Below are 113,221 nucleotides of genomic sequence, written 5' to 3' on the forward strand. Positions count from 1 at the left end.
CCTGATCGATGTGGTGCTGCTGGTCGCGAGCGGTCGGGTGATCTGACCGGCACCCGGCCAGGTGGCAATACCGGGTCGCCGTGCGACCGTCGATCAGCCCCAACTACCCTGGAGCGCGGTCTGCGCGGGTATGACCACCCCGCGCCCGGGGTACGGCCGGGTGGGGATCGTGACGAGGAGGACCGACGTGACGCGCTCGATCAGGGGTTCCCGGCGGGCGGCCCTGCTGCTGTCCGGCATGGCGGCGGCGACCGCCCTGCTGGCGACGGGATGCGGGGCCGGTCAGGTGTCTGAGACCGCCAACAAGGAGCCGTCGATCCAGGGCATCAACGTCCAGACTCCGGACAACGCCTACAAGGTGCGCGGCCTCTACGTGGAGTACCCCGGCACCGAAGGCCTGCGCACCGGCGCGAACGCCGCGCTCAACACCGTGATCTACAACGACACGCGGGACCCGGTGACCGTGACCGTCACCACGGACAGCGCGCGCGAGGTCGTGGTCACCGGCAAGCCGGGCGCGACGCCCCTGCCGGAGGGTGTCGAGCCGTCGGTAAGCGCCGCGCCGTCCGAGAGCGCGTCGCACTCGGAGAGCCCGTCGCCCTCCGGGAGCGCGTCGCCGTCCGGCTCGGCCTCGGCCAGCCCGTCGGAGAGCGCGGCGGCCAGCCCCTCGGCCCCGGCCGGCCAGCCGGCCCGCTTCGAGATCCCGGCGCTGAGCTACGTGCAGCTCAACGTGCAGGGTGGCCGTTACCTCCAGCTCGTCGGGCTGACCGAGGCGCTGCGCGTCGGCCAGCAGGTCGAGCTGACCTTCGACTTCGGCAACGGCAGGACGATCCAGACCGGCGCTCCGATCGGCGTGCCGCTGACCCCGGCCGCCCCGCCCTCCCCGATCATCGAGCGGGAGGGCGGCCACGAGGGCGGTGGCGAGGAGGGCGGCTCCGGCCACGGCGGCTGATCCCCGCACGCAACTGTCGACACCGTCGGCGTGGTGACCACCACGCCGGCGGTGTTTTCGTCGTACCAGGGGGTTAGCGTCCTGTGGTGACCACCTCCCGATCGACCCCGGCACGGGGTGGCGCGGCCTCCGGCGCCTCCCGCGGCCGGGCCGCCCGCGAGCCCCGCCCGGCCTACGAGTGCGACGCCTGCGGGCACCAGCCGCCCAAGTGGGTGGGGCGCTGCCCCGAGTGCGGCGAGTGGGGCTCGGTGGTCGAGTGCACGGTGACCGGGCCGATGGTCTCCGGCCGGGTGGTCAGTTCCCGGCTGCCGGCCGAGCCGGCCCGGCCGATCGCCACGATCAGCGCCGCTCCCGCCCGGGCCCGGCCCACCGGGGTCAGCGAGCTCGACCGCGTCCTCGGCGGCGGCCTCGTGCCCGGCGCGGTGGTGCTGCTCGCCGGCGAGCCCGGGGTCGGCAAGTCGACCCTGCTGCTCGACGTGGCCCAGCAGTGGGCCACCGGCGCGGGCAGCCCCTCCCTGGTGGTCAGCGGCGAGGAGTCGGTCAGCCAGGTCCGGCTGCGCGCCGAGCGGATGGGCACCCTGCACGACCAGCTCTACCTGGCCGCCGAGAGCGACCTGAGCGCGGTGCTCGGCCACCTCGACGCGGTGAAGCCGGGGCTGCTGGTGCTCGACTCGGTGCAGACCATCTCCACCACCGGCACCGAGGGGGTGCCGGGCGGGGTCACCCAGGTCCGGGCCGTCACCGCCGCCCTGGTCGCCGTCGCCAAGGAGCGCGGGATCGCCACCGTGCTGGTCGGCCACGTCACCAAGGACGGCCAGGTCGCCGGTCCCCGGGTGCTGGAGCACCTGGTCGACGTGGTGCTGCACTTCGAGGGCGACAAGCACTCGTCGCTGCGGATGGTCCGGGGCGTCAAGAACCGGTTCGGCGCCGCCGACGAGGTCGGCTGCTTCGAGATGCACGAGGGGGGCATCAGCAGCCTCGCCGACCCGTCCGGGCTCTTCCTGACCCGCTACTCCGAGCCGGTGCCCGGCACCTGTGTGACGGTCGCGATGGAGGGGCGACGGGCCCTGGTCACCGAGGTGCAGGCGCTGATCGGCGCGACGGTGGCCGGCTCGCCGAGGCGGACGGTCTCCGGGCTGGACTCCGCCCGGCTGGCGATGGTGCTGGCCGTACTCCAGCGCCGCACCGAGCGGCTGACGCTGCACGACCGGGAGGTGTTCGCCGCCACCGTCGGCGGCATCCGGGTGGTGGAGCCGGCGGCCGATCTGGCCGTCGCCCTGGCCGTCGCGTCCGGCGGGCTGAACCTGGCCATCGCGCCCAACCTGGTGGCGATCGGCGAGGTCGGCCTGACCGGCGAGGTGCGCCGGGTGGGCGCGGTCCCCCGCCGGCTGGCTGAGGCGGCCCGGCTCGGCTTCCGGGTGGCGCTGGTGCCGCAGGGCTGCGGGCCCGGTAGCACCGGGGCTGGTCCGGAGAACATGCGCGTGATGGAGGTCACGGATGTGCGCTCGGCGCTACAGTGTGTCGCCCGCGCATCCGCCGAATGACCGACGGTGGCGGCCGGGCCGGACCGCGGGGGCCATACCGGACAGCCCCGGCACACCCGCCGGCACTCCAGGGATCTGACGCCGTGACACATCACAGTAACCACGACAGCACCCACCGCACGGCAGTCCGTAGACTGTGCGCGTGCCGATCGACCGCGATACCACCAAGCCTGCCGGCGCGACGCCCCACGCCCGCACCGGTGCCGTGGGCTCGCCCGCCCGCCCGATCAGCGTGAGCGTGACCGGGGGCGCCGGGAGCGCCGGCGATCCGCTGCGGGCCAACCTCGCCCTGATGGCGCCCGGCACCGCGCTGCGCGACGGCCTCGAGCGGATCCTGCGGGGCCGCACCGGCGCCCTGATCGTGCTCGGCTACGACAAGGTGGTCGACCAGATCTGCACCGGCGGATTCCCGATGGACGTCGAGTTCTCGGCCACCCGGGTCCGCGAGCTGTGCAAGATGGACGGCGCCGTGGTGCTCTCCAGCGACGGCACCCGGATCGTCCAGGCGGGCGTGCACCTGATGCCCGACCCGTCCATCCCGACCGAGGAGTCCGGCACCCGGCACCGCACCGCGGAGCGGGTCGCCCGACAGACCGGCTATCCGGTCATCTCGGTCAGCCAGTCCATGCGGATCATCAGCCTCTACGTCAGCGGCCAGCGGCACGTCCTGGACGACTCGGCGGCCATCCTGTCCCGGGCCAACCAGGCGCTGGCCACCCTGGAGCGCTACAAGCTCCGCCTGGACGAGGTCTCCGGCACCCTCTCCGCGCTGGAGATCGAGGACCTGGTCACCGTCCGCGACGCGGTCGCGGTGGTGCAGCGGCTGGAGATGGTCCGCCGGATCGCCGACGAGATCGCCGGGTACGTGGTGGAGCTGGGCACCGACGGCCGGCTGCTCGCCCTCCAGCTCGACGAGCTGATGGCCGGCGTGGACGCCGACCGCACCCTGGTCATCCGCGACTACCTGCCCACCGGCCGCAAGTCGCGCACCCTCGACGAGGCGCTGGTCGAGCTGGACCTGCTCGGTGCCACCGAGCTGATCGACCTGGTCTCGGTGGCCAAGGCGATCGGCTACCCGGCCGCCTCCGACGCCCTCGACGCGGCGGTCAGCCCGCGCGGGTTCCGGCTGCTGGCCAAGGTGCCCCGGCTGCCGGTGGCGATCGTCGACCGGCTGGTCGTGCACTTCGGCAGCCTCCAGCGGCTCCTCGGCGCCACCGTGGAGGACCTCCAGGCCGTCGACGGGGTCGGGGACGCCCGGGCCCGGGGCGTACGGGAGGGGCTGTCCCGGCTCGCCGAGGCGTCCATCCTGGAGCGGTACGTCTGACCGGTCCGGTCAGCCGGTGATGACCAGCTTCACGGGCTCGCTGAGCTTCGTGCCGACCCGGGCGAAGACCTGGTACGTCCCGGCGGGCGGGGTCGGCCCGGCGGCGACGCCGCCGGCGCACCGGCTGACGTCCTTGCCGTTCCAGGTCAGCTGGTAGGAGCGCTCGAAGCCCGGGGTGAACGACTGCACGTCCGAGCCCTTGCCGGTGCCGCAGGTGTCCGACGACCAGACCTTCTCCGCGCCCCGCTTGACGTAGAGCTCCTGGAGGTCGGCCCCGACGTCCCGGCTGCAGGTCCGCTCGGCGGTGTTCTTGACCCGCAGCGTCAGGTCGACCAGGGCGCCCCGGCGCACCTCGGACGGGAGCGCCTGCGACGTCACGCTGAGTTCGGCGTCCGTGCAGGTGCCGTCGTCGACCACGGCCGGACCGGCGGGCACGACGGGCGGCGCGGCCGCCGACGTGGTGGTCGTACCCGGATCGCCGGCCGGACCACCCCCGGAGTCCGGCGCGTCCGGCGTGCCCGTCGGTACGGCGGACCCGGACGCCGAACCGGTCGGTGCCGGATCGGCGGCCGGCGACGTCGGGGTCGACCTCGCCTGCGGTGTCGTGGCCGTGTCCCCCGACTGGTTGCAGGAATAGAGCAGGACAATCAGGAAGAGAAGCCCTGCTCCGAGCACGACGGCTCGACGCCGCCAGTACACGGCGGATGGCAAGGGACCGACCGTCAGACGCATGATGCCCCCACCGTAGCGGCGCACCGCGCTCCGACCCGTCGCGACGCGCCGGACACCGCCGCGATCACCGCCGCCACCCTCCACTCACGACAGCCGGCGGCGGCCGGTCACAGGTAGACCTTGCGCTGATAGACGGCGTGCGCGCCGGCGACCCGATCGAGGAAGAGCAGTCCCGAGCAGTGGTCGATCTCGTGTTGCAGCGCGCGCGCCTCGAAGCCGTCGGTGACCAGCCGCACCGGCTTGCCGGTGCCGGGCAGGTCGCCCTCCACCACCAGCCGGCTGGCCCGCTTCACGTCCCCGGTCAGGTCCGGCACCGACATGCAGCCCTCCCGCCCCGGCTTCCACCGGGTCGCCTCGACCACCCGCGCGTTGCAGAGCACGAAGGTGCCGTGCACGGTGACCGCCTTCGGGTGACCCGTGACGTCCACGGCGAACACCTGCGCGCCCACGCCGACCTGCGGGGCGGCCAGCCCCACGCAGCCCGGCGAGACCCGCATGGTGGCGATCAGGTCGGCGGCCAGCTGGACGGTCTCCACCGCGGTGGGGTCGACCGCGCCACCGGGCCGGCTCAGCACCGGGTGCGGGGCGGCGACCACCTGACGTACCTCGCCGGGCAGGGCCAGCGACTCCGGAGTCCAGTCGCCGAGGCCGGCGTACTCCTCCTCGCTCACAGCAGGTCCGGGTCGGCCGGCCGCAGGGACACCTCGACGCCCAGCTCGGCGGCGGTGGCCGCGAGGCGTCCGGCCAGCTCGTCCGCGCTGCCCGGCGGCAAGTCCACCTCGGCCACCACCACGTAGAGGGAACCGGCGAGCCGGGTGCTCAGGTCGGTCACGTTGCCGCCGGCGTCGGCGAGCACCCGGGTCATCGCCGCCACGATGCCCATCCGGTCCGCGCCGTGCACCGCCATCACGTACGGCTCGCCGGCCCGCGTCGCCACCCCGTCGGGCGTGACCGCGCGTACCGTGGCGAGCAGCTGGCCGTCGGCGGCGAGCGGGGCCAGGGCGGCCTCCACCTCGGCGGCGGCCGGGCCGACGCAGATCAGGGTCATCGCGAAGTGACCGCGCAGCCGGGTCATGGTGGAGTCGGTGAGGTTCGCGCCGAGCCGGGCGAGCACCTCGGCGACGTCGGCCACGATGCCCGGCCGGTCCCGGCCGATGACGGTGATCGCGAGCTCGTTCATCCGGGCATTCTGCACGATCCGCGCCGGCGGGCCGCGTCGCCCCGCCCGGGTCGCCCATCCAGCGGGACCGACCCGCGTGACATCATCGGCGACGCGATGACTGAACCGACTTTCGCCACCCTGGTCAGCCGGTGGTACGAGGAGAACGCCCGCGACCTGCCCTGGCGCGAGCCCGGGGTCGGGGCCTGGGCGATCCTGGTCAGCGAGGTGATGCTCCAGCAGACCCCGGTGGTCCGGGTGCTGCCCGCCTGGCGGGCCTGGCTGGACCGCTGGCCCGACCCGGCCGCGCTGGCCGCCGACACGCCGGCCGAGGCGATCCGGATGTGGGGCCGGCTCGGCTACCCCCGTCGGGCGGTACGGCTGCGCGACTGCGCGGTGGCGATCGTGGAACGGCACGGCGGCGCGGTGCCCGACAAGCTGGACCAGCTGCTGGCGCTGCCCGGCGTCGGCACGTACACGGCGCGGGCGGTGGCGGCCTTCGCGTACGGGCAGCGGCACCCGGTGGTGGACACCAACGTCCGGCGGGTGGTGTCCCGGGCGGTGGCCGGCGAGCCGGACGCCGGACCGGCCACCCGACCGGCCGACCTGGTCGCCTGCGAGGAGTTGCTGCCGCTCGAACCGGCCGCCGCCGCGCTGGCCAGTGCGGCGTTCATGGAACTCGGCGCGGTGGTGTGCACGGCCCGCTCGCCGCGCTGCCCAGCCTGCCCGGTCGAGTCGGTCTGCGCGTGGCGGGCCTCCGGCCAGGAGGCGCCCGCCGGCCCGACCCGACGCCCCCAGCGGTACGCCGGCACCGACCGGCAGGTGCGCGGACTGCTGCTCGGAGTGCTCCGGGAGGCCACCGGCCCGGTCCCGCACCGGCGCCTCGACCAGGTCTGGAGCGACGACGTGCAGCGGGCGCGGGCGCTGGCCGGGCTGGTCACCGACGGGCTGGTGGAACCGGTCGGCGAGGCCGCCTTCCGCCTGGTCGGCGACGGCCCCGCCACCCCCATCCCCCTCCCCTGAACCCGCCCGGACCTCAGACCCCTGCCCGGGCCTGGGCCGGGCCGGGTGACCGACTCCGGTAGCGGCGTGTCGCGGTGTCGACTGCCGACCAGGGGCCGGGGGCCGGAAGGCGGGGGCCGGGAGGTGGGGGCCGGGAGGTGGGGCAACGGAGAGTAGTGCAATCCCCCACTTGTCACAGCGAGCGATATACCTCTGAGGCATATTTATGCCTCAGAGGTATATCGCTCGATCGTCATATGCCATGGGCGGGGCGGACACACCCGAGCCGGCCAGCACTGACCAGCCGGAGTCACGGGTCGAGCATTGATGGTCCCGAACGAGTTCACGGGAGGCGACCGAGGCCACGCCCCGACACGCCGAGCGTGCGGGCATGCGGAAAGGCGGCGGCCCCGGATGGCTCTCGCCGTCCGGGGCCGCCGCCCTCGTGCTGTCGGTCCTTACTCGTCCGCCCCCGCGGTGGCCGCGCCACCGAGGTCGGCCGGAACGGCGTCCGGCACCTCGGCCGGCCGGTCCGAACCGCGGAAGACCAGCTTGGACTTGTCGATGTTGTCCGGGTCGCCCTCGCAGTCCACCACCACGATCTGACCCGGGGTCAGCTCGTTGAAGAGGATCCGCTCCGAGAGGTTGTCCTCGATGTCGCGCTGGATCGTGCGACGCAGCGGACGGGCGCCCAGCACCGGGTCGAAGCCCTTCTTCGCCAGGTACTTCTTGGCGTTGTCGGTCAGCTCCAGGCCCATGTCCTTGTTGCGCAGCTGCGTCTCGATCCGGGCGATCATGATGTCCACGATCGAGAGGATCTCGCTCTGCCGCAGCTGGTGGAAGACGATGGTGTCGTCGATCCGGTTCAGGAACTCAGGCCGGAAGTGCTGCTTGAGCTCGTCGTTGACCTTCTGCTTCATCCGGTCGTAGTTCGACTCGGCATCCTCAGAGGCCTGGAAGCCCAGCGACACCGCCTTGGCAACGTCACGGGTACCGAGGTTGGTGGTCAGGATGATGACCGTGTTCTTGAAGTCCACGATCCGACCCTGACCGTCGGTGAGCCGACCGTCCTCCAGGATCTGGAGCAGCGTGTTGAACACGTCCGGGTGGGCCTTCTCGATCTCGTCGAAGAGGACCACCGAGAACGGCCGACGCCGCACCTTCTCGGTCAGCTGACCACCCTCGTCGTACCCGACGTAGCCGGGAGGGGCACCCACCAGCCGGGAGACCGTGTAGCGGTCGTGGAACTCGGACATGTCCAGCTGGATGAGGGCGTCCTCGCTGCCGAACAGGAACTCGGCCAGCGCCTTGGAGAGCTCGGTCTTACCCACGCCGGACGGGCCGGCGAAGATGAACGAGCCGGACGGACGCTTCGGGTCCTTCAGGCCGGCCCGGGTACGCCGGATCGCCTTCGAGACCGCCTTGACCGCGTCCTCCTGGCCGATGACGCGCTTGTGCAGCTCGTCCTCCATGCGCAGCAGGCGCGAGGTCTCCTCCTCGGTCAGCTTGTAGACCGGGATACCGGTCCAGTTGCCGAGCACCTCGGCGATCTGCTCGTCGTCCACCTCGCTGACGACGTCCAGGTCACCGGCCTTCCACTCCTTCTCCCGCTGCGCCTTCTGACCGAGGAGCTGCTTCTCCTTGTCACGCAGCTGGGCGGCGCGCTCGAAGTCCTGCGCGTCGATCGCGGACTCCTTGTCGCGGCGCACCTGGGCGATGCGCTCGTCGAAGTCGCGCAGGTCTGGCGGCGCGGTCATCCGACGGATCCGCATCCGGGCACCGGCCTCGTCGATCAGGTCGATCGCCTTGTCCGGCAGGAAGCGGTCCGAGATGTACCTATCGGCCAGGGTCGCGGCGGCCACCAGGGCTGCGTCGGTGATGCTCACCCGGTGGTGCGCCTCGTACCGGTCCCGCAGGCCCTTGAGGATCTCGATGGTGTGGGCCAGCGACGGCTCACCCACCTGGATCGGCTGGAAGCGGCGCTCGAGAGCGGCGTCCTTCTCCAGGTGCTTGCGGTACTCGTCGAGAGTGGTCGCGCCGATGGTCTGCAGCTCGCCACGGGCCAGCATCGGCTTGAGGATGCTCGCCGCGTCGATCGCGCCCTCGGCGGCACCCGCACCCACCAGGGTGTGGATCTCGTCGATGAACAGGATGATGTCGCCGCGGGTGCGGATCTCCTTGAGCACCTTCTTGAGGCGCTCCTCGAAGTCACCGCGGTAGCGGGAACCGGCGACCAGAGCGCCGAGGTCCAGCGTGTAGAGCTGCTTGTCCTTGAGCGTCTCGGGCACCTCGCCCTTGATGATCTTCTGGGACAGCCCCTCCACCACGGCGGTCTTGCCGACGCCGGGCTCACCGATCAGGACCGGGTTGTTCTTGGTACGGCGGGAGAGCACCTGCATGACCCGCTCGATTTCCTTCTCGCGCCCGATCACCGGGTCGAGCTTGCCCTCGCGGGCGGCCTGGGTCAGGTTGCGGCCGAACTGGTCCAGCACGAGGCTGGTCGACGGCGCGGCCTCACCCGGCGCGGCGCCCGCCGCGGCCGGCTCCTTGCCCTGGTAGCCGGAGAGCAGCTGGATCACCTGCTGGCGGACCCGGTTGAGGTCCGCGCCGAGCTTGACCAGCACCTGGGCGGCGACGCCCTCACCCTCGCGGATCAGACCGAGCAGGATGTGCTCCGTGCCGATGTAGTTGTGGCCGAGCTGCAGCGCCTCGCGCAGCGACAGCTCCAGCACCTTCTTGGCCCGCGGCGTGAACGGGATGTGCCCGCTCGGCGCCTGCTGGCCCTGGCCGATGATCTCCTCGACCTGCTGGCGGACGCCCTCGAGGGAGATGCCGAGGCTCTCCAGGGCCTTTGCCGCGACGCCTTCACCTTCGTGGATCAGGCCCAGCAGGATGTGCTCCGTACCGATGTAGTTGTGGTTGAGCATCCGGGCCTCTTCTTGGGCCAGGACGACAACCCGTCGCGCTCGGTCGGTGAACCGCTCGAACATGCCCTCGTGCTCCTCACGTGCCGTGCGCCTTGATGTTCTAGATCTTGGCGGGGCCGGTGCGCGGACGTCCGGGACGGGCGTCCGTGCCTCCTTACTCTATCGCCGCCGACCGACTCCGCTGAGGTCGTGTGTCCCCGCGATGAGCCGTTCTGACGTCGTTTTGACCAACCATCCGCGCTCAGGAGGTGTTCCGGGACCCCGACCTGTACGCGCAGAGCGAAATTCGCCCCGGGTGCGGAAGCTCCCCGGCGGACCGGTGGCTCGTCCACAGGTTGTGGACAGATTCTCCACCGCCTGTGGACAACGCCGCCCCCGGCGGGAATCTTCCCGCCCGCCCGGCGCCCGCCCGGCACCGCCCGCCCGGCGCCGCACGAGGCGACTTCAGGCCGCCGAGCCCCTTCAGTCACAGCGACCACACCCGCCAGCGTCATCGCACCGTCCGGAGAAACGGCGACGCCGGCCCGGAGCGGTGCTCCGGCCCGGCGTCGTGTCGCCCCTGGCGCTGGTGTCAGTGACCCGCCTTGGAGTGGTACTCGTCGACGATCTCCTGCGGGATGCGGCCCCGGTCGGAGATCTCCTTGCCGGCCTTCTTGGCCCAGGCCCGGATCGCCCTGTTCTGCTCGCGGTCGGCCGTGGCGCCGCCCCGGCCCCGCGCCGCCCGGCCACCCACGACCACGCCGCCCCGACCGACCCGGGTGCCCGCCGCCACGTACGGCGCGAATACGTCGCGCAATTTCTCGGCGTTGGAGTTCGACAGGTCGATCTCGTACTGAACGCCGTCGAGGGCGAACTTGACGGTCTCGTCCGCGTCCCCGCCGTCCAGGTCATCGACCAGCTTGTGAATGATCTGCTTGGCCACGTCCCACATTCCTTTCGAGCAGGGTGCTCCTGCAATAGAAGCACAATAACCCGCGCGGCGCTCGACGCGTCAATAGGATGCGGTAACGAGCCGGAGAAGCTTCCCACTCACTCCGGGCGGACCAACGGGAAGAGGATGGTCTCCCGAATTCCGAGACCGGTCAGCGCCATCAGAAGCCGGTCGATTCCCATTCCCATACCGCCGGCCGGCGGCATTCCGTACTCCATCGCGCGCAGAAAGTCCTCGTCCAGCCGCATGGCCTCGTCGTCGCCGCGGGCGGCCAACTGCGCCTGGGCGACCAGCTTCTCCCGCTGCACCACCGGGTCCACCAGCTCGGAGTACGCGGTGCCCAGCTCGAAGCCGAGCACGTAGAGGTCCCACTTCTCGGCCAGCCCCGGCTCGCTGCGGTGCACCCGGGTCAGCGGGCTGGTCTCCTCCGGGTAGTCGCGCACGAAGGTGGGGGCCTGCAGGCCCGGCACGACCAACTCCTCGAACAGTTCCTCGGCCAGCTTGCCCGGACCCCACTTCGGGTCCACGGCGAGCCCGACCTTCTCGGCGTACTCGACCAGGCGGGACCGTTCGGTGCGGACCGTGACCTCCTCGCCGAGCGCCTCGGAAAGCACCCCGAACAGCGTCACCGAGCGCCACTCGCCGCCCAGGTCGAACTCGCGGCCGTCGGCGTGGGTCACCACGGTCGAGCCGCTGACCGCGATCGCCGCCTGCTGCACCAGATTGCGGGTCAGCTCGGCCATCGTGTCGTAGTCGCCGTACGCCTGGTAGGTCTCCAGCATCGCGAACTCCGGGGAGTGCGAAGAGTCGACGCCCTCATTACGGAAGTTGCGGTTGATCTCGAAGACCCGGTCGACGCCGCCGACCACGGCCCGCTTGAGAAACAGTTCCGGCGCGATTCGCAGATACAGATCGGTGTTCAACGCATTGCTGTGGGTCACGAATGGACGGGCCGCCGCCCCGCCGTGCAGCAACTGCAGCATCGGCGTCTCGACCTCGATGAATCCCTGCCCGTGCAGCGAATCACGCAGGCTGCGCACCGCCGTAGCCCGGGTACGCACCATCTGCCGCGCCTGCGGGCGGACGACCAGGTCGACGTAGCGCTGGCGGACCCGGGCCTCCTCGCTGAGCGGCTTGTGCGCCACCGGCAGCGGGCGCAGCGCCTTGGCGGTGACCGCCCACTCCTGGGCCAGCACGGACAGCTCGCCCCGGCGGCTGGTGATCACCTCACCGGTCACCCCGACGTGGTCACCGAGGTCGACCAGCCGCTTCCAGTCCTCCAGCCGCTCGGCGCCCACCCGGTCCAGGGAGAGCATGGCCTGGAGTTCGGTGCCGTCGCCGTCGCGCAGCGTCGCGAAGCAGAGCTTGCCGGTGTTCCGCACGAAGATCACCCGGCCGGTGACCGAGACCTGGTCGCCGGTGGCGGTGTCGGTGGGCAGCTCGCCGTACTTCGCGCGGACCTCGGCCAGCGTGCTGGTCCGGGGAAAACCGACCGGGTACGGCTCGATGCCCTCGGCGAGCATCCGGTCCCGCTTCTCCCGGCGGACCTTCATCTGCTCGGGAAGGTCGTCGGCGGGATCCACTGGCACGGCGTTCTGCTCGGTCACGGCACTGTCCTCAGAAAGGAGATATCGGCGGGGTCAGCCCCCGAGCGTACTCAAGCGCCCAGGTCGCCGTTACGGGATAACCTGCCGCCCATGACCGACCCCACTCCCGCGCTGTCCTTCGGGGCGGCCGCCACCGACTACGACCGGTTCCGGCCCCGCTATCCGCAGGCCGCCGTCCGCTGGGCCCTGGCGGGCGTCGACGCGCCGGCCCGGGTGGTCGACCTCGGCGCCGGCACCGGCATCCTCAGCCGCGCGATCCTCGACCTGGGCCACGAGGTGCTGCCGGTGGAGCCCGATCCGGAGATGCGGGCCCAGTTGGCCGCCGCCACGCCGGGCAGCACCGCCCTGGCCGGCAGCGCCGAGGCGGTGCCGCTGCCGGACGGGACGGCCGACGCGGTCCTGGTGGGGCAGGCGTACCACTGGTTCGACAAGGAGCGGGCGCACGCCGAGATCGCCCGGGTGCTCCGGGCGGGCGGGACGTTCGCCCCGATCTGGAACACCCGGGACGGAAGCGTCGGCTGGGTGGCCGAGCTGGACCGGATCGCCGAGATCCACGACGACGCCGGCGACCTGACCGAGAAGATCACCGACTTCGGCCCGGCCTTCGGCGCGGTCGAACTGGGCGAGTTCGCCCACCGGGCCACGCTGACCCCGGACGAGGTGATCGGCATGCTGCGTACCCGCTCGAACTGGCTGACCGCCACGCCGCGGCAACGGCAGCGGGTCCACTCGGAGCTGCGCGAGCTGTTCGCCACCCACCCCGACCTCGCCGGGCGGGAGACGGTCGAGCTGCCGTACCGGACGCTCGTCTTCCGGGCCCGGCGGCGCTGAGCCCCCCGGGCGGCGCCCGACCCCGGCCGCCGGGGTCAGGTGTTGCGCTCGTAGACCATCCGCAGGCCGATCAGGGTGATCATCGGCTCGTGGTGGGTGATCGTGCGGCACTCGCCGATCACCACCGAGGCCAGCCCGCCGGTGGCGATCACCGCCTTCACCTCGCCCAACTCCTCGCTCATCCGCTCGACGATGCGGTCGACCTGCCCGGCGAAGCCGAAGTAGAGGCCGGACTGGAGGCACTCGACGGTGTTCTTGCCGATCACCGACCGGGGCTTGGTCGCCTCCACCTTGCGCAGCTGGGCGGCCCGGGCGGCCAGGGCGTCGAACGAGATCTCGATGCCCGGGGCGAAGGCGCCGCCGAGGAACTCCCCCCGGCCGCTGATCACGTCGAAGTTCGTGGTGGTGCCGAAGTCGACCACGATGGACGGACCGCCGTAGAGGGTGTACGCGGCGAGGGTGTTGACCACCCGGTCCGAGCCGACCTCCTTGGGGTTGTCGATCGCGAGCTGGACGCCCGTGCGCACCCCCGGCTCGACGATCACGCTGGGCAGGTCGGCGTAGTAGCGGGCCAGCATGGACCGCAGCGAGCGCAGCGCCGCCGGAACCGTGGAGCAGGCCGCCACCCCGGTGATCTCCACCGCGTCACCGGCGAGCAGCCCGCGGAACATCAGACCCAGCTCGTCCGCCGTGGACCGGGCGTCGGTCTTGATCCGCCAGGAGTGCACCAGCTTGTCGCCGTCGAAGGTCGCCAGCACGGTGTTGGTGTTTCCGATGTCGATGCAGAGCAGCACACGCGCAGCCTAGACGCCGCCCGACGGGTCGAACCCGCCGAGCCGCCGGCCGGCCGGCCCGGCCCACCGCGCCGGGCCCACCGCGCCCGGGCTCACCGCGTCCGCAGGTCCAGCGCGATGTCCAGGATCGGCGAGGAGTGGGTCAGCGCGCCCACCGACAGGAAGTCCACACCGGTGGCCGCGTACTCGGCCGCCACCGCGAGGGTGAGCCCGCCGGTCGCCTCCAGCTCCGCCCGGTCGCCAACCCGGGCGACCACCTCCCACAGCGTCTCCGGGGTCATGTTGTCCAGCAGCAGGAAGTCCGCGCCGGCCTCGACCGCCTCCACCGCCTCGGCGACGGTGTCGACCTCCACCTGCACCGGCACGTCGGGAAACGCCTCCCGGACCCGGCGGAACGCCGGCGCGATGCCGCCCGCGGCGAACTTGTGGTTGTCCTTGATCATGGCGACGTCGTGCAGGCCCATTCGCTTGTTCGTGCCGCCGCCGGCGCGCACCGCGTACTTCTCCAGGGCACGCAGGCCCGGGGTGGTCTTGCGGGTGTCCAGCACCATCGCCTTCGTACCGGCCAGGGCGTCGGCCCAGGCCCGGGTGTGGGTGGCCACCCCGGACATCCGGCTGAGCAGGTTGAGCGCCGTGCGCTCGGCCGTGAGCAGCAGCCGGGTCGGGCCGGTCACCGTGGCCAGCACGTCGCCGCGCGCCACCCGCTGCCCGTCCCGGGCCACCAGCGACACCTCGACGGTACGGTCCGCACCGGTCACCTCCCCGACCAGCTCGAAGGCCGCGGCGGCCACCGCCAGCCCGGCCACCACGCCGTCGGCGCGGGCGACCACGTCGGCGGTGTCGGTCTGCGTGTCGGGGATGGTGGCCACGCTGGTCACGTCGAGGAAGTCCGGCCCCAGATCCTCGGCGAGCGCCCCCACAACCACCGCCCGCACCTGCGCCGGGTCCAGGCCACCGGCCCGCAACGCTTGCTGCGTCGACTCCCTCACGCGTCCACCTCACTCCTCGCGCTCACCGGGACCACCTTCGTTCGCGACTGCGGGGCTCGCAAGACCGACTCACTGCTCGCGCTCACGCCAGCTCCTCCCACCGGGACGTCAACCGACCCTGCGCACCGACCGCACCGAGCAGATGACCGCGCCACCGCTCGTCGGCGGCCGGGAAGTCCTCCCGCCAGTGGCACCCCCGGGTCTCCTGGCGGGCGTACGCGGCGGCGACCAGGGCCGAGGCCACGGTGAGCAGGTTCGTCGCCTCCCAGTCGGCGGTACGCGGAGTGCCCCGGCCCAGCCCCAGCTCGTCCAGGACGGTGGCGGTCCCGGTCAACGTGGTGGCCGACCGCAGCACCCCGGCGCCCCGGGTCATCGCCCGCTGGAGCGCCGACGTGCCCTCGGCCGGCACCACCCAGCCCTCGCCGCCCACCCACGCGCCCGTCTCCGCCGGCCGGGCCTGCTCGGGCAGCCCGGCGGCGATGTCCTCGGCGATCCGGCGGGAGAAGACCAGCCCCTCCAGCAGCGAGTTGCTGGCCAGCCGGTTGGCGCCGTGCACGCCGGTGCAGGCGACCTCGCCGCAGGCGTACAGGCCGGGGATGGAGGTGCGGCCGTGCAGGTCGGTCCGGACGCCGCCGGATGCGTAGTGGGCGGCCGGGGCGACCGGGATCAGGTCGGTGGCCGGGTCCACGCCGATGGCCAGGCAGGAGGCGACGATGGTGGGGAACCGCCCGGCCAGGAAGTCGCCGCCCAGGTGCCGGGCGTCCAGCCAGACGTGGTCGGCGCCGGTGGCCAGCAGCACCCGGTGGATGCCCTTGGCCACCACGTCCCGGGGGGCCAGTTCGGCCAGCTCGTGCTGGCCGACCATGAACCGCTTGCCGTCATCGTCGACCAGGTGGGCGCCCTCGCCGCGCAGCGCCTCGGAGACCAGCGGCTGCTGGGCGAGGCCGGCGCCGGGCACCCGGGCCGCCTGCGGCACGATCAGCGCCGTCGGGTGGAACTGGACGAACTCCACGTCGGTGACCGCCGCGCCGGCCCTCATGGCCAGGGCCACCCCGTCGCCGGTGGAGACGGCCGGGTTGGTGGTCGCCGCGAAGATCTGCCCCATCCCGCCGGTGGCCAGCACCACGGCCCGGGCCAGCAGCGCGCCGACGCCGTCCTCGCTGCCCTCGCCGAGCACGTGCAGGGTGATGCCGCAGGCCGGGCCGAGGCCGGCCGGGCCGTCGCCGGGGGCGCGCAGCAGGTCCAGCACCAGGGCGTGCTCGACCAGGCGGATCCACGGGTCGCGGCGGACCGCCGCGTGCAGCGCGCGTTGCACCTCGGCGCCGGTGGCGTCGCCGCCGGCGTGCACGATCCGGTCCGCCCGGTGCCCGCCCTCCCGGGTGAGCATCAGCGACCCGTCCGGGTTGCGGTCGAACTCCGCGCCGAGGCGCATCAACTCGCGGAGCCGGGTCGGCCCCTCCTCCACCAGCACCCGCACGGCCGCCGGGTCGCAGAGCCCGACGCCGGCGATCTCGGTGTCGTGAGCGTGCGCGCCCGGGGTGTCCGTCGGGTCGAGCACCGCCGCGATGCCGCCCTGCGCCCACCGGGTGGAGCCCTCGTCGATGTTGACCTTGGTGACCACCGTGACGTGCAGGCCGGCCTCGCGCAGGTGCAGCGCGGCGGTGAGCCCGGCGACCCCGGAACCGACCACGATCACGTCGGTCGTCTCCACCCAGCCGGGCGCGGGCGCGGCCAGCAGTCGGGGCAGGGCCGGCAGGTCGACGGTCGGAAGGTCCATGAACACAGTCAACCCGAACGCCCCTCATCCCGGGCGGCGGGGGCACGACGAGTGGTTTGGACTACGGCGTCCGCTACCTCGTCCGGACGGGCAGCCCGGCCGGGCCGGCGCCCTTGAGCGAGGCGGTCACCGTCCGGTCGCTGAGCCAGAGGTGGCAGCGGACGCCCCGGTCACCCGCCCGCCAGCGGCCGGCACCGGGCGGGCGGACCACCACGCCGCTGCGGAAGCGCAGGTCGGCGTCGTTCGGCACGCCGACGTACCGGGCGAGGACGCTGCGGCAGCCGGCATAGAGCGGCAGCCAGTCGGCGTCCCGGGTCGGGTACGGCCGGTCGGGCGCCTTCCACACCCCGACGAACTCGGCGTCGTGGGCGGTGGCGCACTCCGCCGGGAGCAGCACCTGCACCCCCCGGCCGGTGCCGGTGCGGGTGCGCTGGCAGCCCAGGCGCAGCGGCGACGGGCCCTTCAGGGCGTCCCGCAGGCTGCCGGTGCGGGTCACCACGGCGGCCGCCGCCTCGACGGTGGTCAACTCGCTGAGGTCGCAGCGGTACCAGCGGGAGCCGGCCGCCCAGCCGGGACGGGTGGGCAGCGCCACGGCCAGCCGCAGCCGGCCGGCGCGCCAGTCGTCGCCGACGTACCCGGTGGCGTGCGCGTCGCACTCGGCGAAGGCGCCACGCAGGTCGGGCGAGCCGGTGGCGGGCGGGTCCGCCCGGCCGGCCGGGAAGGCCCCCACGTGCACCGTCTCCACCCGGTGCGGCACGGCGCAGTCCACCGGCGCGTACGCGTCCAGCGCGACCGTGTCGGCGAAGTCGCCGACCTGGCAGACGCCGGCACCCGGGGTGAACGGCCCGGCAGCCGCCGGGGCGGCCCAGTCGTCGGTGAGGTTCCCGTCGACCCCGGCGGTGGCGGCGCACCCGGCCAGCAGAGCCCCCGCGACCAACGCGGCGACCGGTCTCGTCATCGCACGGCGCATCGCGGCCTCCCCCAGCCGACGACCGTCGATCCCGACGGTTCGCCCAGGGTAACCAACAATGACCTTCCGGTGACAGACCGGAAGTGCGCTCAGCCCACCACGGCCAGCGGGCTCGGGCTGGGGTCGCCGGCGGTGCCGGGAGCCACGGCGGCCGGGTCGGCGCCCAGGTCGACGACCTTGTTGTCGGCGTCGACGTGCACCACCCGCGGCCGGTACGAGCGCGCCTCGGCGTCGTCCAGCTGACCGTAGGAGATGAGGATGACCAGGTCGCCGGGGTGCACCAGGTGCGCCGCCGCGCCGTTGATGCCGATCACCCCGCTGCCCCGCTCACCGGGGATGACGTACGTCTCCAGCCTGGCCCCGTTGGTCACGTCCACGATCGCCACCTGCTCGCCGGGGAGCAGGTCGGCGGCGTCGAGCAGATCCTGGTCCACGGTCACCGAGCCGACGTAGTGCAGGTCGGCCTGGGTCACCGTGGCCCGGTGGATCTTCGACTTGAGCATGGTCCGGAACATCGGTCGCCTCTCAGCGGGTGTGGTGGTCAGGTCGTCAGGAACGCGGGGCGAGTCGGATCGCCATGTTGTCGATCAGGCGGGTGTCGCCCACCCAGGCCGCGACCAGCAGCCGGGCCGGGCCGGCCACCGGACCCGGTTCCAGGTCCGGGTCGGTGAGCACCAGGTAGTCCAGCCGGGCGTCGGCACCGACCGCGGCGAACGTCCGGTGCGCGGCGGCCAGCACCTCCCCGGCGTCCCCGCCCTGCTCGGCGGCGGTCGCGCCGGCCTGCAGCGCGGCCGACAGGCTCAGCGCGGTCCGCCGCTGCTCCGGCGAGAGGTAGCGATTACGGCTGGACAGGGCCAGTCCGTCCGGTTCGCGGACGGTCGGCACGCCGAACACCTCGACCGGGACGTCCAGATCGCGGGCCATCCGGCGGACCAGGGTGAGCTGCTGGTAGTCCTTCTCGCCGAAGAAGGCGAGATCGGGGCGGGTGAGCTGGAGCAGCTTCATGACCACGGTCAGCACCCCGTGGAAGAAACCGGGCCGGCTCTGCCCCTCCAGGTCCTCGCCGAGCTGCCCCGGGTTCACCCGGACCGCCGGCTGCCCGTCCGGGTACATGTCCGACACGGCGGGGGCGAACACCACGTCGGCCCCGGCCCGGCGGCAGATCTCCAGGTCGGCGTCGAGCGTGCGCGGGTAGCGGTCGAAGTCCTCGTTCGGCCCGAACTGCAGCGGGTTGACGAAGATCGTGACGAGCACGTGGTCCGCCCGCTCCCGGGCCGCCCGCAGCAGCGTCTCGTGCCCCGAATGCAGCGCACCCATGGTCATCACCACGCCGACGGTGCCCTTGAGTCCGTCCCGCGCCTTCGCCAGCTCGGCCCGGGTGTGCACCAGCTCCGTCATGCCGCCACCTCCCGATGGATCCCGGCCAGCACGTCGAGCAGCGACTCGGCGTCCACCGGCCGCAGCCGACCGGCCGCGATCGCCCGATCCGCGCTCCGTCGTGCCAACGCCAGGTAGGGGGCCACCGATTCCGGGGCGGTCTCCGCCAGCCGGTCCAGGTGCCGCCGCACGGTGCCCGCGTCGCCCCGGGACACCGGGCCGGTCAACGCGTCGTCGCCGAGCCGCAGCGCGTTCTCCAGGGCCGCCCGCAGCAGCGGGGCCAGCACCTTCTCGGGCTGGGCCACCCCGGCGTCGCGCAGCCGGTCGGCCGCCTCGTTGACCAGGGTCACCAGGTGGTTCGCGCCGTGCGCCAGCGCCGCGTGGTAGAGCGCGCGGTCCGCCTCGCCGACCCACTCCGGCACCCCGCCCAGGTCGGCGACGAGCCGGGCGGCGAGCGGGCGCAGTTCCGCCGGGGCGGTCACCCCGTACGAGATGCCGGCCAGCCGGCCGAGGTCGTCGGGCGTACCGGTGAAGGTCATCGCCGGGTGCAGCGCCAGCGGGCGCGCGCCGACGGCGGCGGCCGGAGCCAGCACGGCCAGGCCGTGCGCGCCGGAGGTGTGGGCGACCACCTGGCCGGGGCGCAGCGCCCCGGTCTCGGCCAGCCCGGCCACCACTCCGGCCAGCGCGTCGTCCGGGACGGCGATCAGCAGCAGGTCGGTGGCGGCGCGGGCGACCGAGGTGGCCGAGCGGTTGCGGGTGCCGGGCAGCAGCAGCGCGATCCGGGCCTTCGCGGCCCCGGAGACGCCGGCGGCGGCGACCACCCGGTGGCCGGCGGCGGCGAGCGCCGCGCCCAGCACCGCACCGACCCGGCCGGCGCCGATGACGCCGACGGTCAGGGTGCGGGGGAAGGCGAGCGGGGCGCCGGCAGGGGCGCCGCCCGCAGGAACGGCGGCCTCACGCGGGGCGGCCGGACGCGGGCGCAGCGGTGCGCTCATGGCAACGATCCAGTCCTCGAAGGGGGTACCGGTCGATCGCAAGTATGCGCTGGGGTTACGGAGCCCTAACAAGAGTGTGTGAAAACCTTCACCGGCCGGTGGGCGGGCGGTTTCCGGGCGGCGGGGACCACGCGTCGCGGTTACAGTGCCGCCCGCGCCGGCCCGGCTCCAGACGTCCGGTCCGTCCGGTACGGACCCGGCGGCGGACCGGGCCGCACGCCTCGACGGCGGCGGCGACCCGGTCCCGAGCCTCAGCCCAGGGCACGCAGGAAACCGGCGTCGACGAACTTGAAGTCCGTGTCCGGGCGGGCCTCGCCGTCCGCGCCGGTGGACTCCGGGGTGTTGTGGCCGTCGTGCACCACCAGCAGGCCGCCGGGGAAGCCCGGCAGCGGGGTGGCGGTCACCGCCGCGCCGTCGCACTCCTGGGCCCCGTCCACGCGGCCGTCGACCACCGCGAACCGGCCCGTGGGGCGGTCGGTGCGCCGGTCGTAGGTGTAGAACGTGTCGTCGCCCTGGCTGGAGACGACGAGGGTGCCGGTGAACCGGCCGGTCCGGTGGATGGTCAGCCCCTCCACGTCCTGGGCGATCCGGCCACCGAAGCCCGGGTCGGCCGCGTAATCGGTCACGCAGTCGTCCTCCTCGACGTCGAAGGCCGCCGGTACGCCGTACTCGCGGACCCGCTCGACCGGCGTCAGGCCGCCGGCGAACCGGCCGCCCACCAGTCGGGTCCGCCACAGCCCGACCTTCTCCTGGGCCAGGTGCACCACGCCGGTCGCCGGGTCGACCACGGTGCCCTCCACCTGGGGCCCGTCGCCCGGGTCGGTGCACGGCGACCAGCGCGCGCCGTTCGGCAGGGTGAACGTCGACGGCAGCGTCAGCCGGTCCACCCGCCGGTAGCTGACCGTGTCACCCGTGGCGACCAGCCGGAACAGCCCCACCTCCGGGGTGCTGCGCCGGCTGACCACCGCGTACGCGGCGCCGTCGACGTCGGTGAAGGTGCCCAGCCCGTACGCGGTGCGCTGCTCGTCGACCTCGGCCTGGTCCGCGCTGAAGGCGAACGGCACGTCCGCCGCGGTGACGTCGGTCAGCAGCCGGGTACCCGGGTCGACCCGGTAGAAGCGGAGCTGGTCCCGGCCCCGGTCGGTGACCACGGCGAGGTCGGTGGCGCGGCCGGCCAGCCGGAACCCGGAGACCAGATCGACGTTGTTGAACCGGCCGGACTCGTGCTCCGGGCCGGGCGCCGGCGGGGTGGCGAAGCGCTGCCGCTCCCGGGCGCGCAGGTCGTACACCCGCAGGCCGCCGTTCTTCGCGGTGGCCACCACCAGGCTGCCCGCCCGGTCCGTCGGGTGCACCCAGATCGCCGGGTCGTCGGCGTCGGCGTCCCCGCCGGCCTCGTCGTCGAAGAGGGCGGGGGTCTCGGCCACCGCGCGGACCTCCCGGAGCCCGTTGGCCGGGGCGGCGGCGGGGGCGGCCGCCAGCACCATCGGTACGACCGCCAGGGCGGGGATGAACAGTCGTCTCATACCGGCTGACCGTAGGGTCGGCACGGTGACGCACCCTGAACGCGGGATGAACTCGATGCGCTGGCGGGACGCCATGGACGCCGCCCTCTACGGCCCGGCCGGCTTCTTCGTCGCCGGCGCCGGACCCGCCGCCCACTTCCGCACCAGCGCGCACGCCCCCGGTGTCCTCGCCACCGCCCTGTCCCGCCTGGTCGAACAGGTGGACGCCGCCCTGGGCCGGCCCGACCGGCTGGACGTGGTCGACGTGGGCGCCGGCCGGGGCGAGCTGCTGCACGCCCTCGCCCGCGCCGTGGGCACCGACGGGCGGCCGGCCCCGGAAACCCCGACCGCCCCGGCCGCCGCCGCGCCGTCACCCGCCGCGCCGGTGCCGCTCGCCCGCCGGGTACGGCTCACCGCCGTCGAGCGGGCGCCCCGCCCCGACGACCTGCCCGCCGGCATCGACTGGCGGGACGAGATCCCGGACCGGCTCACCGGCCTGCTGGTCGCCACCGAGTGGCTGGACAACGTCCCGCTCGACGTCGCGGTGCACGACGGCGACGGCTGGCGGTACCTGCTCGTCGACCCGGCGAGCGGGGCGGAGTCGGTGGGCGATCGCATCGACGCCGCCGACCTCGACTGGCTGCACCGCTGGTGGCCCGCCCCGGTGACCGCCGGGCGGGCCGAGATCGGCCGGAGCAGGGACGACGCCTGGGCCCACGCGGTCGGCAGGCTCGACCGGGGACTCGCGCTGGCCGTCGACTACGGACACCTGCGGCAGGAGCGGCCGGTGGACGGGACGCTGACCGGGTACCGCGCCGGCCGGCAGGTGCCACCCGTACCCGACGGCTCCCGCGACGTCACCGCGCACGTCGCGGTGGACTCGGTCGCCGCCGCCGGCGCGCGGGTCGCCGGGTGCGCGTACACGCTGGTGTCGCAGCGACAGGCGCTGCGGGCGCTCGGGGCCGACGGCGGCCGACCGCCGCTGACCCTGGCCGGCAGCGACCCGGCCGGCTACCTGCGGGCGCTGGCCGCCGCCTCGGCGGTGGCCGAGCTGACCGACCCGGCCGGCCTCGGCGGGCACTGGTGGCTACGGCAACCGGTCGGCGTCGACCCCGCGGCGTTCATGGCACGATGACCCACATGACCACGGACGCCGGCGACCTCCGCGAGCTGACCGTCGGCACCGGCGCGGGCGGGGAGCAACTGGGCACCGACATGGTGCTCAACATCGGTCCGCAGCACCCGTCCACGCACGGGGTGCTCCGGCTCAGGCTGGTGCTCGACGGCGAACGGGTCGTCGCGGCCGAGCCGATCGTCGGCTACATGCACCGGGGCGCGGAGAAGCTCTTCGAGGTCCGCGACTACCGGCAGATCATCGTGCTGGCCAACCGGCACGACTGGCTGTCGGCGTTCTCCAACGAGCTGGGCGTGGTGCTCGCCGTCGAGCGGCTGATGGGCATGGAGGTGCCGGAGCGGGCCACCTGGCTGCGGATGGCCCTCGCCGAGCTGAACCGGGTGCTCAACCACCTGATGTTCCTCGGCTCGTACCCGCTGGAGATCGGCGCGATCACCCCGGTCTTCTACGCGTTCCGGGAGCGGGAGACCATCCAGGCGGTGATGGAGGAGGTCTCCGGCGGCCGCGTCCACTACATGTTCAACCGGGTCGGCGGCCTCAAGGAGGAGGTGCCCGCCGGCTGGACCGGCCGGGCCCGCGCCGCGATCGGCGAGGTCCGCCGCCGGATGCCCGACCTGGACCGGCTCATCCGGCGCAACGAGATCTTCCTGGCCCGTACCGTCGGGGTGGGGGTGCTCTCCGCCGCCGACGCCGCCGCGTTCGGCGCCTCCGGGCCGGTCGCCCGCGCCTCCGGCCTCGACCTGGACCTGCGCCGTGACGAGCCGTACCTGGCCTACGACCAGCTCGACGTGCCGGTGGTCACCCGCACCGCGGGGGACTGCCACGCCCGGTTCGAGGTGCTGCTCGACCAGGTGTACGCCTCGCTCGACCTCGCCGAGCAGTGCCTGGACCGGGTCGACCGGCTGACCGGGCCGGTGAACACCCGACTGCCCAAGGTGGTCAAGGCGCCCGAGGGGCACACCTACGCCTGGACCGAGAACCCGCTCGGTATCAACGGCTACTACCTGGTGTCCCGGGGCGAGAAGACCCCGTGGCGGCTCAAGCTGCGCACCGCGTCGTACGCGAACGTGCAGGCGCTGGCCAGCCTGCTCCCCGGTGCCCTGGTGCCGGACCTGATCGCCATCCTCGGCTCGATGTTCTTCGTGGTCGGCGACATCGACAAGTGAGCGGCGGCTGACCGGAGCGGGTCAGCGCCAGCGGCCACCGGCGCGCGGGGAGTCGTCCTGCGGCGGCTGGCCGTACCGCTGCTCGCCGCCCCACTGCTGGCGGGCGCGCGGCTCCGGCTCGGCGGCCCGCCAGGAGTCCACCGGCTCCCGCTGCGCGGGCACTCGCCACTGGTCGGCCGGCCGCTCTCTCCACGTCTGCTCGGAGTGCTGCTGGCCGCGCGCCTGCCGCCGCCATTCCTGCGGCACCGGCACCCCGCCGGCCGGCAGCGCGGGGTGCTCCTCCGGCTCGACCCAACCGCCGCCGCCCCACTGCTCGGCGGGCCGGCGGGGCTCGTCGTGGCGTACCGACGCCCACCGGTCCTGCATGCGGAACTCGGCGCCGTCGGCGTGCAGCTCCGCCCGGCGCTCACCGACCCGCACCTCGCGGCCCCGCCCGTCGTCGCGTACCTCGGCCCAGCGGTCGCCGGCCCGTACCCCGGACCAGTCCTCCTCCGCCGGGTACGACCCGCCCGCCCAGGACTGGTCGGCGCGGTCGTCGGCGGCACCCGACCAGGACCGCTCCTCGGGCTGCCCGCCCGACCAGGACCGCTCCTCGGGCTGCCCGCCCGACCGTTCGTCGCGCTGGCCGGCCCAGCCCCGCTCCGGCTCGGCCCGCTCCGACCAGGAGTTCTCCGGCTCCGCGCCGCTCCAGGACGACTCCTCCGGCGCAGGGGACCAGCGGCCGGCGTAGCCGGCGTAGGCGTTGCCCACCGCCGGGTCCGCGCCGTCCACCACGGTGTGCCGGGTGGTCACGTGCACGGTTTCGGTGTGCCGCACCACGGGGCGGCCGCCCGCCTCCGGGGCGGCGCCGCGCGGTTCGCGGGGAGCGCCGTACACCCCGGCCTGGCCGGCGGCGGGACGCTCCGCGCCGTACCGGCGCCCGGCCGGCTCCTCCTCGTCCCGCTCGGTGGCGCGCCCCCAGGTGGACGGGGTCTCCTCCGGTGCGGCGGCCCACCGCCGCCCGCCCGACGCCTGCTCCTGCGGGGCGGACACCCGGGCCCGGCCGGCGCCGGCCGGTTCCTCGGCCGCCGCCCCGGTGATCCCGGCGGCCGCGGCGATGCCGGCCGCCGCCGCGTCCAGCCGGCGGCGCAGCGCGGTGACCTGGTCCTCCACCCGCTGGGACTGGTCGAGCGCCTGGTTGCCGCGCTGGGCGGCGGCCACGATCTCGGCCCGCAACTCCCGGCGAAGCTGCTCCAGCTCGTCGAGGAACTCCTCGCCGCGCGGCTGGCCGCCGTCGGCGCGCAGCGCGATCGACAGACCGATCAGGACCACGGCCATGATGGCCAGTACGGCGGCGAACCGGAGCGGACCGTTGCCGTCGGCGATCAGCAGGATCAGCGCCGCGACGGGCGCGATCGCCACACCGATCCAGAACAGGACGGTCAGCAGCTGCGGCTGGTGCTTCTCGGGCACGACCGGGGCGGGCATGGCTGTGGAGCCTACCGAGAGATGCCCTGAGTGGGAACGGTCCCGAGGACCGAATCGCGACGTCAGGGGGTACCGGCCGGGCGCGGCAGGCGGAGTGCCGCCGCGCCCGGAACCCGTGGTCAGCCGGTGGCGAGCGCGCCGTCGGAGGAGAAGACCAGACCGACGCTCGCGGTGCCGGTCTTCAGCGCGTTCTTGGTCTGCGGGCCACCGGCGTCCAGCGAGCTGAACGAGCCGGCCTTGAAGTCGTAGACCTCCACCAGACCGGCCTGGCACTTCGGCCGCTGCGGGCACTCCGGCGGGCCGGCCAGCACGGTCGCCGAGCCGGAGCACTTGGCCGCCAGGTCGGAGATCGTCTGCACGCCGTACTTGTCGGCGAACGCCTTCGTCACGGCGAAGGCGTTCTGGTCCTGGGCGGCGGCGGGTGCGCCGAAGGTGATGCCCACCTTGTCGCCGGCGGCCTTCAGCGCGGTGACGGTCTTGTCCAGCTCCGGCGAGGAGACTCCGGTGGCGTTCTTCCCGTTGGCCTTGGTGTTGAGGAACTCCGCCATGGTCGCCGCGTACTCCGGGACGACCTGGATCTGCCCCTTCTCCAGGGCCGGCTCGTAGAGCTCGCGGTTGCCGATCTGCTGCACCTTGACCTGGTAGCCGGCCGCGGTGAGGACGATGTTGTACAGCTCGGCCAGGGTCTGGCTCTCGCTGAAGTTGCCGGCGCCGACCACGATCTGCCCGCCGGGGCCCTTGGCGATGCCGGCGGTGAGGTCGTTCGCCGAGGCGAACTCCTCGGCGGCGGCCTTCGGGGTCTTGCGGTCGACGTCGACCGCCTTGTTGAGCGCGATCAGCTTCGGCGTGTCCAGCGCGGTGGAGACCTTGTCGAGCGCGGCGACCAGCTGCGGGTTGGCCGCGTCGACGTTGATCGCCGGGATGATGTTGTCGGTGTTCTGGAGCTTCTTGTCGTCGTTCAGGACGACCAGCTGGTCGCCGGCGACCGGGGCGCACCCGGCCCCGCTCGCGCCCTGCTGGGGTGCGTCCGTGCCGGAGGACCCCTCGTCCCCGCAGCCGGTGAGCAGACCTGCCACGGTGAGCGCGCCCACCGCGCCCACCGCCAGCCGTGTCCGTACGCGCATGATCGCGCCCGCCTTCCGTGTCCCGGCGCGACCCGAGGTGGGCCGGCCGCGTGTCCGACGGGCGATCCGTTCGGCCGCCCGCGACTCCAGCCAATATCCTCCGGCTCCCACCGACAAATTCGGAGCGGGGTTCGTCACCGGATTGTCACCGATTCGCTCAGTTTCCGGCGCTGGCGGCCGCCGCCCGCCGGTTCGCCCGGCCCCGGACCCGCCGCAGCGGGCGCGGGGTGACGGCCCGCTCGACCAGCGCCAACACCCCCTCGACCAGCAGCGCCAGCCCGGCCACCAGCACGCCCCCGGCGATGATCTGGCCGCCGCCGGCCGCGATGTCCAGCCCGAAACCCGCCCGGATGATCTGGCCGAGTCCGCCGCCGTTGACGAACGAGGCGAGTGCGGCGGTCGCCACCACCTGCACCGCCGCGGTCCGGAACCCGGCCGCCAGGTACGGCACCGCCAGCGGCAGCTCCACCCGGCGCAGCACCTGCCCCCCGGACAGCCCCATCCCCCGCGCCGCGTCCCGCGCCTCCGGATCGGCCTGCCGCACTCCCGTGTACGCGTTGGCCAGCAGCGGCGGCACCGCGAAGACGGCCAGCGCCACCACCACCGCCGGCCGGCCGAACCCGAGGAAGGTCAGCGGCAGGATGGTCAGCAGCGCCAGGGTCGGGATCGCCAACGTGACGTTGGAGATCAGCAGGACCAACCCGCCACCGCGACCGCTGTGCCCGAGCCAGAGCCCGATCGGCCAGGCCACCAGGCAGCCGAGCAGCACCGCGGCGGCCGACATGCTCAGGTGCTCCCCGAGCCGGTCCAGGATGCCGCCCGGGTTCGTCCAGTTCAACGGGTCGTTGAGCCAGACCACCGCCTGCTCGACCGGATTCGTGCCCGCCCGGGCGGCCGTGGCCGTCATCCGGTCCGCCCGCGCAGCCACGGCGTGAGCAGCCGGCCCACCCCGGCGAGGATCAGGTCCAGCACCAGGGCGAGCAGCACGCAGAGCAGCGTCCCGGTCATGATCTGGGCCTTGTAGAAGTTGTTCTGGAAGCCGGCGAAGATCAGCTGCCCGAGGCCGCCGCGACCGACCACCACCCCGACGGTGACCAGGGCGACCGTCGAGACGGTGGCGAGGCGCACTCCGGTGAGGATGCCGGGCAGGGCCAGCGGCAGGTCGATCCGGAACAGCCGCGCCCAGCGGCCGTACCCCATGCCCTCGGCCGCGTCGCGGACCTCGGGGGGCACCTGGTTCAGCCCGGCCACCGCGTTGCGCACGATCACCAGCAGCGCGTACAGCACCACCACCGTGAGCACGGTGATCGCCCCGATGCCCAGGTAGGGCGCGATGAAGGCGAACAGCGCCAGCGACGGGACGGTGTACAGCACGCCGGTGAGTGCGAGAATCGGCCCGGCGAGGGCGCGGAACCAGTACGCCGCCACCGCCAACGGCAGGGCCACCAGGGCGGCGATCAGCACCGCCCGGGCGGTCAGCGAGGCGTGCTCGCGCAGCGCGGCGAGGATGGTGTCAGAGTTGTCCCGCACGTACTGCCAGGAGAACCACGGGTTACCGGGGTCGGCCCGGTAGCTCAGGTGGAGGGACACACGTGGACGTTACCCCGGGACCCAGCGGCGCGGCCGGACACAGCGCTGCTGCCTCGATCACCCTGGACGGCATCCGGAAGCGCTACCCGGACGGCACCGAGGCCGTGCGCGAGCTGAGCCTGGAGGTCAAGGCCGGCGAGCTGGTGGTCCTGATCGGCCCCTCCGGCTGCGGGAAGTCCACCGTGCTGCGGATGGTCAACCGGCTGATCGAGCCGACCGGCGGCCGGATCCTGCTCGGCGACGAGGACATCACCCGGGTCGACCCGGTGAAGCTACGCCGCCGGATCGGCTACGTGATCCAGAACGTGGGGCTCTTCCCGCACCAGACGGTGCACACCAACGTGGGCACGGTGCCCCGGCTGCTCGGCTGGCCGACGGAGCGGATCCGCCGCCGCGCCGACGAGCTGCTGGAGCTGGTCGGGCTCGACCCGGCGCAGTTCGGCCGCCGCTACCCGCACGAGCTCTCCGGTGGGCAGCGGCAGCGGGTCGGGGTGGCCCGGGCACTCGCCGCCGACCCGGTGGTGCTGCTGATGGACGAACCGTTCTCGGCGGTCGACCCGATCGTCCGGACCCGGTTGCAGGAGGAGTTCCTGCGGCTCCAGGCCGAGGTCCGCAAGACCATCGTGCTGGTCACCCACGACCTGGACGAGGCGGTCCGGCTCGGCGACCGGATCGCGGTGCTCTCCCAGGGGGGCCGGCTGGAGCAGTACGACACCCCGGCCGCCCTGCTCGGCGCCCCGGCCTCGCCGTTCGTCCGCGAGTTCGTCGGCGCGGACCGGGGCATCCGCCGGCTCGCCGTCACCCCGCTCACCCGGGACACGCTGGCACCGCTCCCCGACCCGACCGCCGACCTACCGGTGGTGCCGCTGGGCGGTTCCGCGTACGACGCGTTGGCGGCGATGCTCACCACAGGCTCCGAGGCGGTCGTGGTCACCGCCGACGGCGAGCCGGTCGGCGCGCTCAGCCGGGCCCGGGTGCTCGAACTCGGCCAGATCGGCGCCTGACCCGGGCCCCCGCCGACGTCGCGGCCGACGACCCGGCGGCGGCCGGGCCGTTCCGGCGGCCGGTTGGGTGCGTCGCCGGACCGGTCCTGCGAGGAGGTCGGGCGCGGAACGTCAGGCTCGGCCGCCGAGGCTGGCGGTGCCGATGATCCAGCCGGCGAAGAAGCCGTAGGTGGCACCCGTACCGGTGGTCTGGAAGTCGGCGAGCAGCAGCCCGTCCGAGGTCAGCAGCGCCGCCAGCAGGGTCGCCGTCGCGGCGGCCAGGACGTACGCGGCCCAGCCGGAGAAGAACTGGCTCACCGATCCCTGCACCCGGGCCACCTGCGAGGTGGGCAGCAGGTAGAGGAAGGTCGCGGCGAACACCAGCAGCAGGATGGCCCGCAGGTCGGTGGCGAGCACCCCGTGCTCGCCACCGGCGGCCTCCAACCGCCAGGCCGGCCAGGCGAGCAGCCGCAGGAACCAGCCGCCGGCGGAGTTGGGGTCGGTGTGCGCCTCGGCCCAGTCGACGTACCACGGGCTGCCGCAGACCCCGACCAGGATGAGCGCGGCCAGGGTGCCGGTGCCGGCGGCGGTGCCGTAGCCGCTGACGGTCCGGGGGCGGTTGGTGAGGGCCATGCGGCGGGAAGTTCCCGACCCACCCCGGCGGGCAAACCTCCGCCACCCGGCGGTCCAACCGGTCAGTGCTTCACCAGGTAGTCGATGAACGCCGCGCGCAGCAGCGGCTCCGCTTCCTCGTACCCGTGGCCGGTCAGCTCCCGCCACAGCGCCGAGGCCTCGTCGATGATCGGGCCGATCGAGTTCGGCGCCCCGTCCAGCGCGGCGGCCTCGTCCGCGTTCGGCAGGTGCCGCAGCACCGACCAGAAGAAGCCCACGTCGCGGCGCTCCCGGGCCAGCGCGAAGGACCGCTCCCGCAGCTCCTCGGTGGAGAGCGCGTCGAGCTCGTCGAAGGTGCGGCCGGTACCGGCGGAAGGAGTCTCGCTCATGCCCGCGAGCCTAACCGGCGAGATCACCTACGGCCCGTCGGACGCGGGCACGGCCTCACCGGTCGTCGTCGTCCCAGCGGGGCGACCCGGTCTCCCAGCGGGGGGCCTCCCACGGGTCCGGCGGGGTGGCGGTCGACTGGGCCGGCAGCGCGGGCGGCCAGTTGTCGACGGTGCTCGGCCGGGGCAGCGACCAGCCGGTGCTGATGGTGCCGTCTCCGGCGGGCATCGTCTCGGCCGGCTCGCCGAGCGGCGCGCGCGGGCGCCCGCACGCCTCGACCAGCCGGGTCACCACCAGCCCGACGCCCAGCGCCGCGCCGCCCACGGTCCACCGGGAGACCGTCCAGCCGTGCGCGGTCGCCCAGGTCAGGAAGACCACCACCAGGCCCACCGCGAGCAGGGTGCCGAAGATTCCGCCGCGCCGGCCGTACGCGCTGGTGCCGGCGAGCAGCGCCACGCCGACCGCCAGCACCGTCCAGTCCAGCCCCGACGCCGGTACGACCGGGCCGGCCGCGTTGGCGGCCAGCAGCACCCCGGCCAGCATGGCGAGGACGGTGGAACCGACCAGCGCCGCGGCGGTGACCAGGGCCGCCAGCACGCCCCGGCGGCGGGCCGGGTCGACCACCGGCCGGAACCGGCCGACCACCCGCCGGACCGCCCGGATCGCGCCGAAGATCCCGCCCAGCACGGCGACGGCCGCGAACCCGGCGAAGAGGTAGAAGGCCGTGCGGCGCGGGTCGTAGTCGGCCTGCACGTCGACCGTGCCGGAGCGCCGCTCGATGTAGACGATCACGCCCGCGGCGGCGGCGAGACTGGCCGCCCAGCCGGGCACGTGCAGCACCACCACGGCCAGGGCCAGGGCCAGGCCACCGACGGCGGCGGCCACCAGGGCCGGGGTGAGCGCCGCCGTGACACCCCGGTCGCCCTGCTCGGCGAAGTGCAGCGCGGCGGCGACGGCGACCGGCCCGACCGCCAGGTTCACCGCCGCGGTACGCAGGCTCAGCCCGGCGGCGAGGGCCAGCAGGCCGAGCGCGACCACGTCGACCAGGAGGGTGCGCAGCCCGTCGCCGCGCAGCGCGTCGGCGTCCTCGCGGCGGAGCAGCAGCACCACACCGGCCAGGCCGACCAGGAGGAGCGTCTCCCACACCAGGTGCACGCCGATCCGGTCCCGGCCCGGCTCACCGTGCGCGGGATCGTCGAAGACGTTCTCCAGCACGGCGGCGGGCACCCCGGGCGTGGGCTCCGCGGATCCGGCCCGGCCTGGTTCGTCGTACGCCATGCCGCGCGCCTCCCACGTGGCCGGCCGTCCTCGTTGACGGCCGTCTGCTCTCCGGTCGCCAGGGACGGTACCTGCGCGCGAGGCCGCGCGTAACCCCCCTGATCAGCGGCGCGGCGAGCCGCCCTGCCGCTCGCCGGGCTCCCGGTCCTCGTCGTCCTCCTGCGCGGGGACCCGGCAGGCGCGTTCGAGCCAGAGCGCTGCGGCGGTCAGGGCGAGCGCGGCGAGCAGGCCGGCGCCGGCCGCCGGACGGTCGTCCATGGCGGCGTTGGTGTCCTCGATGAAGAGCCACGCGGTCAGCCCCGCGTAGCAGCCCGTGAAGATCGCCCCGGCCAGGGCGGACGCCTTGGCCAGCACCACGAACCGGGCGACCAGCAGCGGGTTGACCGGGTCGCGGCCCGGCCGGCGCTCGATCCGGCTGCGGGTGTTGGCCGCCGCGTACGCCTCCAGCACCGCGAGCGCGGCCAGCGTCACCACCGGCAGCCAGGGCAGGTCGGGCGCGACGTCGTAGTAGAAGGTGCTGATCAGCAACCAGGCCACCGCCGCGGCGGCGAGGGCGGCGACGACCAGGGTGGAGATCCGGGTGGGGCCCATCCGGAAGCGATCGGGCTCGCTTCCGCGCGGGGGCTGCGCCTGGGTCATGCCGGCCGGTTCCACTCGGTCATGGGGTCGACTCTAACGCCAGATCGGGCCGGGGGCTCAGTTCCAGCGCGTCGCCGGCCAACGGCTCGGCGTTGAGCAGGTCGGTCAGCCAGCCGTGCCCGGGCAGCCGCCCGTGCGGCTCGATGTCGATCCACGGCCGCAGCACGAACGCGCGCAGGTGGGCGCGGGGGTGCGGCAGGGTGAGTTCGGGGTCGTCGCTGAGCACCGGTTCGCCGGCCGCGTCCCAGACGGCGATGACGTCCACGTCCAGGGTGCGCGGTCCGAACCGGCGCTCGGGGTCGCGGACCCGGCCGGCCGCCCGCTCGGCGGCCCGGGCCCGCTCCAGCCAGTCGCGCGGGGTCGCCGCCGGGTCCGCGACCATCACCGCCGCGTTGAGGTACGCCGGCTGGTCGGCGTCCCCCCACGGTGGAGTCTCGTAGACCCCGGAGACCACCAGGACCGCGTCGCCGAACGCGGCGACCGCGGCACGCAGGTGGCCGAGGCGGTCGCCGAGGTTGCTGCCGAGGGAGAGCACGGCCCGGGTCATCGGGTACGCCGCATCGTCACGGCGACGTCGGAGAAGGTGTGCGGGATCGGCGCCTCGGGCTTGTGCACGGTGACCGTGGCGGCGGCGACCAGCGGCTCGGCCAGGCAGACCGCGAGCAGCCGGTCGGCGAGCGTCTCGATCAGCGCGACCGGTTCGCCGGTGATGACGGCGACCAGCTTCTCGGCCAGCTCGCCGTAGTGCACCGTGTCGGTCACCTCGTCGGAGCGGGCCGCCGGGGCGAGGTCGAGTTCGAGCACCGCGTCGACGACGAACTCCTGCCCCTGGGCGCGTTCGAAGTCGTAGACGCCGTGCCGACCGCGCGCCCGCAGGCCGGTCAGCTCGATCCGGTCGGTCATCGCTCTCCCTCGTCCCGGCCGACGGACGCGGCGGTCCCCACCCCGGACACGGTCACCGCGCCGGCTCGCTCTCCGGCCGACCGGCGGACCCGGCCGCCCCCACCGCGGACCCGCCGGCACCGTCCGGTGCCGCGCCGTCGTGGCCGGCGCGGCGCGCGGCCGGCTCGGCGACCAGGCGGGGGCGGCCGGTGGCCTGCCAGACGGCGAGCGCGTCGGCGGTGCCGCGCACGTCGTGCACGCGTACCCCCCAGGCGCCGGCGGCGACGGCCAGCAGGCTGGTGGCGGCGGTGGCCGCCTCCCGGTCGGCGGTGGGGCGCGGCTCGCCGTCGGCGTCGGCCAGCAGCCGGCCGAGGTACGACTTGCGGCTCGCCCCGAACAGCAGCGGGAAGCCGAGCGCGACCAGCTCGGGCAGGCGGGCGCTGAGCTCCCAGTTGTGCGCGGCGGTCTTGGCGAAGCCGAGGCCGGGGTCGACGATGATCCGGTCGGCGGCCACCCCGGCGGCCAGTGCCTCGTCGACCCGCCGGCCCAGCTCGGCGCGCACGTCGGCGACCACGTCGGTGTAGGTGGCCAGCTCGCGCATCCCCCGCGAGTGCCCGCGCCAGTGCATCAGCACCCAGGGACAGCCGGCGTCGCGCACCACCCGGGCCATGTCCGGGTCGGCGAGCCCGCCGGAGACGTCGTTGACGACGGTGGCCCCGGCGGCCAGGGCCGCCTCGGCCACCGAGGCCCGGCTGGTGTCGATGCTGACCGCCACGCCGGCCGCGGCCAGGGCCCGGATCACCGGCAGGACCCGGGCCGCCTCGGTCGCGGGGTCGACCCGGTCGGCGCCCGGTCGGGTGGACTCGCCACCGACGTCGATGAGCGCGGCGCCCTCGCTCCGCAGCCGGACGCCGTGGGCGACCGCGGCGTCGAGATCGGCGTAGCGGCCACCGTCGGAGAAGGAGTCGGGCGTGACGTTGAGGACGCCCATCACCACCGGGGCCTGGGCCCGTACCAGATCGGTCACGACTAGACGGTACCGGTCGGCCACGGCCGCTCCGGCGCCCCCCTGACATGGGCATTGGAACAGGTGTACGATCGGTCGTCCGGGTCGAATCGGGCCGAGTCTTCGCGGGTTGTCGCAAAGGAGGGGGGGCCGTACGCTGTGGAATTGCCCAGCATCGAGATGGCGAAGCCTGGAGGGAGGGCCTAAGCGGGAAGAATCCCCCCAAAGCTCACCACTCTCCGTGGTGGGTAACGAACGTAGCGTCGCCGACGCTGCGCTGAGTGAGCACATTTCCCGCCAGGCTTGCCTACTGCACCGCCGCGGCACCGCCGGCCGCGACATGGGGAGGTTCCAGTGATCGCCTTCGAGCTCATGCAGACGGCGACGTCCGGCGTCGCGCAGGCCCTGCACACCCTGGCGACGACACCGCTCGCCGAAGAGGCTCCGAAGGGCATCGACACCAACGGCGTCGTCACCTTCTTCGCCAGCAAGATCGCGCCCATCCTGCTCGCCGTGCTCGGTGTCATCTTCATCGGCCGGGCCAGCCGGGGTGAGATCTCCAAGGTGCTCACCAGCTCGGCCATCGCGATCGTCGGCCTGGCCTTCATCGCCGGGGCGGCCACACTCTTCTTCGTCGGTGACTACCTGATCGACCTGATCTTCGAATAGGCCCGGGCGAGACATGCGGCTGCGCACCGACGACGACATCTACCGGGCTCGCCTGGTCTACCTCGGGCCGCCCGGCTACACCCTTCCCGTCCACCTGCCGTACGCCCAGTACGGCCTGTTCATGCTGCTCGTACCCCTCTACATGTTCATCCACTGGCTGTTCACGTTGCAGGTCGAGCTCTTCCCCGCCTGGGAGATCGCGCTCGCCATCGTGAGCACCTCGTTCATCTTCCGGTACGTCGACCCGGACCGGCCGGCACGGATGGTCATCCGCACCGCCCTGACCGACTGGCGACGTACCCGGGAGCCGGCCGCCGAACTGCGGGACCCCCGCCTGGTCGGCAGCCGGATCAGGATCCGGGAGGAACTGGCATGACCGGGCGTACGTCGAACGGGCAGTCGAACCACGCGGGTGAGGCGGTCGCATGAGTCGCTCTTCCACGCCGGGTTTCCCGGCCGGACGTCACAGCGCCCCGCACGGTAACCGTGCGCGGTCGCTCGACTACCCGGAGGAGGAGATCCAGGACGAGCAACCGTCCGACCCGGCCCTGGTGACCAGTCCCGGGCAGGGTGGCGTCGGCGTCTTCCAGCCGCCGCGGCCGACCAACGGCCGGGGCGTACCGCCGGTCGAGCCGAGCCCGCCGATGCTCGTCGGCGACGGCACCGACATCGACTCCCCGTTCCTCGACCTCTTCGGCGGCCCCGGCGCGCAGCCGCACCCCGGCCCGCCGCCGCCGGTGTCGTCCCCGCGTCGCGGCCGGGAGCACCCGCCGATCCCGCACCAGCCGGCGGCGCCCCCGGCCTCGGCCGCGCCGCAGCCCGCCATCGCCGCAGATACGCCGGCGGCGATCGAGGCGCCGGCCGCCGACCGCCCCGCCCGCGCCCGCGTCCCGCACCAGCCCGGCGACCGCCTGCCCGTGCTGCGCCCGCCGGCGGAGCCCGAGCCGGCCGCGGACCGACCGGTGGAGACCCCGGCGCCGCGCGTGCCGCGCGCGATGCCCGCCGAGCCGCTAACCGCGCGCGAGGCCACCGAACGCAGCCGGCGGGAGGCCGTCGAACGGGCCCGGCGGGAGGCCACCGCGCGGGCCCGCCGGGAGACCGTCGCACCGGTCCGTCCCGAGCCGACCGAGCCGGCCGAGCCGGAGTGGCCGGAGCCGGAGGAACTGCCCCGGTCGGCGCCCGCCGGGTCGTCCCGACGCGAGGTCGAGGAGCCGGCCCGGCGCGCGATCGCCGAACCGGGCCGACGCGAGCTGGCCGAGCCCGGGCCGCAGGAGCCGGCGGAACGGACATCCCGGGAGCTGGCGCCGCCGCGCCAGCGCGCGGCCAGCCGGCGCACCCCCGCCAAGCCCGTCCGGGTACGCCCCCCGAAGATCAAGTTCGGTGACCGGGACCCGTCGATCGACCTGGCGATCACCGAGATCGCCGGCCACCTGACCTTCACCCCCAACACCGTCACCGCCTGGTACTGGCTGCCCGAGGTGCGCTGGGCGTTCCGCCCGGACGCCGAACGGGAGGCGCTGCTCTCGGCGATCTCGGAGCAGTACGCCGGCCTGGCCGGGTTCCGGCTGCACCTGCGCCGCACCACCCGCCCCTTCCCGGCCGACGAGTGGGCCCGCACCATCGACGCGCACACGGCCGCGCCGCTGCCCGACGTCCCCGGCACGCCCGGCTGGGCCGACCACCTGGTCGCGGCCCAGCGGCACCTGATGTCGGTCAACCACGCCGAGGGGCAGACCTACCTCGGCGTCACCTTCGCCCGGCGCTCGCTCGGCGACTCGCTCACCGAGCGGCTGCTGCGCACCTTCGGCCGGGGCACCGCCGACGGCGAGCGCCGCAAGCTCGGCCGCACCGTCGAGCAGTTCGACGAGGTGCTGGGCGCGTTCGGCATGCGCGGCCGCCGGGTCACCGCGCAGGAGCTGGAATGGCTGCTCTACCGCTCGGTCGCGCTCTGCATGGCGCCGCCCGGCACGCTCTCCCCGGTGACCAACGGCCGGTGGGAGCGGGGTGACCTGCTCGCCCTCACCGAGCAGGTCGAGCGCTACCGCACCCCGTACGGCTCCACGGTGAAGCTGGTCAACCGGATGACCGGCGAGGAGCGGCACGTCGCCGTGCTCGCCGTCGGCCGGATGGAGCCGCTGGAGATCCCCGAGCGGCACGAGCCCTGGCTGCACTTCCACGAGCGGCTGCCCTGGCCGATGGAGATCTCCACCCGGGTCGACATTCTCGGCTCCGGCGACTCCTTCCGTAATCTCGAGCACCGGCTGCGGATGATCCGCTCCCAGCAGCTCGACTACGCCGAGCACGGCATCGACGCCCCGCCCGAGCTGGAGCGACTGGCCAAGCGGGCGCTGGTGATCGGCGACGAGATGACCACCGGCCTGCCGGTGGATTCGGCCCGCGCGCACGGCTGGCACCGGATCGCCGTCGGCGGCCGGACCAGGGAGGAGTGCCTGGAACGGGCCCGCCGGCTCATCCAGCTCTACTCCCGCGAGCTGCGCATCTCCCTGCAACACCCGAAGAACCAGGACTGGCTGGCCCGCGAGTTCATCCCCGGCGAGCCGATCGCCAACACCGGATACGTCCGGCGGATGCCGGTCAACCTGCTCGCCGCCGCGCTGCCGCAGGCCGCCTCCACCGTCGGCGACCGCCGGGGCGACCTGATCGGGCGTACCGCGGGCACCTGCCGCCGTCCGGTCTTCCTCGACCTGCATTTCCCGATGGAGGTCCGCGAACGCTCCGGCCTGGCGGTCTTCGTCGCCGAGCCCGGCGGTGGCAAGTCGACCCTGCTCGGCGCCCTGGGCTACCTGGCCGCGCGGCGCGGGGTGCAGGTGACCCTGCTGGACCCGTCCGGCCCGCTGGCCCGGCTCTGCGCGATGCCGGAACTGCGACCGTACGCACGGGTGCTCAACCTGACCGGCTCGGAGCACGGGACGCTGGCCCCGTACTCGCTCATCCCCACCCCGCTGCGCAGCGAGTTCGGCAGTGGCGCGGCAGGCGACCGGGAGTTCGAGATCGCGGTCTCCAACGCCCGAGCCGAACGCCGGATGCTCGTGCAGGACATCTGCATGATGCTGGTGCCGCCGCAGGTGGCTCGCGAGGCGTCCACCGCGACCCTGTTCCGGCACGCCGTACGCCAGGTGCCGGCGGAGGAGACCTCCACGCTGGACGACGTGGTCGCCTGCCTGCAGGGGATGGACGACGACGCCGGCCGGGAACTGGCCAACCTGCTGCTCGACACGGCCGAGATGCCGCTGGCGATGCTCTTCTTCGGCCGCCCGCCGGAGGGGCTGCTCGGCGCCGACGCGGCGCTCACCGTGATCACCATGGCCGGCCTCCGGCTCCCCGACCTCAAGATCGAACGGGAGTACTGGTCCGCTGAGGAGGCGCTGGCCCTGCCGATGCTGCACACCGCGCACCGGCTCGCGGTGCGCCGCTGCTACGGCGGGTCGATGTCGTCCCGCAAGCTGGTCGGCCTGGACGAGGCGCACTTCATGGAGGGCTGGCGCTCCGGCCGGTCGTTCCTGGTCCGGCTCGCCCGAGACTCCCGCAAGTGGAACCTCGCCGCCCTGGTCGCCTCGCAGAACCCGAAGGACATCCTCGGCCTCGACGTGCAGAACCTCGTCTCCACCGTCTTCGTCGGGCGGATCGCCGAGGACGCCGAGATCGCCTCCGAGGCGCTACGGCTGCTCCGGGTGCCGGTCGACGACGGGTACGAGGCCACCCTCGCCTCGCTCTCGGCCGTGGACGCCACCTCGGCGGACCGGCTCGGCTTCCGCGAGTTCGTGATGCGCGACGTGGACGGCCGGGTGCAGAAGGTCCGGGTCGACGTGTCGTACGTCGAGGGGCTGCTGGCACACCTGGACACCACCCCCGCCGGGGTCGCCCAGGTGGCCGGGCAACTGCCGACCGTCCTGGCTGACCTGGAGGCGTGACATGGCGAGGGCCCGGGCACGGATCGCGGCGCTCCTCCTCGCGATCGGCGTACTCGCCGGTGCCACGATCGCCTGGCCGGTGGTCGGGGCGACAGCGGCCTCGGCGGCCCCGCCGGTGGCGGCCCAGGCGGCAGCGCAACTGTGCAGCACCAAGGAGTGGCAGGCCGACTTCCGCGCCTGCGTCGCCAAGCTGCAGCAGGTCAGCGAGAACGAGATCACCTGTCGCAAACCGCCGGTCGCCTCCGCGCCGGACTCGGGTCTCGCCGGCTGGTTCGCCTCCCGGCCGGACTCCTCCAAGCTGCCCGGCCCGAAGGGCCTGTACAGCGACTACGGCTACGCTGGCTACAGCTTCAACACCTACGACGTCGAGGGTGGCTGCGCCTCAACGGTGCTGCACCCGGACTACAAGTTCACCACGACCGTCGCCAACGGCGAGTTCATGTTCGCCACGGCCATCATCGGTGCCTCGAACGCCCTGCGGGAGCGGGCGTGGGACCCGCGCTCGATGTGGGGGTGGGCCGACCCGCTGGTGGAGAAGGCGACCAAGGCCGTCTACCAGAAGGTGTTCAGCGTCTTCGGCATCGTCACGCTCTGCGTGGTGGGCCTCTACCTGCTCTGGCGCTCCCGCCAGTCGGACATGAGCAACGCGATGACCACGGCCGGGTGGGCCCTGCTGGTGATGGTCGCGGTGACCGCCCTGGCCGCCTGGCCGGTCAAGTCCGCCAACATCGCCGACGGCACGCTGATCACCTCCCTCGGCGTGGTCCATGACGCGGTGGGACCGGGTTCGAGAACCGTCCCGGCGGACAGGTGCGTCCTTCCGAACCCCGATGCCTGCGTCGACAAGCGGCCACCGGCCGTCCGGGCCAGCGACACGGCTACTGAGTCGATGCTCTACCGCAACTGGCTGCGTGGGGTGCTCGGGTCGGCGGACAGCGAAACGGCCAAGAAGTACGGACCGGCCCTCTACGACGCCAAGTCGTTCTCCTGGGAGGAGGCGGGGAAGCTCCGGCAGAATCCCGCCACCCGCGAGGCGACCATCAAGGCCAAGCAGCAACAGTGGATGACCGTGGCCGAGCAGATCAAGAAGGAGGACCCGGAGGCGTACGAATACCTCACCGGCGCCCGGGACATGGACCGGATCGGGTCCGGCTTCATCGCCGTGCTGGCCTCACTGCTCTTCGCGATGTTCGACCTGACCGCGTCGGTGCTGGTGCTGCTCGGCTTCCTGATCTTCCGCTGGGCGGTCATCGCGGCACCGATCCTGGGCACGGTCGGCCTGCTGAGACCGGCCAGCGCCGGGCTGCGGCGACTCGGGAACGCGGTCGTCGCGGCGGTGTTCAACATCGCCATCTTCGGCACCGGCGCCGCCATCTACCTCTTCGCGGTAGACCTGATCATGAGTACGCCCACCCTGGCCGGCTGGCTCCAGGTGGTGCTGGTCTGGCTCTGCGGCGTCGTCGGCTGGCTGCTGCTGCGCCCGTACCGGCGGATCACCCAACTCGGCGGCAAGGACAGCAGCGAGGCGGTCAGCTCGGCCGGCTCCTGGCACCGTCGCTTCTTCCGCGACATGCGCATCGCCGCCCGGCTCGACGTGGTGGAGCCGGGTGGCACGGCCGAGCCGGCCCTCGCCCGGCGGCGCGGACTGGCGCTGGAGCCGTCGAACCTGCGTCCCGAGGCCCGGCGGGAGGACCCGTCACACTCCTCCACCACCCTCGCCGTGCGGGAACGACCGGACGGCCGGGAGCGGGCGGACGAGACCGAACAGCCGGAGGTGCGGTCCGGTGACGGCGAGCGGCGCTCCGCACCGCGTCCGCGTCGGCAACAGCCGGCGAGCTGGACGGAGCCGGACGTGCCCGAGGAGTCGCCGTCCTTCGTCGTGTACCGACCCGACTCGGCCGAGCGAGCACCGGCCAGCACCAGGCCCAGCCCTCGGGTGCGCTCCGAGGCACGGTGACAGCGATGCGACGGGCGATCGAGTTCCTGGTGACCCGGGTCCTGCGGTCCCGGATCGGTATCGCGCTCGCGATCGCCGTGCTGGTCTTCGCGGTGATCGGGACCGCCCGCCTGGTGACCGGCCCGGTCGACCCGGCCATCGGGCTCAGCAACCGTCCGCGCGAGCCCATCACCACGGTGGACCCCATGGAGGGCGACGACGGCGTCATCGCCACACCGGTGCCCGCGTCCCCCCGGACGCGTCCCGGTGAGTTGACCCCTCAGCAGATTGCGGACCGGTTCGCCAAGGCGTGGCTCGGTGGGCCGGCCGTCACGGCGGAGAAGTGGCATTCGGACCTGCGCCCGCTGTCCACGGCGGGGCTCACCGAGAAGCTGACGGGCGCCGACCCGGCGGGGGTGCCGGCGGAGAAGGTGACCGGGGAGCTGGTTCTCCGGCCGCGCACGGAGGCCTTCGCGGAGGTCCTGGTCCCGTTGGAGACCGGGCGGCTCCGGCTTGAGTTGGTGGCGCCGGACGGGCGCTGGTTGGTGGACGCCGTGGACTGGGAGCGGGAATGACTGCCGAGCTGCCGGGGGTGGGCCAGCCGCCCCGTCGCCGACTTCGGGTCGGCGCCGTGGTCACCGCGCTGACCGCCATCCTCACCCTGCTCTGCTGCGGCGGCGGCACGGCGGCCTTCTTCCTCACCAACCTCGGCGGCGACGACCAGGATCTGGTGGCCTCGGAACAGACGTGCGGCGAGGACCACCGGGTCGACGTCACCGGCAGGATGCCGCGCATGTCCGACTACGGCGACAGCCAACTGCGCAACGCCGCCGTCATCATCAAGGTCGGGCAGGAGATGAAGGTGCCGCCCCGCGGCTGGGTGATCGCGGTGGCGACCGCGATGCAGGAGTCGGCCCTGCGCAACCTGGCGAACAGCACCGTCGCCAGCTCCCGCGACATCCCCAACGAGGGGGTCGGGCGCGACCACGACTCGGTCGGCCTGTTCCAGCAGCGGGCCGGGTGGGGCAGCGTCGCGCAGCGGATGAGCCCGGACTACGCCGCCCGCAAGTTCTACGAGAAGCTGCTCAAGGTCGACGGATGGGAGCACCTCCCGCTGACCCTCGCCGCCCAGCGGGTCCAGATCAGCGCCTACCCGGACGCGTACGCCAAGCACGAGGACACCGCCGGCCGGATCGTGAACGCGCTGGCCCAGGGTGCGGCCCGGACGGTGCGGATCGCCGACAAGACCGTCTGCGACCGGGCCTCCGCCAAGACGATCGCCGCCTCCGGCTGGACGTCGCCGATCCCCGGCAGAGTGGGCTCGGGTTTCCGGACCGCGAGCCGACCGCAGCACAACGGGGTGGACATCGGCGCGCCGAAGGGGACCACGCCGATCCACGCGGCGGCCGCCGGACGGGTGCTGGTGGCGCGCTGCGACCCCGACCACCGGGGCCGGCTCGACTGCGACGTGGACGGCTACCCCGGCAAGGGCGGCTGCGGTTGGTTCGTCGACATCCTGCACGCCGGGGGCTACATCTCCCGCTACTGCCACATGGTGGCCAAGCCGCTGGTCGTCCCCGGCCAGGAGGTGCGGGCCGGTGAGATCATCGGGCGGGTGGGCAGCAGCGGCAACTCCTCCGGCCCACACCTGCACTTCGAGGTCCACCGGGACAGTGACCGCAGCTCCCTCGGGGCGATCGACCCGGTGCCGTTCATGCTGCAACGGGGTGCGCCCCTCAACGGCTCGAGCACGAGGCAAGCGGCACGATGAGCGGTCCACTGCCGGATCCCTTCGCCGGCCAGCCCGACTGGGCGCCACTGACCCCCCGGCCGGTCGAGATCGTGCCCGCCACCGGGCGGGTCGAGCTGCGCGGCCGGCGGGTCCTGGTCGGGCTGCCCGGCCTGGGCTGGCGGGGTGACCTGCGGGCCGACGAGCGGGTGGTGCAGGGCAGCCGCACCTACGTGCCGGTGATCCCCGAGCACGAGTGGTACCGGGCCGAGTCCGACCAGGTCGAGGTGTTCGCGCCGTTGTTCCCAGTGGAGCGGGTCTGGGTCGAGACGCTCGGCGAGCGCCCGTCGCCGGGAGCGGCCGGTCGCGAGCAGGGCATCCGGCTGGTCTCGCTGGACGAGCCGGCCCACCGGATACCGACGCCGGTCTTCGAGGCCGACACGGTCAGCGGCCGGCGGGTGGTGCACGTCGAGGATTCGGTCGAGCACCGGGACCTGCGCGCGGTGACCGAGACCTACTCCGGCGCCGACGGCGATATCTGCGTCCGGGTCACCCCGGAACTTGAGTGGTACCGGTGGGCCTGGCGCGGCCAGCCACCGACCACCCTGGAGGTGCCGGTGCACCTGTTGTGGATCGAGTGAGGACTCAGCCGGCGCGGGCGGCCTCGCAAACCCTCCAGTGGTCACCCAACTGCGTGCGGAACCGCCACCTCTGACGATCGCTCTGAAGGATGCCGTCCACCGAGGCCGAGATGATCAGGTCAGCCTCGACTGCGGCGCTCCCGCCCTGCTGCTCCACGTGAAGAGCGCCCCAGCTGACGGTGATCGTGGTCGCGAAGCGCTCCTCGCGGGCCTTGAGGTCATCACGTAGGGACTGCAACGCGGGCAGCCCGCTCGGACCGCCCTCACAGACGAGCAGGCTCGCCCGCGCGTCGTTCCGGTTGACCAGATATTCGCGCAGGTAGTTGTCCACCACCACGTCGGGGGCGCTGCGGTCCGGCGCCGTGGCGCGGTCGTACAGCACGTAGCCGATCACCGCGCCGCTCACGCAGAGCAGTGCCAGCACCCCCGCGACCACGGTGAGGACCGTACGGGTCCGGCGAGGCTGCTGCGGCGGCGCCGGCGGGGCGGCAGGGGGCGCCAACTCATCCGGCGGGGTCCGCTGCGCCGGTACGCGGGAGACCTGGGAACCGGCGGGGGGCTGCACTGATTCCACCCCCTGAGGCTATCGGCTGAGCGTCCCGCACCCAATGCCCAGATCCTGCGGATCGTGACAGGACGAACCCGTGACGTGAGAGTTCGCCCCGCATTGCGACAAGACGATCCCGCACCGCCGCGCTTCCCCGGCGCGCGGTCGGACCTGGGATACCGTCGGGGCTCGGGGAGGTTTCCAACCTCGGAAAGAGGGGTGGACACGGTGGCCGGTCCGAAGTCGCGTACGAACCGTGCCGCCGCCCTGCACCGGCGGGCCGCCGCCACCGCCGTAGCCGCCGCCGGCGTGCTCGACGAGACCCGCCCGGCCCCGGCCGACCAACGCCGGCAGTACGAGCTGGCCGACCGGCTGCGGACCGCGGCGGCGGTGCTCGCGCCGGGCTGGGCCGGCGCTCCGCTGGACACCCTGCCGCCGGACACCCCGGCCGGCGAGGAGAACCCGCCGTTCGTCCGGGTCGGCACCGCGGCCCCGCTGGACGACGCCCGCTTCCCCGCGCTGGTGCCGCTGCTCGGCGCCGGCCACCTGACGCTCGACGTCGACGCCCGGGAGCCCCGGGCGGTCGGCCTGCTCCGGGCCGTACTGCTGCGGCTGCTGGCCGCGACGCCGGCCGGCTGCCTGCTGGTACGTGCGGTGGACGGCGCCAGCGCGGGCGACACCTTCGCGTCCTTCGCGCCGCTGGCCGACGCGGGTCTGCTGCCGCCGCCGGCGGTGGACGTGGCCGGCCTGCGGGCGGTGCTGACGGAGGCCGAGCAGTGGGTCTCCCCGGGCACCGGCCGGCCCCGCCGGCACGACCGGACGCTGCTGCTGGTGATCGCCGGGCTGCCGGAGCTGACCGGACCGAGCGACCTGGCCCGGATCGAGGCGCTGGCGGCCCAGGGCCGCCCCGCCGGCCTGCACCTGGTGGTTGCCGGCTGGCCCCCACCCGGCCCGTACGCGGCCCGCCCGCCGCTGCCGGAAGCCACCCGGCTGGAGCTGCGGACCGCGTACGCGCTGCTCGGCGATCCGCCCGGCAGCCCGTTCGGCGGTCCGGGCGGCGACGCGCCGGGCGGCCTGAACTCGCCGGTCTTCGTGGACGAGGACCCGGGGCCGGACCTGATCGGGCAGGTCTGCCGGCGGTTGGCCGCGCAGGTGGAGGAAGGCACCCGGCTCTGCCTGGCCGAGCTGCTGCCGCCGCCGGAGGAGCCGCTCTGGCAGGCCGGCTCGACGGACGGGCTCTCCACCACGGTGGGCGACGCCAACGGGCGGCCGGTGACCGTCGGCTTCACCGAGCTGACGCCGCACTGGCTGGTCAGCGGTCGTTCCGACGCCGGCCGGGCGGCGTTCCTCACCAACGCGCTGCTCGGCCTCGCCGCGCGGTACGGCCCGGACGAGCTGGTGCTGCACCTGGTGGACCTCGGTGACGGGGAGTCCTTCGTGGAGTTCCTGCAGACCGAGCGGGACCGCTCGTGGGTGCCGCAGGTCCGGGCCGCCGCGATGGCCGCCGACCCGGAGTACGTGCGGGACCTGTTCGACCAGTTGGCGGCGGAGACCGGCCGGCGGGAGGAGGCGGGCGCTCGGGCCGGTGGGCAGCGCTACGCGCAGCTGCGGGAGCACCAGTCGCTGCCCCGGATCGTCTGTGTGATCGACAACTTCCCGCTGCTGCTGGCGACCCGGGATCCGGTCGCCGCCGACGTGCTCGCCCGGCTGGACGGCCTGGCCCGCGCCGGGCGCGCGTACGGCATCCACCTGGTGCTGGCCGGCGCGGGTGACCTGGGCATCGGAGCGGGCCCGGCGCCGCGCGACTCGGTGCTGGGCCAGTTCCCGGTGCGAGTGGCGCTCTCCGGTGGCGGGGCGGTGCTCGCGCCCACCAACGACGCGGCGGCGGGGCTGGCGGTGGGCAGCGCGGTGGTCAACACCGCGGGCGGGCTGGGCGGGCCGCGCGGCGCCACCCGGGGTCACGAGCGGCTGGTCCGCTTCCCCGACCCGCACGACGCCCCGGAGACGATCGAGCGGCTCCGGCACCGGCTCTTCGAATCCCGTCCGGAGGGGACCATCCCGCCGGTGGTCTTCGCGGGCTGGGCCCGGCCGCTGCTGCGCAACGACCCCCGGCTGCGGGCCGCCCTGGCCGGCCGGGCCGGTGGGCCGGCCGCTCTGCTCGGCCGGGCGGTGGACGTGGCCCGGACGACGGTCGCCGTCCCGCTCGGCCCGGTGGCCGGCCGCAACCTCGCGGTCCTCGGGGCGGGTACGGGCGCGCCCGGGCTGTTGGCGAACGCCGCGCGGAGCACCGCTGCCCACCATCCGCCGGGTACCGCCCGGTTCCTGCTCGCGCCGCTGGCCGAGGGGTCCGCCGCGCTGGCGGCCGGGTTGGCGGCCGAGCTGGCGCAGCGGCAGCGGGTGGAGACGGTCGACGCGGCGGGGCTGCTGGCGGCGATGGACGGCGACGGGCCGGCGTACCTGGTGGTGTTCGGGGTGGACCTGGCGACGGCGGAGGAGCTGCCGGTGGACCGGTTGCGCACGTTGCTGCGCGAGGGTCCGCCCACCGGTATCCACCTGCTGGGCTGGTGGCGGACGGTGCCGCCGTTCGCGGCGCTGCTGGAGCCGGACGGCGAGGTCGACAAGCTGGCCGCGGTCGCCGCGGTGGACGTGCCCGGGGCGATGCTCGGCGCGGTGTTCGGCCGACCGGTGGAGTGGCGGCCGCGCCCCGGCCGGGTGGTGCTCTGGGACGGTCCGGGTGAGCGGGGCACGGTGCTGGTGCCCTTCGCCGACGGGGAGGAGCCGGCGTGAGCGGGCGGAACGAGCGGGCCGGCGCGGCGAGCGTCGACGAGGCGTCTCCGGCGGCGCCGGTCCGGCAGCGGATCGGGACCGAGCCGGTCGGCGCGGTGGCCGCCGCCTGGACGGACTACCTGGCCGCCGCGCGGCAGCTGGACGGGGTACGCCGCGCCGCCGCCACCGCCGCCGCCGAGCAGGCCCGGGCGGTGGAGGCGGCCCGGGAGGAGCTGGCCGGGTTGCACGCCCGACTGGCGCCGCAGCAGGCCGGGCTGCGCGAGCTGGGCGTACCGCCGATCACGCTGACCCCGACGCCGCCGGAGCTGACGGAGGCGGCCCGGTCGATGGTCGGTGGCCCGGCCGCCGTGCTGGCGGCGTTGCGGGTGGCCCGCGGCTGGGCGGACGCGGCCGACGCGACGCTGGCCGCGCGAGGTCCGCTGCGGCCGGCGGCCTGGCCGCCCCGGGCCCGCAACCTGCTGGTGTACGGCCCGCTGGCGCTGCTGGTGCCGATGATCCAGCTGGTCGTCCTCGTGGTCGCCGGGGCGGGCGCGGCGAGCCTCGTGGCGCTGGTCGTCGGGCTGCCGATGCCGGCGGTCGCGTTCGGGGCGGGTTGGGTGGCGGTGGGTCGGCTCTTCCCGCCGCGCCCGGGCGAGCGGCTGGACCGGACGCCCCGGCTGGGGGCGCTGACCTGCCTGGTCCCGGCGGTGGTGACGGCCAGCGTGATCATGCTGGCGCTGCTGGCCGGCTGAGACGCGACGGCCGCCCCGCCCCCAAGGGGGAGCGACGCGGCCGGTCGGGATGCTACGGGTCAGCGCGGAATGATCAGGGCCATCGCCTCGGCCCGCGACTTCGCGTCGTGCTGGAGCGTGCCCCGCACCGCGGAGGTGATGGTCTTGGCGCCACTCTTCTGGATGCCGCGCATCGCCATGCACATGTGCTCGCACTCGAGCACCACGACGACGCCGCGCGGCGCCAGCTTGCTCATCAGCAGGTCGGCGATCTGCGAGGTGAGCCGCTCCTGGACCTGCGGGCGGCGGGCGAAGACCTCGACCAGCCGGGCCAGCTTGGACAGGCCGGTGATCCGGCCGTCCGGCCCGGGGATGTAGCCGATGTGCGCGCTGCCCCGGAACGGCAGCAGGTGGTGCTCGCAGAGGCTCATCACGTCGATGTCCCGGACGAGCACCAGCTCCTGGTGGTTGGCCTCGAAGGTGGTGCTGAGCACCTGGGCCGGGTCGACCCGGAGACCGGCGAAAAGCTCCGCGTACGCCCGGGCCACCCGGGCCGGGGTCTGCTGGAGTCCGTCCCGGTCGGGGTCCTCCCCGACCGCGATGAGGATCTCCCGGACGGCCTTCTCGATCCGGGCGAGGTCCATGGTGTCCTCGATCGGGCGGCCGGTCAGCTTGCCGCTGATCAGCCGGGCCGCTACGTAGTCCAGGGCCTCGTCACCGTCGGGCTCGGTCGACGAGGCGGCCAGCCCCGAGTTCTCGGGGCTGGCCGCGGCGTCCGTGTTCAGTGGGTACCGTCCGAGTTGTTCGAGCCGCCGACCGACGCGCCGTCGGCCTGCGCCTGGGCCTTGAGCCTGTCCTTCTCGGCCGGGGTGAGCACCGGGGGCTCGGTGGAGGGCTGACGCTTGCCGAAGCCGTTGTAGGGGGCCATCGGCGGGCGCTTCGCCACCCGGGCGCAGATCCGGGCCATGTCGGCGGTGGAGAGGGTCTCCTTCTCCATCAGCTCCAGGACGATGTTGTCCAGGACGTCCCGGTATTCCACCAGGATCTCCCAGGCCTCGTCGTGAGCCAGCTCGATCAGGGCTCGCATCTCGCCGTCGATCTCGGCCGCCACCACGTCGGAGTAGTCCCGCTCGTGGCCCATGTTGCGGCCGAGGAACGGCTCGTCGCCGCTGGTGCCGTACTTGATCGCACCGAGCTTGGAGCTCATGCCGTACTGGGTGATCATCGCGCGGGCCAGCTGGGTGGCCTTTTCGATGTCGTTGCCGGCACCGGTGGTCGGCTCGTGGAAGACCAGCTCCTCGGCGGCCCGGCCACCCAGCGCGTACGCCAGGGTGTCGACCATCTCGGCGCGGGTCTGGGTGTACTTGTCCTCGGTCGGCAGCACCAGGGTGTGGCCCAGCGAGCGACCGCGGGACAGGATCGTCACCTTGTGCACCGGCGCCGCGTGCGGCAGCGCCCAGGCGACCAGCGCGTGGCCACCCTCGTGGTACGCGGTGATCTTCTTCTCCTGGTCGCTCATCACCCGGGTCCGGCGCTGCGGACCGGCGATCACCCGGTCGATCGACTCCTCCAGGGAGTCGTTGGTGATCGCCCGCTGGTCCTTGCGGGCGGTGAGCAGTGCCGACTCGTTGATCACGTTGGCGAGGTCGGCGCCGCTGAAGCCGGGGGTACGCCGGGCCACCGAGTCGAGGTCGACGTCGGGGGTGAACGGCTTGCCCTTGGCGTGCACCCGCAGGATCGCCTTGCGGCCCTCCATGTCGGGGGCGTCCACCGGGATCTGCCGGTCGAAGCGGCCCGGGCGCAGCAGCGCCGGGTCGAGGATGTCCGGCCGGTTGGTGGCGGCGATCAGGATGACCCCGCCCTTGGTGTCGAAGCCGTCCATCTCGACGAGCAGCTGGTTGAGGGTCTGCTCGCGCTCGTCGTGGCCGCCGCCCATGCCGGCACCACGGTGCCGGCCGACCGCGTCGATCTCGTCGACGAAGACGATCGCCGGGGCGTTCGCCTTGGCCTGCTCGAAGAGGTCGCGGACCCGGCTGGCGCCGACACCGACGAACATCTCCACGAAGTCGGAACCGGAGATCGAGTAGAACGGCACCCCGGCCTCGCCGGCCACCGCGCGGGCGAGCAGCGTCTTACCGGTACCGGGCGGGCCGAAGAGCAGCACGCCCTTGGGGATCTTGGCGCCCAGGGCCTGGTACTTCGCCGGGTTCTGCAGGAAGTCCTTGATCTCGTGCAGCTCCTCGACGGCCTCCTCGGCCCCCGCCACGTCCGCGAACGTGGTCTTCGGCGTGTCCTTGGTGATCATCTTCGCCTTGGACTTGCCGAAGTTGAGCACCCGGGAGCCGCCGCCCTGCATCTGCGACATGAAGAAGATCAGCAGCAGCACCAGCAGGGCGATCGGGAGCAGGTTGACCAGCAGGCTCACCCAGATGCTGTCGGACGACACCTTGGCGTCGGCCGGACCGGTGACCCGGTTGGCCGCCTTCGCCGCGAGGACGTCGTTCCAGACCTCGTCGCCGACCTCGTACGGGAACTGGGCCTCGATCCGGTCGGTCGTGGTGTCGCCGAACTTGGTCTTCTGGGCCAGGTTGAGCTGGAGCGTCTGCTCCTTGTCCTGGAAGACGACCTTGTTGATCTTGGCGGTGTGGAGCTGGTCGAGCGCAACGGAAGTGTCCACGCGGTGGTAGCTGGGACCAGCGGTGAACAGCTGACTGAGCACAACGGCGCCGAGGATGACCAGGATGATCCAGACCACCGGTCGGCGGAAGAAACGCGTACGTTCCATGCTGTTGTCGAGCGCCGAGACGCCCGCATCCTCCTGATCGACGTCCTGACCGTCTGAATGGTGTCGCCGCGTTGGCGGCGCCGAGCCGCCGTGCGGGCCGGCCTCGACCCCGAGGCGCGAACTGCCGCGCCGCGGTCATTCGACGGTACACCGTGTGCGCCAGGAGTGAGCTTCTGAGCCCAGCACTTACGCGGACGGCGAACCGGGGTTCAGCCGGCGTGGCGGGAGCTCCGCACCCGGCCACCCGACCGCCGGTCACACACCAGTCGAGGGGTCGGGCGTGGAGATTGCCTCCACGCCACCGGCACCTACCGTAGTCCGATTTGCTGAGAGCCCGCTGAACGTCCGCTCGATGGACACCGATACGAGCAGCTCTCAGCCCGATCGGGCGGGACCACCGCCGGGCCGGCGGCGGGCGGGGACCCGGCCGGCGACGGGCTCAGGCCCGGGCGTAGACCTCCGGCTTGAGCACGCCGACGTAGGGCAGCTCGCGGTAGCGCTCGCCGAAGTCGAGGCCGTAGCCGACCACGAACTCGGTCGGGATGTCGAAGCCGACGTACTTCACCGGGACGGGGACCTTCACCGCGTCCGGCTTGCGGAACAGGGCGACCACCTCGACGCTGGCCGCGGAGCGGGACTCCAGGTAGCGCAGCAGCCAGGAGAGGGTGAGCCCGGAGTCGACGATGTCCTCGACCACGACCACGTGCCGGCCGGCGATGTCCCGGTCCAGGTCCTTGAGGATGCGGACCACGCCGGAGGAGGTGGTGCCCTGGCCGTACGAGGAGATGGCCATGAAGTCCAGCTCGGCCGGCGGGCCGTTGCGGCCCAGCGCCCGGGCGAAGTCGGCCATGAACATGATCGCGCCCTTGAGCACGCAGACGAGCAGGAGACCGTCCTCGACGCCGGCGTAGTCCGCCGAGACCTGCTTGGCCAGTTCCGCGGTCTTCTCGCGGATCTGCGCCTCGGAGATGATCACGTGATCGATGTCGGCGTCGTACCAGGAGCCGTCAGCCATGACTCCTAGCCTGCCGTACGCCGGCTGGCCTCCGTCGGCGGGGCCGCCCCTTTTGGAGCGGTCCCGCCAGGGATTTTTTCGGCAATCCGGACCAATCACCTCAGCAGGTACGGGACTGCCAGCGGCGGCCCTGGTCGGTCGGCTTCCAGTCGGCCGAGTCGTGGCTGTCCGCGGTGAGGCCGGCGGCCGAGGCGACGGCCAGACCGACGAGGAAGAGCAGAAGCAGCAGGAGTTCCATGGCGGCGCTCGCTTTCGCGTTGTTTGGACTGTTATCGCCGCCGGTGCGCACCGGACTGGTACCAGTTTCCGCCCGCCCCTGGAGCCGGACAGTGGCAGGAATGCCATTGCCCCTCGATTTCCTGCCACCGCTGGGGTTACCCTCGTCACATGCTCCGATCCGTCGCCGTCCTCGCGCTCGACCAGGTCGCCCCGTTCGAGCTCGGCGTGCTCGCCGAGGTCTTCGGCACCGACCGCACGGCGGACGGGTTCCCCGGCTACCGGTTCGCCGTCTGCACCGCCGACGGCGGCCCCGTCCGGACCTCCTCCGGCTTCGGGCTGACCCCGCACGCCGACCTCGGCCCGGTCGAGGAGGCCGACCTGGTCGCCGTGCCGGCGCACAGCCAGGGCTGCGCGGTGCCCGAGCCGGTGCTGGACGCCCTGCGCCGGGCCGCCGACCGGGGGGCGTACCTGCTCAGCGTCTGCTCGGGCGCGTTCGTGCTGGGCGCGGCCGGGCTGCTCGACGGCCGGGAGTGCACCACCCACTGGCGGTACGTCGACGAGCTGCAACGCCGCCACCCGGCGGCCCGGGTCCGGTGCAACTCGCTCTACGTCGCCGACGGGCGGGTGCTCACCAGCGCCGGCACCGCCGCCGGCATCGACGCCTGCCTGCACCTCGTCCGCCAGGAGCACGGCTCCGCCACCGCCACCCGGCTGGCCCGCCGGATGGTCGTCCCCCCGCACCGCGACGGCGGCCAGTCCCAGTACGTCGAGGCGCCGATCCCGGTCACGCCGGAGGCCCCCACGCTGGAGCCGGTGCTCAGCTGGCTGATCGGGCACCTGGACCGGCCGACCACGGTGGACGAGTTGGCCGCCCGGGCCGGCATGTCGGCGCGGACCTTCGCCCGCCGGTTCCGGGCCGAGACCGGCACCACCCCGCACGACTGGCTCACCAACCAGCGGGTGCTGCTGGCCCGCCGCCTGCTGGAGGAGACCCGGCTCAGCGTCGACACCGTCGCCGACCGGGCCGGCTTCGGCGACGCCGCCGCGCTACGCCACCACTTCACCCGCCGCGTCGGCACCACCCCCCACGCCTACCGCACCACCTTCCGCGACCGCGTAACCACCACCTGACCCAGCCCAGCCCACCACCAGGCCAGCACCCCAACCAGGCCAGCACCCGCCAACCACGCCGAGCACCGGGCGAACGAAGCGGAGCATTGGGGCGCACAACCCGTGCCGTCCGGGTTGTCGAGCACCACCTGGCCGGTGCGTTCGGCGCCACCGCCACAGATGACCCCACCCGCCGACGCGGGACCGCCCAGCCCGACCCGCACGGGTTTCGCCGGAGCCCGACCCGCGCAGGGATCAAGCCTGACCGCCCGGAGCGGGTCGGGCTCCGGCGAAACCCCACCCCGAGCCCGACGAACCGCAAGAGTCAGAACCGCCAACCCAACAACGCGAAGGTCAGAACCCGACCGCGGCCCCGTCCACCCGAGACTCCGACCCCACCACGTACCCGCCCGACGAAGCACGCCACACCGCCTGCCCGTACCCGAACACCGAAGGCTCCGAAGCGACGGTGACCTCGTGCCCCCGCGAGCGCAACCCCGCGACCAGGCCGGGCACCGCCGCCAGCGCCGGCTCGACCAGCAGGGTCCGGCCGGCGTGCCAGTACCAGCGGGGAGCGTCCAGCGCGGCCTGCGGGTCGAGGCCGGCGTCCAGGGTGGCGGAGACGAGCTGGACGTGCCCCTGCGGCTGCATGTGCCCGCCCATCACGCCGAACGGTCCGACCGGCGTTCCGTCGCGGGTCAGGAAGCCCGGGATGATGGTGTGGAAGGGCCGCTTGGCCGGCCCGACCACGTTCGGGTGCGCCGGGTCGAGCCGGAAACCGAGGCCCCGGTTCTGCAGCGCGAAGCCGTGGCCGGGCAGCACCACCCGGGAGCCGAACGCCAGGTAGGTGGACTGGATCAGGCTGACCATCATCCCGCCCGCGTCGGCGGTGCACAGGTAGATCGTGCCGCCGCGCTCCGGGTCGCCGGCCACCGGGTCGCCGGCCCGGTCGGTGACCAGGGCCCGCCGGGCCGCCGCGTAGCCGGGGTCGAGGAGAGCGGCGGTCGGCACCGGGGCCCGCTCCGGGTCGGCCACGTGGGCGTGCGCGTCGGCGAAGCCGAGCTTGACCGCCTCGATCTGGCGGTGCAGCCGCTCCCCGGCGTCGCGCGTGCCGAGGTCCGTGCCGTCCAGGATGTTCAGCGCGAGCAGGGCGGCGATCCCCTGCCCGTTGGGCGGAAGCTCCCAGACCTCGTGCCCCCGGTAGCGGGCGCTGACCGGGTCCACCCAGGTGGAGGCGTGCCGGGCCAGGTCGTCGTCGGTGAGCAGGCCACCCGTGCGGGCGGCGTGGGCGTCGAGCGCGGCGGCGATGTCGCCCCGGTAGAAGTCCTCCGCGCCGGTCTCGGCGATGCGGCGCAGGGTGCGGGCCGCGTCCGGGTTGCGCCACCGCTCGCCGGGGCGCGGCGCCCGCCCGTCGATGGTGAACACCCGGTCGAACTCGGCGTACTCCTCGCCGCCCGGCTCGACCCGGGCGGCCAGCGCGCGGTCCCAGCTGGCGGCGGTGCCGGTGGCGACCGGGTAGCCGTGCTCGGCGTAGGAGATCGCGTCGGCGAAGAGCTCCGCGAAGGGCAGCGACCCGAACCGGTCGTGCAGGTCCCGCCAGCCGGCCGGCGCGCCGGGCACGGTCACCGGCAGCCAGCCCCGGGCCGGCATCGCCGGACCGCGCGCCTGCGCGCCGCCGAGCGCGTCCGCCGCCGCCGGCAGGTTGCCTCCGGTCGCGGCGAGCACCACCTCCCGGGTCAGCGCGGCCGGGGACCGGCCGGAGGCGTTCAACCCGTGCAGCCGCTCGCCGTCCCAGACGATCGCGAACAGATCACCGCCGATGTCGTTGGAGGGCGGCTGCACCACGGTGAGCGCGATCGCCGTGGCCAGCGCGGCGTCGACGGCGTTGCCGCCGCGCCGCAGCACGGCCAGACCCGCGGCCGCCGCGAGCGGCTGGCTGGTCGCGACGGCACCGTTGGGGGCATGGAGCGGCTGTCGGGGGTACGCCATCCGCCATGTCTACCGCCTCCGGCGGCTCCCGGGGAGCGTCGGCGTCGCCCCCTCATGATCGGAAAGCAGAAACCAACACGACACGCCGTCAGATCCGCCGGAGAACGTCATCCGCTCATGGATCCGGCTCAACCGGCGACGACGCGTTTCAGCCGGGCCCTCCGCCGAGCGGAAGCAGTCGGCCGGCCCTGCGAGCCACCCGCAGCCCACCCGGCAGGTGCGTCGCGCCTTGCCCATGCCAGTCGGTGACCAGCGCTTCCAGCGCGGCCACGTGCCGGTGCGACAGGGCGGCCGGCGACGCGCCCAGTTCACGAGCCCAGGCGTGCAGCACCCGGGTTCGCACCGCCGTCGGCAGGGCGGCCAGGGCCGCCACGGAGAGTCCCCCGCCGACGGCCCGCACGGCGACGACCACCCCACCACCGACGGGCCCGTCCCCGAGCGATGCTTCCAGGGGCGGGGCGGCGAGCGCGGCGGTGGCCAGGTCGTCCAGGGCGGCGGTGTCGGCGGCCACCAGCCGGGCGGTCCGGGCCAGGTTGTCCAGCACCCCCGGGCCGAGCGCCCGCAGCAGCACCGGCAGCACGTCGGTGCGTACCCGGGCGCGGGCGTACGAGGGGTCGGCGTTGTGCGGGTCGTCCCACGGGGTCAGCCCGAGCGCGGCGCACGCCTTGCGGGTGTCGGCCCGGGTGACGTCGAGCAGCGGGCGCAGCAGCGGCACCCCGTCCAGCTCACGGCGCTCGGGCATGCCGGCCAGCCCACGCGGTCCGGCGCCCCGGGCCAGCGCGAGCAGCACCGTCTCGGCCTGGTCGTCGCGGGTGTGACCGACCAGCAGCGCCGCCGCGCGGTGCCGCCGGGCGGCGTCGACCAGCGCCTGGTAGCGGGCCTCGCGGGCGGCCGCCTCCGGGCCGCCGGGGCGCCCGGCCACGGTCACCGGCACCGCCTCGACCGGGTCGAGACCGGCCTCGACGGCCCACCGGGCCACCGCCTCGGCCCGCCCGGCGGAGCCCTCCTGCAACCCGTGGTCCACGGTCACCAGACCGGCCCGCCGGCCCAGGCGGGGCGCCACGAAGGCGGTCGCGGCGGCCAGCGCGAGCGAGTCGGCCCCGCCGGAGCAGGCCACCAGCACCGGCCCGTCGGCCGGCAGCGCGGTCAGCGCGCGGCGGACGGCGATCCGGATCGCGGCGACCGGCGGGGCGAGGGCGGCCACGGCCGTCCGCTCAGCCGGCGGTCGGAGTGGCGCCGGCCGGCCCGTGCACCCGGGCCACCCAGGCGTCCGGGTTGTTCAGCTCGTCCAGCCGGGGCAGGGTCAGCGGGGAGCCGAAGATCTTGTTGAAGCCCTCCATGCCGACCCGGTCGACCACGCCGTGCACGAACTTGCGGCCCTCGGCGTACTGGCGCATCTTGACGTCGACGCCGAGCAGCCGGCGGATCGCCTTCTCCAGCGGGTTGCCGGCCTCGCGGCGTCGGTTGAACCCCGCCCGGATCCGCTCCACGCTCGGGATGACCTGCGGCCCGACGCCGTCCATCACGAACTCGGCGTGCCCCTCCAGCAGGGTCATCAGCGCGGTGAGCCGGTCCAGCACGGCCCGCTGGGCCGGGGTCTGCACGATGTCCAGCACGCTGGTGCGGCTCTCCGGGTCCTTGATCGCGTCGGAGAGGGTGGCGACGCCCCGGCGCAGCCGCTCCAGCAGGTGCTCGTTGCCCTGCGCGGCGTCGACGAAGGCGTTCACCTCGCCGAGGAAGTACGCCCGCATCCAGGGCACCGAGGTGAACTGGGTGCGGTGGGTGACCTCGTGCAGGCAGACCCAGAGCCGGAAGTCGCGCGGGTTCGCCTCCAGCTTCCGCTCCACCTCGACGATGTTCGGCGCGACCAGCAGCAGCTGGCCCGGGTCGGCGGAGAACACCTCGTACTGGCCGAGGACCCGGCCGGAGAGGTAGGCGAGCACCGTGCCGGCCTGCATCCCGGTCAGCCGGGAGCCGATCGCCTCGGTGAGCGGCCCGGGACGCTTGTCGCCGGAGAGCCGGTTGACCAGCGGGGTGATCACCTCACGCAGGCCGGCGATGTTGGCGGACGCCCAGTCCCGGCGGTCCACCACCCGTACCGGCGGGTGGGTCACCTGCGAGCGCAGCCCGGTGTAGTCGGCGACGTGCCCGGCCGCCTCCTCGGTGAGCCGTCGCAGGTCGACGACCACGTCGGTGGCCTCGGCGTACGACACCCGGGGGCCCGACTTGCTCAGCGCCCCCGCGGTCGCGGCGGCCAGATCCCAGTCCACGAACTGCGCCATGCACCCACCGTACCCGCGCCGGAACACCCCGGCCCGGCGTGCGAGCAGGGGTTCCGGCGCGGTCGGGGTCAGCGGCAGCCGCAGCCGGCCAGGGCACCGGCGATCCGGTCGAGGGCCTGACGGCTGACGTCCGAGTCGACGGCCGGGGCCCGGTCGGTGAGGACCGCGAAGGTGAGCAGCCGACCCTCGGCCGTGGTGACCAGCCCGGCGATGGCGTGCACCCCGCTCAGCGTGCCGGTCTTGGCCCGGACCACCCCGGCGCCGGCGGCGGTCGCGTCGACCCGGTAACGGTCACCCAGGGTGCCGGACCAGGCGCCGACCGGCAGGCCGCCGAAGATGGCGCCCAGGTCCGGCTGGTCGCCCTTGCCGGCGAGTGCGATCAGGTCGGTGAGCAGGGACGGGCTGATCCGGTTGTTCCGGGACAGCCCGCTGCCGTCGGAGAGGCTGATCTCGTCGGCCGGCAGGCCCAGCTCGCCGATGACCTCGTCCATCGCCGCCGCCCCACCGACGAAGCTCGCCGGCTGGTTGCGGGCCAACGCCACCTGCCGGGCCAGCGCCTCGGCGACCACGTTGTCGCTGTCGCTGATCATGATGTCGACCAGCCGGATCATCGGCAGCGACTCGACCTTGCCCAGTTCGGTGCCGGGCGCCGGGGCGCCGGTGGCCGCGGCCCCGCCGGCCGGCGGGGCGGTGCCCGAGGTGACCTGGGCGTCCCCGCCGAGGCCGAGGAGCCGGGCGAAGGAGCGGCCGGCGGTCAGGTCGGGCCGCGGGACCCGCTCGGCCGCGCCGTGGGTGTCGTCGAAGGTCTTCCGGGCCGCCTCGGGGTCGCTGCGCGCGCCGTCGGTCATCAGCGCGGTGATCGACGCGCCGTAGCCGCCGGTCGGGATGTCGTCGTCCCAGCCGGGGCCGTGCACCGGGCCGGGGAAGAGCGAGGAGTCGACCACGACCTTGGTCGGAGCGGTGCCGCCGAGCGCCTGCTTCACCTGCTTGGCCAGCGTGTCCAGGCGGGCCGCGCCGCGGTAGAAGCCCTTGCCGTCCACGGCGAGGGTCGGGTCGCCGCCGCCGACGAGCACCACCTCGCCCGGGTTCGCCCCGGCCACCGCCCGGGTGGGGATGCGGTACCCGGGGCCGCGGGCCTCCAGCACGGTCACGCCGGTCGCCAGCTTGGTCACCGAGGCGGGCACCGTGCCGTCGTCGCCGCCCCGGGCGTAGATGGACTGCCCGGTGGTCAGGTCGGCCACCGAGATGTTCACCCGGCTGCCGAGGGCGGCCGCCCCGAGCAGGGGCTCCACGGCGGCGCGTACCCCGGCGGAGGTGGGCTGCGGGGCGTTGGCGTCGGGGCCGGCGAGCACCGGCGACGGGTCGGGCTCCGGCGCCTGGGCGGCGGCGGCCGGTCCGGCGGCGTCGTCGCCCAGCCACCCGGCGACCGGCCCGGGACGGAGCACCACGGCGACCCCGGCCAGCACGAGCAGCAGCACCGTGGCGAGTACCGCGACCGGCAGCAGCCGGCGACGCCGGCGCGGCGCGGGGGGCGGCGGAGCCAGCGGGCCGGCGCCCGCCGGCGGCGGGGAGACGGGCATCGAGCCGGCCGGGGAGACCGGACCGGCCGACGGCGAGACCGGCGCGGCGCCGTAGAGGTGCCCCTGGCCGGCGCGGTGGACCTGGCCGGGCCCGGTGGCCGGGGCGTCCCAGGTAGGCGGCTGGACCCGGGCCGACCCGGCGGCCGACGGCGGCCCGGACGGCACGCGGGCGGAGCCGGCGGCGGGACGGCCGGGCGGGTTCACCTCGGGGAACCGGCCGGCGTTGCGGGGATCGCCCGGCCAGGCCGGCGGAACCGGCCCCGACGGGGACTGCCCGGCGCCGGTCCCGGGCGGGGCAGACCGGTCGGCCGGGTGCGCACCGGGCACCGGGACCCGTCCGCTCGCGGATCCACCGGACCCGCGCCCGTCAACCCCCTCCGGGCGGTAGTGTGAATCTTCCCTCCCCACGACCCCCTCCTCCCGCCTCCGGAACCAGCCTGGGTGACACTACTTCGGTCCGAAGACTATGCGGCGTCCGGAGCCGGTGGGTGGCCAATCACCCGTACCGGGGGCGTCTGTGGTTCCGTTCAGCCAGCGTGGGCAGACGAGGGAGCGTGGGAGATGGATTTCGACGTCACGGTTGAGATCCCGAAGGGTCACCGAAACAAGTACGAGGTGGACCACGTGACCGGCCGGATCCGGCTGGACCGCACCCTCTTCACGTCGACCCAGTACCCGGCCGACTACGGCTTCATCGAGGGCACCCTCGGCGAGGACGGCGACCCGCTGGACGCGCTGGTGCTCGTCCCCGAGCCGACCTTCCCGGGTTGCCTGATCCGCTGCCGCACGATCGGCATGTTCCGGATGACGGACGAAAAGGGCGGCGACGACAAGGTCCTCTGCGTGCCCTACGAGGACCCGCGCCAGGAGCACCTGCGCGACATCCACCACCTGGGCGAGTTCGACCGGCTGGAGATCCAGCACTTCTTCGAGGTCTACAAGGACCTGGAGCCGGGCAAGTCGGTCGAGGGTGCCACCTGGGTGGGCCGGGTCGAGGCCGAGGCCGAGATCCGCGCGTCGTACCAGCGGGCCAAGGACGCCGAGGAGCACGGCGACACCGCGCACTGACACCAGCACGTCGGCGAAGGGCCCGGGGGTGACCGCGGGTCCTTCGCCGTCCGCTCGGCCGAGTCAGCCGAGCAGGCCGCGCGCGGCGTCGTAGAGGCCCAGCACCGCGCAGGCCACCGGCACGACGGAGACCACCAGCGCGGTGTCGGTCAGGTCGGCCATCCGACCGACGTACGGCGACACCGGCCGCCGGGCGTACGTGGTGCCGGCCGCCACGGCGGTGAGCGCCACCAGCAGCCCGCCCACGGTCAGCGCCAGCACTCCGGCATCGCCGGCCCCGGCGGCCAGCGCCACGCCGAGCACCGCGAACCCGGCCAGCCCGGCCAGCACGGGCGGCACCCGGTGGCGGACCGCCACGAAGAGCCGGGAGCGCAGCAGCAGCACCGCCGAGACGACGGCCAGCAGCAGCCGCCCGGCCAGCCCGCCGGTGACGCCGAGCACCAGCGCCGCGGCGAGCGCCAGCGCGCCTTGCCCGATCAGCATCCCGGTCAGCATCTCCTCGGTCCGGGCCACCGCCGCGTGCACCCGCGCCCGGTCGGGCAGGTCCCGCACGCCGTCCGGGCCGCCGGTCGGGCCGGTCGGCAGGGTGATCGGCGGCAGCGGCATCTTGCCCAGCCGGATCGCCAGCAGCGGCAGCCCGCCGAGGGCGAAGACCAGCACGCAGAGCAGCACCGCCGCGGTCTCGGCCGGCCCGAGCAGGAGCCCGCCGAGGGCGGCCGCCGCGCCGACGGCGCCGAGGGTCGCGCCGGCCACGAAGACCCGTAGCCGGGTGGCGGTGCCGAGCAGGCCGAGCACCGACACCAGCAGCAGCGCCACCGCGCCGGCCAGCAGCTCGGGGGCGCCCAGCCAGGGCAGCGGCCGGAACGCACCGACCGGGTCGCCGGAGCTGACCGCGAGGGCGCCGGCCGCCGCGGCGTACGGCAGCGCGTACCCGCCGAGGGTGGCGCCGGTCGGGCCGTCCCCGTACGCCCGGGAGGCGACCGTGCCGGCGAGCGCGAGCAGCAGCGCGACGGTGACCGCCAACGGCCAGCCGGCCCGGTGCTGCGGCCCGCCGGCCAGGACGGCGACCAGCCCGACGGCCAGCGGCACGCCCGCGCCCGCGAGCGCGGCGGCCCGGGTGGCGGTGGGCGACCAGGCGCTGCCGCGCCGGCGGGCGCCGTCGGCGATCGCCTCCACCACGTCGTCGTACTCCAGCTCGGGCCACTCGGCGTGGGCCGGCACGAGGTGCAGCACCTCGCCGTCGCGCACCCCTTGGGGAAGCAGCGCCTGCGCGGTCGCCAGCACCGCGCCGTCGGTGCGGCGCAGCACCCAGCCGCCGTGCCGCTCGCCGTCGTCGGCCAGCCCTTCGCCGGCGTGCCGCAGCACCTCGGGCAGCAGCTCGGCGAGGGGCACCTGCTCCGGCAGGGCCACGTCGACGCGTCGTTGCGGAGCGCTGATGGTGACCCTTGCCAGCCCGGTAGTCATCGACTGATCTCCATATCGAGCGGGAGCGGTGGCTGACGGACGACAGGACTTTACCTACCATGAGCCAGGCTCGGGTTACCGAGCGCCACCTTGGAGGGTCAGTGTCCACTGTCGTCATCAAGCGACCACCGCGCCGTCCGGCACCGGAGATACCGGTCGGTGAGCTGCCCGTCGAGGCGCCACCGGAGATCCCCGCGGTGGCCGGTGGCCGCTGGCAGCAGGCGCTGATGGTGCTGCCCATGCTGGGCGGCACGGTGGCGATGGCGATGATGTTCGGCCGGGGCGGCGGCGCCTACTCCTACGTGGTGGGCGGCATGTTCGGGCTCTCCTCGGTGGCGATGCTGGTGACCTCGTGGGGCAGCGCCGCCGGCACCCCGAAGAAGTCGGAGATGATGGCCGCTCGCCGCGAGTACCTGCGGCACCTGGCCGCGCTGCGCCGCCGGGTCCGGCAGACGGCCGGGCAGCAGCGGGCCGGGCTCTTCTACCGGCACCCGGACCCGGGTCGGCTCTGGTCGACCGTCGACAGCCACCGGGTCTGGGAGCGCCGACCGGGCGACCCGGACTTCGCCGTGGTCCGGGTGGCCGTCGGCCCGCAGACCCTGGCCACGCCCCTGATCCCACCGGTCACCCGGCCGCTGGAGGAGCTGGAACCGATGACCGCGGGGGCGCTGCGGCGCTTCCTCGACGCGTACTCGGTGGTGCCGGACCTGCCGGTGGCGCTGTCGATGCGCAGCTTCGCCCGGGTCTTCGTCCGCGGCGAGGCCGGGGACGCGCGGGGCGGCACCGGCTCGCCCGGCGCGCAGGCGCTGGCCCGGGCCATGGTCACCCAGCTCGCCGTCTTCCACGCTCCGGACGAACTGCTCATCGCGGTCTGCGCCGGGCCGGAACGGCGGGCGCTCTGGGAATGGGTCAAGTGGCTGCCACACGCCCACCATCCCGGCCGCACCGACGCGCTCGGCCCGGTCCGGCTGGTCACCAGCTCCGCCGCCGAACTGGAACGGCTGCTCGACGAGGTGCTGGCCAGCCGGTCCCGGTTCAGCCCGGCGGGCCCGGCCACCGACGGGCCGCACGTGGTGGTCCTGCTCGACGGCGGCGACCTGACCGGGGCGACCGAGCTGGCCGGGGACGGCGGCATCGACGCGGTCACCGTCATCGACCTGGACACCCCGCCACCGCGGCTGCTCGACCGCTTCGCCCTCCTGCTGGAGTTGCGCGGCGACCGGCTGCACTCCCGGTCGGCCGAGGGCCACGCCGAGGTGGGCACCGCCGACCGGCTGGAGGTCGCCGACGCCGAGGCGGTGGCCCGCCGGCTCGCGCCGCTGCGGCTGGCCACCACCGTACGCGGGGGCGAGACCGCGCCCGGGGCCGAGCTGGGCCTGCCCGAGCTGCTCGGCATCGGCGACCCGGAGGGCTTCACCGCCGAGCAGGGCTGGGCGCCCCGCTCGGGGCGGGACCGGCTGCGGGTGCCGATCGGGGTCGGTGCCGACGGCGGCGCGATCGAGCTGGACCTGAAGGAGTCGGCGCAGGACGGCATGGGTCCGCACGGCCTGCTGATCGGCGCGACCGGCTCCGGCAAGTCGGAGCTGCTGCGCACCCTGGTGCTCGGTCTGGCCGCCACGCACAGCTCGGAACAGCTCAACTTCGTACTGGTCGACTTCAAGGGCGGCGCCACCTTCGCCTCCTTCGACCGGCTGCCGCACACCGCCGCCGTGATCACCAACCTCGCCGACGCGCTGCCGCTGGTGGACCGGATGGTGGACGCCATCAACGGCGAGCTGATGCGCCGCCAGGAGCTGCTGCGCCGGGCCGGCAACTTCGCCAGCCTGCGCGACTACGAGCGGGCCCGGGCCGCCGGCACCCCGCTGGCCCCGCTGCCCTCGCTGCTGCTGATCTGCGACGAGTTCTCCGAGCTGCTCTCCGCCAAGCCGGACTTCATCGACCTGTTCGTCCAGATCGGACGGCTGGGCCGGTCGCTCGGGGTGCACCTGCTGCTGGCCAGCCAGCGCCTGGAGGAGGGGCGGCTCCGAGGCCTCGACACCCACCTGTCGTACCGGATCGGGTTGCGCACCTTCTCGGCGCTGGAGTCCCGGACGGTGCTCGGGGTGCCGGACGCGCACGAGCTGCCCCGCTCGCCCGGGCACGGCTACCTGCGCGCCGGTACCGACCCGCTGGTCCGGTTCAAGGCCGCGTACGTCTCCGGTCCGGTCCGCCGGCGGGGCGCGGCGACCGGCGGCGGCGCGGGCGGCGGCACCCGGCTGCTCACCTTCTCCACCCACCTGGTGCCGGTACCGGAGCCGGCCACCCCGGCGCCGCCCGCCGTCGAGGAGGAGACGGAGAACCTGCTCGACGTGCTGGTCGGCCGGCTCGCCGGGCAGGGCCCACCGGCGCACCAGGTCTGGCTGCCCCCGCTCGACACCGCGCCCGCGCTGGACGAGCTGCTCGGGCCGGCGGCCGTCGACCCGCAGCGCGGCCTCACCGTGGCCAACCCGGAGCTGCACGGCGCGCTCCAGGTGCCGGTGGCCGTGGTGGACAAGCCCTTCGAGCAGCGCCGCGACCTGCTCTGGTTGGCGCTGGATGGCGCGGCCGGGCACGTGGCGGTGGTCGGCGGGCCGCAGAGCGGCAAGTCGCACCTGCTCCGCACGCTGATCTGCGCGCTGGCGCTCACCCACACGCCGGCCGAGGCGCAGGTCTACTGCCTGGACTTCGGCGGTGGCGGGCTCGCCGCGCTGCGCGACCTGCCGCACGTCGGTCAGGTGGCGGGGCGGTCCGACCCGACGGTGGTGCGCCGGACCATCGGCGAGATCGCCACCCTGCTCGCCGAGCGGGAGCGCCGCTTCGCCGAGCTGGGCGTCGAGTCGATGACGGCCTGGCGGCAGCGTCGGTCCGGGTTGGCGGGGGCCGGCCAGCCGACCGTCGACCCGTTCGGCGACGTCTTCCTGGTGGTCGACGGCTGGGCCACCCTACGCGGCGAGTACGACGACCTGGAACCGCTGGTCACCGACCTGGCCACCCGCGGCCTGTCGTACGGGGTGCACGTGGTGGCGAGCGCGGTCCGTTGGATGGACTTCCGCCCGGCCATCCGGGACCTGTTCGGCTCCCGGCTGGAGCTGCGCCTCGGCGACCCGTCGGACTCGGCGGTGAAGCGGGTCGCCGCGGCGAGCGTGCCGGAGAAGTCACCCGGCCGGGGCATCACCGCGCAGAGCCTGCACTTCCTCACCGCGCTGCCCCAGCTGGCCGGGACGGAGCCGGCCGATCTGGTGAAGGCGGTCGCCGGAGCCTGGTCCGGTCCGCCCGCCCCGCGGGTGCGGCTGCTCCCGCCGGTGCTCCCCTACGCCGACCTCGACACCTCCGCCGCCACCGGGCTGGCCTTTCCGATCGGCGTGGCCGAGGCGGACCTGCGCCCGGTGGCGGTGGACTTCGCCAGCGAGCCGCACTTCGTGGTCTTCGGCGACGCGGAGTGCGGCAAGTCCTCGTTCCTGCGCGCGCTGGCCACCTCGATCATCGACCGGTTCACCCCGGAGCAGGCCCGGATCATCCTGGTCGACTACCGGCGCAGCCTGTACAGCCTGATCGACGACCCGCACGTGATCGGGTACGGCAGCGCGGCGGCGCACACCGCCGAGCTGGTCGAGTCGGTCGCCGGCTACATGCAGGCCCGGCTGCCCGGGCGGGACGTGACCCCGGCGCAGCTGCGGGAGCGGTCCTGGTGGTCCGGGCCGGAACTGTTCGTGCTGGTCGACGACTACGACCTGGTGTCCAGCGGCCCGGCGAACCCGCTGCGCGGCCTGGAGGAGCACCTGCCGCAGGCCCGCGACATCGGGCTGCACCTGGTGCTGGTCCGCCGTTCCGGCGGCGCGGCCCGGGCCCAGTACGAGCCGATCGTGCAGCGGCTGCGCGAACTCTCCACCGCCGGGCTGGTGATGAGCGGCAGCCCGGACGAGGGACCGCTGGTCGGTCAGGTCCGTCCCGGGCCGCTGCCGCCCGGACGGGGCCGGCTGGTCACCCGGCGTGAGGGCGTACGCCTGGTCCAGTTGGCACATCTGCCCCCACCGTGAGCGTGTCCGGCGGAACGTCCCGCCGGGGAGGGGAAAACCGGTAATCTGCCGAGCAGCACGTGTCAAGGACGATGAATGGCGGAGGATGTGACCAGGGTTCGGCACGGCTCCCCGACCGCGCTCCACCGGTTCGCCGGCCGGGCGTTGCTCGGTGTTGTGGCGACCGCCGTGACGGTCGTCGGTGCGGTGCCACCACCGGCGTCGGCCGCACCGTCCCGACCGGTCACCGTCGCCGCGTGGGCCGCCGGCGCGCCGCTGGCCGAGCCGGGTTTCGTCCCGCTGGAGACCACGGCCCGGGCCGACCGGGTCCGCGACGACCAGTGGCAGCTCCAGGAGTTGCGGGCCAGCACCGCGTGGAGCGCCTCCACCGGCCGGGGGGTCACCGTCGCGGTGATCGACTCCGGTGTGGACGCCGCCCACCCGGACCTGGCCGGCCAGGTGCTGCCCGGCATCGACCTGGTCACCCCCGCCGGCGCCGACGAGCCGGACCCGGTGGGCCACGGCACCACGGTGGCCAGCCTGATCGCCGGGCGCAACGACGACCGCAAGGGCGTGGCCGGGCTGGCCCCGGGCGCCCGCATCCTGCCGGTCCGGGTGCTCGACGACGAGAACCGCTACGACGACGCGATGATCGTCGCCAAGGGGGTGCGCTGGGCGGTCGACAACGGCGCCCGCGTGATCAACCTGTCGCTCGGCGGCAGCGGCGACAGCCCGGCGCTGGCCGCCGCGCTCGACTACGCCTTCGCCCGGGACGTGGTCGTGGTCGCCTGCACCGGCAACCTCGCCACCTCGTCCAGCCCCAAGGTCTGGTACCCGGCCCGGGAGCCCGGCGTGATCGCCGTGGCCGGGCTGGAAGGCAGCAGCGAGAACCTGTGGTCCGGCTCGATCACCGGGCACGCCACCACCCTCACCGCGCCGGCCACCCGCCTGGTCGGGGCCCGTCCACCGGACGGGTACTGGGGAGTACAGGGCACCAGTTTCGCCGCACCGCTGGTGGCGGCGACCGCCGCGCTGGTGCGTGCCCGGTTCCCGGAGATGTCCGCCGGGGACGTGGTCAACCGGCTGCTGGCCACCGCGAAGGACATCGGCCCCACCGGCCGGGACGACCGCTTCGGCTACGGCCTGGTCGACCCGGTGGCCGCGGTGACGGCGGACGTGCCGCTGGTGCACCGCAACCCGCTCGACGACCAGACCTCCCCCGGCGTGGTCGGCTTCGGCCCGGCGCCCGGGTCGACCGACGACGCCCAGGCCGGTGGCACGGGCTCCGAGCCGCTCGGCTTCACCGCGCCCCGGCAGCACACCCGCTGGTCCGCCCAACCGGCCGGCGCCGAGGACGACACCGCGCCGCGCCGGCTCTGGACCGGCGTGGCCATCCTCGTCGCCCTGGTGACCGGCACCGCGCTGATGATCCGCCGGTTCCGCCTCTGGGGCCGCTGACCCCGGCCTGATCGGCCGCGTCGCTGGGTAAGTGCTGACGCCATGAGCAACCCCGGCCAGCGCACCTCCGTACCTCCGTCGGCCCGCTCCTGGCGGGGTCGACGCCTGGACCGCGACCACTCGCTGGGCCTGCGGCTGACCCTGGCCTCGGCGGCGGCGTTCCTGGTCCTGGTGCCGTTCGCGCTGCTGGCCGTGCTGGTGGTGGGCGCCTGGCCGCCGCTGCACCACCTGGACGCGGTGGTGACCGACGCGCTGTACGGCTACGCCGTCGACCACCCGGGCTGGGTGCGGGTGATGAACGGGTGGACCACCGTCTTCGGCCCGGGGCCACTGCGGGTGGCAGCGCTGGCCCTGGTGGTCTGGCTGTGGACCCGCCGGGCCCGCCGGCTGGCCCTCTGGGTGGTCACCACGATGACCGTCGGCGGGCTGCTCGGCGCGCTGTTGAAACTGCTGGTCGGCCGGAGCCGGCCGGACCTGCTCGACCCGGTGGCCCGGGCGGCCGGCTTCGCCTTCCCGTCCGGGCACACGCTGAACGCCACCCTGGCCGCCGGCGTGCTGCTGCTGGTCTTCCTGCCGTACGCCCGGGGCCGGACGGCGGCGCGGGTGGCGCTCTGGGTGGCGGCGGTGCTGGTCGCCGGGGTGACCGGGCTGAGTCGGGTGGCGCTCGGCGTGCACTGGACCAGCGACGTGCTGGGCGGCTGGCTGCTCGGCGTGGCGGTGGTGGCGGCGACCTCCGCCGCGTTCATCACCTGGCGGGAGCGGACCGGCCGGCCCACCGCCCGGCCCGCCGCCGAGGGCGTGCAACCGGAGCTGGCCGACGACCGGAACGAGCCCGACGCGTAGTTGTGGCCCGGCGGGGGTAATGGGCGGCCCATGTCCGACTTCGCGGTGCAGGTCGTCAAGCGGGTGCTGGTGCCGGTGGCCCTGCTGCTCACCTTCATGGTCCTGCTCGGGGTGCTGGTCACCCGGGTGCTGGACCGGGTCTGGCCGTTCACCGTGGAGGACGCGGTCAACCGGGACCTGGCCGCCGACCGCACCGGCGGCTGGAACGACGTCTCGCTGGTGTTCAGCACGCTCGCCAGCACCCAGGTGATCGTCCTGGTCACCGCGGTGGCGGCGCTGGTCCTGCGGCTGGTGCTGCACCGCTGGCGGGAGCCGCTGTTCCTGTGCGCCGCGGTCAGCGCCCAGGCGCTGGTCTTCCTGCTGACCACGATGGCCATCGACCGGCGTCGCCCGGCCGTCGAGCAGATGGACGTCTCGCCGCCCACCTCCAGCTTCCCGTCCGGGCACACCTCGGCGGCGGTGGCGCTCTACGTCGGCATCGCGCTGCTGCTGGCGCTGCGGGCGAAGAGCACCGCCGGAAAGGTCACCTGGTGCGCCCTGCTGGTCCTGGTGCCGGTCGGGGTGGCGCTCACCCGGATGTACCGGGGCATGCACCACCCGAGCGACGTGGTGGCGTCCTTCGTCAACGGCGGTACCTGTGTGGCGATCATGGCCCGGGCGCTGCTGGACCGGACGCTGAACTGGGGTCGGGCCCGGCTGCCCAGGGTCACCCCGTCAGGCGGGGACGTGGCCGCCGCCCGTGCCCGGAGCTGACCCCGGCCGCGCGGCGGGGCTCAGGTGCAGTCGCCCGTGCCCACCCCACGGGTACGCTCCGCGCCCTCCAGCGCCACCGGCCGCGCCTCCGCCGCGGTGACCGCGAAACCAGTGTTCGGGTCGTCCGCCGCCGCCGCGAAGATCACGCCGAGCACCAGGCCGTTGGAGGAGACCAGCGGGCCGCCGGAGTTGCCGCTGCGGACCAGCGCCCGGATCGTGTAGATCTCCCGGGTCACGTCCCCCGAGGAGTAGATGTCCGGCCCGGTGATCCGGTCGACGTCGCGCACCCGGGCCGGCCGGGCGTCGTACGGGCCGTCGAGGGGGAAGCCGAGCACGATCGCGTCCGAGCCGCTGCCGGCCTGCCCGGCGGCGAAGCGCAGGGACGGGCCGGGCAGCCCGGGCACGTGCAGCACGGCGAGGTCGCGGTCCGGGTCGTAGACGACCACCTCGCCGTCGTACCGCTCGCCGCGCAGCTCCACGGCGACCGAGCGGGTGCCGGCCACCACGTGCGCGTTGGTCATCACCCGGTCGTCGGCGTACACGAATCCGGAGCCCTCGATGCGGCGCGCGCAGCTCGGCGCGGAACCCAGCACCTTGACCACCGACCGCTGGCTGTTCGCAACCACCTGGGAGCCGGCCAGGGCCGGATCGGGCGGGGAGACCTGCCGCGCCTGGGTGCGGCCCAGGCCGTTGAAGACGTCCGGGAAGCCGTCGGTGTCCACCGTGTCGCGCAGGGCGGTGGAGAGCTCCTGTGCCCGGTCGGGCAGCACCCGGTCCACCACGGTCAGCAGCGCGCTGTTCTTGACCGAGGCGGACAGCCAGGGCAGCGGGGAGGAGGCCAGCGGAACGGCGACCAGCCAGGCCACCAGCATCACCGCGAAGAGCGAGACGAACGCGCCGCCGATGTCGTCGGCCCGCTTCGCCACGTCGTTGGTGATCGTCCTGCGCAGGTGCGAGCCGAGCCAGCCGGCGAGCGCCTGCCCGAGCACGGCCAACCCGAAGACGGCGACCAGGGAGATCAGCACCCGGGTGCCGCTGTCGACGAACTGCCGGGCGAAGATCGGGCCGACCTGGAGGCCGAGGAGCGCGCCCAGGAAGAAGCCGGAGAGCGAGAGCGCCCCGATGGCGAAGCCCTGGCGGTATCCGCTGATCGCGAACACGAGCATGAGCAGGAGCAGGACGAGATCCACGACGGACACGCGTCAAGGGTACGGGCACCGGGCACGACCGGGGCGTTGCGCTTGCGGAACGTGACGGTCAGGTCAGCGGGCCCGCCATCTCGTCGACCTCGTCGGTGCCGGCGGAGGGTGCCGGGGCGGCCCCGGCGGGTGGCAGTTCGATCACCCGGCCGCGCGGCCAGGGGCGGGCCCAGCCCCCCATCTCCAGGAGCGTGGCGAGCACCCCGGCGGTGAAGCCCCAGACCAGCATGCCGCGCACGGAGAAGGCGGGCCCGATCCAGCCGCTCGGGTGGCGTACCCGCATCCGGTTCTCCGGGTCGACCAGCTCGGCGACGGGCAGCCGGGCGACGTGGGCGACCTCGGCCGGCTCCCGGGGGTGCACCGGGTGCGGCGCGTGCCACCAGGCCAGCACCGGGGTCACCACGAAGTCGCTGACCGGGATCCACAGCCTGGGCAGCTCGGCCAGCACGGTCACGCTGGCCGGGTCGAGGCCGACCTCCTCGTTCGCCTCGCGCAGCGCCGTCGCGGAGGCGTCGGCGTCCTCCGGGTCGGCCGCGCCGCCGGGGAAGGCCGGCTGGCCGGCGTGGTTGCGCAGGGTCGCGGCCCGTTGGAGCACCAGCACGTCCGGGCCGGCGCCGGGCTCCTCGCCGAGCAGCACCAGCACCGCGCTCTCCCGGCCGCCCTCCTCGGGGGTGGTGAGCCGGGTGAAGTCCTCCACCCGGGCGGTGCCGAGCCGACCGAGCAGCGGGTCGATCCAGGCCGGCGGGCGGGTCACGCGGAAACCTCCACGCCGAGGTGCTGCCGGACCAGCGCGGCGAGCCGGGCGTCGTCGAGGGCGCCGGTGGCGTCGGTGTGGCGTACCCGGCCCTGCGCGTCGACGAGGAGGGTCAGCGGGAGGGCGTTGCGCCCCAGCTCCCGCTGCAGCGCCTCGCCCTGGTCGAACAGCATCGGGAAGCGGATGCCGTAGTCCTCCCCGATGGACTGGGCGGCGGTACGGGTGTCCCGGCTGTTGACGCCGATCACCTGGAGCCGGCCGGTCGCACGCTCGCTGAGCCGCTGGAAGGCGGGCAGCTCCTTGCGGCAGGGCGGGCACCAGGAGGCCCAGACGTTGACCACGGCGGGGCCCCGGACGTCCCGCAGCGCCACCGGGGTGCCGCCGGTGAAGCAGGAGAGGATCAGGCCCGGCAGCACCGCCCCGGCACCGCCCGCCCCGACGGCTCCGCTGGCGGCCGGCGCGGCACCGGTCGTGGCGGTGCCCGACGTCGCGGTGCCGGTCGTGGCGGCGCCCGGCGTGGTGGTGCCCGGCGTGGTGGTGCCCGGCGTCGCGGTACCGGTCGTGGCGGCACCGGAGGGCGTGGCGGCAGCGGTCGCGGCCGGGGGGCGGGTCAGCGTCGCGCAGTCGGCGAACGGCGACGGGCGTTCGGCCCGGGCGGTCGGGGTGGCGGCGCTGCCCTGACCGGTGGCGGTGCAGCCGGCTACGGCCAGCAGCGCGGGGACGAGCAGGGCAGCCAGCCGCCGGTTCACGGCACCTCCGCGGCGACGGCCTGCTGCGGCACCAGCTCCGGGTCGACCCGGGCGGCGGCCGCGAGGTCCCGGGCCCGGGGGCCCTTGAGCAGCTTCGCGGCGGCGGCCGGCTCGGTCGGCCCGGTCCCGTACGACGGGCAGAGCTTCGCCAGCGTGCAGGCCCCGCAGGCCGGCTTGCGGGCATGGCAGACCCGCCGGCCGTGGAAGATGATCCGGTGCGAGAGCATGGTCCACTCGCGCTTGGGGAAGAGCGCGCTGATCTCGTGCTCGATCTTCACCGGGTCGGTCTGCGCGGTGAGCCTCCAGCGCTGCACCAGCCGCTGGAAGTGGGTGTCGACGGTGATCCCCGGGACGTCGAAGGCGTTGCCGAGGATGACGTTGGCGGTCTTGCGGCCGATCCCGGGCAGCGTCACCAGGTCGGCCAGCTTGCCGGGGACCCTGCCGTCGTACCGTTCGACCAGGGCCTGGCCCAGCTTGATCAGTGAGTCGGTCTTGTTGCGGTAGAAGCCGGTCGGCCGGATCAGCTCCTCCAGCTCCGCCCGGTCGGCCCCGGCGTAGTCGGCCGCCGTCGGGTAGCGGACGAAGAGCTTCGGGGTGACCTCGTTGACCTTCTTGTCGGTGCACTGCGCGGAAAGGATGGTGGCGACGGCCAGCTCCAACGCGTTGGAGTGGTCGAGTTCACAGTGCGCGTCGGGGTGCGCCTCGGTCAGCGCCCGGCCGATCCGCCGGGCGCGCCGGGTCCGGCCGAGGTCCGTCTCGGTGGAGCTGATGGTCACGCCGGCCAGCCTACGTCGCCGGGACGACCACCCGCCGGGCCCACGCCCGGCTCAGCCGGCCTGCGGCGCGCTGATCCTGCCCTCGGCGTCGAACCGGGCCCCGGTACGCGGAAAGTCGGCCCGGCTGAGCTGCTTGACCAGGCCGAGGCCCTGGTCGGCGGAGTCCATGGTCGGCTTGCCGACGGAGTTCATCCGGGTGGAGGTGAAGGAGCCGCCGGCGAAGCTGCCGTCCGGCTTGAGCGACACCTTGAGCACCCCGCCCCAGCCGAGCCGCCCGCTCGGGTTGAGCGACCGGCCGCCGCCGGCGAAGTTGCCCAGGCTGTAGGCGATCAGCCGGCCCTGGTAGAACTCCATGCCGCGCAGCACGTGCGGGCCGTGCCCGACGATCAGGTCCGCCCCGGCGTCGATCATGGCGTGGGAGAACTTCACCGGGTCGCCCCGGTTCTCGCCGTAGAACAGCTCGGTGCCCGGCTTGACCTTGGTCCGGTCGGCCCCCTCGGCACCCATGTGCACCTGCACCACCACGAGGTCGGCCATGGTGGCGGCCTTCTCGATGACCGCCGTCGCCGCGTCGATGTCGGTCAGGCTGTTCGACCAGGGGTACGACGAGAAGCCGGCCACCGCGATCTTGACGCCCTTGACCTCGACCACGGTGATCTGGTCCGGCGCGCCGGTGTGCTTCAGGCCCTGCTTCTCCAGCGCCTTCTGGGTGTTCGCGTACCCCTGCGGGCCGTAGTCGTAGCCGTGGTTGTTGGCCTGGTTGAGCAGCTCGAAGCCGGCGTCCTTGAGGTGGACGGCGTAGCTGGACGGGGCCCGGAACTGGAAGCAGGCGGTGGAGTTGGCCCCGCACTTGCCGGTGCCGGTGTCCTCGGTCAGCGGCTCCTCCAGGTTGCCCATCACCAGGTCGGCGGCGAGCGCGTCGGAGATCTCGTCGAAGAAGCCCTTCCCGCCGTTGGCGGGGAGCCGGGAGGGGGCGTTGCCCATGATGATGTCGCCGGTCGCCGAGAGCGAGACGGCTTCGTCGGCCGGCGCCGCGGCGCCGCCGGACGGGACCGGTGCGCCGGTGGCACCCCCGCCGCCCCCGCGTTGCCAGACCGGCGTGGTGTCCGACGCGTCGCAGCCGGCTGTGAGCAGCACGGCGAGGACCGCGCCGACGGCGAGCGCGGCACGGCGGCGGGTCCTGGGAGGCGCGGGAGCGAACATCGCTGGCGACCCTACCGGGTAGGTAACGGCACGACGATGGCCTTTCGGACCGAAGTTCATCCCGCCCCCCGGTCGGACCAGGGCACACAGGGCACCGACCCGCCGTCCCGGACGGCGGCGTGCACGGCCCGGGCCAGCGGGGCACCCCAGGTGGACCGGGGGCCGCCGTAGGGCTCGGCGGGGCCGTCGGCCGGGCAGAGGACGGTGACCGCGTCGGTGGGCGTACCGGTGGCGGGCAGGCCGAGCTCCCAGATCGCCTGGGCCTTCGCCTCGGTCGCCGTGGCGACGGCGTTGACCAGGGCGGCGTCGCCGAGCGCCGCCGGGACGTACACGACGATGTTGACCGTGCCCACCCGCTGGGCCGGCGCCGCCGGGGCCGCCGCGGCGGCCCAGACCGGCGTGCCCAGCCCGACCGTCGCCCAGGCCCGCACGCCGGTGTCGGCCCGGGCCACCACCTCGCCTACGTCGACCCCGGTGAGCAGGCCGACCCCCGGTCCGGCCAGGCCGAGGCCGGTGGCCAGCGCGGCCAGGTGGGCGGCCGGGTCGTCCCGGCGGTACGACATCGGCACGGTCGCGTTCACCACCCAGTTCCGGACACCGATCCCGCCGCCGAGCGGGCCGGAGCTGGCCGCCCGCAGGGGCGCCCCGGCGCGCCACACCAGCAGCGGGATGTCCCGGCCATCCTCCGGACGGCTGGTCAGGGTGGGATCGCTCAGCACGTCCGTCACCCTACGGCCATCGACGGCGACGCCCGGTCACTACCCGGTCATGGCCGCGCGATCGTAGCCCCTGATCAGGGCGGGAAGGTTACGTCCAAGGATCAAGATTCCAGGGGTGCACCTCTGATTCGTGCTCACGTGCGCCTAGACTTGTCGGCGCGCGAGGGATAAGCGGACGGCGGACCCGGCCGACGGACGGCGACGCGCAACCGGAGGTGCGCGATGGACGAGGTACTGGCCCGCAGCGGGATCTTCCAGGGTGTCGACCCGGAGGCTGCCGAGGCGCTCGCCAAGGAGATGGAGACGATCGACGTCCGCAAGGGCGAGATCGTGTTCAACGAGGGCGAGCCCGGCGACAGTCTCTACATCCTCCTGTCAGGCAAGATCAAGGTCGGGCGTCGGGCAGCCGACGGCCGGCAGAACCTGATCGCCGTGATGGGCCCGTCGGACATGGTCGGTGAGCTGTCGCTCTTCGACCCCGGTCCGCGTACGGCCACGGCCACCGCGGTCACCGACACCCGGCTGGTGCGGCTGCGCAAGCAGGCGCTGCGGCCCTGGCTGAACAACCGGCCCGAGATCGCCGAGCAGCTGTTGCGGGTGCTGGCCCGCCGGCTCCGCCGGACCAACGACTCGCTGGCCGACCTGATCTTCACCGACGTGCCGGGCCGGGTCGCCAAGAACCTGCTCCAGATGGCCGGCCGCTTCGGCACCCGCGACGGCGGCGTGCTGCGGGTGACCCACGACCTCACCCAGGAGGAGATCGCCCAGCTCGTCGGCGCCTCCCGGGAAACGGTCAACAAGGCGCTGGCCGACTTCGCCTCGCGGGGCTGGCTCCGGCTGGACGGCAAGAGCATCATCATCCTGGACCCGGAGCGGCTGGCCCGCCGCGCGCGGGTCTGACCCTGAGATCCACGCTCGGCCCGGCCCGCCCACGCGGTCCGGGCCGAGCCTTCGGCGTCAGGGCAACGAAGCGTCGCGCTGCTCCGTCCGCCATAGGTGCTGCCGCCTGCCGAGCCTGGGCACGGGCCGGCGGTGTCGCCACCGCTCGGCCTCGTTGCGCCAGCGGTGCCAGGTCCACCGCAGGTAGGCGAGGTAGATCGCGGTGGCCAGCAGACCGATCGTGAGGACGGTCGGCTGCGCCGCCTGCGCCGCTCGTTCCGACTGCCCACCCACCGCCTCCCGCCCGCTCCTGACCGGCGATCCCAGGGTCACGGTAGACGCCGGCACCAAGGTGGGCGGTGTCGGCGATCCGGCGCGGTCTGCCCGGCGCAGAATTCCTGGACTCCGGCGCGGGTCGGGGCCAGGCTGGGGCGATGCGTGAACGTGTCGCCGTCCTCTCCGACGTCCATGGTGCGCTGCCCGCGCTGGAGGCCGTACTGGCCGAGCCGGACGTGGCCGCCGCCGACCTGATCGTGCTCACCGGTGACATCGCCGCCGGACCGCAGCCGGTCGAGGTGCTGGACCTGCTCGTCTCGCTCGGCGACCGGGTCCGCTGGGTACGCGGAAACGCCGACCGCGAGCTGGTCGAGGCGCGCGCCGGCCGCCCCTCGCCGATCGACGTGTCGAACTGGGCCGCCGGCCAGCTCAGCGACGACCACCTCGCCCTGCTCGCCGCGCTGCCGCTGACCGTGACCCTGCCGGTCGACGGCCTCGGCCCGACGCTCTTCTGCCACGCCACCCCGCGCGACGACGAGGAGGTGGTACTGGTCGACTCCCGGCCGGCCCGCTGGGCGGAGGTGTTCGCCGGGGTCCCCGCCGAGGTGCGCGCCGTCGTCTGCGGGCACACCCACATGCCGTTCACCCGGCTGGTCGACCGGCGGCTGGTGGTCAACCCGGGCAGCGTGGGCATGCCGTACGGCGGGCCGGGGGCGTACTGGGCGCTGCTCGGCCCGGGGGTGCAGCTGCGGCGTACGGCCTTCGACGTCGAGGCGGCCTGCGCCCGGGTGGTGGCGGAGTCGGGCTTCCCGGACGCCGCCGACTGGGCCGACGAGTACCTGCGCTCGCGGCACAGCGACCTGGACGCGCTCGCCGCCTTCGGCCCGCGCGACGGCCGCTGACCTCCGGCACGACGCCTCCGACCGGCCGGCCTCCGGCTCCTGCTCAACTCCACGTCGGCGGAACTGCGGTATCCGGCAGCCGCTGACCCCGCCACACCGGCGAAACGGCGCGCACCGCGCAGTCTGGGACCAGAAAAAGTCAGGCTTGACTGTTTGTTTCGGGGACGGCACGCTGTCCCCGTGTCCACCGCATCGACGCGCGTCCCTCAGCAGGAGCGCAGCCGCGCCACTCAGGCCCGGCTGCTGGAGGCGACCGTCGACTGCCTGGTGGAGTACGGCTGGTCCGGCACCACCACCACCGTGGTCGCGGCCCGGGCCGGCGTCTCGCGCGGCGCGCAGTTGCACCACTACCCGACCAGGGCGGCCCTGGTGACCGCCGCCGTCGCCCACCTCGCCGACCGGCGGGCGGCGGAGCTGCGCACCGAGGCGGAGGCCCTGCCGGCCGGGCCGCAGCGGCTCGACCGGGTGGTCGACCTGCTCGGCGTGGCCTTCACCGGGCCGCTCTTCGTCGCCGCGCTGGAGCTCTGGGTCGCCGCCCGCACCGACGCCGAGCTGCGCCGCGCCCTGGTGCCGCTGGAGGCCCGGGTCGGCCGGGAGATGCACCGGCTGACCGTGGCGCTGCTCGGCGTCGACGAGCGGCGCCCCGGCGTACGGGAGGCCGTACAGGCCACCCTCGACCTGCTCCGCGGGCTGGGCGTGGCCAACCTGCTCAACGACGACTCGGCCCGCCGTACCGCCCTGCTGCACACCTGGAAACGCCAGCTCGCCGCTCTGCTCACGCCCGACGCCGGCCCACCGGAGCGCGCCACGCCGGGGCCCGAGCGCGACAGGCAGTGACCCGCCCGTCCTGACCGGCACACCCCGCCCGGAGGCATCATGGTCGACCTGACAGCACTGCTCGCGGATCTGGCCGCCGAGTCCGAGCAGCTCGACGCCCTCGTCGCGCCGCTGCCGCCGCAGGCGTGGGCCCGGCCCACCCCCGCTCCCGGGTGGTCGGTCGGCCACCAGATCGCCCACCTCGCCTGGACCGACGAGATGGCCCGGCTCGCCGCCACCGACGTCGACGCCTTCTACGCCTCGGTCACCTCGGCGCCGGACGTCAGCCGGCTCGTCGACGACGGCGCGGAGCGGTTCCTGGCCCCGCCGGCCGAGCTGCTCGCCCGCTGGCGGGCCGGCCGGGCCGCGCTCATCGACGCCCTCACCGCCGTCCCGGCGGGAGACAAGCTGCCCTGGTACGGCACCCGGATGTCGCCCGCCTCGATGGCCACCGCCCGGATCATGGAGACCTGGGCGCACGGCGAGGACGTGGCCGACGCGCTGGGCATCACCCGCGCCCCGACCGCCCGGCTGCGGCACGTCGCCCACCTCGGCTTCCGTACCCTCGGGCACGGCTTCGCCGCCCACGGCCGGTCGCTGCCCACGGCCCCGGTCCGGGTCGAACTGACCGCGCCGGCGAGCGCGAGCGGTGCGCTCGCGAGCCCCGCAGCCGCGAGCGAGGACGGCTCGGCCGACGACGTCTGGGCCTTCGGGCCGGCGGACGCGGCCGACCGGGTCACCGGGCCGGCGCTCGACTTCTGCCTGCTGGTCACCCAGCGCCGGCACCGCGCCGACCTGGCCCTGACCGCCACCGGCACGACCGCCGACGCGTGGCTGGACGTGGCGCAGGCCTTCGCCGGGCCGCCCGGCGCCGGGCGGGAGCCGCGCGCGGCGAGCGGCGCCGGAGCACCGGCATGAGCGCCCCGCTACGGGTCGGCAACGCCTCCGGCTTCTACGGCGACCGCTCCACCGCCTGGCGGGAGATGCTCGACGGCGGCGAGCTGGACGTGCTCACCGGCGACTACCTGGCCGAGCTGACCATGCTGATCCTCGGCCGCGACCGGCTGCGCGACCCCGCCCTCGGATACGCGAAGACCTTCCTCCGCCAGCTCGAAGGCTGCCTCGGTACCGCGCTGGACCGGGGCGTGCGGATCGTGACCAACGCCGGCGGCCTGAACCCGGCCGGCCTGGCCGCCGCGATCGGCTCGCTCGCCAACCGGCTCGGCCTCACCGCCCGGATCGGGTACGTCGAGGGCGACGCCCTCCCCCGTCCCGACGCGCTCACCGCGAACGCCTACCTCGGCGCGTTCGGCATCGCGGCCTGCCTCGACGCCGGGGCGGACGTGGTGGTCACCGGCCGGGTCACCGACGCCTCGCTGGCCGTCGGGCCGGCGATCGCCCGGTTCGGGTGGAGCCGGGACGACCTGGACGCCCTGGCCGGGGCGACCGTCGCCGGGCACCTGATCGAGTGCGGGGCGCAGGTCACCGGCGGCAACTTCAGCTTCTTCACCGAGCTGCCCGACGGCGGCCACCGGCCCGGTTTCCCGATCGCGGAGATCCACCCGGACGGTTCCTCGGTGCTCACCAAGCACCCTGGCACCGGCGGCGCGGTCACCGTCGAGACCGTCACCGCGCAGCTGCTCTACGAGGTGGGCGGCCCGGCGTACCTGGGGCCGGACGTGGTGACCCGGCTGGACACGGTACGGCTGCACTCCGACGGGCCCGACCGGGTCCGCGTCTCCGGCGTCCGGGGCACACCACCGCCGGACACCGTCAAGGTGGGCGTCAACAACCTCGGCGGGTTCCGCAACTCGATGACGTTCGTCCTCTGCGGACTGGACGTCCCCGCCAAGGCGGCCCTGGTGCGCGGGCAGCTCGAGGAGGCGGTCGGCAAGGAGGGGCTGGAGTTCACGCTGGCCCGCACCGACCACCCGGACGCGGCCGACACCGAGGCGGCGAGCGCGCTGCTGCACGTACACCTGCGCGACGGTGACCAGGCGCGGGCCGGGCGGGCCTTCTCGGCGGCTGCGGTGGAGCTGGCCCTGGCCTCCTACCCCGGCTGCACGCTGACCACGCTGCCCGGCGACGCCACCCCGTACGGCGTCTTCACCGCCGACACCGTGCCGCAGGACGCGGTCGAGCACGTCGCGGTGCTGCCCGGCGGGGAGCGGGTGCCGATCCCGCCGCCGACCCGGACCGACGTCGCCGCCGCGCACGCCACGGAGGTCGCACCGGACACCGGCGGTGCGCCGGCCCGGCCGGCGGGCACCGGCCCGACCCGACGGGCACCGCTGGGCGAACTGGTCGGGGCGCGCTCCGGCGACAAGGGCGGCGACGCCAACCTGGGCGTCTGGGCCCGCACCGACGCGACGTACGGCTGGCTGCGCGACTGGCTCACCGTCGAGCGGCTGGCCGAACTGCTGCCGGAGACCGCCCCGCTGACCGTCGAGCGCTACGAGCTGCCCCACCTGCGGGCGGTCAACTTCGTGCTGCGGGGGCTGCTCGGGCAGGGGGTGGCCGCCTCCACGCGGTTCGACCCGCAGGCCAAGGCGCTCGGCGAGCTGCTGCGCTGCCGGGTCGTCGACCTGCCCGCGGACCTGCCGACGGGCCCAGCGGAACGAGTCGGGGAGGCCGGCGCATGAGCATCGTGGACACCCCGGAACGGCGCCAGCTGCGCGAGCTGACCCGGTCCTTCGTCACCCGGGAGGTGCTGCCGCACCTGGCCGACTGGGAGCGGGCCGGCGAGGTGCCGCGCGAGCTGCACGCCACCGCCGCGAAGATCGGCCTGCTCGGCATCGGGTTCCCGGAGTCGGTCGGCGGCAGCGGCGGCGACCTGCTCGACTCGATCCTCGTCACCGAGGAGATCATCCGCTCCGGCGGCTCGTCGGGGCTGATCGCGGCGCTCTTCACGCACGGCATCGCGCTGCCGCACATGGTCGCCGCGGCCGGCGGCCAGAGCGGCGGCCTGCTCCGCGGCCGGCTCGGCGGCGGCCAGCTCCGGGGCGACGACGACCTGGTCGACCGGTACGTCCGGCCCACCCTGGCCGGGACGATGATCGGCGCGCTGGCGATCACCGAACCGGACGGCGGCTCGGACGTCGCCGCGATCCGCACCACCGCCCGGCGGGACGGCGACCACTACGTGGTGAACGGCTCGAAGACCTACATCACCAGCGGGGTACGGGCCGACTTCGTGACCACCGCGGTCTGCACCGACTTCCCGGGCAGCGGCGAGCTCAGCCTGCTGGTCATCGACAAGGCCACGCCCGGCTTCACCGTCGGACGCCGGCTGGAGAAGCTGGGCTGGCACTGCTCGGACACCGCGGAACTGTCCTTCGTCGACGTCCGGGTGCCGGTGACCAACCGGATCGGCGAGGAGAACACCGGCTTCCTCGCGATCATGCAGCACTTCGCCGCGGAGCGGCTCTCACTGGCCACCCAGGCGTACGCGACCGCGCAGCGCTGCGTCGAGCTGGCCACCCGCTGGTGCCGGGACCGGGCCACCTTCGGCCGCCCGCTGGCCAGCCGGCAACTGGTCCGGCACCGGCTCGCCGAGATGCACACCCGCGCCGAGGCGGCCCGGGCGTACGTGCACGAGGTGGCCGCCCGGGTCGCGGCCGGCGAGCCGGTGGTGACCGAGGTGGCGATGGCGAAGAACGTCGCGGTGGCCGCCTGCGACCAGGTGGTCGACCAGGCGCTGCAACTGCACGGCGGCTTCGGCTACCTCCGCGACGCCGAGGTCGAGCGGCACTACCGGGACGCCCGGATCCTCGGCATCGGCGGCGGCACCACGGAGATCATGAACGAGATCATCGCGAAGGGCATGGGCCTGTGAGCACACTGGACAGCGCTGTCGACCCGTCCTCGCCGACCTACCGGGCCAACCGGGAGGGGCTGCTGGAGCGCCTGGCCGAGCTGGACGCCGCGCTCGGACAGGCCCGCGCCGGCGGTGGCGAGAAGTACGTGACCCGGCACCACGCGCGCGGCAAGCTGCTCCCCCGGGAGCGGATCGAGCTGCTGCTCGACCCGGACAGCCCGTTCCTGGAGCTGTCCCCGGTGGCGGCGTACGGCACCGACTTCCCGGTCGGGGCCAGCGTGGTCACCGGCATCGGCGTGGTAGAGGGAGTGGAGTGCCTGATCGTCGCCAACGACCCGACGGTACGCGGCGGCGCGGTCAACCCGTGGTCGCTGGCGAAGACCCGGCGGGCCGGCGAGATCGCCCTGGCCAACCGGCTGCCGATGGTCAACCTGGTCGAGTCGGCCGGCGCGGACCTGCCCACCCAGGCGGAGATCTTCATCCCGGGCGGCCGGGTGTTCCGCGACCTGACCCGGCTCTCCGCGGCGAAGATCCCCACGGTCAGCGTGGTCTTCGGCAACGCCACCGCCGGCGGCGCGTACGTGCCCGGGATGTCCGACCACGTCATCATGATCCGGGACCGCTCGCAGGTGTACCTGGCCGGTCCACCACTGGTGAAGATGGCCACCGGCGAGGTCACCGACGACGAGTCCCTCGGCGGCGCGGCGATGCACGCGTCGACCTCCGGGCTGGCCGACTTCCTCGCCGAGGACGAGCGGGACGGCATCCGGCTGGCCCGGCAGTGCGTGCGCCGGCTCAACTGGCGCAAGCAGGGTCCGCCGCCGCGCAACCCGGCCCCCCAACCCCCGAAGTACGACCCGGAGGAGCTGCTCGGCATCGCCAGCGCCGACCTCAAGGTGCCCTTCGACCCCCGCGAGGTGCTGGCCCGGGTGCTCGACGGCAGTGAGTTCGACGAGTTCAAGCCGGCCTACGGCACGGCGCTGGTCACCGGCTGGGGCGAGCTGCACGGGTACCCGGTCGGGGTGCTGGCCAACGCCCGGGGCGTGCTGTTCAGCGAGGAGGCGCAGAAGGCGGCCCAGTTCATCCAGCTCGCCAACGCCGCCGACACCCCGCTGGTCTTCCTCCAGAACACCACCGGCTACATGGTCGGCACCGAGTACGAGCAGCGCGGCATCATCAAGCACGGCGCGCTGATGATCAACGCGGTCTCGAATTCGAGGGTGCCGCACCTGACGGTCAACCTGGGCGCCTCCTACGGCGCCGGCAACTACGGCATGTGTGGCCGGGCGTACGAGCCGCGGTTCCTGTTCACCTGGCCGAACGCGAAGTCGGCGGTGATGGGGCCGGCGCAGCTCGCCGGGGTGCTCTCCATCGTCGCCCGGCAGGCCGCCGCCGCTCGGGGGCGCTCCTTTGACGAGGAGTCCGACGCGGCGATGCGGATGATGGTCGAGCAGCAGATCGAGTCCCAGTCCGGCGCGCTGTTCCTCTCCGGCCGGCTCTACGACGACGGGGTGATCGACCCCCGGGACACCCGTACCGTCCTCGGGCTCTGCCTGTCGGCGATCCACAACGGACCGGTGAAGGGCGCCGACGGCTTCGGCGTCTTCCGGATGTAGAGGGGCCACTCATGATCAACCGACTGCTTGTGGCCAACCGGGGCGAGATCGCCCGCCGGGTCTTCGCCACCTGCCGGGCGCTCGGCGTCGAGACGGTCGCCGTGCACTCGGACGCCGACGCCGACGCGCCGTTCGTGGCCGAGGCCGACCACGCGGTCCGGCTGCCGGGGAACACGCCGGCCGAGACGTACCTGCGGATCGAGAAGATCCTGGACGCGGCCCGGAGGACCGGCGCGGACGCCGTCCACCCGGGCTACGGCTTCCTCGCCGAGAACGCCGAGTTCGCCGCGGCGGTGACCGACGCGGGGCTGACCTGGGTCGGCCCGCCGGCCAAGGCGATCGCCGCGATGGGCGACAAGATGGAGGCGAAGGCGCTGCTCGCCGAGGCGGGCGTGCCGATGCTGCCGACCTGGACCGACCCCGACCAGATCACCGACTTCCCGGTGCTGGTCAAGGCCTCCGCCGGGGGCGGCGGGCGGGGCATGCGCGTGGTCCGCGACGCCGCCGACCTCGCCGAGGCCGTCGCCTCCGCCCGCCGGGAGGCGGCCGCCGCGTTCGGCGACGGCACGGTCTTCATCGAGCGGTACGTGGAGCGCGGTCGGCACGTCGAGGTGCAGATCTTCGGCGACACCCACGGCACCGTGGTCGCCCTCGGCGAGCGGGACTGCTCGATCCAGCGCCGGCACCAGAAGATCGTCGAGGAGGCTCCGGCCGTCCTCGGGCCGCAGGTGCGGCAGCGGCTGCACGAGGCGGCGGTCGCCGCCGGCCGGGCCGTCGACTACGTCGGCGCGGGCACGGTGGAGTTCCTGCTCGCCCCGACCGGCGAGTTCTTCTTCCTGGAGATGAACACCCGGCTCCAGGTGGAACACCCGGTCACCGAGGCGGTGACCGGCCTGGACCTCGTCCGGCTGCAACTGCTGGTCGCCGAGGGCGAGCCGCTGCCGGTGGCGGCGACCCCGCCGGTCGAGGGCCACGCGATCGAGGTACGCCTCTGCGCGGAGGACCCGGCCCAGGGCTTCCGTCCCGCGGCCGGCACCCTGCACCGGTTCGTCGTCCCGGGGGTGACCGGGGCGTTCGCCCCGACGAAGGGGCTGCGACTGGACTCCGGCGTGACGGACGGCTCCACGGTGGGCGTGCACTACGACTCGATGCTGGCCAAGCTGGTCGCCTGGGCGCCGACCCGGGCGGAGGCGGTCCGGGCGCTGGCGGGTGCGCTGGCCCGGGCCGAGTTCCACGGCGTCGCCACCAACCGGGACCTGCTGGTCCGGGTGCTGCGCAGCCCCGAGTTCGCGGCGGCCGAGGCGGACACCGGTTTCCTGGACCGGCACCCCGAGGTCTTCGCCCCGCTGCTCCCCGCCGACCGGTCACCGCTGGCGGCGCTGGCCGCCGCGCTCGCCTCGGCCGCCGCCCGCCGCGCCGAGGCGGGCGTGCTCGCCGGGCTTCCCTCCGGCTGGCGGAACGTGCCGGCGTTCCCGCAGGTCACCCGCTACGCCGGGCCGGACGGGGGCGAGATCGAGGTGCGCTACCGACTGGACCGCACCGGCGCACTGACGGAGTGGTCCACCGACCCGGGCGTGACCTCGGCCGACGGGTCCTCGGCGGGGTCCGGACCCGGGGCGGGGGCGGACCCGGCCGGAGCGGATGCCGACCGGTCCGGGCAGCCGCCGACGGTGGCGCTGGTGGCGGCGAGGCCGGACCGGGTCGTGCTCGACGTGGACGGCGTGCGCCGGCCGTTCCGCGTACACCGGGTGGGGTCAGCGGTCTTCGTGGACGGCCCGGACGGGGCGACGAGCCTGACCGAGCTGCCCCGGTTCCCGCTGCCCAGCACGGAGCTGGCGGCCGGGTCGCTGCTGGCGGCGCTGCCCGGCGCGGTGAGCCGGGTGCACGTGACGGTCGGTCAGCGGGTCGCCGCGGGCGACCTGCTGCTGACCCTGGAAGCGATGAAGCTCGAACACCCCGTGCTCGCCCCGACCGACGGCGTGGTCGCCGACCTGCCGGTGCCGGCCGGCGGTCAGGTCGACACCGGCACCGTGCTGGCCGTGGTCAATTCCGAGGAGGACCCGCGATGAACTTCGACCTCACCCCCGAGCAGGACCAGCTCCGCGACGCCGTCCGCGCGCTGGGCCGGCGGTACGGCCACTCCTACTTCGTCGAGAAGGCGAAGACCGGCGGGCACACCAGTGAGCTGTGGAGCGAGGCCGGCCGGCTCGGCTACCTCGGCGTCAACATCCCCACCGAGTACGGCGGCGGGGGCGGCGGCATCACCGAACTGGCCCTCGTCTGCGAAGAGCTGGCGGCGGCCGGCTGCCCACTGCTGCTGCTGGTGGTCTCCCCGGCCATCGCCGCCACGGTGATCAACAAGCACGGCACCGACGAGCAGCGCAAGCGCCACCTGCCCGGCCTGGCCGACGGCACCCAGAAGATCGTCTTCGCGATCACCGAGCCGGAGGCCGGCTCGAACTTCCACCGGCTCGGCACGGTGGCCCGCCGCGACGGTGACGACTGGCTGCTCTCCGGCCGCAAGTGCTACATCTCCGGGGTCGACGAGGCGCAGTACGTGCTGGTGGTGGCCCGCACCGAGGACGCGTCGACCGGCAAGCTGAAGCCGGCTTTGTTCATCGTGCCGACCGACGCTCCGGGGTTGACCCGCTCCAAGCTGGACATGGAGATCCTCTCCCCGGAGAACCAGTTCCTGCTCTACCTCGACGACGTGCGGCTGCCCGCCGACGCGCTGGTCGGCGAGTCCCTGGACGCCGGGCTGCCGGCGCTGTTCGCCGGGCTCAACCCGGAGCGGATCACCGTCGCCGCGATGGGCGCCGGCACCGGCCGGTACGCCATCGAGCGAGCCAGCGAGTACACCGCCACCCGCAAGGTCTGGGGCGGCCGGAGCATCGGCTCGCACCAGGGCGTGGCGCACCCCCTCGCGCACGCGGCGGTGCAGGTCGAACTGGCCCGACTGATGATCCACAAGGCGGCCACACTGTACGACGCCGGCCGCGACCTGGAGGCCGGCATCTCCGGCAACATGGCCAAGTACGCCGCCGGCGAGGCCGCCGCGTTGGCCGTGGACACCGCCGTGCAGGCCCTCGGCGGGGCCGGCATGACCACCGAGTACGGCGTCGCCACCCTGCTCGGCGCGGTACGCGCCGGCCGGATCGCCCCGGTCAGCCGGGAGATGATCCTCAACTTCGTCGCCCAGCACGTCCTCGGCCAGGACAAGTCCTACTGACCCGGGTGGATCCGGGCGCCGGACCGGAAAGGGTGACCGGACCGACACCGTGATCCGACGACTCCCCACTGTCACGATCAGCGGTGACAGACCACAGGGGAGGGTGTCATGGACAGAAGAGCCGTACTCAGGGGGCTCGCGGGCGCGGCGGTGGCCGCGCCGGCCGCCGGGCTGCTCGGCGCCGCGCCGGCCGAGGCCGCGACCCACTACGTGATGGCGACCGAGCAGGCCAGCGGTCGGATCCTCAGGTTCAACCCGGCCGCCTGGAGCAGCGGCACGGTGCTGTGGAAGGCGCCGAGCACCACCGGTACGTGGACGAACCTCTCCGACGTCAAGCGGCGGGGCACCGCGAACTGGGGCAACGTCATGCTGGTGACGTCCTCCGGGGTGGGCGACTACCTGGGCCGGGCCGCGATGATCGACGAGAGCGCGATCGGCTCCTCGCGTACCGGGGGGATCGTCTGGCAGGCCGCCGTGGACGGCAACCCACACTCGATCGAGCGGATCGAGGGCAAGGGGGCGATCGTCGTCGCCACCTCCAAGGGGCCGACCGGCTCGGCCGGCGGCGGCGGCCTGCACCTGTTCGTGCCGTCGACCAACGGCGGCAAGCCGGGGACCCGGGCCGTCAAGTTCTACGGCTTCCCCGGTGCGCACGGGGTCATCTACAACCAGAACGGCTTCGTCATCGCCGTGGGCACCGGTGAGGTCCGCCTCTACGGGATCACCGGCAACGGGTCCAGCACCCGGTTGGCGTACCGGACGAAGCTGACCTTCAGCGACGGCGCGGGACGGGCGAAGGTCGGGCACGACATCCTGCCCGACCACGACGGCAGCGGCTACTTCTTCACCTCGTCGTACAACGTGCGCTCGCTGCAACTGGTGTACGCCGGCAACAGCTGGCAGTTCACCTCCAGCCAGGTCAGCGGGGCCGACCACGTCAAGGCGTACACCCGGCTGCCGAACGGGGTGCGGACCTGGGTGGTGCCGGGCTCCGGCGAGGGTGACTGGAGCCGCACCATCCACTTCAGCTCCGGCAACCACAGCAAGAGCGGTGCCCGCTTCTACCGGGTGCGCTACCACACCACCGCGTTCGGCTGACCGGCCGCGCGCCCGGGGCCGGCGGGGCGACGCCGGGCCCGGGCGCCGAGCGGCCCGTCACCTCCGTGGTGGCGCCGCCCCGAGCCGGCTCAGCGCACGGCGCGGCAGGCGGCGTCGATACGGTGCACCGGTCGTACCCGCCGGCCCGTCCCCTCCAGCAGCGAGTCCTCGACGTGGAAGTCGCGGATGCGCAGCCGGTGCCGGGGCAGCTCCTCCTCGCTGGGACAGAGCACCTGGGCGCGCACCTGGTCCACCGGCACGTAGCGGACGCCGCCGCGCTCCTGGAGCAGCACCACGTTCACGTCGTCCACGGTCACCACGTGCCCACGGACGTCCTCGGTGCCGCCCGGCGTCGACTCCACGGTGGTGACGGTGAGCGGCAGCACCGGCGTGCTGATCACCGGCAGCGCAGCCCAGACCAGCATGGCGAGCACGGCCGCCTCGGTCAGCGACGCCAGTGGCCGGATCACCGCCGCCGGCAGCGGACCGGTGACGCCGAGCGCGAGCAGCGGCGGCGCGACGAGCAACAGCAGGGCCAGCAGCTCCCCCTGCCGCCAGGCGTCCCGCAGGGTCGGCGCGAGCAGCCAGGCGTACCCGACGAACAGGGCGGCGAGCAGCAGCAGCCGGGGCGCGACCTGCTCGTGCAGCCGGGCCGGGGTGAGCTGGAAGGCGGCGACGAACGCCGGGATCAGCAGCGGCAGGTAGAGCAGCTGCCAGGTGACCAGGGCGAGCAGGAAGCTGGCGACCACGAACCAGGCCGGGGTGATGTCCACCCAGCGGGCGAAGAGCGGCCGGCGAAAGCTGGCCGGCATCCGCTCCACACTCACCCGGAGCACCGCGCCGAGCGCGAAGACCGCGACCAGGCCCGTGGAGAGCAGTCGGGCGGCCGTGGTGAGGAAGCCGGCCAGCAGGTTCACCGGGCCGACGTTCGCCACCAGGAGCAGGGTGGTCTGGAGTTCGCCGCCGGCCTCGACGCCGAGCCGGAGCACGGAGAAGATCGCCGGCACGCCGACCACGGCCGTCCAGAACGACTGGCTGGCCCGGGCTCGCCGCTCGGCCGGGTCGCTCCCCTCCCGCGCCGGCCCGGCGGGGCCCACGTCACGCTGGGCGGGCACCGCCGGGGCGCTCACCGCCGGGGCGCCTTGTCGTCGAAGTCGACCAGCTTTGGTACGTCCAGCGGCTGCGGCTGCGACTTCGGCGCCTTCATCCACGGCCCCAGCGTCCGGTTGTACGCGGTCAGCCAGGGACTGCTGATCCCGCTGCGCCCCTGCTGGTAGCTCTTGTCGAGGAAGAAGGCGACCAGGTCGCGCAGGGCCGGGTCGCCGATCGGCACCCCGATGCCGAGCGTCTCGCTGGTGCCGAACGGCATGTCGACGATCTCGAACTCGGTCGGGTACTGGGAGAGGAAGCCGGCGAGGATGGTCTCGTCGGAGCTGACCGCGTCGTACCGCCCCTCGCGGATGCCGTTGACGCAGTCGCCGACCCGCTTCACCACCAGCGCCTTGACCTGGTGTTTCTCCAGCTCAGCCTCGGTGGTGGAGCCGCCGCTGGTGCAGATCTTGTACGCCGGGTCGCGGAGGTCCTCGATGGTGCGGATCTTGTCCTTCAACCGGTTCGGGACCATCACCTCCTGGGTGGTGACGAAGTACGGCCCGGCGAAGCCGACCTGCTTCTTGCGCTCCTCGGTGATCGAGAAGCTGGAGACCACCAGGTCGACCACGCCGCCCTGGAGGGCCGGGATGCGGTCCTCGGTGGCCAGCGAGACGAAGTCGATCCGCTGGTCGCCCTCGTAGCCCAGCGAGGCGGCGATGTACCGGGCGATCTCGACGTCGAAGCCGACGTAGGTGCCGTTGCGCAGCTCGCCCATCAGCGGCTCGGTGGCCGCCACCCCGATCCTGATCTTCGGCTGGCCGTCGATGTGCGACTCGCGCAACTTGTCCAGCACCGAGGGGAGCGGCGGATCCTGCCGGTTGTCGCACCCGGCCGCGGCGGCCAGCGTCAGGGTCAGCGCCACGGCCAGCGTGGTCGCGACCGAGCGGAACCTCGGGGAGGAGCTGTCGTTCATCGAACTACCTCGCTGACGGACACGGCCTGCGGGACACCGACATTGACGTTCTCCCCGCCCTTAAGGACTGGGATTCCCTCCGTGCTGCGCGTGGAGCGGCGCGCAGCGGGCGGGCGGATTCCTGTTCCCGGACAGGGATGGAAAGAAGTTGCGGTACGCCAGGTTCAGATCGGCGAGGGCCCGCTGCAACACCACCGCCGACACCTCGCCCAACCACGCCCGCTGCGGCGTCGTCTTCGCCTCGGTAATCACCTGCTTGGACAGGTCCCCGTCAGAGATGTAGGGCAGGCCCTGCTCCCGGGCCTCCTGCCGCGCGCGCAGCCCGTCGTTGAACACCACCCGCGCGCACCCGAACGCCCTCGCCAGCGATTGCTGCTCGGCGAGGGTCGGGTAGACGCGGTAGTTGTACCGGAGCTGCACATCGGACAGTCTGGCATTGACCTACGACAAAGAGCAGTACGCTTACGCTCCGGCAGACATCGCGTTTCGCGCTGCCCGCTCATTTCGTGACCAATTTCCGACACCGCGTATCCAGCGACCGGCGCCTGGTGCGACTGAAGAAGACCACGCGAGCTGTGCGCCGACCTCGACATCGAACTGATCGAGTTCAATGGCGAAGGCGAACCACGTGACTACTACCGGGCCAACTGGCTCTGGTCGGTTTCGTACCTCGCTGGGTCCGTCGACGGCGCACCCCTGACTGTCCTGCGTCAGTCCATCGAGCAGCAGAACCGGCCAGGTCAGAGCACGCCCCGGCCTAGCCGGCCTCCCGCGCGGGACTTCACCCCCGACCTCTGAACGGCGGAGCACTGGCCCGCATCTTTGCAGCGTCCTCGGCGGTCACCAGAACGGCGTGGGAGTGACCGGGGTACGACAGGCGACCCGAGCGCCCGCCGTACCCCGGCGTCCTTCAGCGAACCGTCAGCGCACCGTCAGCGTGCCCACGGCGGGCCGCGGCGCGACGACCGGCGGCAGGCGCTTCGGCTCGCCCCGGGCCGGCTCGCCCTCGGCGGCCAGCGCGCTCTTCGGCGCGGCGGCCCGCGACGTCTCCGGCTCGGCCGGCACCTCGACGAAGGGCTGCACGTCACCGGTGCAGACGGTGCCCTTCTTCGGCAACGTGCCCTTGAGCAGGTAGGCGTCGACGGCACCGGTCACGCAGGCGGACGTCCCGTAGGCGGTGTGCCCCCAGCTGTCGCTGCTGAGCAGCCGGCTGTTCGGCAGCAGCTTCGCCGAGCTGACCGCCGCGTCGTAGTTGGTGGCCGGGTCCCAGTAGTTGCCGACCACCAGCACCGGGGCGCTGGTCCTCCGGTTGAACGGACCGGTCCAGGCGTCCTCGTCGCGCACCGTCCAGGTGTCCCGGGCGCACGGCGCGGCGCTCCAGCCCCAGGCCCGCCCGAAGTACGGGGCCCGCTTGTCCTCCTTGGCCGTCAGCGCCGGCCAGGCACCCGCGTCCTTCGGGTGGTACGCGTCGGTGCAGTCGACACCGAGGAACGTCTCCAGCCCGTTGTTGTACGGGAAGTCGTACCTGCGCTGCTGTCGAGCCTGCTCGGCGCGCTTGGCGACGGCCGTGCGGGCCTGCGCCAGGCGGGCCGCGGTGGCCGATCCCGGGTCGGTGAGCACCAGCAGGTCGGCGGTGATCGAGGCGATGTCGGCGTAGCCGTACGGGCTGTAGAGCGAGCTGAGGCTGGCGCCGACGAAGTCGGCGTAGCTGACGGTGAACGAGCCCGCGTCCGGGTCGTCGATCACCACCGGCTTCTTGCGCAGCCGCTGCGCCACCAGCTCGTACGAGGCGACCGGGTCGCCGGCCGCCAGCGGGCACGCCTGCTCGCCGGCCTTGTCGCAGCGGAGCAGGATCTCGCGCAGCGCCTGGTACGCGCCGTCGGCGCTGCGCAGCCGGGTTTCCTGCAGGTCGCCGCGGGCCTTGCCCTGGCCGACCCACGCGTTCGGGTCGAGCACCCCGTCGACGGCCAGCGCGCGGACCCGGTCCGGGAACATGTTGGCGTAGTACTGGCCGAGCGCGGTGCCGTAACTGAAGCCGAGGTAGCTGAGCTTCTTGTCGCCCACCGCCCGGCGCAGCACCTCCATGTCCCGGGCGACCTCGGCGGTGGACATCGCCCCGGTCAGCGGCTTGCCGGTGGTGGAGCAGGCCCGGCCGACCGCCTTCGACGAGGCGATGTAGGCCTTCTCCTCGGCCTTCGTCCACGGGAACGCCACGTTCAGCCCGGCGTACGCCCTGGTCTGGTCCTTGACCGACGGGAAGCACTTGACGTTGTCGCTGGCGGCGACGCCGCGCGGGTCGACGCCGACGATGTCGAAGCGGTCCAGCAGTTCGTCGGAGAGGAAGTACGGCGCGGCGAGCGCGATGTCGGTGCCGGAGCCGCCCGGGCCGCCCGGATTGAGGAAGAGGCTGCCGATCCGGCTCTGCTGGTCGCGGGCCTTTACCCGGAGCAGCGCGATTTCGGTGGTGGCTCCCTTGGGCTGGTCGTAGTCCAGCGGCAACCGGGTGGTCGCGCACTCGGCGTAGCCGTAGCAGGCGTACCAGTCGAGCTTGGGCGTGGGCACGCGGTCGACCCGCCGGGCCTCGGCGGGACTGGTGCGGTCCGATGTGGTGGGTCGACCCCAGCCGGTGGTGACGGGCGACGCGGTTGCGGGCGCGATCGCCGATCCGGCGAGGAAGAGGCCGGCGAGTCCTGCCGCGGCCAGGGACCGGGAAGTACGTGGCATGTGCTGCCTTCCGGTGGAGGACGGGGATACGTCGAGGTGAACCTCGACCTCCGTCACCCTAGGGGCGGCAGACAATGATCGCGGCCCGGCGAAACGCCATCAAAGGGACCAATTATCCGAACGATGTAACGAAATCTTCATTGTCGACGCTGATCGGCATCCTTCCTCCACTCAGGAGCCGGCCTCCTCGAACCAGTCCGGCTGCGGCCCGGACGTCGGCCCGCCCGACTCCGGTGGCACGTGGTCGTCGACCACCCGCCAACCGGCGGCGTCCGCGCGCAGCAGCAGGAAGGCGTCGGTCTCGCTGGACGGCGCGCCGACGGCATACACGGTGCCGGCGTCCACGGTGGCCTTCTCCAGCGAACAGACGCCCCGCGGGTCCGGTCGGGCGCCCGCGCAGTCGCCGACGTACCGGTGGTCGCCGCCGTAGGTGGCGGTCACGTAGCGGGACAGGGCCTCGGCGAGGGACACCCTCGCCGCCGGCGATGAGGGTGTGGCGGCGGAGGTGGTGACCAGCACGGAGGGGCGGGCCTCCTCCGGCGACGACCCCGACCCGCAGGCGCCGAGCGGGCCCGACACCAGCAGTGCGACGACGATCCGGGACGTCCGGCGCATCGGCGTTCCTCCTTCGGACGAAGTGATCGGATCATCGCACCGGGCGGCCGGCGGATCCGCCGTCGTGACCCACCGGTGCGCGGATTGACAGCGCGTCCCACCCGGAGATGCTTGTCGGGTGGGACGAATCCTCAGGCCGGACCCGCGCGGCGTGGCGGCGGTCGCGTCGCTCGCCGCCGTCGCGGTGCTGGCGACCCTGCTCGTGCGGCACCCCGCCAACATCCTGACGGTGGGGCTGGCGCTGCTCTGCGTGCTGCTGGCCACGATCGCCGGCACCGCCGTGGCCGCCGTGCGCGAGCAGCCCCCGACGACGGGCGTCACCCCGCCGGGGCCGCCGGACGTCGGCCCCCCGGTGCTCGACGCCGACACCCTCGACGCGCTGGACAGCGCGGCCGTCCGCGCGAAACTGGAGGAGCTGGACGAGCTCAGGGACCGATGAGGGTGGGCGAGGCGAGCGCGTCCACGCCCTTGCCGGCCAGGCAGCGGAACGTCCGGCCGGTGTCCGTGCCGCTCGGCGGCAGGACCTCCAGGTTCCAGCCGGTGGGATAGGCCAGCCCGCTGGTGAGCCGGAAGGTCCGCGCGTTGCAGACCCGGCGGACGGCGGGGTCCGCGCTGATCGCGGCGTGCCCCGCGCCGACCAGCGTGGGCGGCAGCTCACCCTCCACATAGGTCTCCCAGGTGTGCCGGCCGTCGCAGGACACCTGCGGCGCCACCGCCCGGTCGCCGCGCAACCGCACCGGGCCGAAGCACTCCAGCCCTGACGCGCAGTGCGCCCCGGGCGGCAGGGTCAGCGTGGACGAGCCGGCGCCGCAGCCCGGCAGCGAGCCCCACGCGGCCGGTGAGGCGGATCCGGTGGCGGTCGGCGTCGGCGTGGGGGCGGCCACCGACGCGGCGTTGCCGGCGACCCAGGCACCGGCGCTCGCCGAGGCGGCCAGGGCGAGGACCGCGGCGCCGCCGAGGAACCACCGCCGTCGCCGGCGTCGCCCGTGCGGCACGGTCGGGTGGGCGTCCTCGGGCACCGGCCGCGGCGGGCCGGACCGGTCCACGGTGTACGGCCCGGAGGGGCCCCCGGAGATCGGCGCTCCGCTCACCGGCACCCCGCTGACCGGGGACGGGACCGCGCCGAGCGGCAGGGCGGTGAGCAGGTCCCGCAGCTCCAACGCGGAGGGACGCGCGCCCGGGTCGTTGGACATCCCGGCGCGCAGCACGTCGACCAGTTCGGTCGGCACCCCGGGCAGCTCCGGGATGGGCTGGTTGAACATCTCCAGCACGGTGACCAGGCTCGGGTTCCGCTCCGACTGCCAGCGCGGCGGGCGGCCGTGCATCACCGCGTAGAGGGTGGCGCAGAGCGCGTACACGTCGACGGCCGGCGAGGGCGGGCTGTGGCTGAACATCTCCGGCGGGGCGTACGCCGGGGTGAGCACCTCCAGGGTGACCGAGGCGTCGCGCACCTCGGCCAGCACCGCCAGCCCGAAGTCGGCCAGCACCGCCGGGTTGAAGTGCGAGTGCAGGATGTTTGCCGGCTTCACGTCGCGGTGCAGCACTCCGGCCGCGTGGGAGTGGGCCAGCGCGTCGGCGATCTTGATGCCGAGGTCGCGGGTCTCCGCCGGGCCGAGCGGCGAGGTCCGCATCCGCTCGGCGTACGAGCCGTCGCAGAGCTCCATGATCAGATACGGGTGCTGGTCGACGGTGACCCCGACATCGAAGAGGTCCACCACGTGCGGGTGGGACGACATCTTCCCGGCGGCGCGCGCCTCCCGGAGGAACCGGGCCTGGTCCCGCTCGCTGTCCAGCGTGCGGTTCTCCACCTTGACGGCGACCTCGCGCCCCACCGAGATCTGGGTGGCCCGGTAGACGGTCGCGTAACCACCCCGGGCGAACACCTGCAAATCAGTCAGACCGGGCACGATGGGCAGCCGGAGGGCGCCGGGCGGGGTCTCGGTCACAGCTCTGAAAATACCCGTCCCGCCGGAGCGCTCAGCGGACCGTACCGGCGGCCGGTGCGGGACCGGCGCTCTCACCGGCACCCGGCGCGACGCCGTCCGGGCCATCGACGGATGTCGGCACGACCGCCCGGCGGGCGTCCCAGCGCAGGCCGACGGCGGTGGCGAGCGCCCCCAGCCCCTCCCACGCGGCGACGCCGAAGAAGCGGTCCGGCGCGACGTCGGCCAGCACGATCAGGGTGAAGACGGTGAAGGTGACCAGCCGGAAGACGACCGTGAACCGGTAGAAGGCCCGCCACTCGGTGGCGACCGCCAGCAGGTAGTAGACGCCCATGTTGAACGAGGCCATCGCGGAGGCGGTGAGGAACGTGCCGGTGTAGTCGCCGGCCGCCCGGCGCGCGGGCACCTCGAAGCCGAGCATCCGCAACTGCGCCTCGGGCCAGACCAACCCGAGCGCGCCGAGCAGGAGCGCCAGCACGCCGAAGACCGCGATCGTCCAGCCGGCGCCGGAACGCGGCAGCCTCATCTGTCCTCCCCACCCCCAGGGCGCGGCCGGGCGACCGACCGCGTGGAAGGACACGCTAACCGCCCCCACCGACGCGCACATCCCCGAAACCGCCAGACCTCCCTCCCGCAGCACCCCCACCCCCGCCGTCGCCGGAGCGGGCACTTTCAGAGAAAGAGTGGCCATCCACGCCGGAATAGCCACTCTTTCTCTGAAAGTGCAGGCCGGAGGGAGGTGGGGGCCAGGGGTGGGTCAGGCGCCGGGGGAGAGGCGGGCGCGGAGGGCGGTGGCGGCGGCGCGTTCGCTGCGCTGCTCGGTCGCGTACGCCAGGCGGACCGCCTCCTCGGCGCAGGCCAGCGCCTCGGCGGGCCGGCCGCAGGCGGCCAGCGCCTCAGCCAGCACGCTCGCCCCGATCACCTGGCTGCGCACGTCCTCGGCGGGGGCGGCGACGGCCCGGCGGGCCCAGTCCAGCGCCTGCTCCCGCTGACCGTGGGCGAGCAGGGCGGAGGCGTACCGGGCCATCGTCTGGCGGCGGGAGAAGAGCAGCGTCGGGGCGTTCGAGGCGGTGGTGGCCACCGGGGCCAGCAACCCGACCGCGGTGGCGGAGTCGCCGGCGGCGAGCCGGGCGGTCGCCAGCAGCACCCGGGGCGCGACCTGCGCCGGCGCCTGCGGGTTGTGCGGTTCGACGGCGGTCAGCACCGCCCGGGCGTCCCGCTCGGCGGTCTCGCAGTCGCCCATGTCCAGCGCGACGAAGCCGCGCAGCGTGCCGGCCATCCCGGTGAGCAGCGGGTGCGAGGTGCGCTCGCCGTACGCGAGGGCGTCGGTGAGCAGGTCGGCGGCGTGCTCCGGCTCGCTTAGGCCACGCGCCACCACACCCCGCGCCACCAGGGCGAAGCCACGCCCCCAGTCGTCGGAGACCTCGGCGAAGTCCCGGTACGCCCGGCGGGCCGACCGGTCCGCCTCGGCGATCTCGCCCAACTCGGCGCCGGCGAACGCCTCGACCGCGCGCAGCGTGCCGACCGCCCACGCCTCGCCGACCCGCTCACCGAAGGGCAGGAAGACGTTCGCCAGCCGGCACGCCTCGTTCAGCCGGCCGGCGAGCAGCCGGGCGAACGCGGTGGTGCCGCGCAGCCAGGCCCGCCCGTACGGGTCCTTCAGCTCGGCGAAGAGCCGGGCGGCCCGGCCGAGCACCGCGTCGGTGCCGGCGAAGTCGCCCCGGGTGGTGGTCACCCAGGCCAGGTTCTGCAACGACCAGGCCTGCCCCCGTCGGTCCTGTGCGGCGAGGCTGACCTGGTACGACGCGGCGAGGCGGCTGCTGGCCTGGCCGAGCCGGCCGGCGACGAAGTCGGCCATCCCGAGCCGGCGCATCGCCGAGGCGCGCAACGTGGGCAGCCCGCCGGCGGTGGCCACCTGCAACGCCTCATGCCAGCAGGTCACCGCCCGGGCCTGGTCGCCGAGGGTCTGGTGGGCCTGCCCGGCGAGCAGGAGCGCGCTCGTGCGGGTGGCCGCGTCGTCGCCGGCGTTGGCCGCGATCTTCTCGGCGAAGGCGAGCGCGTCGGCGGGGCGGCCCACCTGGAGCAGGGCCCGGGCGTGCACCACCCGGTCGGCGGCGGGTACCCCGTCCCGGGCCAGCTCGGCGGCGCGCTCGGCGTACTCGACGGCGAGGGCCGGCTCGCCGGCGTGCATCGACCGGCGGGCGGCCCGGCCCAGCGCGGCCACGCCCAGCGGGGTGACCGTGCGGGCCGGCGCGTCCGGCCGGAGCTTGACCGCGTCGGCGAGCCCGGCGGCCCGCTCGACGTGCTCGGCGACGAAGTCGTCCCGGGCCGGGTCGGTGAAGCCGCCCGGCGGGGTGACCGGGCCGTCCGGCGCCGGGGCCGCCCACCGGGCCAGCGCGGCGTGCCGCTCGGCCAGCTCGGCCTTGCTCACCCCGGCGTACGCGGCCTCCCGCATCAGCGGGGTGGCGAAGGCGTACCCGGTGCGGGTGCGGTGCAGCATGCGGCGTTGCAGCAGCTCCTCGACGGCCCGCTCCAGCTCCACCGCGGCCACCGCGGCGGGGCGGCCGTCCCGCCCGACGCGCAGCTCGCGGAGCGCCTCCAGGGTGCCGGTCGGCACGGTGTCGCCGACCACGGCGGCGTCCCGCAGCACCGAGCGGGCGCCCGCCGGCAGCGCGTCGATACGGGCGGCGAGCACGGCGGCCAGGTCGCGGGAGAGCAGTCGGCTGCCCAGCGAACCGGGCGCCAGCCGCCAGCCGCCGGGGTTGCCGGCGCCCCGCTCGGCGACCGCGGTGAGCGCACCCCGCTCCATCAGCAGGGTGACCAGCTCGGCCAGGTAGAACGGGTTGCCCTGGGCGGTGGCGAGGAGCCGGTCCGCGTCGGCCTGCGGCAGTCGGCCGCCGCCGAGGTAGGTGGTGAGCAGCCGGGCGGCGTCGGCGCCGCGCAGCGGGGGCAGCGCGTGCACCTCGGCGTCGGCGACCCGGGTCAGCGCCCCCGCGGTCCGCACCAGCTCCGGCCGGCCGAGCAGCAGCACCAGCGCCGGGCCGGTGAGCCGGGACAGCGTCAGCCCGAGCGCGCTGATCGTCTCGGCGGTGGCGTCGTGCAGGTCGTCCACGACGATCACCAGCGGCGCCTCGGTGGCCAGGGCGCTGAGCAGGCCGGCCACCGCGTTCGGCACCGCCTCGGCGTCGGCGGGCGCGCCGCCGGCGGCCCACTCCCCGTTGTCGGTGGCGCTGCCGTGCCCCCCGGGCAGCTCGGCGTACCCGAGCAGGGCCAGTAGCTGGTCGGTGGCGAGCGGGGTGCCGCCCTGCCGGCCGAGCCGCTGGCCGAGCCGGCGCAGCCGCTCCTCCACCGCCGGGCGGGTGAGCGCGGTGGACGTGTCGTTGGGCAGGCCGACCGCGGCCCGGACCAGGTCGGCCAGCGGGGCGAGCCGGCGCCGCTCGCCGAAGGCGGCGCAGCGGACGGAGAGCACCCGGGCGCCGGTGTGCGCGGCGTACCGGCCGGCGCCGACGTCGTAGCCGGCGGCGAGGCGTTCCACCTCGGCGGCGAAGCGGGACTTGCCGATCCCCGCCTCGGCGGTCATCAGCAGCACCCGGGGCTCGCCCCGGTCGATCACCTCGGCGAGCCGGCCGGCGACCCGGCCGATCTCGGTCTCCCGGCCGACGAACGGCGCCTCGTCGCCGAGGCCCGAGCGGGTGCCCGGGGCGTCCAGGAGGCCCAGCAGCTCGTACGCCTCCACCGGCTCCCGCTTGCCCTTGAGCCGCAGCGGGCGCAGCGCCCGCCAGGAGGCGACGTGCCGGGTGGCGGCGGAGGTGCGCGCACCGCCGTAGACGGCGCCGACGGCGGCGGCGTCGGCGAGCCGGGCGGCGGTGTTCACCGTGTCGCCGATGACGGTGTACTCGATCGCCGCCTGGATGCCGGCGATCACGTCGCCGGTGTTCAGGCCGACCCGCAGGCCGAGCGGCGCGCCGCCGCCCCGCTCGTCGTCGAGCACCCGGCGGACCGCCCGCTGCATGGACAGCGCGGCGCGGACCGCCCGTTCGGCGTCGTCCTCGTGAGCGACCGGCGCGCCGAAGACCGCCATGATGCCGTCGCCGGTGAGCTTGTCGACGTGGCCGCCGAAGGTCTTGACCGCTCCGGCCAGCGCGGCGAGCACCCGGTCGGTGACCGCGCCTACCCGTTCCGGGTCCAGGTCCTCCGACCAGGAGGTGAAGTCGGACAGGTCGCCGAAGAGCACGGTGACGACCCGCCGCTCGGCGGCGGGCAGGGTCGCGGCGGCCGGCAGCGCGGCGCCGCAGTTGTGGCAGAAGCGGGCGCCGGGCACGGCGACGGTGCCGCACACGGGGCAGGTCACGGCTGCTCCAACTCCGTGACCCCGGTGCCGGATTCCCGGGAGGCGACCCCGAGGTACTCCAGTTGGGCCCGGACCGACCATTCGGCGGCCCACCAGAGCGACCGGTCGACGTCGGCGTAGACCCGGGCGACCACCTCGGGCGCGGTGGTCGCGCCGGCCTCGACCGCCGCGCGGACCTGGTCGAGCCGCGCCCGCCGGTGGGCCAGGTAGAACTCCGCCGCCGCACCGCAGTCGGCCAGCGCCGGGCCGTGCCCGGGCAGCGCCGGGATCCCCCGGTACGCGGAGAGCAGTTCGAGGCTGGCGAGGTAGTCGCCGAGGTGCCCGTCGGGGTGGGCGACCACGGTGGTGCCCCGGCCGAGGATGGTGTCGCCGGTGAGCACGACCCGCTCGTCGCCGTGTTCGGCGAGGAAGCAGACCGAGTCGGCGGTGTGCCCGGGGGTCGGCACCAGGCGGACCGTGAAGCCGGCGGCCTCCACCGGGGCGTCCGGGGTCAGCGGCGCGGCGCCGATGGTGTGCGCCGGGTCGGCGGCCCGCACGGCGGCCCCGTCGAGCAGGTCGGCGAGGCGGGCGGAGCCCTCGGTGTGGTCGGGGTGCCCGTGGGTGATCAGCACCGAGCCGACCGGGCCGTGCGCGGCGATCCGGCCCAGGTGGCCCTCGTCCGCCGGCCCGGGGTCGACCACCACCGCGGGCGCGCCCGGGGCGGCACGCAGCACCCAGGTGTTCGTCCCGTCCAGCGTCATCGGCCCGGGGTTGGGCGCCCGCAACAGGGTCACCCAGCCGGGCAGCCCGTCCGCGAGCGCGGCCACCGGCCCCGTCACATGCCCGCCCATGGCTGCGATCGTACGACCCCGCCCGCCACTCCCCGCGATCTTGCAGCTTCCGCCAGTGGTTTGTGGCCGTTCGCGCCTTTCATCGGCCACGGAACCGCAGGATCGCGGGGAGGGGGCAATGCGGTCAGGCGACCTCGACGATGACCTCGACCTCGACCGGGGCGTCGAGCGGCAGCTCGGCGACGCCGACCGCGGAGCGGGCGTGCCGGCCGGCCTCGCCGAAGACGGCGCCGAAGAGGTCCGAGGCGCCGTTGATCACGCCGGGCTGGCCGGTGAACCCGGACGCGCTCGCGACGAAGCCGGTCAGCTTCACGATCTTGACGACGTTCTCCAGGCCGACCAGGGAGTCGACCGCCGCGAGGGCGTTCAGCGCGCACCGCTCGGCGAGGTCCTTGGCCTGCTCGGCGGAGACGCCGGCGCCGACCTTGCCGGTGGCGAGCAGCTTGCCCTCGGCGATCGGCAGCTGGCCGGAGACGTAGACGTGCTGGCCGGACTGCACCGCCGGCACGTAACTGGCCACCGGCGGCACGACCTCGGGCAGGGCCAGCCCGAGTTCCGCCAGCTTGGCGTGGGGTCCGTTGCTCATGCCCGTCAGCCCTTCGGACGCTTCAGGTAGGCGACCAGCTGGTCCGGGTTCGGGCCGGGGACCACGGCGACCAACTCCCAGCCGTCCTCGCCCCAGTTGTCGAGGATCTGCTTGGTCGCGTGGACCAGCAGCGGGACCGTGGCGTATTCCCACTTCTGCATCGGTGGAAGGCTCCCTTGCCTGGCGTGGACTGGTTTCCAGGCACAGCCTACGGTTTGGGCGTCGGCCGGGGCGCGGGACGCTGCTCGGGGGCGGTCGGCACCTCGCCGCACGGGCCCTCGTGGTCGTACGGCTGGGGGCAGCGGGACTTGTCGGGCAGCAGCAGGTCGCAGAAGACGCGGTGTCGGTTGTTCTGGTCGTCGACGGTCGAGACGGTGGTCTCCCCGGCGTCCAGCTCGGGCAGGAAGCCCAGCGAGACCGCCACCGTGCCGGCCAGCGCGGTGGCCGCCGACAGGTCGGCCACCCGGATCGGCAGGTGGATGACGTAGCCGGGTTCGTCCTCGTCCCGCCCGCCCGCGCGATTCAGGATGCGCAGCACCTCGTTCGGCTCGGCGCACCGGCGGTAGGACCGCTCGTTGAGCGGGAGACCGCCGAGCGGCCCGTCCGCGTCCCCCCGGTCGGCGAGCCGGCCCGCCCGGTCGCCGGGCGGGAACTGGGCTCGAGCGATGTTGTCCGCGTCGCGCATGCACTGCCTCCGGGCCTCAAAACATGAACTGACCGCCGTCCGGACCGGGCCCACCCCGCCCCGACCCGCTCCCCCGCCGGCACGAACGTAGGACCGCAGCCCAGACGGCCACAACGGGACGCGCATGGTTGATCACCTGGAGTCACATATGCGACAGATGCCTCGTCCGGAACGTGACGACGCGGGCCGATGGCTCGTGAACGGTGCGCCACGGAAGGACCCATCGACCGCTACCCTTCTGCCTCGGACGGGCGATCGACGTCGCCCGCCGCGCCCGCACCCTCTTCCCCGCCCAGCGGCGGCGAGGACGCCCATCCCCCGGGGGACCAGATGACCCAACCGCCGAACGACGGAGCGACCGGATCGCCGGCCACCCCCGCGCCGGGCGACACCACCCCCGACGAGTCCCGGCCGGGCGCCATCCCGCCACCCCCGCCCGCCTACCCCGCGTACCAGGCACCGGTGGCCCGGCGCCGGCGTGGCCTGCTCGTCGCCTCGCTGGTGCTGGCCGGCGCACTGCTGCTCTGCGGCGGGGGTGGGACGGCCGCCTTCCTGGCCCTGCGGAACACCGAGGACGGCGAGGGCGCCAAGGAGCCGGCGGTCGCGGTGGACAACTTCCTCACCGCCGTCTACCGGGACCAGGACGCGAAGAAGGCGGCCGACTACGTCTGCTCGGACGCCCGCGACCAGGAGAAGCTCGACGCCAAGGTGGCCGAGGTACGCAAGTATGCGGCCGGCTACGCCAACCCGCGCTTCCGCTGGGCCAGCCCGAAGGTGGACAACCAGACCGGGGACCGGGCCACGGTCACCACCAAGGTCACCATGACCACCGCCGACGAGAAGGTCGCCGAGCAGGCGCTGCGCTTCACCGTCGTACGGAAGACGGGTTGGTGGGTCTGCGAGGTGGCCTGACGCCGCCGGGTGGATAGGCTCGACGGGTGCGAGCAGCAGAGCGGCCGGCCGACCCGGCCTATGGATGGCCGGCCCGCCTGCACGTGGTCACCGGCAAGGGCGGCACCGGCAAGACCAGTGTCGCGGCGGCCCTGGCGCTGGCCCTGGCCGAGGGGGGCCGGCGCACCCTGCTGGTCGAGGTCGAGGGGCGGCAGGGCATCGCCCAGCTCTTCGGCACCGACCCGCTGCCGTACGAGGAGCGGCACCTCACCGACGCCCCGGGCGGCGGCGAGGTACGGGCCCTGGCGGTGGACGCCGAGGAGGCCCTGCTGGAGTACCTCGACATGTTCTACAAGCTCGGCGCGGCCGGCCGGGCGCTGCGCAAGCTCGGCGCCATCGACTTCGCCACCACCATCGCGCCGGGGCTGCGGGACGTGCTGCTCACCGGCAAGGTGAAGGAGGCGACCACCCGCACCACCGGCCAGCGCCGGGCGTACGACGCGGTGGTGCTGGACGCACCGCCGACCGGGCGGATCGGCCGCTTCCTGAACGTCACCGCGGAGACCGCCCGGCTGGCCAAGGTCGGCCCGATCAAGACCCAGAGCGAGGGGGTCGCCGCGCTGCTGCGCTCCCCGATGACGGCGGTGCACGTGGTCACGCTGCTGGAGGAGATGCCGGTCCAGGAGACGGTCGACGCGATCGCCGAGCTGACCCAGCTGGGGTTCCCGGTGGGGCGGGTGATCGTCAACGGCGCCCGGCCGCCGGTGCCGGCCGGGCGCGAGGTGACCCAGGCCGAGCTGAAGCGGGGGCTGCTCGCCGCCGGGCTGCCGGCCGACCGGGCCACCGTGGCCGGGCTGGCCGGCGAGGCACGGGACCAGCAGATCCGGCGCGAGCTGGAGGACTCCCTCCGGACGGACCTGGTGGAGCTGGGGCTGCCCCTGACCGAGCTGCCGCTGCTCCCCGACGGGGTGGACCGGGCCGGGCTGGATCGGCTCGCCGAACTCCTCGGCCGGGCGGATTGACTCACACCTGACCTCGGCCCGGGCGCACGGACCCCACCGGCCCGATACGCTCGATTGGTGCCTTCCGAAGACGCGGCGCCACGGCTGGACGTCGACCAGATCCTCGCCGATCCCGGCGTGCGGATCATCGTGTGCTGCGGCGCCGGCGGTGTGGGTAAGACGACCACGGCCGCCGCACTCGCCCTGCGGGCGGCCGAGCGGCACGGCCGGCGGACGGTGGTGCTCACCATCGACCCGGCCCGCCGGCTGGCCCAGTCGCTCGGCCTGACCGAGCTGGACAACACGCCCCGCCAGGTCAAGGGGCTCGACGTCGAGGCCAGCGGCGGCCAGCTGCACGCCATGATGCTGGACATGAAGCGCACCTTCGACGACGTGGTGCTCCAGCACACCGATCCGGCGAAGGCGGCGGAGATCTTCGCCAACCCCTTCTACCAGGCCATGAGCTCGACCTTCGCCGGCACGCAGGAGTACATGGCGATGGAGAAGCTGGGCCAGCTGCACGCCCGCGGCGAGTGGGACCTGATCGTGGTGGACACCCCGCCGTCCCGCTCCGCGCTCGACTTCCTGGACGCCCCGGCCCGGCTCTCCCGCTTCCTCGACGGGCGGATGCTGCGGCTGCTGCTGGCGCCGGCGCGCAGCGGCGGGCGGAGCATGTTCAGCCTGGTCACCGCCAGCTTCGGGATGTTCTCCAAGGTGGTGCAGAAGGTGCTCGGCGCGCAGCTGCTCACCGACCTCTCCGGCTTCGTCGCCGCGCTGGACTCGATGTTCGGCGGCTTCCGGCAGCGGGCGGAGCAGACGTACCGCATCCTGCAGGCCCGGGAGACGGCCTTCCTGCTGGTCGCGGCGCCGGAGCCGGACGCGGTCCGGGAGGCGGCCTACTTCGCCGGCCGGCTTCGCGAGGAGCGGATGCCGCTGGCCGGCCTGGTGCTCAACCGGGTGCACCGGCCCGCGGTGCCGGACCTGGGCGCGGCGGAGAGCGTCGCCGCCGCGGGGCGGCTGGCGGAGCTGGGCGGGCACGACGCGACCGTCGACGTGCTGCGGGCGCACGCCGCGCTGGCCCAGCAGGCGGTACGCGAACAGCAGGTGGCGACCGGGTTCACCGAGGCGTTCCCGACCGTGCCGGCGGTGTCGGTGACGGCGCAGCCCGCCGACGTGCACGACGTCGACGGGCTGCGGACGATCGGCGCGGCGATCAGCCGGCCGTGACCGGCGTCAGCCGGCGGCGGTGACCAGGACCTTGTCCTTGCCGGTCTGGTCCTTGGCGTTCTTCTTCATCGCGGCCTCGAACATCTTGCGCCAGCTCGTCACCTGCGGGTGCCGGCGCAGCAGCGCCCGGCGTTCGCGTTCGGTCATGCCACCCCACACCCCGAACTCGATCCGGTTGTCGAGCGCGTCGGCCAGGCACTCGTACCGAACTGGGCAGCTCCGGCAGATCCTCTTCGCCACGTTCTGTTCGGCGCCCTGTACGAACAACGCGTCCGGGTCCCCGTTCTGACACGCCGCCAGTGACGGCCAGTCAGTGATCATGCCCATGTGTACACGTCCCCCCTTGCAGTACCTACCGACCTCGTGCGACCAGCCGTGAATTTCCCCCCGGTCGTCCGGCCCGTTCCTTCCCCAAGGAGGCACGGACGACGTGTGGCCCTGTCGCCGCCACCATCATGCTCTGTAGTCGCCTGATTACGCAACGTTGTCGGCGAAATCCATCATTCCGGACACTCCCGGCTTCCCGGGCCTTCGCCCGCCGCTTACCCGGCCCGGGTACGTGAAAACGCTGCGGAGGCTCCACCATTCGGTGGAGACTCGCGGCAGGTCACACGCAACCACGTACCGGGGGTCGTGCGTTTAGCACAACGAGGTCGGCGCGCGCAGGAAATGGGGAAAGAACGCCCCAGCGCCCCTCGTTCCCTACTCGCGTACCCTGTCGAGGTGACCTGGATGCGGAAACGTGACCACAATGTCTTCACCAACGCCGCATCGCTGCTTGTCTGTGGCCTGCTGGCCGGGGTGGTGGTCGCGGCGGCGGCCTTCCCCGCGGTGGCGATGTCCGGCCTGGCCGCGAAGGCCGGCGCCGAGACCTTCGGCGCGTTGCCGAAGGAGCTGACCGTGGCCCGCGCGCCGCAGATCAGCTACCTGCTCGCCTCCGACGGCAAGACACCGCTGGCGACCATGTACGACGAGAACCGGCGGGACGTGAAGCTGGCCGACATCGCGCCGGTCATGCAGAAGGCGATCATCGCCGCCGAGGACCACGACTTCTACAAGCACAACGGCGTCGACCTCAACGGTGTCGCCCGTGCCTTCGTCAACAACCAGTCGGGCACCAACTCCCAGCAGGGCGCCTCGACGCTGACGATGCAGTACGTCCGGCTGGCCATCGCCTACTCGGCGACCCACCCGGCCGACGTGGTCGCGGCGACCGAGGACACCAGCGCCCGCAAGCTGCGCGAGATGCGCTACGCGATCCAGATCGACAAGGAGTTCTCCAAGGACGAGATCCTGGAGCGCTACCTGAACATCGCCTCGTTCGGCAACGGCGCGTACGGCATCTACGCCGCCAGCCAGGTCTACTTCGGCAAACCGCCGAGCAAGCTGAAGATCGAGGAAGCGGCGATGCTGGCCGGCATGGTCAAGGCGCCGACCACCAACGACCCGACCACCCGTAGCGGCCGCCCGCTCGCCCTCGACCGGCGCAACTACGTGATCGACAACATGGTCAAGATCGGCGCCATCAACCAGCAGGAGGCGGACGCCGCCAAGGCGGCCCCGATGGTGGTGAAGGACAAGCGCACCCCGAACGGCTGCGTCTCCACCAACGAGAAGGGCTGGGGCTTCTTCTGCGACTACTTCTACCGCTGGTGGCTGCAGCAGGAGACGTTCGGCTCGACCACGTACGACCGGGAGCGGCGGCTCAAGAGCGGCGGCTACACCGTCATCACCACCCTCGACGCGCAGGCGCAGCGGGGTGCGGACCGGGCGGTGCGCAAGGCGAAGAAGGAGACCGCCAAGGAGGCCGCCATGGTCGCCGTGGTGGAGCCGGGCACCGGTCGGGTGCGGGCGCTCGCGGTGAACCGGTCCTTCAAGATCGACGATCCGAAGAGCCCGAAGAACAAGATCTCCAGCGACCCGGCGAAGGCCAAGCGAAAGATCCGCGGTAACTACCCGAACACGGTCAACCCGCTGCTCACCGGCGGCCAGGGCATCACCGGCTACCAGGCGGGCTCGACCTTCAAGATCTTCACCATCGTGGCCGCCCTGGAGAAGGGCATCCCGCTCAGCTACACCATCAACGCCCAGCAGACGTTCAAGTCGGAATACATCATCGACAGCAGCTCGCCGGCCGCCTGCCCGGGCACGCACTTCTACTGCCCGAAGAACGCCGGCGGCAAGGCCGGCGGCGTGCAGAACATGTGGAGCGCCTTCGCCCAGTCGACCAACACCTACTTCGTCCCGCTCCAGCAGCAGGTCGGGGCGGAGAACGTGGTCGACGTGGCGAAGCGCCTCGGCATCCAGTTCCGAGCCGCCAACGACGCCAAGTTCGCCGGCACCAAGGACTCGGCCCACCAGTGGGGCGCCTTCACCCTCGGCGTCTCGCAGACCACCCCGCTGGAGCTGGCCAACGCGTACGCGACCCTCGCCGCGGACGGCAAGTACTGCGAGCCGATCCCGGTCCAGGAGATCAAGGACCCGGAGGGCAACAAGCTCGACATCGCCAACCCGCGCTGCGAGAAGCGGGTCAGCACCGAGGTGGCCCGGGCCGCCGTGGACGCCGCCCGCTGCCCGGTCGGCGACAACTCCTCCACCAGCAAGTGCGGCGGTAGCCGTACCGCCCGCCAGGTCAAGACGGTCGTCGACGCGCCGGTGGCCGGCAAGTCCGGCACCACCGACTCGGAGAAGACCGCCGCCCTGGTCGCGATGACCAAGCAGTACGCGGTCGCCGGCATCATGGCCGACCCGGACTGGCCGCAGACCAACGTCAAGATGAAGCACAACGAGCCCGACGGCATCAACCCGCCGGTCTGGGAGACGCTGCGGGACGCGATGAAGGGCAAGGAGCGGATCAAGTTCGAGCCGCCGGGCAAGAAGATCTCCGAGGGCGACCAGCGCTCCATCCCGAGCGTCACCTGCCTGGACCTGGACGCCGCCAAGTCCCGGATCAACGGGGCGGGCTTCGAGGCGGTCGTCTCGGACGTCAAGGTTCCGTCGAGCTGCCCGGCGGGCAAGGCCGCCAGCACCAGCCCGGAGGGCCGGACCATCAAGGGCGGCGTGGTCACCATCCAGGTGAGCAGCGGCGGTGGCAGCCCGCCCGGGACGACCACGGGCCCCGGCGGGCCCGCCACCCCGCCGACTCCGGGCCGACCCCCTCGGCCCCGCGGCTGACCTCGGCACGAACGACGGGCGGGCACCCTTTCGAGGGTGCCCGCCCGTTTCGCGTACGGATCAGAGGCCGAGCTGTCGGCGTACCTCGGCGGCCACCCGGCCCCCCTCGGCCTGGCCGGCCACCGCGGCCTGGGCCGCCTTCATGGCCGGGCCCATCTGCGCCTTGCCGGTGAAGCCGCCGGCCGCGAGCGCCCCCGCGACCAGCTCGGCCAGCTCGTCGTCGGAGAGCTGCTTGGGCAGGTAGCGGTCCAGCACCTCACCCTCGGCGGTCTCCTTGGCGGCCTGGTCGCCCCGGCCGGCCTCGGCGAAGGCGGTGGCGGCCTCGCGCCGCTTCTTCGCCTCCTTGGTCAGCACCGCGAGCACCTCGTCGTCGGTGAGCTCGCGCTTGGCCTTGCCGGCGACCTCGGCGGTGCCGACGGCCGCGAGGGCCATCCGCAGGGTGGAGGTGGTCAGCTCGTCGCGCGCCTTGAGAGCGGCGCGCATGTCGGCGGTGAGGCGGTCCTTCAGCGTGCTCATGGACGGTCAAACTACCCTGAACGGCATGCGAAAGCGCACACTATTCCGCCTCGCCGCCGGAACCGTCGCCGCGGGCGCGGCCACCCTGGCGTACGCGTCGCTCATCGAGCGCAACATGTTCACCCTCCGGCGGTACGACGTGCCGGTGCTGCCGGCCGACGCGGAGCCGCTGCGCGTGCTGCACCTGTCGGACCTGCACATGATGCCCGACCAGGCACGCAAGCAGCAGTGGGTGGCCTCGCTGGCCGCCCTCGACCCGGACCTGGTGGTGGTCACCGGCGACAACATGGCCCATCCCGACGCCGTCGGAGGGGTGCTGCGGGCCCTGCAACCGCTGCTCGACTACCCGGGCGCGTTCGTCTTCGGATCGAACGACTACACCGGGCCGGTCTGGAAGAACCCATTCACCTACTTCCTGCCCGACCGGGAGTACACCGAGGGCGTCGAGCTGCCGCACGAGGAACTGCGGGACGTGTTCACCGGGGCCGGCTGGGCGGACCTCAACAACGCCCGGACGTCGGTGAAGGCCGGCGGCCGCCTGGTGGAGCTGGTCGGCGTGGACGACCCGCACATCGAGCGGGACGACTACGACGCCGTAGCCGGGCCGGTCGCCGCCTCGGCCGACCTCGGGATCGCGCTCGCGCACTCCCCCGAGCCGGCGGTGCTGGACCGGATGGCCGCGGACGGCTTCAGCCTGCTGCTCGCCGGGCACACCCACGGCGGCCAGGTTTGCGTGCCCGGCTACGGGGCACTGGTGACCAACTGCGGGCTGCCCCGCTCGATGGCCCGCGGCCTGCACCGCTGGCCCGGCTCGGACTCCTGGCTGCACGTCTCCGCCGGCCTGGGCACCCACCCCACCGCTCCGGTGCGGTTCGCCTGCCCGCCGGAGGTGAGCGTGCTGACGCTCATCCCGCGCTGAGCCCCCGGCGCCTGGACCCCGGGCCAGGCCGAGGGGGTACCGAGTTTGACCATCGGACCGGGTGGGCTACTATTTGTCGGCACGCCTCGGGGTGTGGCGCAGCTTGGTAGCGCGCTTCGTTCGGGACGAAGAGGTCGTCGGTTCGAATCCGGCCACCCCGACCAGAGGTATTAGCAGGTCAGGGCCAGTTTTCCGCTGAGGGAGACTGGCCCTGATGTGCGTCTCGGGCCCGTCCTGGGAGAAATCTGGGAGACGATCTTGTGCTCTCATTCTCCCGCCTCTCCCCGCCCGGCCGCCAGTAGCCGATCCAGCGCCGCCACCGGCGAGCGCGGAGCCATCGCACGCCGCGCGTCCAGTGCCGACGCCCACACCTCGGTCAGGCCATCGGTCAGCCGTCGGCGCATCTCCGCAGTCACGTGTGAGTACCGGGCTTGAACCGAGCCGTCCTCGTGCCCCATCCGCTCATCCATGAGCTTGGGCGGCGTGCCCAACTCCTCCATCAGCGTCTTGTGGGTGTGCCGCAGCCCGTGCGGCGTCAGGCCCCGAGCGACCGGCAGCCAGCACGCGTCCGCTCGCGCCTGGGCGTTCCGCCCCCGCACGGGTACGCCGGGCCACGGTTCGGCCAACACCGGCACCGGCCGCGCGTCCTGGGGCGCCTTCCTTGGGTACCAGCCCGTGACGGCCGGCTGGAACAGCCACGTCGAGAAGCCGTTGCGACGCCAGTGCGCGGCCGGCTCCCCCACCGGACCACCTCGCACGTAGCCGAGATCAGCCACAGCTAGTTCGACCTTGACCCGCGTCGCCTCGGACACGAACGCCGAGCGATTCAGCACCGCCGACACCGTCCCCGTTGCCACCCCGGCACGACGGGCCACGTCGACCAGCTTCGCGCCCGTCCGTCCCGCCGCGCCGTTGGCCACCCCGTGGCCCCGGAACACGTACGTCCGGTCATGACACCTGCAAGGCTTCGGCGACGTCCGGGCGAGGTGATCCGCCAGAAGCTTCGTCAACCACTGCGGGGTGTCGACCGTGCGGTGTGAGTCGTCCTTCGGCGGGCAACGGTGCAACTCCCCCGTGTCCAACTCGTACAGCTGCCACTCGACCCGGACGGCAGCCGACCGGACGAACCGGGTCTCCAGCCCAACGACCTCGCCCCACCGCATGCCGGTGAAACCCTTGAGCACGATGGCGACGAACTCGTCATCGCGACCCGACAGCAGGGCAGCCCGCTCGGCAACGAGCAGGATGCCCAACCCCGTGGTCACCACCTTCTCCGGGCCACGGTTGCGGGACCGCCCGGCGCGCTTGCCTCTGCCGCGCCGCCTCGCTGCCGGGTTGGAGTCCCGGAGTCCTTCCTCCACGGCATCGGCCAGGACGAGATGCAGGGTCCCCCGCCACGTCTTGACGCTGGAATCCGCGTAGCCCGCCGCGCGTTCCTGCTTCTCCCACGCGGCGACATCAGAGGCCACGATGTCCGCGACAGCCCGATGCTGGAAGACCGGCAGCAAGTGCTCCTCGATGTGCCTGCGGTAGTTCTGCATGGTCGACGCCGCGAGATCCTGCGCCGCATACCAGCGGCTCACGTAGTCCCCGAACGTCATGCGTCCGGCGGTCGGATCACGCCGCGCGCCGGCGCGAACCTTCGCCTCGGCGTCGTTCGCGGCCTGCTCCGCCTCCCGCTTGGTCCGGAAACGGACGGTTACCCCGGTGGAGTCGACAACCGTGCCGTACTTCCCCGACCCCAACTTGAACCGGCCCCGCCAGTAGTCGCCGCGCTTCTCGGCGTACCCCATGAACTGCTGCCTCCTTCCGTGCCTATGCCGCCGTGTCCGGCGCGGCACGGCGTGCGCGACGCGGCACACGCGCGCTGAGCTGGACGACCGGCACGTCCTCCTTACCGACGGTCCGACGGGAGCTCCGTACGGTTGCCCGGGCGGAAGGGCCGCTCGGCCTGACCTCGAACAGCCGGAGGATCTCCCTGATGTGCTCCTCGGTGAACAGGTAGCTGCCGCCGATCCAGCAGTACGGGATGCGGCGTCTACGGGCCTGTTCCTTGACCCACCACTCCGAGCAGCGCAGCATCTCCGCGACCTCCGCCGGGCGGTAGAAGGTCGCGTGTGCCGATCCGGTGCTGCTCACGGTCTCCGTGCTCCTCTCCGATTTGGTGTCAAGGTGGGCTTGACGCTGAATCGCGCGTCAGGCGACGAGGGTCTGTATGTACTCGCGGGCGGCGTCCTGGTGCTCTCGGGCCATCGCGGCGGATGCGTTGGCGAGTAGCGCGTCAGCGGTGGTGTGCCAGCCGGCGCCCACGAATTGCAGGAAGTTGACCACCAGCGTGGTCGGTTCCGTGTCGGCCGCGGCTTCCTGCGGTCCGCTGCTCTGGGTGCGTCGGAACACGACGCGTTGGTTGCGCAGTAGGGCGAAGGTGATCGAGTAGCGGCGGGACTTGGTGAGGAAGTGGCCGCCGAACCCGAGCATGTGCGCCCACCGCCGCAGCCGCCGCCAGTCTCGGGGGATGCCGAGTGTCCAGCAGGCGTCGACGAGGCGTTCGGTGTGGGTGCCCGCCGGGTCGGCGTAGATGTCGATGCTGTCGCCGGTGAGCCGGTTGGAGGCGTGCCCGGTGACCTCGGTGGACTTGGTGGCGTACTTGGCCAGGTACGCGGCCACCTGCGCGTCGGTGACCTCGCCACGCCCGGCCACGGTGATCACCTTGGTCAACACCTGCTCGCCCCAGGTGATGCGCCAGCCGCCGAGGTGGGCGGGGTGGTCCGCGGTGGTGAACCCGACGGTGGCGGCGGCGTGGTCGACGGCGGCGACCAGGTCGGCGGCGTCGAGCTGCGGCGGGGCCGGCACGATGGCGTCCGGGTCGTCGGGGTCGCGGCCGTCGAGGCGGATGATGGCGTGGAAGTGCACGACGCCGCGTCGTTGCATCTCGGCTGCCTTGCCGAACGACAGCCGCACCGGGGACACCCACCGGGTCTTGCCGGTGCGGGGCGAGGTCACGGGGATGTCGGGGATGCCGCGTGCGGTGGCGAGGCGGTGCATGTAGCGGTTGATGGCGATGGTGGTGCGCCGCCACAGTTCCCCGGCCGAGAGGTTCCAGACCGCTTGCGCGTCGTGGTCGTAGCAGTCCAGGCACAGCGGGGTGCCCAACCGGGCGTCGGTGTCCTCGTGGCGGGCGAAGCAGACCAGCCGCACCCCGTGCGGGCACACCGCCGCCTCCCGGCGGGCGTGGCACGGCTCCGGCCGGCAGTCGCACGAGGTCCGGCGGGTGCAGGTGTGCCGCTTGACGTAGCGGGTGTGCACCTCGCCGAAGGACGGGGCGGTGAAGGTGGGGAAGACCGCCGGGTGGTGGGCGACCTGCTCCGGGACGCCCTTGCCGCCTACCAGGCCGGCGCGGACCACCTGGTAGGCGTCGCGCTGGTAGAGCTTGGAGCAGGTCGGGCACACGGCGGCACGGCGGTTGCCGCACGGCTTGTAGATAACGCCGTCAGGCATGTCGGCCGTCGACCGCTCCGCCAGGAGGCGGCCCGTGGCGGCCTCGACGGTGGCGATGGTGCCGACCAGGCGGATCGGGCGGGTGCAGCCGGCGGCCGGGCGGACGTGGCGCAGCCAGCCGGCGAGGTCGGGTTGGGTGAGCCGGGCGGCGGCCTGGAGCCGGATGTCGGTGGAGTTGGCGTACCAGGGTGGGGCGGTCGGCTCGGCGCACGGGGCCGTACCCGAAGCGGGTGCTTCGGGTACGACGGTCAGCGTCGAGACGGTCAACGGTTCGCCTTCACGGGGCGTCCGTTGGCGGGCTGGACGGGTCGGTTGCTGGTGTTGGGGTCGAGGTCCAGGACCGCGAGGGCTTGTGTGGCCTCGTCGGAGGTCACCTTGAGGCGGACGGCCAGTTGGCCCGGGGTGATCGGCGTGCCGTGCTCGGTGCGGTACTGCTTCGCGACGCGGGTCGCTCGGGCGAGCAGGTCCGGGGCCACGATCGGCAGCGGAAGTTGGGCAGCGTCGGACGCGGTGACAGGAGTGTCGGTGGTGGACGGTGCCAACGTCGGTGCCGGGGTGGTGTCGGGCTTGCTCGGTCGGGGACGGGCGGTGCGGGCAGTCGCATCGGGCGCGGGCGTCGACGGCTCCGGGGTGGGGGCCGGTCGCGGTGCGGTGATCCGGGTGGCGACTTGGGCCGGGGTCGGGACCTCGGGCTGGACCGGCGTCGGTGCCGGTTCGGCGGGATCGACAGCGGGGACGATGGGCAGCTCGGGCCGGACCGGCGTCGGTGCCGGGACGGCGGGAACGGTCACGGTTGGGGTCGGCGTCTCGGCGGGTGCCGGGACGGTGCCGGTGGCGGCGGTCAGGGTTCGGCCGCTTTCCCGGCGGATCAGGGCGCGCATGTGCACGGCCAGGCCGGCGACGGCCGGGGGCAGTGCGCCGACGATCGCGGCCATGGCCACGCGCCAGGTTTCATCGGTGTTGGCGTTGGTTTGGAGCAGGTGGTAGGCCGACTGGGCGGCGATGCCGATGCCGGCCGCACCGTAGGTGTTCTTCTTGGCGAACGCGGCGACCCGTGCGGGCACGGGAGCCATCCACAGCACCAGGGCGACGACCACGTAGCCGTCGACCGCGATGGGCATCAGCCAGGCCAGGGCGAGGCTGACCGAGGTGCCGGGCAGGGTGATCCGGGCGGTGAAGCCGGCGAGTTCGGCCAGCGCGATCCAGGTGGAGGCGGACAGGCCGAACGACGCGGCCAGCACCGCCCACGAGGCGATCGACGCCAACCGGGGCTCGCCCGCCGCCGGTCGGAGGTTGGTCGGGTTGGTGGTCATGCCGTGGCCCTCCCCTCAGCGAGGCCGAACAGGGTCGGCTCCTCGCGGGAGGCCGGCGGCGTGGGTTGGGCCGCCCTGCGAGTGGCCGTCCGGTTCGTCCGGGCGGTCTTCAGGTTGTGCAGGTCGGCGAACTGGTGAGGCGTCAGCACGGACAGCGCCTGCTTGTCCTCGCCGCGCCGCCGGTGCAGCAGGGGGCGGACGGTGGCGTTCGTCGGGCAGTCCGTCACCCCGTCGGGGTAGCGGAAGCCGCAGCCCGGGCACAGCGACGATGCCGGGCTACCAGGGTGGTGGTCGGCGAAGACCTGGGCGAGGGTCGCCACCGTGACGCCGAGGCCGGCGCGGATGAGCCGCTCGTCCAGGGCGACGCGGTCGGCGCGGTCGCCGTAGCGCATCTGCACCGCCTGCCGGGACACGCCCAGCCGGTCGGCGATCTCCGACCAGGAGTACCGGTACGGAGGCTGTCGCAGACCGGTGACAGCGAGCCGGGTCATGGCGTCCACCTCGGTGGACAGCACCGCGAGCGACCGCAGTGCCTCGATGTCGCCGGCCGCGACCCGACGGGCATACGCCCGCAGGATGCGACGCACGAACGCGTCGAACTCGGTGGTCTCCACCGACCGCTTGGCGCGCTTGGTGCGGGTGCGCGTCAAGCCGGGCTTGACGGTGTTCTTGTTCATGCCGCACCGCCGTTGGTGCGGTCCCACTGGTCCGCCGCCGCCCGCAGGAGCGCGATCACTTGATCGGCGGTGCGGCCGGGGGCGTCGTTGAAGCCGTACGCGTCGCAGTGCTCGGGGTCAGGATTGGTGTGACCAATCTGCGCCTCGGCCACGTCGAGCGCGAACGCGAAGTCCGGGTAGCCGGGGTCGGCGTGGTTGAGCGCCGGGGCGTCGACCGGTCCGCCGTAGCAGACCATGCCGACCGCGCCGACCAGACAGGCCGGGGGAGTGAACGACCCCGACGTGGCGTCGTAGTAGGCGCCCTGCGTCCAGCCGTGGCGGGACAGGTACAGGGCGGCGTCCCGCAGCGTGCGGGCGGGGGTGGTCACCTGCTCGGCGACCTGGTTTTGGGTAGCGTGCATCGCGGCAGCTCCTTCCGGGCTGTTGATGGGGCGGGTCGGTGGCGTCCGGGGTGCTTTCTCAGGGCTGATCCCGGTGCTGCCGGCCCGTTCTTATGGGGTTCGGCGCTGGGGGCGGACCATCCGCCGCAGGGCCGCGTCGAACTCGGTGACGATCCGCATCAGGTGCGCCCTGGCGTTGGTGTCGCCGGGTGCGAGGCTGATGCGGGTGCGGATCTCGGCGTGCTGGCTGCCGTCGGCGGCCAGCACGCGAGTCAGGACCACCACACCGTGACCGGGGACCCGGAGGGTCACCGGCTGTGCCCGGTGCTCGCCCAGGCCGCAGGCATGGCCTCGGGCGCACCAGTCCGGGTGCGGCAGGTGGTAATCGTCGGAGGCGGGCCAGGTTGGCGACGTGGCCGGCCGGGGTCGGATACGGATACTCATGCCGCACGCTCCTTGCGGTTGGCCCGCATGCGGGCGGCGTGGGTGGCGATGCGGGCGCAGGCCGCGTCATCGAGGTAGGCGGCTTTGATCAGTTGCGGGGTGCCGCCTTCGGCGAT

Annotated in this window: 104 protein-coding genes and 1 tRNA gene (2 of these 105 cut by a window edge); 41 read left to right on the forward strand and 64 right to left on the reverse strand. The window is 73.9% G+C overall.

The genetic code is table 11. The features are described from left to right. From V6U89_RS11340 to disA, 4 genes are all read left to right on the forward strand, one after another. On the forward strand, positions 1 to 46 hold the 3' end of the coding sequence (locus V6U89_RS11340; RefSeq protein ID WP_442933907.1) for a UbiA family prenyltransferase. It extends 830 nt beyond the left edge of the window; 46 of the gene's 876 nt are visible here — the last part of the coding sequence; its start codon lies beyond the left edge, outside the window; the stop codon is at positions 44 to 46. A 141-nt stretch (positions 47 to 187) separates the two neighbouring features. Further along, positions 188 to 952: a hypothetical protein gene (locus V6U89_RS11345; RefSeq protein WP_334570828.1), complete on the forward strand. Its 765-nt coding sequence runs from the start codon at positions 188 to 190 to the stop codon at positions 950 to 952. An 86-nt stretch (positions 953 to 1,038) separates the two neighbouring features. Next, entirely contained in the window at positions 1,039 to 2,496 is a 1,458-nt protein-coding gene (radA, locus tag V6U89_RS11350) for a DNA repair protein RadA (protein WP_334570831.1), read from the forward strand. 142 nt (positions 2,497 to 2,638) lie between these two features. Next, complete coding sequence (gene disA / locus V6U89_RS11355; protein ID WP_334570832.1) at positions 2,639 to 3,820, forward strand: DNA integrity scanning diadenylate cyclase DisA; 1,182 nt, start codon at positions 2,639 to 2,641, stop codon at positions 3,818 to 3,820. A gap of 9 nt (positions 3,821 to 3,829) precedes the next feature. On the opposite strand, the gene V6U89_RS11360 is transcribed toward disA, so the two are convergent. The 3 genes from V6U89_RS11360 to V6U89_RS11370 form a co-directional block, all read right to left on the reverse strand. After that, positions 3,830 to 4,552, reverse strand: coding sequence for a hypothetical protein (locus V6U89_RS11360; protein WP_334570833.1), 723 nt, complete (start codon positions 4,550 to 4,552; stop codon positions 3,830 to 3,832). A 107-nt stretch (positions 4,553 to 4,659) separates the two neighbouring features. Next, a complete protein-coding gene (locus V6U89_RS11365; RefSeq protein WP_334570835.1) occupies positions 4,660 to 5,223 on the reverse strand; it encodes a peptide deformylase in 564 nt (187 codons plus the stop codon). Then, positions 5,220 to 5,732, reverse strand: coding sequence for a glycine cleavage system protein R (locus V6U89_RS11370; RefSeq protein ID WP_334570838.1), 513 nt, complete (start codon positions 5,730 to 5,732; stop codon positions 5,220 to 5,222). The genes V6U89_RS11365 and V6U89_RS11370 overlap by 4 nt, the downstream gene beginning before the upstream one ends. Before the next feature lie 96 nt (positions 5,733 to 5,828). Between V6U89_RS11370 and V6U89_RS11375 the strand changes: the two genes are divergently transcribed. After that, the gene (locus V6U89_RS11375) at positions 5,829 to 6,734 is read left to right on the forward strand and encodes an A/G-specific adenine glycosylase (protein WP_334570840.1); all 906 of its coding nucleotides are present in this window, start codon (positions 5,829 to 5,831) and stop codon (positions 6,732 to 6,734) included. A 437-nt stretch (positions 6,735 to 7,171) separates the two neighbouring features. On the opposite strand, the gene V6U89_RS11380 is transcribed toward V6U89_RS11375, so the two are convergent. From V6U89_RS11380 to lysS, 3 genes are all read right to left on the reverse strand, one after another. Beyond that, positions 7,172 to 9,703, reverse strand: coding sequence for an ATP-dependent Clp protease ATP-binding subunit (locus tag V6U89_RS11380; RefSeq protein WP_334570841.1), 2,532 nt, complete (start codon positions 9,701 to 9,703; stop codon positions 7,172 to 7,174). Positions 9,704 to 10,211: 508 nt separating this feature from the next. Further along, complete coding sequence (locus V6U89_RS11385; RefSeq protein WP_334570842.1) at positions 10,212 to 10,562, reverse strand: histone-like nucleoid-structuring protein Lsr2; 351 nt, start codon at positions 10,560 to 10,562, stop codon at positions 10,212 to 10,214. A gap of 107 nt (positions 10,563 to 10,669) precedes the next feature. Beyond that, positions 10,670 to 12,178, reverse strand: a complete 1,509-nt coding sequence (lysS, locus tag V6U89_RS11390; protein WP_334570843.1) for a lysine--tRNA ligase — start codon at positions 12,176 to 12,178, stop codon at positions 10,670 to 10,672. Positions 12,179 to 12,268: 90 nt separating this feature from the next. On the opposite strand from lysS, the gene V6U89_RS11395 reads away from it, so the two are divergent. Next, positions 12,269 to 13,009 (forward strand): class I SAM-dependent methyltransferase, encoded by a 741-nt coding sequence (locus V6U89_RS11395; protein ID WP_334570844.1) that lies wholly within the window; start codon positions 12,269 to 12,271, stop codon positions 13,007 to 13,009. A 35-nt stretch (positions 13,010 to 13,044) separates the two neighbouring features. Here the strand turns inward: V6U89_RS11395 and V6U89_RS11400 are convergent, their stop codons facing one another. The 8 genes from V6U89_RS11400 to V6U89_RS11435 all read right to left on the reverse strand — a co-directional run bounded on the left by V6U89_RS11400 (position 13,045) and on the right by V6U89_RS11435 (position 21,434). Then, positions 13,045 to 13,803, reverse strand: coding sequence for a type III pantothenate kinase (locus V6U89_RS11400; RefSeq protein WP_334570845.1), 759 nt, complete (start codon positions 13,801 to 13,803; stop codon positions 13,045 to 13,047). 92 nt (positions 13,804 to 13,895) lie between these two features. Further along, positions 13,896 to 14,792 (reverse strand): carboxylating nicotinate-nucleotide diphosphorylase, encoded by an 897-nt coding sequence (nadC, locus tag V6U89_RS11405; RefSeq protein WP_334570846.1) that lies wholly within the window; start codon positions 14,790 to 14,792, stop codon positions 13,896 to 13,898. A gap of 82 nt (positions 14,793 to 14,874) precedes the next feature. Next, positions 14,875 to 16,569 (reverse strand): L-aspartate oxidase, encoded by a 1,695-nt coding sequence (locus V6U89_RS11410; RefSeq protein ID WP_334570847.1) that lies wholly within the window; start codon positions 16,567 to 16,569, stop codon positions 14,875 to 14,877. 73 nt (positions 16,570 to 16,642) lie between these two features. Then, entirely contained in the window at positions 16,643 to 17,539 is an 897-nt protein-coding gene (locus V6U89_RS11415; RefSeq protein ID WP_334570848.1) for a septum formation family protein, read from the reverse strand. An 89-nt stretch (positions 17,540 to 17,628) separates the two neighbouring features. After that, positions 17,629 to 18,054: an aspartate 1-decarboxylase gene (gene panD, locus V6U89_RS11420; RefSeq protein ID WP_334570849.1), complete on the reverse strand. Its 426-nt coding sequence runs from the start codon at positions 18,052 to 18,054 to the stop codon at positions 17,629 to 17,631. Between the two features lie 34 nt (positions 18,055 to 18,088). Further along, positions 18,089 to 18,937 carry a pantoate--beta-alanine ligase gene (panC, locus tag V6U89_RS11425; protein ID WP_334570850.1) on the reverse strand — a complete coding sequence of 283 codons (849 nt, stop codon included), beginning with the start codon at positions 18,935 to 18,937 and terminating at the stop codon, positions 18,089 to 18,091. Next, positions 18,934 to 19,911: a Rossmann-like and DUF2520 domain-containing protein gene (locus V6U89_RS11430; protein ID WP_334570851.1), complete on the reverse strand. Its 978-nt coding sequence runs from the start codon at positions 19,909 to 19,911 to the stop codon at positions 18,934 to 18,936. Before V6U89_RS11430 ends, panC begins: the two co-directional genes overlap by 4 nt. A 251-nt stretch (positions 19,912 to 20,162) precedes the next feature. Further along, positions 20,163 to 21,434 carry a phytase gene (locus tag V6U89_RS11435; protein ID WP_334570852.1) on the reverse strand — a complete coding sequence of 424 codons (1,272 nt, stop codon included), beginning with the start codon at positions 21,432 to 21,434 and terminating at the stop codon, positions 20,163 to 20,165. A 46-nt stretch (positions 21,435 to 21,480) separates the two neighbouring features. Here V6U89_RS11435 and V6U89_RS11440 point away from each other — a divergent pair, with 46 nt between their 5' ends. Continuing rightward, positions 21,481 to 22,548 (forward strand): SAM-dependent methyltransferase, encoded by a 1,068-nt coding sequence (locus tag V6U89_RS11440; protein ID WP_334570955.1) that lies wholly within the window; start codon positions 21,481 to 21,483, stop codon positions 22,546 to 22,548. After that, positions 22,545 to 23,714 carry an NADH-quinone oxidoreductase subunit D gene (locus V6U89_RS11445; RefSeq protein ID WP_334570853.1) on the forward strand — a complete coding sequence of 390 codons (1,170 nt, stop codon included), beginning with the start codon at positions 22,545 to 22,547 and terminating at the stop codon, positions 23,712 to 23,714. Before V6U89_RS11440 ends, V6U89_RS11445 begins: the two co-directional genes overlap by 4 nt. A gap of 21 nt (positions 23,715 to 23,735) precedes the next feature. Here V6U89_RS11445 and V6U89_RS11450 read toward each other — a convergent pair whose 3' ends face one another. The 4 genes from V6U89_RS11450 to V6U89_RS11465 form a co-directional block, all read right to left on the reverse strand. Further along, a complete protein-coding gene (locus V6U89_RS11450) occupies positions 23,736 to 25,181 on the reverse strand; it encodes a hypothetical protein (RefSeq protein WP_334570854.1) in 1,446 nt (481 codons plus the stop codon). Positions 25,182 to 25,300: 119 nt separating this feature from the next. Next, the gene (locus V6U89_RS11455) at positions 25,301 to 26,305 is read right to left on the reverse strand and encodes a glycine betaine ABC transporter substrate-binding protein (protein ID WP_334570855.1); all 1,005 of its coding nucleotides are present in this window, start codon (positions 26,303 to 26,305) and stop codon (positions 25,301 to 25,303) included. A gap of 157 nt (positions 26,306 to 26,462) precedes the next feature. Continuing rightward, a complete protein-coding gene (locus V6U89_RS11460) occupies positions 26,463 to 27,212 on the reverse strand; it encodes an ABC transporter permease (protein ID WP_334570857.1) in 750 nt (249 codons plus the stop codon). Continuing rightward, entirely contained in the window at positions 27,209 to 27,895 is a 687-nt protein-coding gene (locus V6U89_RS11465) for an ABC transporter permease (RefSeq protein WP_154941372.1), read from the reverse strand. Before V6U89_RS11465 ends, V6U89_RS11460 begins: the two co-directional genes overlap by 4 nt. 2 nt (positions 27,896 to 27,897) lie before the next feature. On the opposite strand from V6U89_RS11465, the gene V6U89_RS11470 reads away from it, so the two are divergent. Next, positions 27,898 to 28,899 carry an ABC transporter ATP-binding protein gene (locus V6U89_RS11470; protein ID WP_334570860.1) on the forward strand — a complete coding sequence of 334 codons (1,002 nt, stop codon included), beginning with the start codon at positions 27,898 to 27,900 and terminating at the stop codon, positions 28,897 to 28,899. 111 nt (positions 28,900 to 29,010) lie between these two features. Here the strand turns inward: V6U89_RS11470 and V6U89_RS11475 are convergent, their stop codons facing one another. From V6U89_RS11475 to folP, 7 genes are all read right to left on the reverse strand, one after another. Continuing rightward, on the reverse strand, positions 29,011 to 29,511 hold the full coding sequence (locus tag V6U89_RS11475) for a hypothetical protein (protein WP_334570862.1): 501 nt from the start codon (positions 29,509 to 29,511) through the stop codon (positions 29,011 to 29,013). A 62-nt stretch (positions 29,512 to 29,573) separates the two neighbouring features. After that, complete coding sequence (locus tag V6U89_RS11480) at positions 29,574 to 29,879, reverse strand: hypothetical protein (RefSeq protein ID WP_334570863.1); 306 nt, start codon at positions 29,877 to 29,879, stop codon at positions 29,574 to 29,576. Positions 29,880 to 29,934: 55 nt separating this feature from the next. Further along, entirely contained in the window at positions 29,935 to 31,155 is a 1,221-nt protein-coding gene (locus tag V6U89_RS11485; RefSeq protein ID WP_334570864.1) for an ABC transporter permease, read from the reverse strand. A gap of 102 nt (positions 31,156 to 31,257) precedes the next feature. Next, positions 31,258 to 31,794, reverse strand: a complete 537-nt coding sequence (locus tag V6U89_RS11490; RefSeq protein WP_334570865.1) for a DUF3180 domain-containing protein — start codon at positions 31,792 to 31,794, stop codon at positions 31,258 to 31,260. Between the two features lie 19 nt (positions 31,795 to 31,813). Then, complete coding sequence (folK, locus tag V6U89_RS11495) at positions 31,814 to 32,341, reverse strand: 2-amino-4-hydroxy-6-hydroxymethyldihydropteridine diphosphokinase (RefSeq protein WP_334570866.1); 528 nt, start codon at positions 32,339 to 32,341, stop codon at positions 31,814 to 31,816. Next, entirely contained in the window at positions 32,338 to 32,697 is a 360-nt protein-coding gene (gene folB / locus V6U89_RS11500) for a dihydroneopterin aldolase (protein WP_088959940.1), read from the reverse strand. The genes folK and folB overlap by 4 nt, the downstream gene beginning before the upstream one ends. Positions 32,698 to 32,749: 52 nt before the next feature. Further along, entirely contained in the window at positions 32,750 to 33,703 is a 954-nt protein-coding gene (folP, locus tag V6U89_RS11505) for a dihydropteroate synthase (RefSeq protein WP_334570867.1), read from the reverse strand. A 333-nt stretch (positions 33,704 to 34,036) separates the two neighbouring features. Between folP and V6U89_RS11510 the strand changes: the two genes are divergently transcribed. The 7 genes from V6U89_RS11510 to V6U89_RS11540 are packed head-to-tail and all read left to right on the forward strand — an operon-like array spanning position 34,037 to position 42,589. After that, positions 34,037 to 34,351, forward strand: coding sequence for a hypothetical protein (locus V6U89_RS11510; protein WP_088959938.1), 315 nt, complete (start codon positions 34,037 to 34,039; stop codon positions 34,349 to 34,351). 13 nt (positions 34,352 to 34,364) lie between these two features. After that, entirely contained in the window at positions 34,365 to 34,727 is a 363-nt protein-coding gene (locus V6U89_RS11515) for a hypothetical protein (RefSeq protein WP_067302246.1), read from the forward strand. Between the two features lie 49 nt (positions 34,728 to 34,776). After that, positions 34,777 to 38,283, forward strand: coding sequence for an ATP-binding protein (locus V6U89_RS11520; RefSeq protein ID WP_334570868.1), 3,507 nt, complete (start codon positions 34,777 to 34,779; stop codon positions 38,281 to 38,283). 1 nt (position 38,284) lies between these two features. Further along, the gene (locus V6U89_RS11525; RefSeq protein ID WP_334570869.1) at positions 38,285 to 40,240 is read left to right on the forward strand and encodes an MFS transporter; all 1,956 of its coding nucleotides are present in this window, start codon (positions 38,285 to 38,287) and stop codon (positions 40,238 to 40,240) included. After that, the gene (locus tag V6U89_RS11530; RefSeq protein WP_334570870.1) at positions 40,237 to 40,794 is read left to right on the forward strand and encodes a hypothetical protein; all 558 of its coding nucleotides are present in this window, start codon (positions 40,237 to 40,239) and stop codon (positions 40,792 to 40,794) included. The genes V6U89_RS11525 and V6U89_RS11530 overlap by 4 nt, the downstream gene beginning before the upstream one ends. Continuing rightward, positions 40,791 to 41,990 carry a M23 family metallopeptidase gene (locus tag V6U89_RS11535; protein ID WP_442933908.1) on the forward strand — a complete coding sequence of 400 codons (1,200 nt, stop codon included), beginning with the start codon at positions 40,791 to 40,793 and terminating at the stop codon, positions 41,988 to 41,990. Before V6U89_RS11530 ends, V6U89_RS11535 begins: the two co-directional genes overlap by 4 nt. Next, positions 41,987 to 42,589 (forward strand): hypothetical protein, encoded by a 603-nt coding sequence (locus tag V6U89_RS11540; protein ID WP_334570871.1) that lies wholly within the window; start codon positions 41,987 to 41,989, stop codon positions 42,587 to 42,589. Before V6U89_RS11535 ends, V6U89_RS11540 begins: the two co-directional genes overlap by 4 nt. Positions 42,590 to 42,593: 4 nt before the next feature. On the opposite strand, the gene V6U89_RS11545 is transcribed toward V6U89_RS11540, so the two are convergent. Then, on the reverse strand, positions 42,594 to 43,154 hold the full coding sequence (locus V6U89_RS11545) for a hypothetical protein (protein ID WP_334570957.1): 561 nt from the start codon (positions 43,152 to 43,154) through the stop codon (positions 42,594 to 42,596). Positions 43,155 to 43,355: 201 nt separating this feature from the next. Here V6U89_RS11545 and V6U89_RS11550 point away from each other — a divergent pair, with 201 nt between their 5' ends. Then, a complete protein-coding gene (locus V6U89_RS11550) occupies positions 43,356 to 45,923 on the forward strand; it encodes an FtsK/SpoIIIE domain-containing protein (protein ID WP_334570872.1) in 2,568 nt (855 codons plus the stop codon). Then, positions 45,920 to 46,654, forward strand: a complete 735-nt coding sequence (locus V6U89_RS11555) for a hypothetical protein (RefSeq protein WP_442933909.1) — start codon at positions 45,920 to 45,922, stop codon at positions 46,652 to 46,654. The genes V6U89_RS11550 and V6U89_RS11555 overlap by 4 nt, the downstream gene beginning before the upstream one ends. A gap of 59 nt (positions 46,655 to 46,713) precedes the next feature. Here the strand turns inward: V6U89_RS11555 and folE are convergent, their stop codons facing one another. The 4 genes from folE to V6U89_RS11575 form a co-directional block, all read right to left on the reverse strand. Further along, on the reverse strand, positions 46,714 to 47,379 hold the full coding sequence (folE, locus tag V6U89_RS11560; protein ID WP_210774414.1) for a GTP cyclohydrolase I FolE: 666 nt from the start codon (positions 47,377 to 47,379) through the stop codon (positions 46,714 to 46,716). A gap of 35 nt (positions 47,380 to 47,414) precedes the next feature. Then, complete coding sequence (gene ftsH, locus V6U89_RS11565) at positions 47,415 to 49,418, reverse strand: ATP-dependent zinc metalloprotease FtsH (protein ID WP_334570873.1); 2,004 nt, start codon at positions 49,416 to 49,418, stop codon at positions 47,415 to 47,417. 439 nt (positions 49,419 to 49,857) lie between these two features. Continuing rightward, positions 49,858 to 50,433 (reverse strand): hypoxanthine phosphoribosyltransferase, encoded by a 576-nt coding sequence (gene hpt, locus V6U89_RS11570; protein ID WP_088959929.1) that lies wholly within the window; start codon positions 50,431 to 50,433, stop codon positions 49,858 to 49,860. Positions 50,434 to 50,533: 100 nt separating this feature from the next. Next, positions 50,534 to 50,671, reverse strand: a complete 138-nt coding sequence (locus tag V6U89_RS11575) for a hypothetical protein (RefSeq protein WP_210774141.1) — start codon at positions 50,669 to 50,671, stop codon at positions 50,534 to 50,536. A gap of 149 nt (positions 50,672 to 50,820) precedes the next feature. Here V6U89_RS11575 and V6U89_RS11580 point away from each other — a divergent pair, with 149 nt between their 5' ends. Further along, the gene (locus V6U89_RS11580) at positions 50,821 to 51,783 is read left to right on the forward strand and encodes a GlxA family transcriptional regulator (RefSeq protein ID WP_334570874.1); all 963 of its coding nucleotides are present in this window, start codon (positions 50,821 to 50,823) and stop codon (positions 51,781 to 51,783) included. Between the two features lie 333 nt (positions 51,784 to 52,116). On the opposite strand, the gene V6U89_RS11585 is transcribed toward V6U89_RS11580, so the two are convergent. From V6U89_RS11585 to dacB, 4 genes are all read right to left on the reverse strand, one after another. Beyond that, the gene (locus V6U89_RS11585) at positions 52,117 to 53,751 is read right to left on the reverse strand and encodes a gamma-glutamyltransferase family protein (RefSeq protein ID WP_334570876.1); all 1,635 of its coding nucleotides are present in this window, start codon (positions 53,749 to 53,751) and stop codon (positions 52,117 to 52,119) included. Between the two features lie 148 nt (positions 53,752 to 53,899). Beyond that, positions 53,900 to 54,955: a tRNA lysidine(34) synthetase TilS gene (gene tilS / locus V6U89_RS11590; protein ID WP_334570877.1), complete on the reverse strand. Its 1,056-nt coding sequence runs from the start codon at positions 54,953 to 54,955 to the stop codon at positions 53,900 to 53,902. A 10-nt stretch (positions 54,956 to 54,965) separates the two neighbouring features. Further along, positions 54,966 to 56,033 carry a zinc-dependent metalloprotease gene (locus V6U89_RS11595; RefSeq protein ID WP_334570878.1) on the reverse strand — a complete coding sequence of 356 codons (1,068 nt, stop codon included), beginning with the start codon at positions 56,031 to 56,033 and terminating at the stop codon, positions 54,966 to 54,968. Positions 56,034 to 56,101: 68 nt separating this feature from the next. Beyond that, positions 56,102 to 57,613 (reverse strand): D-alanyl-D-alanine carboxypeptidase/D-alanyl-D-alanine endopeptidase, encoded by a 1,512-nt coding sequence (dacB, locus tag V6U89_RS11600; RefSeq protein WP_334570959.1) that lies wholly within the window; start codon positions 57,611 to 57,613, stop codon positions 56,102 to 56,104. A gap of 561 nt (positions 57,614 to 58,174) precedes the next feature. On the opposite strand from dacB, the gene V6U89_RS11605 reads away from it, so the two are divergent. Further along, positions 58,175 to 58,681 (forward strand): inorganic diphosphatase, encoded by a 507-nt coding sequence (locus V6U89_RS11605; RefSeq protein ID WP_334570879.1) that lies wholly within the window; start codon positions 58,175 to 58,177, stop codon positions 58,679 to 58,681. A gap of 63 nt (positions 58,682 to 58,744) precedes the next feature. On the opposite strand, the gene eccD is transcribed toward V6U89_RS11605, so the two are convergent. Further along, positions 58,745 to 60,145, reverse strand: a complete 1,401-nt coding sequence (gene eccD, locus V6U89_RS11610) for a type VII secretion integral membrane protein EccD (RefSeq protein WP_334570880.1) — start codon at positions 60,143 to 60,145, stop codon at positions 58,745 to 58,747. Between the two features lie 101 nt (positions 60,146 to 60,246). Between eccD and eccCa the strand changes: the two genes are divergently transcribed. The 4 genes from eccCa to V6U89_RS11630 all read left to right on the forward strand — a co-directional run bounded on the left by eccCa (position 60,247) and on the right by V6U89_RS11630 (position 67,233). Next, on the forward strand, positions 60,247 to 64,200 hold the full coding sequence (gene eccCa, locus V6U89_RS11615) for a type VII secretion protein EccCa (RefSeq protein WP_334570881.1): 3,954 nt from the start codon (positions 60,247 to 60,249) through the stop codon (positions 64,198 to 64,200). Between the two features lie 75 nt (positions 64,201 to 64,275). Continuing rightward, a complete protein-coding gene (mycP, locus tag V6U89_RS11620; protein WP_334570882.1) occupies positions 64,276 to 65,637 on the forward strand; it encodes a type VII secretion-associated serine protease mycosin in 1,362 nt (453 codons plus the stop codon). Between the two features lie 42 nt (positions 65,638 to 65,679). Continuing rightward, positions 65,680 to 66,480, forward strand: coding sequence for a phosphatase PAP2 family protein (locus V6U89_RS11625; RefSeq protein ID WP_334570884.1), 801 nt, complete (start codon positions 65,680 to 65,682; stop codon positions 66,478 to 66,480). Positions 66,481 to 66,510: 30 nt separating this feature from the next. Further along, positions 66,511 to 67,233 carry a phosphatase PAP2 family protein gene (locus tag V6U89_RS11630; protein WP_334570886.1) on the forward strand — a complete coding sequence of 241 codons (723 nt, stop codon included), beginning with the start codon at positions 66,511 to 66,513 and terminating at the stop codon, positions 67,231 to 67,233. A gap of 20 nt (positions 67,234 to 67,253) precedes the next feature. Here V6U89_RS11630 and V6U89_RS11635 read toward each other — a convergent pair whose 3' ends face one another. Genes V6U89_RS11635 through V6U89_RS11660 form a run of 6 tightly spaced genes read right to left on the reverse strand, consistent with a single transcriptional unit; the run spans position 67,254 to position 72,633 of the window. After that, complete coding sequence (locus V6U89_RS11635) at positions 67,254 to 68,432, reverse strand: MarP family serine protease (protein ID WP_088959917.1); 1,179 nt, start codon at positions 68,430 to 68,432, stop codon at positions 67,254 to 67,256. A gap of 58 nt (positions 68,433 to 68,490) precedes the next feature. Further along, a complete protein-coding gene (locus V6U89_RS11640) occupies positions 68,491 to 69,186 on the reverse strand; it encodes an NUDIX hydrolase (RefSeq protein WP_334570888.1) in 696 nt (231 codons plus the stop codon). Further along, entirely contained in the window at positions 69,183 to 69,935 is a 753-nt protein-coding gene (locus tag V6U89_RS11645; protein WP_334570889.1) for a TlpA family protein disulfide reductase, read from the reverse strand. Before V6U89_RS11645 ends, V6U89_RS11640 begins: the two co-directional genes overlap by 4 nt. Then, positions 69,932 to 70,711 carry an endonuclease III gene (nth, locus tag V6U89_RS11650; protein WP_334570890.1) on the reverse strand — a complete coding sequence of 260 codons (780 nt, stop codon included), beginning with the start codon at positions 70,709 to 70,711 and terminating at the stop codon, positions 69,932 to 69,934. Before nth ends, V6U89_RS11645 begins: the two co-directional genes overlap by 4 nt. Before the next feature lie 51 nt (positions 70,712 to 70,762). Then, positions 70,763 to 71,914 (reverse strand): CapA family protein, encoded by a 1,152-nt coding sequence (locus V6U89_RS11655; protein WP_334570891.1) that lies wholly within the window; start codon positions 71,912 to 71,914, stop codon positions 70,763 to 70,765. Between the two features lie 56 nt (positions 71,915 to 71,970). Further along, positions 71,971 to 72,633, reverse strand: coding sequence for an adenosylcobinamide amidohydrolase (locus V6U89_RS11660; protein WP_334570892.1), 663 nt, complete (start codon positions 72,631 to 72,633; stop codon positions 71,971 to 71,973). Between the two features lie 222 nt (positions 72,634 to 72,855). Here V6U89_RS11660 and V6U89_RS11665 point away from each other — a divergent pair, with 222 nt between their 5' ends. Continuing rightward, the gene (locus V6U89_RS11665; protein WP_067306583.1) at positions 72,856 to 73,533 is read left to right on the forward strand and encodes a Crp/Fnr family transcriptional regulator; all 678 of its coding nucleotides are present in this window, start codon (positions 72,856 to 72,858) and stop codon (positions 73,531 to 73,533) included. A 57-nt stretch (positions 73,534 to 73,590) separates the two neighbouring features. On the opposite strand, the gene V6U89_RS11670 is transcribed toward V6U89_RS11665, so the two are convergent. Further along, a complete protein-coding gene (locus V6U89_RS11670) occupies positions 73,591 to 73,845 on the reverse strand; it encodes a hypothetical protein (protein WP_334570894.1) in 255 nt (84 codons plus the stop codon). Between the two features lie 101 nt (positions 73,846 to 73,946). Between V6U89_RS11670 and V6U89_RS11675 the strand changes: the two genes are divergently transcribed. The 9 genes from V6U89_RS11675 (at position 73,947) to V6U89_RS11715 (ending at position 85,266) form a co-directional block, all read left to right on the forward strand. Then, the gene (locus tag V6U89_RS11675; RefSeq protein ID WP_334570895.1) at positions 73,947 to 74,690 is read left to right on the forward strand and encodes a metallophosphoesterase family protein; all 744 of its coding nucleotides are present in this window, start codon (positions 73,947 to 73,949) and stop codon (positions 74,688 to 74,690) included. A gap of 180 nt (positions 74,691 to 74,870) precedes the next feature. Then, positions 74,871 to 75,527 (forward strand): TetR/AcrR family transcriptional regulator, encoded by a 657-nt coding sequence (locus V6U89_RS11680; RefSeq protein WP_334570897.1) that lies wholly within the window; start codon positions 74,871 to 74,873, stop codon positions 75,525 to 75,527. Positions 75,528 to 75,566: 39 nt separating this feature from the next. Beyond that, positions 75,567 to 76,424 carry a TIGR03084 family metal-binding protein gene (locus tag V6U89_RS11685; protein ID WP_334570898.1) on the forward strand — a complete coding sequence of 286 codons (858 nt, stop codon included), beginning with the start codon at positions 75,567 to 75,569 and terminating at the stop codon, positions 76,422 to 76,424. After that, positions 76,421 to 78,148: an acyclic terpene utilization AtuA family protein gene (locus V6U89_RS11690; RefSeq protein ID WP_334570899.1), complete on the forward strand. Its 1,728-nt coding sequence runs from the start codon at positions 76,421 to 76,423 to the stop codon at positions 78,146 to 78,148. Before V6U89_RS11685 ends, V6U89_RS11690 begins: the two co-directional genes overlap by 4 nt. Beyond that, positions 78,145 to 79,341, forward strand: coding sequence for an acyl-CoA dehydrogenase family protein (locus V6U89_RS11695; RefSeq protein WP_334570900.1), 1,197 nt, complete (start codon positions 78,145 to 78,147; stop codon positions 79,339 to 79,341). The genes V6U89_RS11690 and V6U89_RS11695 overlap by 4 nt, the downstream gene beginning before the upstream one ends. Continuing rightward, positions 79,338 to 80,939 (forward strand): acyl-CoA carboxylase subunit beta, encoded by a 1,602-nt coding sequence (locus V6U89_RS11700; RefSeq protein ID WP_334570901.1) that lies wholly within the window; start codon positions 79,338 to 79,340, stop codon positions 80,937 to 80,939. Before V6U89_RS11695 ends, V6U89_RS11700 begins: the two co-directional genes overlap by 4 nt. A gap of 11 nt (positions 80,940 to 80,950) precedes the next feature. Further along, the gene (locus V6U89_RS11705) at positions 80,951 to 83,008 is read left to right on the forward strand and encodes an ATP-binding protein (protein WP_334570904.1); all 2,058 of its coding nucleotides are present in this window, start codon (positions 80,951 to 80,953) and stop codon (positions 83,006 to 83,008) included. After that, on the forward strand, positions 83,005 to 84,168 hold the full coding sequence (locus tag V6U89_RS11710) for an acyl-CoA dehydrogenase family protein (RefSeq protein ID WP_154941331.1): 1,164 nt from the start codon (positions 83,005 to 83,007) through the stop codon (positions 84,166 to 84,168). Before V6U89_RS11705 ends, V6U89_RS11710 begins: the two co-directional genes overlap by 4 nt. Positions 84,169 to 84,276: 108 nt before the next feature. Continuing rightward, complete coding sequence (locus V6U89_RS11715) at positions 84,277 to 85,266, forward strand: hypothetical protein (RefSeq protein ID WP_334570905.1); 990 nt, start codon at positions 84,277 to 84,279, stop codon at positions 85,264 to 85,266. Between the two features lie 89 nt (positions 85,267 to 85,355). Here the strand turns inward: V6U89_RS11715 and V6U89_RS11720 are convergent, their stop codons facing one another. The 5 genes from V6U89_RS11720 to V6U89_RS11740 all read right to left on the reverse strand — a co-directional run bounded on the left by V6U89_RS11720 (position 85,356) and on the right by V6U89_RS11740 (position 90,670). After that, positions 85,356 to 86,396: a hypothetical protein gene (locus V6U89_RS11720; protein ID WP_210779010.1), complete on the reverse strand. Its 1,041-nt coding sequence runs from the start codon at positions 86,394 to 86,396 to the stop codon at positions 85,356 to 85,358. Next, on the reverse strand, positions 86,393 to 87,331 hold the full coding sequence (locus V6U89_RS11725) for a transporter substrate-binding domain-containing protein (protein WP_154941329.1): 939 nt from the start codon (positions 87,329 to 87,331) through the stop codon (positions 86,393 to 86,395). The genes V6U89_RS11720 and V6U89_RS11725 overlap by 4 nt, the downstream gene beginning before the upstream one ends. 60 nt (positions 87,332 to 87,391) lie before the next feature. Continuing rightward, positions 87,392 to 87,751, reverse strand: a complete 360-nt coding sequence (locus V6U89_RS11730) for a transposase (protein ID WP_334570908.1) — start codon at positions 87,749 to 87,751, stop codon at positions 87,392 to 87,394. Positions 87,752 to 88,252: 501 nt separating this feature from the next. Then, positions 88,253 to 90,055: an alpha/beta hydrolase gene (locus V6U89_RS11735; protein ID WP_334570910.1), complete on the reverse strand. Its 1,803-nt coding sequence runs from the start codon at positions 90,053 to 90,055 to the stop codon at positions 88,253 to 88,255. A gap of 171 nt (positions 90,056 to 90,226) precedes the next feature. Further along, complete coding sequence (locus tag V6U89_RS11740; protein ID WP_334570911.1) at positions 90,227 to 90,670, reverse strand: hypothetical protein; 444 nt, start codon at positions 90,668 to 90,670, stop codon at positions 90,227 to 90,229. A gap of 118 nt (positions 90,671 to 90,788) precedes the next feature. Here V6U89_RS11740 and V6U89_RS11745 point away from each other — a divergent pair, with 118 nt between their 5' ends. Continuing rightward, a complete protein-coding gene (locus V6U89_RS11745; protein ID WP_334570912.1) occupies positions 90,789 to 91,109 on the forward strand; it encodes a hypothetical protein in 321 nt (106 codons plus the stop codon). Here V6U89_RS11745 and V6U89_RS11750 read toward each other — a convergent pair. The 7 genes from V6U89_RS11750 to V6U89_RS11780 all read right to left on the reverse strand — a co-directional run bounded on the left by V6U89_RS11750 (position 91,096) and on the right by V6U89_RS11780 (position 99,065). Next, positions 91,096 to 92,616 (reverse strand): serine/threonine-protein kinase, encoded by a 1,521-nt coding sequence (locus V6U89_RS11750; RefSeq protein WP_334570913.1) that lies wholly within the window; start codon positions 92,614 to 92,616, stop codon positions 91,096 to 91,098. The two genes, V6U89_RS11745 and V6U89_RS11750, sit on opposite strands and share 14 nt — an antisense overlap. Before the next feature lie 31 nt (positions 92,617 to 92,647). Next, entirely contained in the window at positions 92,648 to 93,139 is a 492-nt protein-coding gene (locus V6U89_RS11755; protein WP_334570915.1) for a hypothetical protein, read from the reverse strand. A 231-nt stretch (positions 93,140 to 93,370) separates the two neighbouring features. After that, positions 93,371 to 96,964 (reverse strand): adenylate/guanylate cyclase domain-containing protein, encoded by a 3,594-nt coding sequence (locus tag V6U89_RS11760; protein ID WP_334570916.1) that lies wholly within the window; start codon positions 96,962 to 96,964, stop codon positions 93,371 to 93,373. After that, positions 96,961 to 97,794: an MBL fold metallo-hydrolase gene (locus V6U89_RS11765; RefSeq protein ID WP_334570917.1), complete on the reverse strand. Its 834-nt coding sequence runs from the start codon at positions 97,792 to 97,794 to the stop codon at positions 96,961 to 96,963. Before V6U89_RS11765 ends, V6U89_RS11760 begins: the two co-directional genes overlap by 4 nt. Positions 97,795 to 97,918: 124 nt before the next feature. Next, entirely contained in the window at positions 97,919 to 98,380 is a 462-nt protein-coding gene (locus tag V6U89_RS11770) for a RidA family protein (protein ID WP_334570920.1), read from the reverse strand. A gap of 5 nt (positions 98,381 to 98,385) precedes the next feature. After that, entirely contained in the window at positions 98,386 to 98,541 is a 156-nt protein-coding gene (locus tag V6U89_RS11775; RefSeq protein WP_088959894.1) for a hypothetical protein, read from the reverse strand. Positions 98,542 to 98,588: 47 nt separating this feature from the next. Then, positions 98,589 to 99,065 (reverse strand): hypothetical protein, encoded by a 477-nt coding sequence (locus tag V6U89_RS11780; RefSeq protein WP_334570922.1) that lies wholly within the window; start codon positions 99,063 to 99,065, stop codon positions 98,589 to 98,591. 330 nt (positions 99,066 to 99,395) lie between these two features. Here V6U89_RS11780 and V6U89_RS11785 point away from each other — a divergent pair, with 330 nt between their 5' ends. From V6U89_RS11785 to V6U89_RS11795, 3 genes are read left to right on the forward strand one after another with little or no spacing between them, the layout of a single operon-like run. Then, the gene (locus tag V6U89_RS11785) at positions 99,396 to 99,977 is read left to right on the forward strand and encodes an Rv0361 family membrane protein (RefSeq protein WP_334570924.1); all 582 of its coding nucleotides are present in this window, start codon (positions 99,396 to 99,398) and stop codon (positions 99,975 to 99,977) included. A gap of 26 nt (positions 99,978 to 100,003) precedes the next feature. Next, positions 100,004 to 100,978, forward strand: coding sequence for an ArsA-related P-loop ATPase (locus V6U89_RS11790; RefSeq protein ID WP_334570925.1), 975 nt, complete (start codon positions 100,004 to 100,006; stop codon positions 100,976 to 100,978). 54 nt (positions 100,979 to 101,032) lie between these two features. After that, positions 101,033 to 102,184: an ArsA family ATPase gene (locus V6U89_RS11795; RefSeq protein ID WP_334570926.1), complete on the forward strand. Its 1,152-nt coding sequence runs from the start codon at positions 101,033 to 101,035 to the stop codon at positions 102,182 to 102,184. Between the two features lie 6 nt (positions 102,185 to 102,190). Here the strand turns inward: V6U89_RS11795 and V6U89_RS11800 are convergent, their stop codons facing one another. Beyond that, positions 102,191 to 102,511, reverse strand: coding sequence for a WhiB family transcriptional regulator (locus V6U89_RS11800; RefSeq protein ID WP_280837348.1), 321 nt, complete (start codon positions 102,509 to 102,511; stop codon positions 102,191 to 102,193). A 405-nt stretch (positions 102,512 to 102,916) separates the two neighbouring features. Between V6U89_RS11800 and V6U89_RS11805 the strand changes: the two genes are divergently transcribed. After that, entirely contained in the window at positions 102,917 to 105,358 is a 2,442-nt protein-coding gene (locus tag V6U89_RS11805) for a penicillin-binding protein (RefSeq protein WP_334570927.1), read from the forward strand. A gap of 60 nt (positions 105,359 to 105,418) precedes the next feature. Here the strand turns inward: V6U89_RS11805 and V6U89_RS11810 are convergent, their stop codons facing one another. Next, positions 105,419 to 105,874 (reverse strand): GatB/YqeY domain-containing protein, encoded by a 456-nt coding sequence (locus V6U89_RS11810; protein ID WP_154941316.1) that lies wholly within the window; start codon positions 105,872 to 105,874, stop codon positions 105,419 to 105,421. Positions 105,875 to 105,899: 25 nt separating this feature from the next. On the opposite strand from V6U89_RS11810, the gene V6U89_RS11815 reads away from it, so the two are divergent. Then, positions 105,900 to 106,793: a metallophosphoesterase gene (locus tag V6U89_RS11815; RefSeq protein WP_334570928.1), complete on the forward strand. Its 894-nt coding sequence runs from the start codon at positions 105,900 to 105,902 to the stop codon at positions 106,791 to 106,793. Positions 106,794 to 106,880: 87 nt separating this feature from the next. Then, positions 106,881 to 106,957: transfer RNA gene (locus V6U89_RS11820), tRNA-Pro, on the forward strand. A gap of 102 nt (positions 106,958 to 107,059) precedes the next feature. Here the strand turns inward: V6U89_RS11820 and V6U89_RS11825 are convergent. From V6U89_RS11825 to V6U89_RS11860, 8 genes are all read right to left on the reverse strand, one after another. Further along, positions 107,060 to 108,586, reverse strand: coding sequence for a LacI family DNA-binding transcriptional regulator (locus V6U89_RS11825; RefSeq protein WP_334570930.1), 1,527 nt, complete (start codon positions 108,584 to 108,586; stop codon positions 107,060 to 107,062). Between the two features lie 22 nt (positions 108,587 to 108,608). After that, positions 108,609 to 108,932, reverse strand: a complete 324-nt coding sequence (locus tag V6U89_RS11830) for a helix-turn-helix domain-containing protein (protein ID WP_334570932.1) — start codon at positions 108,930 to 108,932, stop codon at positions 108,609 to 108,611. Positions 108,933 to 108,989: 57 nt separating this feature from the next. Beyond that, positions 108,990 to 110,558 carry a replication initiator gene (locus V6U89_RS11835; RefSeq protein WP_334570933.1) on the reverse strand — a complete coding sequence of 523 codons (1,569 nt, stop codon included), beginning with the start codon at positions 110,556 to 110,558 and terminating at the stop codon, positions 108,990 to 108,992. Continuing rightward, on the reverse strand, positions 110,555 to 111,604 hold the full coding sequence (locus V6U89_RS11840; RefSeq protein WP_334570935.1) for a hypothetical protein: 1,050 nt from the start codon (positions 111,602 to 111,604) through the stop codon (positions 110,555 to 110,557). Before V6U89_RS11840 ends, V6U89_RS11835 begins: the two co-directional genes overlap by 4 nt. Continuing rightward, positions 111,601 to 112,281 (reverse strand): hypothetical protein, encoded by a 681-nt coding sequence (locus tag V6U89_RS11845; protein WP_334570936.1) that lies wholly within the window; start codon positions 112,279 to 112,281, stop codon positions 111,601 to 111,603. The genes V6U89_RS11840 and V6U89_RS11845 overlap by 4 nt, the downstream gene beginning before the upstream one ends. Continuing rightward, entirely contained in the window at positions 112,278 to 112,682 is a 405-nt protein-coding gene (locus V6U89_RS11850; protein ID WP_334570938.1) for a DUF6197 family protein, read from the reverse strand. Before V6U89_RS11850 ends, V6U89_RS11845 begins: the two co-directional genes overlap by 4 nt. Before the next feature lie 90 nt (positions 112,683 to 112,772). Then, positions 112,773 to 113,105, reverse strand: coding sequence for a hypothetical protein (locus V6U89_RS11855; RefSeq protein ID WP_334570940.1), 333 nt, complete (start codon positions 113,103 to 113,105; stop codon positions 112,773 to 112,775). Beyond that, positions 113,102 to 113,221, reverse strand: partial view of an FtsK/SpoIIIE domain-containing protein gene (locus tag V6U89_RS11860; protein WP_334570943.1) — the end only. The gene runs 720 nt beyond the window's last position; the window shows 120 of its 840 coding nt (coding positions 721-840); its start codon lies off the right edge, out of view — the gene reads right to left on this strand; the stop codon is at positions 113,102 to 113,104. Before V6U89_RS11860 ends, V6U89_RS11855 begins: the two co-directional genes overlap by 4 nt.

Source organism: Micromonospora sp. CPCC 206171 (assembly GCF_036906755.1).
GTDB lineage: Bacteria > Actinomycetota > Actinomycetes > Mycobacteriales > Micromonosporaceae > Micromonospora > Micromonospora purpureochromogenes.

What these genes read in the sequence shown, in the direction of transcription:
- V6U89_RS11360 (WP_334570833.1), bottom strand. Translation starts at nt 4,552, where the DNA reads ATGCGTCTGACGGTCGGTCCCTTGCCATCCGCCGTGTACTGGCGGCGT.
- V6U89_RS11370 (WP_334570838.1), bottom strand. Translation starts at nt 5,732, where the DNA reads ATGAACGAGCTCGCGATCACCGTCATCGGCCGGGACCGGCCGGGCATC.
- V6U89_RS11375 (WP_334570840.1), top strand. Translation starts at nt 5,829, where the DNA reads ATGACTGAACCGACTTTCGCCACCCTGGTCAGCCGGTGGTACGAGGAG.
- V6U89_RS11380 (WP_334570841.1), bottom strand. Translation starts at nt 9,703, where the DNA reads ATGTTCGAGCGGTTCACCGACCGAGCGCGACGGGTTGTCGTCCTGGCC.
- V6U89_RS11395 (WP_334570844.1), top strand. Translation starts at nt 12,269, where the DNA reads ATGACCGACCCCACTCCCGCGCTGTCCTTCGGGGCGGCCGCCACCGAC.
- V6U89_RS11410 (WP_334570847.1), bottom strand. Translation starts at nt 16,569, where the DNA reads ATGGACCTTCCGACCGTCGACCTGCCGGCCCTGCCCCGACTGCTGGCC.
- V6U89_RS11415 (WP_334570848.1), bottom strand. Translation starts at nt 17,539, where the DNA reads ATGCGCCGTGCGATGACGAGACCGGTCGCCGCGTTGGTCGCGGGGGCT.
- panD (WP_334570849.1), bottom strand. Translation starts at nt 18,054, where the DNA reads ATGTTCCGGACCATGCTCAAGTCGAAGATCCACCGGGCCACGGTGACC.
- panC (WP_334570850.1), bottom strand. Translation starts at nt 18,937, where the DNA reads ATGACGGAGCTGGTGCACACCCGGGCCGAGCTGGCGAAGGCGCGGGAC.
- V6U89_RS11430 (WP_334570851.1), bottom strand. Translation starts at nt 19,911, where the DNA reads ATGAGCGCACCGCTGCGCCCGCGTCCGGCCGCCCCGCGTGAGGCCGCC.
- V6U89_RS11435 (WP_334570852.1), bottom strand. Translation starts at nt 21,434, where the DNA reads ATGAGACGACTGTTCATCCCCGCCCTGGCGGTCGTACCGATGGTGCTG.
- V6U89_RS11440 (WP_334570955.1), top strand. Translation starts at nt 21,481, where the DNA reads ATGAACTCGATGCGCTGGCGGGACGCCATGGACGCCGCCCTCTACGGC.
- V6U89_RS11445 (WP_334570853.1), top strand. Translation starts at nt 22,545, where the DNA reads ATGACCCACATGACCACGGACGCCGGCGACCTCCGCGAGCTGACCGTC.
- V6U89_RS11450 (WP_334570854.1), bottom strand. Translation starts at nt 25,181, where the DNA reads ATGCCCGCCCCGGTCGTGCCCGAGAAGCACCAGCCGCAGCTGCTGACC.
- V6U89_RS11455 (WP_334570855.1), bottom strand. Translation starts at nt 26,305, where the DNA reads ATGCGCGTACGGACACGGCTGGCGGTGGGCGCGGTGGGCGCGCTCACC.
- V6U89_RS11460 (WP_334570857.1), bottom strand. Translation starts at nt 27,212, where the DNA reads ATGACGGCCACGGCCGCCCGGGCGGGCACGAATCCGGTCGAGCAGGCG.
- V6U89_RS11475 (WP_334570862.1), bottom strand. Translation starts at nt 29,511, where the DNA reads ATGGCCCTCACCAACCGCCCCCGGACCGTCAGCGGCTACGGCACCGCC.
- V6U89_RS11480 (WP_334570863.1), bottom strand. Translation starts at nt 29,879, where the DNA reads ATGAGCGAGACTCCTTCCGCCGGTACCGGCCGCACCTTCGACGAGCTC.
- V6U89_RS11485 (WP_334570864.1), bottom strand. Translation starts at nt 31,155, where the DNA reads ATGGCGTACGACGAACCAGGCCGGGCCGGATCCGCGGAGCCCACGCCC.
- V6U89_RS11490 (WP_334570865.1), bottom strand. Translation starts at nt 31,794, where the DNA reads ATGACCCAGGCGCAGCCCCCGCGCGGAAGCGAGCCCGATCGCTTCCGG.
- folK (WP_334570866.1), bottom strand. Translation starts at nt 32,341, where the DNA reads ATGACCCGGGCCGTGCTCTCCCTCGGCAGCAACCTCGGCGACCGCCTC.
- folB (WP_088959940.1), bottom strand. Translation starts at nt 32,697, where the DNA reads ATGACCGACCGGATCGAGCTGACCGGCCTGCGGGCGCGCGGTCGGCAC.
- V6U89_RS11515 (WP_067302246.1), top strand. Translation starts at nt 34,365, where the DNA reads ATGCGGCTGCGCACCGACGACGACATCTACCGGGCTCGCCTGGTCTAC.
- V6U89_RS11520 (WP_334570868.1), top strand. Translation starts at nt 34,777, where the DNA reads ATGAGTCGCTCTTCCACGCCGGGTTTCCCGGCCGGACGTCACAGCGCC.
- V6U89_RS11525 (WP_334570869.1), top strand. Translation starts at nt 38,285, where the DNA reads ATGGCGAGGGCCCGGGCACGGATCGCGGCGCTCCTCCTCGCGATCGGC.
- V6U89_RS11535 (WP_442933908.1), top strand. Translation starts at nt 40,791, where the DNA reads ATGACTGCCGAGCTGCCGGGGGTGGGCCAGCCGCCCCGTCGCCGACTT.
- V6U89_RS11540 (WP_334570871.1), top strand. Translation starts at nt 41,987, where the DNA reads ATGAGCGGTCCACTGCCGGATCCCTTCGCCGGCCAGCCCGACTGGGCG.
- ftsH (WP_334570873.1), bottom strand. Translation starts at nt 49,418, where the DNA reads ATGGAACGTACGCGTTTCTTCCGCCGACCGGTGGTCTGGATCATCCTG.
- hpt (WP_088959929.1), bottom strand. Translation starts at nt 50,433, where the DNA reads ATGGCTGACGGCTCCTGGTACGACGCCGACATCGATCACGTGATCATC.
- V6U89_RS11575 (WP_210774141.1), bottom strand. Translation starts at nt 50,671, where the DNA reads ATGGAACTCCTGCTGCTTCTGCTCTTCCTCGTCGGTCTGGCCGTCGCC.
- V6U89_RS11580 (WP_334570874.1), top strand. Translation starts at nt 50,821, where the DNA reads ATGCTCCGATCCGTCGCCGTCCTCGCGCTCGACCAGGTCGCCCCGTTC.
- V6U89_RS11585 (WP_334570876.1), bottom strand. Translation starts at nt 53,751, where the DNA reads ATGGCGTACCCCCGACAGCCGCTCCATGCCCCCAACGGTGCCGTCGCG.
- V6U89_RS11595 (WP_334570878.1), bottom strand. Translation starts at nt 56,033, where the DNA reads ATGGCGCAGTTCGTGGACTGGGATCTGGCCGCCGCGACCGCGGGGGCG.
- dacB (WP_334570959.1), bottom strand. Translation starts at nt 57,613, where the DNA reads ATGCCCGTCTCCCCGCCGCCGGCGGGCGCCGGCCCGCTGGCTCCGCCG.
- V6U89_RS11605 (WP_334570879.1), top strand. Translation starts at nt 58,175, where the DNA reads ATGGATTTCGACGTCACGGTTGAGATCCCGAAGGGTCACCGAAACAAG.
- eccD (WP_334570880.1), bottom strand. Translation starts at nt 60,145, where the DNA reads ATGACTACCGGGCTGGCAAGGGTCACCATCAGCGCTCCGCAACGACGC.
- mycP (WP_334570882.1), top strand. Translation starts at nt 64,276, where the DNA reads ATGGCGGAGGATGTGACCAGGGTTCGGCACGGCTCCCCGACCGCGCTC.
- V6U89_RS11625 (WP_334570884.1), top strand. Translation starts at nt 65,680, where the DNA reads ATGAGCAACCCCGGCCAGCGCACCTCCGTACCTCCGTCGGCCCGCTCC.
- V6U89_RS11630 (WP_334570886.1), top strand. Translation starts at nt 66,511, where the DNA reads ATGTCCGACTTCGCGGTGCAGGTCGTCAAGCGGGTGCTGGTGCCGGTG.
- V6U89_RS11655 (WP_334570891.1), bottom strand. Translation starts at nt 71,914, where the DNA reads ATGTTCGCTCCCGCGCCTCCCAGGACCCGCCGCCGTGCCGCGCTCGCC.
- V6U89_RS11665 (WP_067306583.1), top strand. Translation starts at nt 72,856, where the DNA reads ATGGACGAGGTACTGGCCCGCAGCGGGATCTTCCAGGGTGTCGACCCG.
- V6U89_RS11675 (WP_334570895.1), top strand. Translation starts at nt 73,947, where the DNA reads ATGCGTGAACGTGTCGCCGTCCTCTCCGACGTCCATGGTGCGCTGCCC.
- V6U89_RS11685 (WP_334570898.1), top strand. Translation starts at nt 75,567, where the DNA reads ATGGTCGACCTGACAGCACTGCTCGCGGATCTGGCCGCCGAGTCCGAG.
- V6U89_RS11690 (WP_334570899.1), top strand. Translation starts at nt 76,421, where the DNA reads ATGAGCGCCCCGCTACGGGTCGGCAACGCCTCCGGCTTCTACGGCGAC.
- V6U89_RS11695 (WP_334570900.1), top strand. Translation starts at nt 78,145, where the DNA reads ATGAGCATCGTGGACACCCCGGAACGGCGCCAGCTGCGCGAGCTGACC.
- V6U89_RS11705 (WP_334570904.1), top strand. Translation starts at nt 80,951, where the DNA reads ATGATCAACCGACTGCTTGTGGCCAACCGGGGCGAGATCGCCCGCCGG.
- V6U89_RS11710 (WP_154941331.1), top strand. Translation starts at nt 83,005, where the DNA reads ATGAACTTCGACCTCACCCCCGAGCAGGACCAGCTCCGCGACGCCGTC.
- V6U89_RS11715 (WP_334570905.1), top strand. Translation starts at nt 84,277, where the DNA reads ATGGACAGAAGAGCCGTACTCAGGGGGCTCGCGGGCGCGGCGGTGGCC.
- V6U89_RS11725 (WP_154941329.1), bottom strand. Translation starts at nt 87,331, where the DNA reads ATGAACGACAGCTCCTCCCCGAGGTTCCGCTCGGTCGCGACCACGCTG.
- V6U89_RS11735 (WP_334570910.1), bottom strand. Translation starts at nt 90,055, where the DNA reads ATGCCACGTACTTCCCGGTCCCTGGCCGCGGCAGGACTCGCCGGCCTC.
- V6U89_RS11740 (WP_334570911.1), bottom strand. Translation starts at nt 90,670, where the DNA reads ATGCGCCGGACGTCCCGGATCGTCGTCGCACTGCTGGTGTCGGGCCCG.
- V6U89_RS11755 (WP_334570915.1), bottom strand. Translation starts at nt 93,139, where the DNA reads ATGAGGCTGCCGCGTTCCGGCGCCGGCTGGACGATCGCGGTCTTCGGC.
- V6U89_RS11765 (WP_334570917.1), bottom strand. Translation starts at nt 97,794, where the DNA reads ATGGGCGGGCATGTGACGGGGCCGGTGGCCGCGCTCGCGGACGGGCTG.
- V6U89_RS11770 (WP_334570920.1), bottom strand. Translation starts at nt 98,380, where the DNA reads ATGAGCAACGGACCCCACGCCAAGCTGGCGGAACTCGGGCTGGCCCTG.
- V6U89_RS11775 (WP_088959894.1), bottom strand. Translation starts at nt 98,541, where the DNA reads ATGCAGAAGTGGGAATACGCCACGGTCCCGCTGCTGGTCCACGCGACC.
- V6U89_RS11780 (WP_334570922.1), bottom strand. Translation starts at nt 99,065, where the DNA reads ATGCGCGACGCGGACAACATCGCTCGAGCCCAGTTCCCGCCCGGCGAC.
- V6U89_RS11785 (WP_334570924.1), top strand. Translation starts at nt 99,396, where the DNA reads ATGACCCAACCGCCGAACGACGGAGCGACCGGATCGCCGGCCACCCCC.
- V6U89_RS11800 (WP_280837348.1), bottom strand. Translation starts at nt 102,511, where the DNA reads ATGGGCATGATCACTGACTGGCCGTCACTGGCGGCGTGTCAGAACGGG.
- V6U89_RS11805 (WP_334570927.1), top strand. Translation starts at nt 102,917, where the DNA reads ATGCGGAAACGTGACCACAATGTCTTCACCAACGCCGCATCGCTGCTT.
- V6U89_RS11810 (WP_154941316.1), bottom strand. Translation starts at nt 105,874, where the DNA reads ATGAGCACGCTGAAGGACCGCCTCACCGCCGACATGCGCGCCGCTCTC.
- V6U89_RS11815 (WP_334570928.1), top strand. Translation starts at nt 105,900, where the DNA reads ATGCGAAAGCGCACACTATTCCGCCTCGCCGCCGGAACCGTCGCCGCG.
- V6U89_RS11825 (WP_334570930.1), bottom strand. Translation starts at nt 108,586, where the DNA reads ATGGGGTACGCCGAGAAGCGCGGCGACTACTGGCGGGGCCGGTTCAAG.
- V6U89_RS11840 (WP_334570935.1), bottom strand. Translation starts at nt 111,604, where the DNA reads ATGACCACCAACCCGACCAACCTCCGACCGGCGGCGGGCGAGCCCCGG.
- V6U89_RS11845 (WP_334570936.1), bottom strand. Translation starts at nt 112,281, where the DNA reads ATGAACAAGAACACCGTCAAGCCCGGCTTGACGCGCACCCGCACCAAG.
- V6U89_RS11850 (WP_334570938.1), bottom strand. Translation starts at nt 112,682, where the DNA reads ATGCACGCTACCCAAAACCAGGTCGCCGAGCAGGTGACCACCCCCGCC.
- V6U89_RS11855 (WP_334570940.1), bottom strand. Translation starts at nt 113,105, where the DNA reads ATGAGTATCCGTATCCGACCCCGGCCGGCCACGTCGCCAACCTGGCCC.